At 62.3% G+C, this 111,768-nt stretch carries 111 protein-coding genes and 2 pseudogenes (1 of these 113 only partly in view); 31 read left to right on the top strand and 82 right to left on the bottom strand.

The window, feature by feature from the left end; all coding sequences use genetic code 11:
- The 13 genes from BUE15_RS12965 to BUE15_RS12905 form a co-directional block, all read right to left on the bottom strand.
- Window positions 1–275, bottom strand: partial view of a TraJ family protein gene (locus tag BUE15_RS12965; protein ID WP_073285658.1) — the 5' portion only. It extends 814 nt beyond the left edge of the window; 275 of the gene's 1,089 nt are visible here — the first part of the coding sequence; its start codon is at window positions 273–275; its stop codon lies off the left edge, out of view.
- A gap of 30 nt (window positions 276–305) precedes the next feature.
- A complete protein-coding gene (locus BUE15_RS12960; RefSeq protein ID WP_073285657.1) occupies window positions 306–635 on the bottom strand; it encodes a DUF3876 domain-containing protein in 330 nt (109 codons plus the stop codon).
- Between the two features lie 36 nt (window positions 636–671).
- Complete coding sequence (locus BUE15_RS12955) at window positions 672–1,313, bottom strand: hypothetical protein (protein WP_139252275.1); 642 nt, start codon at window positions 1,311–1,313, stop codon at window positions 672–674.
- A 30-nt stretch (window positions 1,314–1,343) separates the two neighbouring features.
- Window positions 1,344–1,991, bottom strand: a complete 648-nt coding sequence (locus tag BUE15_RS12950) for a hypothetical protein (RefSeq protein ID WP_073285651.1) — start codon at window positions 1,989–1,991, stop codon at window positions 1,344–1,346.
- A gap of 32 nt (window positions 1,992–2,023) precedes the next feature.
- Window positions 2,024–4,510: a TraG family conjugative transposon ATPase gene (locus BUE15_RS12945; protein ID WP_073285648.1), complete on the bottom strand. Its 2,487-nt coding sequence runs from the start codon at window positions 4,508–4,510 to the stop codon at window positions 2,024–2,026.
- 27 nt (window positions 4,511–4,537) lie between these two features.
- Entirely contained in the window at window positions 4,538–4,870 is a 333-nt protein-coding gene (locus BUE15_RS12940; protein WP_073285645.1) for a DUF4133 domain-containing protein, read from the bottom strand.
- Window positions 4,871–4,880: 10 nt separating this feature from the next.
- A complete protein-coding gene (locus tag BUE15_RS12935; RefSeq protein ID WP_073285643.1) occupies window positions 4,881–5,198 on the bottom strand; it encodes a DUF4134 domain-containing protein in 318 nt (105 codons plus the stop codon).
- A 44-nt stretch (window positions 5,199–5,242) separates the two neighbouring features.
- Complete coding sequence (locus BUE15_RS12930; RefSeq protein ID WP_073285640.1) at window positions 5,243–6,052, bottom strand: hypothetical protein; 810 nt, start codon at window positions 6,050–6,052, stop codon at window positions 5,243–5,245.
- A gap of 359 nt (window positions 6,053–6,411) precedes the next feature.
- Window positions 6,412–6,714, bottom strand: a complete 303-nt coding sequence (locus BUE15_RS12925; RefSeq protein WP_073285637.1) for a hypothetical protein — start codon at window positions 6,712–6,714, stop codon at window positions 6,412–6,414.
- Between the two features lie 98 nt (window positions 6,715–6,812).
- Window positions 6,813–7,574, bottom strand: coding sequence for a LytR/AlgR family response regulator transcription factor (locus BUE15_RS12920; RefSeq protein WP_073285634.1), 762 nt, complete (start codon window positions 7,572–7,574; stop codon window positions 6,813–6,815).
- Window positions 7,575–7,608: 34 nt separating this feature from the next.
- Entirely contained in the window at window positions 7,609–9,444 is a 1,836-nt protein-coding gene (locus BUE15_RS12915) for a sensor histidine kinase (protein ID WP_073285632.1), read from the bottom strand.
- Between the two features lie 202 nt (window positions 9,445–9,646).
- Window positions 9,647–10,339, bottom strand: a complete 693-nt coding sequence (locus tag BUE15_RS21980) for a hypothetical protein (protein ID WP_073285629.1) — start codon at window positions 10,337–10,339, stop codon at window positions 9,647–9,649.
- An 11-nt stretch (window positions 10,340–10,350) separates the two neighbouring features.
- Window positions 10,351–11,166 carry a ParA family protein gene (locus BUE15_RS12905; protein ID WP_073285626.1) on the bottom strand — a complete coding sequence of 272 codons (816 nt, stop codon included), beginning with the start codon at window positions 11,164–11,166 and terminating at the stop codon, window positions 10,351–10,353.
- A gap of 773 nt (window positions 11,167–11,939) precedes the next feature.
- Here BUE15_RS12905 and BUE15_RS12900 point away from each other — a divergent pair.
- The 5 genes from BUE15_RS12900 (at window position 11,940) to BUE15_RS12880 (ending at window position 19,452) form a co-directional block, all read left to right on the top strand.
- Entirely contained in the window at window positions 11,940–12,263 is a 324-nt protein-coding gene (locus BUE15_RS12900) for a plasmid mobilization protein (protein ID WP_073285624.1), read from the top strand.
- Window positions 12,260–13,129: a relaxase/mobilization nuclease domain-containing protein gene (locus tag BUE15_RS12895; RefSeq protein WP_073285621.1), complete on the top strand. Its 870-nt coding sequence runs from the start codon at window positions 12,260–12,262 to the stop codon at window positions 13,127–13,129. The genes BUE15_RS12900 and BUE15_RS12895 overlap by 4 nt, the downstream gene beginning before the upstream one ends.
- Window positions 13,130–13,258: 129 nt before the next feature.
- The gene (gene mobC, locus BUE15_RS12890; protein ID WP_073285618.1) at window positions 13,259–15,268 is read left to right on the top strand and encodes a conjugal transfer protein MobC; all 2,010 of its coding nucleotides are present in this window, start codon (window positions 13,259–13,261) and stop codon (window positions 15,266–15,268) included.
- Window positions 15,269–15,474: 206 nt separating this feature from the next.
- Window positions 15,475–17,274, top strand: coding sequence for a DUF3945 domain-containing protein (locus tag BUE15_RS12885; RefSeq protein WP_084549024.1), 1,800 nt, complete (start codon window positions 15,475–15,477; stop codon window positions 17,272–17,274).
- A gap of 105 nt (window positions 17,275–17,379) precedes the next feature.
- Entirely contained in the window at window positions 17,380–19,452 is a 2,073-nt protein-coding gene (locus tag BUE15_RS12880; RefSeq protein WP_073285613.1) for a toprim domain-containing protein, read from the top strand.
- Between the two features lie 36 nt (window positions 19,453–19,488).
- Here the strand turns inward: BUE15_RS12880 and BUE15_RS12875 are convergent, their stop codons facing one another.
- The 16 genes from BUE15_RS12875 to BUE15_RS12800 form a co-directional block, all read right to left on the bottom strand.
- The gene (locus BUE15_RS12875; protein WP_073285610.1) at window positions 19,489–19,788 is read right to left on the bottom strand and encodes a YidH family protein; all 300 of its coding nucleotides are present in this window, start codon (window positions 19,786–19,788) and stop codon (window positions 19,489–19,491) included.
- A gap of 39 nt (window positions 19,789–19,827) precedes the next feature.
- Window positions 19,828–21,264 carry a bifunctional metallophosphatase/5'-nucleotidase gene (locus BUE15_RS12870; RefSeq protein ID WP_073285607.1) on the bottom strand — a complete coding sequence of 479 codons (1,437 nt, stop codon included), beginning with the start codon at window positions 21,262–21,264 and terminating at the stop codon, window positions 19,828–19,830.
- Window positions 21,230–21,562 carry an AraC family ligand binding domain-containing protein gene (locus BUE15_RS22640; RefSeq protein WP_374940614.1) on the bottom strand — a complete coding sequence of 111 codons (333 nt, stop codon included), beginning with the start codon at window positions 21,560–21,562 and terminating at the stop codon, window positions 21,230–21,232. The genes BUE15_RS12870 and BUE15_RS22640 overlap by 35 nt, the downstream gene beginning before the upstream one ends.
- Before the next feature lie 84 nt (window positions 21,563–21,646).
- On the bottom strand, window positions 21,647–22,981 hold the full coding sequence (locus BUE15_RS12860) for an MFS transporter (RefSeq protein WP_073285602.1): 1,335 nt from the start codon (window positions 22,979–22,981) through the stop codon (window positions 21,647–21,649).
- Window positions 22,982–23,026: 45 nt separating this feature from the next.
- Window positions 23,027–23,500 (bottom strand): DsrE family protein, encoded by a 474-nt coding sequence (locus BUE15_RS12855; RefSeq protein ID WP_073285599.1) that lies wholly within the window; start codon window positions 23,498–23,500, stop codon window positions 23,027–23,029.
- Window positions 23,501–23,516: 16 nt separating this feature from the next.
- Window positions 23,517–24,968 carry an OprD family outer membrane porin gene (locus BUE15_RS12850; RefSeq protein WP_170865257.1) on the bottom strand — a complete coding sequence of 484 codons (1,452 nt, stop codon included), beginning with the start codon at window positions 24,966–24,968 and terminating at the stop codon, window positions 23,517–23,519.
- A 7-nt stretch (window positions 24,969–24,975) separates the two neighbouring features.
- On the bottom strand, window positions 24,976–26,028 hold the full coding sequence (locus tag BUE15_RS12845; RefSeq protein WP_084549022.1) for a c-type cytochrome: 1,053 nt from the start codon (window positions 26,026–26,028) through the stop codon (window positions 24,976–24,978).
- A 36-nt stretch (window positions 26,029–26,064) separates the two neighbouring features.
- The gene (locus tag BUE15_RS12840) at window positions 26,065–26,475 is read right to left on the bottom strand and encodes a DUF6691 family protein (RefSeq protein ID WP_084549021.1); all 411 of its coding nucleotides are present in this window, start codon (window positions 26,473–26,475) and stop codon (window positions 26,065–26,067) included.
- A gap of 21 nt (window positions 26,476–26,496) precedes the next feature.
- Window positions 26,497–27,120 carry a class I SAM-dependent methyltransferase gene (locus BUE15_RS12835; RefSeq protein WP_073285593.1) on the bottom strand — a complete coding sequence of 208 codons (624 nt, stop codon included), beginning with the start codon at window positions 27,118–27,120 and terminating at the stop codon, window positions 26,497–26,499.
- Between the two features lie 24 nt (window positions 27,121–27,144).
- Window positions 27,145–27,705 carry a YeeE/YedE family protein gene (locus tag BUE15_RS12830; protein ID WP_073285590.1) on the bottom strand — a complete coding sequence of 187 codons (561 nt, stop codon included), beginning with the start codon at window positions 27,703–27,705 and terminating at the stop codon, window positions 27,145–27,147.
- Between the two features lie 93 nt (window positions 27,706–27,798).
- Complete coding sequence (locus BUE15_RS12825; protein ID WP_073285747.1) at window positions 27,799–28,137, bottom strand: rhodanese-like domain-containing protein; 339 nt, start codon at window positions 28,135–28,137, stop codon at window positions 27,799–27,801.
- A gap of 102 nt (window positions 28,138–28,239) precedes the next feature.
- A complete protein-coding gene (locus BUE15_RS12820; RefSeq protein WP_073285587.1) occupies window positions 28,240–29,595 on the bottom strand; it encodes an MBL fold metallo-hydrolase in 1,356 nt (451 codons plus the stop codon).
- Window positions 29,596–29,671: 76 nt separating this feature from the next.
- Entirely contained in the window at window positions 29,672–30,487 is an 816-nt protein-coding gene (locus BUE15_RS12815; RefSeq protein WP_073285584.1) for a sulfite exporter TauE/SafE family protein, read from the bottom strand.
- A gap of 71 nt (window positions 30,488–30,558) precedes the next feature.
- Window positions 30,559–30,876, bottom strand: coding sequence for an ArsR/SmtB family transcription factor (locus BUE15_RS12810; protein ID WP_073285581.1), 318 nt, complete (start codon window positions 30,874–30,876; stop codon window positions 30,559–30,561).
- A gap of 152 nt (window positions 30,877–31,028) precedes the next feature.
- Window positions 31,029–31,889, bottom strand: a complete 861-nt coding sequence (locus tag BUE15_RS12805) for an HNH endonuclease family protein (RefSeq protein ID WP_073285578.1) — start codon at window positions 31,887–31,889, stop codon at window positions 31,029–31,031.
- A gap of 16 nt (window positions 31,890–31,905) precedes the next feature.
- Window positions 31,906–33,261: an AAA family ATPase gene (locus BUE15_RS12800; protein ID WP_073285575.1), complete on the bottom strand. Its 1,356-nt coding sequence runs from the start codon at window positions 33,259–33,261 to the stop codon at window positions 31,906–31,908.
- 334 nt (window positions 33,262–33,595) lie between these two features.
- Here BUE15_RS12800 and BUE15_RS12795 point away from each other — a divergent pair, with 334 nt between their 5' ends.
- Window positions 33,596–33,967, top strand: coding sequence for a hypothetical protein (locus tag BUE15_RS12795; RefSeq protein ID WP_139252273.1), 372 nt, complete (start codon window positions 33,596–33,598; stop codon window positions 33,965–33,967).
- 13 nt (window positions 33,968–33,980) lie between these two features.
- On the opposite strand, the pseudogene BUE15_RS12790 reads toward BUE15_RS12795, so the two are convergent.
- Window positions 33,981–34,741 (bottom strand): annotated as a pseudogene (locus tag BUE15_RS12790) (IS5 family transposase).
- Window positions 34,742–35,000: 259 nt separating this feature from the next.
- Between BUE15_RS12790 and BUE15_RS12780 the strand changes: the two are divergent.
- The 4 genes from BUE15_RS12780 to BUE15_RS12770 are packed head-to-tail and all read left to right on the top strand — an operon-like array spanning window position 35,001 to window position 41,455.
- Window positions 35,001–36,425: a TolC family protein gene (locus tag BUE15_RS12780; protein ID WP_073285565.1), complete on the top strand. Its 1,425-nt coding sequence runs from the start codon at window positions 35,001–35,003 to the stop codon at window positions 36,423–36,425.
- Window positions 36,426–36,429: 4 nt separating this feature from the next.
- Window positions 36,430–39,588: an efflux RND transporter permease subunit gene (locus BUE15_RS12775; protein ID WP_084549019.1), complete on the top strand. Its 3,159-nt coding sequence runs from the start codon at window positions 36,430–36,432 to the stop codon at window positions 39,586–39,588.
- A gap of 33 nt (window positions 39,589–39,621) precedes the next feature.
- Complete coding sequence (locus BUE15_RS21335; RefSeq protein WP_084549018.1) at window positions 39,622–40,791, top strand: efflux RND transporter periplasmic adaptor subunit; 1,170 nt, start codon at window positions 39,622–39,624, stop codon at window positions 40,789–40,791.
- Window positions 40,792–40,843: 52 nt separating this feature from the next.
- Window positions 40,844–41,455: a TlpA family protein disulfide reductase gene (locus BUE15_RS12770; RefSeq protein WP_073285563.1), complete on the top strand. Its 612-nt coding sequence runs from the start codon at window positions 40,844–40,846 to the stop codon at window positions 41,453–41,455.
- 40 nt (window positions 41,456–41,495) lie between these two features.
- Here the strand turns inward: BUE15_RS12770 and BUE15_RS12765 are convergent, their stop codons facing one another.
- The 3 genes from BUE15_RS12765 to BUE15_RS12755 form a co-directional block, all read right to left on the bottom strand.
- Window positions 41,496–41,921: a hypothetical protein gene (locus tag BUE15_RS12765; protein WP_139252272.1), complete on the bottom strand. Its 426-nt coding sequence runs from the start codon at window positions 41,919–41,921 to the stop codon at window positions 41,496–41,498.
- Window positions 41,922–42,022: 101 nt separating this feature from the next.
- Complete coding sequence (locus tag BUE15_RS12760; RefSeq protein WP_073285551.1) at window positions 42,023–42,715, bottom strand: VIT1/CCC1 transporter family protein; 693 nt, start codon at window positions 42,713–42,715, stop codon at window positions 42,023–42,025.
- A 141-nt stretch (window positions 42,716–42,856) separates the two neighbouring features.
- The gene (locus BUE15_RS12755) at window positions 42,857–44,008 is read right to left on the bottom strand and encodes an MFS transporter (RefSeq protein WP_073285548.1); all 1,152 of its coding nucleotides are present in this window, start codon (window positions 44,006–44,008) and stop codon (window positions 42,857–42,859) included.
- 161 nt (window positions 44,009–44,169) lie between these two features.
- Here BUE15_RS12755 and BUE15_RS12750 point away from each other — a divergent pair, with 161 nt between their 5' ends.
- The 3 genes from BUE15_RS12750 (at window position 44,170) to BUE15_RS12740 (ending at window position 45,915) form a co-directional block, all read left to right on the top strand.
- Window positions 44,170–44,433: a hypothetical protein gene (locus BUE15_RS12750; RefSeq protein WP_139252271.1), complete on the top strand. Its 264-nt coding sequence runs from the start codon at window positions 44,170–44,172 to the stop codon at window positions 44,431–44,433.
- A gap of 33 nt (window positions 44,434–44,466) precedes the next feature.
- Complete coding sequence (locus BUE15_RS12745; RefSeq protein ID WP_073285542.1) at window positions 44,467–45,375, top strand: ArdC family protein; 909 nt, start codon at window positions 44,467–44,469, stop codon at window positions 45,373–45,375.
- A gap of 129 nt (window positions 45,376–45,504) precedes the next feature.
- Entirely contained in the window at window positions 45,505–45,915 is a 411-nt protein-coding gene (locus tag BUE15_RS12740) for a hypothetical protein (RefSeq protein ID WP_139252270.1), read from the top strand.
- A 111-nt stretch (window positions 45,916–46,026) separates the two neighbouring features.
- Here the strand turns inward: BUE15_RS12740 and BUE15_RS12735 are convergent, their stop codons facing one another.
- A complete protein-coding gene (locus tag BUE15_RS12735) occupies window positions 46,027–46,968 on the bottom strand; it encodes a replication initiation protein (RefSeq protein WP_073285537.1) in 942 nt (313 codons plus the stop codon).
- 1,253 nt (window positions 46,969–48,221) lie between these two features.
- Here BUE15_RS12735 and BUE15_RS12730 point away from each other — a divergent pair.
- The 7 genes from BUE15_RS12730 (at window position 48,222) to BUE15_RS21975 (ending at window position 52,573) form a co-directional block, all read left to right on the top strand.
- The gene (locus BUE15_RS12730; protein WP_073285535.1) at window positions 48,222–48,578 is read left to right on the top strand and encodes a hypothetical protein; all 357 of its coding nucleotides are present in this window, start codon (window positions 48,222–48,224) and stop codon (window positions 48,576–48,578) included.
- Entirely contained in the window at window positions 48,578–48,880 is a 303-nt protein-coding gene (locus BUE15_RS12725; RefSeq protein ID WP_073285532.1) for a hypothetical protein, read from the top strand. The genes BUE15_RS12730 and BUE15_RS12725 overlap by 1 nt, the downstream gene beginning before the upstream one ends.
- A 94-nt stretch (window positions 48,881–48,974) precedes the next feature.
- Complete coding sequence (locus BUE15_RS12720) at window positions 48,975–49,304, top strand: hypothetical protein (RefSeq protein WP_139252269.1); 330 nt, start codon at window positions 48,975–48,977, stop codon at window positions 49,302–49,304.
- A 245-nt stretch (window positions 49,305–49,549) separates the two neighbouring features.
- A complete protein-coding gene (locus tag BUE15_RS12715) occupies window positions 49,550–49,906 on the top strand; it encodes a hypothetical protein (protein WP_073285527.1) in 357 nt (118 codons plus the stop codon).
- Window positions 49,907–50,029: 123 nt separating this feature from the next.
- A complete protein-coding gene (locus tag BUE15_RS12710) occupies window positions 50,030–50,305 on the top strand; it encodes an antitoxin VbhA family protein (protein ID WP_073285524.1) in 276 nt (91 codons plus the stop codon).
- A 68-nt stretch (window positions 50,306–50,373) separates the two neighbouring features.
- Window positions 50,374–51,450: a Fic/DOC family protein gene (locus tag BUE15_RS12705; RefSeq protein WP_073285522.1), complete on the top strand. Its 1,077-nt coding sequence runs from the start codon at window positions 50,374–50,376 to the stop codon at window positions 51,448–51,450.
- Between the two features lie 877 nt (window positions 51,451–52,327).
- Complete coding sequence (locus BUE15_RS21975; protein WP_170865256.1) at window positions 52,328–52,573, top strand: hypothetical protein; 246 nt, start codon at window positions 52,328–52,330, stop codon at window positions 52,571–52,573.
- Between the two features lie 112 nt (window positions 52,574–52,685).
- Here BUE15_RS21975 and BUE15_RS12695 read toward each other — a convergent pair whose 3' ends face one another.
- The 23 genes from BUE15_RS12695 to BUE15_RS12585 form a co-directional block, all read right to left on the bottom strand.
- Window positions 52,686–53,081: a hypothetical protein gene (locus BUE15_RS12695; protein ID WP_073285517.1), complete on the bottom strand. Its 396-nt coding sequence runs from the start codon at window positions 53,079–53,081 to the stop codon at window positions 52,686–52,688.
- Window positions 53,082–53,181: 100 nt separating this feature from the next.
- Window positions 53,182–53,922 carry a YfiM family protein gene (locus tag BUE15_RS12690; protein ID WP_244535946.1) on the bottom strand — a complete coding sequence of 247 codons (741 nt, stop codon included), beginning with the start codon at window positions 53,920–53,922 and terminating at the stop codon, window positions 53,182–53,184.
- Window positions 53,923–54,139: 217 nt separating this feature from the next.
- Window positions 54,140–55,075: a bestrophin family protein gene (locus tag BUE15_RS12685; protein WP_073285512.1), complete on the bottom strand. Its 936-nt coding sequence runs from the start codon at window positions 55,073–55,075 to the stop codon at window positions 54,140–54,142.
- Window positions 55,076–55,210: 135 nt separating this feature from the next.
- Window positions 55,211–56,866, bottom strand: a complete 1,656-nt coding sequence (locus BUE15_RS12680) for a glycosyltransferase family 39 protein (protein WP_170865255.1) — start codon at window positions 56,864–56,866, stop codon at window positions 55,211–55,213.
- Window positions 56,859–57,836, bottom strand: coding sequence for a GDP-mannose 4,6-dehydratase (locus BUE15_RS12675; RefSeq protein ID WP_073285508.1), 978 nt, complete (start codon window positions 57,834–57,836; stop codon window positions 56,859–56,861). Before BUE15_RS12675 ends, BUE15_RS12680 begins: the two co-directional genes overlap by 8 nt.
- Before the next feature lie 54 nt (window positions 57,837–57,890).
- Complete coding sequence (locus BUE15_RS12670) at window positions 57,891–58,592, bottom strand: DUF1345 domain-containing protein (protein WP_073285506.1); 702 nt, start codon at window positions 58,590–58,592, stop codon at window positions 57,891–57,893.
- A 45-nt stretch (window positions 58,593–58,637) separates the two neighbouring features.
- Window positions 58,638–59,297, bottom strand: coding sequence for a hypothetical protein (locus BUE15_RS12665; protein ID WP_073285504.1), 660 nt, complete (start codon window positions 59,295–59,297; stop codon window positions 58,638–58,640).
- A 12-nt stretch (window positions 59,298–59,309) separates the two neighbouring features.
- Entirely contained in the window at window positions 59,310–60,509 is a 1,200-nt protein-coding gene (locus BUE15_RS12660) for a family 1 glycosylhydrolase (protein WP_073285502.1), read from the bottom strand.
- A gap of 38 nt (window positions 60,510–60,547) precedes the next feature.
- A complete protein-coding gene (locus tag BUE15_RS12655; RefSeq protein WP_073285495.1) occupies window positions 60,548–61,276 on the bottom strand; it encodes an SDR family NAD(P)-dependent oxidoreductase in 729 nt (242 codons plus the stop codon).
- Between the two features lie 4 nt (window positions 61,277–61,280).
- Complete coding sequence (locus BUE15_RS12650) at window positions 61,281–61,949, bottom strand: DUF305 domain-containing protein (RefSeq protein WP_139252268.1); 669 nt, start codon at window positions 61,947–61,949, stop codon at window positions 61,281–61,283.
- Window positions 61,950–62,028: 79 nt separating this feature from the next.
- Window positions 62,029–62,298: a hypothetical protein gene (locus tag BUE15_RS12645; protein ID WP_073285489.1), complete on the bottom strand. Its 270-nt coding sequence runs from the start codon at window positions 62,296–62,298 to the stop codon at window positions 62,029–62,031.
- Between the two features lie 23 nt (window positions 62,299–62,321).
- Window positions 62,322–63,152, bottom strand: a complete 831-nt coding sequence (locus tag BUE15_RS12640) for a ZIP family metal transporter (protein WP_244535945.1) — start codon at window positions 63,150–63,152, stop codon at window positions 62,322–62,324.
- 6 nt (window positions 63,153–63,158) lie between these two features.
- Window positions 63,159–64,571: a dihydrolipoyl dehydrogenase gene (lpdA, locus tag BUE15_RS12635; protein ID WP_073285486.1), complete on the bottom strand. Its 1,413-nt coding sequence runs from the start codon at window positions 64,569–64,571 to the stop codon at window positions 63,159–63,161.
- 36 nt (window positions 64,572–64,607) lie between these two features.
- A complete protein-coding gene (locus BUE15_RS12630) occupies window positions 64,608–65,459 on the bottom strand; it encodes a cation efflux transmembrane domain-containing protein (RefSeq protein WP_073285483.1) in 852 nt (283 codons plus the stop codon).
- A 45-nt stretch (window positions 65,460–65,504) separates the two neighbouring features.
- Window positions 65,505–66,401, bottom strand: a complete 897-nt coding sequence (locus BUE15_RS12625) for a cation diffusion facilitator family transporter (RefSeq protein WP_073285480.1) — start codon at window positions 66,399–66,401, stop codon at window positions 65,505–65,507.
- The gene (locus BUE15_RS12620) at window positions 66,398–68,653 is read right to left on the bottom strand and encodes a heavy metal translocating P-type ATPase (RefSeq protein WP_084549029.1); all 2,256 of its coding nucleotides are present in this window, start codon (window positions 68,651–68,653) and stop codon (window positions 66,398–66,400) included. Before BUE15_RS12620 ends, BUE15_RS12625 begins: the two co-directional genes overlap by 4 nt.
- A 47-nt stretch (window positions 68,654–68,700) precedes the next feature.
- Window positions 68,701–69,306 (bottom strand): hypothetical protein, encoded by a 606-nt coding sequence (locus BUE15_RS21595; protein WP_073285477.1) that lies wholly within the window; start codon window positions 69,304–69,306, stop codon window positions 68,701–68,703.
- 57 nt (window positions 69,307–69,363) lie between these two features.
- A complete protein-coding gene (locus tag BUE15_RS12610) occupies window positions 69,364–70,566 on the bottom strand; it encodes an efflux RND transporter periplasmic adaptor subunit (RefSeq protein WP_073285474.1) in 1,203 nt (400 codons plus the stop codon).
- Between the two features lie 31 nt (window positions 70,567–70,597).
- The gene (locus BUE15_RS12605; protein WP_073285471.1) at window positions 70,598–75,076 is read right to left on the bottom strand and encodes a CusA/CzcA family heavy metal efflux RND transporter; all 4,479 of its coding nucleotides are present in this window, start codon (window positions 75,074–75,076) and stop codon (window positions 70,598–70,600) included.
- A 164-nt stretch (window positions 75,077–75,240) separates the two neighbouring features.
- Window positions 75,241–75,561 (bottom strand): DUF6660 family protein, encoded by a 321-nt coding sequence (locus BUE15_RS21590; protein ID WP_139252267.1) that lies wholly within the window; start codon window positions 75,559–75,561, stop codon window positions 75,241–75,243.
- Between the two features lie 65 nt (window positions 75,562–75,626).
- Complete coding sequence (locus BUE15_RS12595; protein ID WP_073285466.1) at window positions 75,627–76,064, bottom strand: hypothetical protein; 438 nt, start codon at window positions 76,062–76,064, stop codon at window positions 75,627–75,629.
- 48 nt (window positions 76,065–76,112) lie between these two features.
- Window positions 76,113–77,312 (bottom strand): PepSY-associated TM helix domain-containing protein, encoded by a 1,200-nt coding sequence (locus BUE15_RS12590; RefSeq protein WP_073285463.1) that lies wholly within the window; start codon window positions 77,310–77,312, stop codon window positions 76,113–76,115.
- 105 nt (window positions 77,313–77,417) lie between these two features.
- Entirely contained in the window at window positions 77,418–77,990 is a 573-nt protein-coding gene (locus BUE15_RS12585) for a TonB-dependent receptor domain-containing protein (protein WP_073285461.1), read from the bottom strand.
- Here BUE15_RS12585 and BUE15_RS12575 point away from each other — a divergent pair.
- Window positions 77,989–79,097, top strand: a protein-coding gene (locus BUE15_RS12575) for an IS3 family transposase (RefSeq protein WP_374940613.1) whose coding sequence is annotated in 2 segments (ribosomal slippage) — window positions 77,989–78,250 and window positions 78,250–79,097 — 1,110 coding nt in all. Because the reading frame shifts where the segments join, the coding sequence is not laid out codon by codon here. The genes BUE15_RS12585 and BUE15_RS12575 overlap by 2 nt on opposite strands.
- Before the next feature lie 140 nt (window positions 79,098–79,237).
- Window positions 79,238–79,363, top strand: a complete 126-nt coding sequence (locus BUE15_RS22495; RefSeq protein ID WP_258049179.1) for a hypothetical protein — start codon at window positions 79,238–79,240, stop codon at window positions 79,361–79,363.
- A gap of 26 nt (window positions 79,364–79,389) precedes the next feature.
- On the opposite strand, the gene BUE15_RS12565 is transcribed toward BUE15_RS22495, so the two are convergent.
- The 11 genes from BUE15_RS12565 to BUE15_RS12515 form a co-directional block, all read right to left on the bottom strand.
- A complete protein-coding gene (locus tag BUE15_RS12565; protein ID WP_073285449.1) occupies window positions 79,390–80,442 on the bottom strand; it encodes an ArsO family NAD(P)H-dependent flavin-containing monooxygenase in 1,053 nt (350 codons plus the stop codon).
- 8 nt (window positions 80,443–80,450) lie between these two features.
- The gene (locus BUE15_RS12560; protein ID WP_073285446.1) at window positions 80,451–81,110 is read right to left on the bottom strand and encodes a hypothetical protein; all 660 of its coding nucleotides are present in this window, start codon (window positions 81,108–81,110) and stop codon (window positions 80,451–80,453) included.
- Window positions 81,107–81,535, bottom strand: a complete 429-nt coding sequence (locus tag BUE15_RS12555; protein ID WP_073285443.1) for an arsenate reductase ArsC — start codon at window positions 81,533–81,535, stop codon at window positions 81,107–81,109. Before BUE15_RS12555 ends, BUE15_RS12560 begins: the two co-directional genes overlap by 4 nt.
- Window positions 81,536–81,564: 29 nt before the next feature.
- Window positions 81,565–82,377, bottom strand: coding sequence for a universal stress protein (locus BUE15_RS12550; RefSeq protein WP_073285441.1), 813 nt, complete (start codon window positions 82,375–82,377; stop codon window positions 81,565–81,567).
- Entirely contained in the window at window positions 82,374–83,504 is a 1,131-nt protein-coding gene (gene arsB / locus BUE15_RS12545) for an ACR3 family arsenite efflux transporter (RefSeq protein ID WP_073285438.1), read from the bottom strand. Before arsB ends, BUE15_RS12550 begins: the two co-directional genes overlap by 4 nt.
- Window positions 83,491–84,063 (bottom strand): GNAT family N-acetyltransferase, encoded by a 573-nt coding sequence (locus tag BUE15_RS12540; RefSeq protein WP_073285435.1) that lies wholly within the window; start codon window positions 84,061–84,063, stop codon window positions 83,491–83,493. The genes arsB and BUE15_RS12540 overlap by 14 nt, the downstream gene beginning before the upstream one ends.
- Before the next feature lie 36 nt (window positions 84,064–84,099).
- The gene (locus BUE15_RS12535) at window positions 84,100–84,543 is read right to left on the bottom strand and encodes a DMT family transporter (protein ID WP_073285432.1); all 444 of its coding nucleotides are present in this window, start codon (window positions 84,541–84,543) and stop codon (window positions 84,100–84,102) included.
- A gap of 32 nt (window positions 84,544–84,575) precedes the next feature.
- Window positions 84,576–85,349 carry a metallophosphoesterase family protein gene (locus tag BUE15_RS12530; RefSeq protein WP_073285429.1) on the bottom strand — a complete coding sequence of 258 codons (774 nt, stop codon included), beginning with the start codon at window positions 85,347–85,349 and terminating at the stop codon, window positions 84,576–84,578.
- A gap of 72 nt (window positions 85,350–85,421) precedes the next feature.
- Complete coding sequence (locus BUE15_RS12525; protein ID WP_073285426.1) at window positions 85,422–85,886, bottom strand: DUF6428 family protein; 465 nt, start codon at window positions 85,884–85,886, stop codon at window positions 85,422–85,424.
- Window positions 85,887–85,926: 40 nt separating this feature from the next.
- Window positions 85,927–86,277, bottom strand: coding sequence for an ArsR/SmtB family transcription factor (locus BUE15_RS12520; protein ID WP_073285423.1), 351 nt, complete (start codon window positions 86,275–86,277; stop codon window positions 85,927–85,929).
- Window positions 86,264–86,539, bottom strand: a complete 276-nt coding sequence (locus BUE15_RS12515; protein ID WP_125433150.1) for a hypothetical protein — start codon at window positions 86,537–86,539, stop codon at window positions 86,264–86,266. The genes BUE15_RS12520 and BUE15_RS12515 overlap by 14 nt, the downstream gene beginning before the upstream one ends.
- 86 nt (window positions 86,540–86,625) lie before the next feature.
- Here BUE15_RS12515 and BUE15_RS22200 point away from each other — a divergent pair, with 86 nt between their 5' ends.
- Together BUE15_RS22200 and BUE15_RS22195 are read left to right on the top strand one after the other, a co-directional pair.
- Complete coding sequence (locus BUE15_RS22200; RefSeq protein WP_211617651.1) at window positions 86,626–87,984, top strand: DUF4158 domain-containing protein; 1,359 nt, start codon at window positions 86,626–86,628, stop codon at window positions 87,982–87,984.
- A gap of 15 nt (window positions 87,985–87,999) precedes the next feature.
- Window positions 88,000–89,646, top strand: a pseudogene (locus BUE15_RS22195) (Tn3 family transposase); the annotation flags it as partial.
- A 29-nt stretch (window positions 89,647–89,675) separates the two neighbouring features.
- On the opposite strand, the gene BUE15_RS12505 reads toward BUE15_RS22195, so the two are convergent.
- The 3 genes from BUE15_RS12505 to BUE15_RS12495 form a co-directional block, all read right to left on the bottom strand.
- Window positions 89,676–90,245 carry a recombinase family protein gene (locus BUE15_RS12505; protein WP_073285417.1) on the bottom strand — a complete coding sequence of 190 codons (570 nt, stop codon included), beginning with the start codon at window positions 90,243–90,245 and terminating at the stop codon, window positions 89,676–89,678.
- Window positions 90,242–90,667, bottom strand: a complete 426-nt coding sequence (locus BUE15_RS12500) for a hypothetical protein (protein ID WP_073285415.1) — start codon at window positions 90,665–90,667, stop codon at window positions 90,242–90,244. Before BUE15_RS12500 ends, BUE15_RS12505 begins: the two co-directional genes overlap by 4 nt.
- Before the next feature lie 227 nt (window positions 90,668–90,894).
- The gene (locus tag BUE15_RS12495) at window positions 90,895–91,581 is read right to left on the bottom strand and encodes an SH3 domain-containing protein (RefSeq protein ID WP_139252266.1); all 687 of its coding nucleotides are present in this window, start codon (window positions 91,579–91,581) and stop codon (window positions 90,895–90,897) included.
- A 470-nt stretch (window positions 91,582–92,051) separates the two neighbouring features.
- On the opposite strand from BUE15_RS12495, the gene BUE15_RS21585 reads away from it, so the two are divergent.
- The 5 genes from BUE15_RS21585 (at window position 92,052) to BUE15_RS12475 (ending at window position 95,567) form a co-directional block, all read left to right on the top strand.
- Window positions 92,052–92,192: a hypothetical protein gene (locus tag BUE15_RS21585; protein WP_179225616.1), complete on the top strand. Its 141-nt coding sequence runs from the start codon at window positions 92,052–92,054 to the stop codon at window positions 92,190–92,192.
- 88 nt (window positions 92,193–92,280) lie between these two features.
- Window positions 92,281–93,192: a LysR substrate-binding domain-containing protein gene (locus tag BUE15_RS12490; protein WP_073285409.1), complete on the top strand. Its 912-nt coding sequence runs from the start codon at window positions 92,281–92,283 to the stop codon at window positions 93,190–93,192.
- Window positions 93,193–93,475: 283 nt separating this feature from the next.
- The gene (locus tag BUE15_RS12485; protein ID WP_230687945.1) at window positions 93,476–94,546 is read left to right on the top strand and encodes a YeiH family protein; all 1,071 of its coding nucleotides are present in this window, start codon (window positions 93,476–93,478) and stop codon (window positions 94,544–94,546) included.
- 62 nt (window positions 94,547–94,608) lie between these two features.
- Window positions 94,609–95,271, top strand: coding sequence for an MBL fold metallo-hydrolase (locus BUE15_RS12480; RefSeq protein ID WP_073285406.1), 663 nt, complete (start codon window positions 94,609–94,611; stop codon window positions 95,269–95,271).
- 11 nt (window positions 95,272–95,282) lie between these two features.
- A complete protein-coding gene (locus tag BUE15_RS12475) occupies window positions 95,283–95,567 on the top strand; it encodes a DUF202 domain-containing protein (protein ID WP_073285404.1) in 285 nt (94 codons plus the stop codon).
- A gap of 101 nt (window positions 95,568–95,668) precedes the next feature.
- On the opposite strand, the gene BUE15_RS12470 is transcribed toward BUE15_RS12475, so the two are convergent.
- The 8 genes from BUE15_RS12470 to BUE15_RS12435 form a co-directional block, all read right to left on the bottom strand.
- A complete protein-coding gene (locus BUE15_RS12470) occupies window positions 95,669–97,141 on the bottom strand; it encodes a YVTN family beta-propeller repeat protein (RefSeq protein ID WP_084549015.1) in 1,473 nt (490 codons plus the stop codon).
- Between the two features lie 42 nt (window positions 97,142–97,183).
- The gene (locus BUE15_RS12465) at window positions 97,184–98,590 is read right to left on the bottom strand and encodes a YncE family protein (protein WP_044518525.1); all 1,407 of its coding nucleotides are present in this window, start codon (window positions 98,588–98,590) and stop codon (window positions 97,184–97,186) included.
- A 133-nt stretch (window positions 98,591–98,723) separates the two neighbouring features.
- Window positions 98,724–99,179, bottom strand: a complete 456-nt coding sequence (locus tag BUE15_RS12460) for a DUF305 domain-containing protein (RefSeq protein ID WP_065814192.1) — start codon at window positions 99,177–99,179, stop codon at window positions 98,724–98,726.
- A 129-nt stretch (window positions 99,180–99,308) separates the two neighbouring features.
- Entirely contained in the window at window positions 99,309–100,088 is a 780-nt protein-coding gene (locus tag BUE15_RS12455) for a LytR/AlgR family response regulator transcription factor (RefSeq protein WP_044518450.1), read from the bottom strand.
- Window positions 100,085–101,197 (bottom strand): sensor histidine kinase, encoded by a 1,113-nt coding sequence (locus BUE15_RS12450; RefSeq protein WP_084549014.1) that lies wholly within the window; start codon window positions 101,195–101,197, stop codon window positions 100,085–100,087. The genes BUE15_RS12455 and BUE15_RS12450 overlap by 4 nt, the downstream gene beginning before the upstream one ends.
- Before the next feature lie 5 nt (window positions 101,198–101,202).
- Complete coding sequence (locus BUE15_RS12445; protein WP_044518448.1) at window positions 101,203–101,754, bottom strand: DUF4158 domain-containing protein; 552 nt, start codon at window positions 101,752–101,754, stop codon at window positions 101,203–101,205.
- A gap of 713 nt (window positions 101,755–102,467) precedes the next feature.
- Window positions 102,468–103,229 (bottom strand): IS5 family transposase, encoded by a 762-nt coding sequence (locus BUE15_RS12440; RefSeq protein ID WP_073285398.1) that lies wholly within the window; start codon window positions 103,227–103,229, stop codon window positions 102,468–102,470.
- The gene (locus BUE15_RS12435; RefSeq protein WP_073285395.1) at window positions 103,222–103,692 is read right to left on the bottom strand and encodes a DUF4236 domain-containing protein; all 471 of its coding nucleotides are present in this window, start codon (window positions 103,690–103,692) and stop codon (window positions 103,222–103,224) included. The genes BUE15_RS12440 and BUE15_RS12435 overlap by 8 nt, the downstream gene beginning before the upstream one ends.
- A 122-nt stretch (window positions 103,693–103,814) precedes the next feature.
- On the opposite strand from BUE15_RS12435, the gene BUE15_RS12430 reads away from it, so the two are divergent.
- Window positions 103,815–104,711, top strand: a complete 897-nt coding sequence (locus BUE15_RS12430) for a phospholipase D-like domain-containing protein (RefSeq protein ID WP_170865253.1) — start codon at window positions 103,815–103,817, stop codon at window positions 104,709–104,711.
- 45 nt (window positions 104,712–104,756) lie between these two features.
- On the opposite strand, the gene BUE15_RS12425 is transcribed toward BUE15_RS12430, so the two are convergent.
- Both BUE15_RS12425 and BUE15_RS12420 read right to left on the bottom strand, forming a co-directional pair.
- On the bottom strand, window positions 104,757–107,423 hold the full coding sequence (locus tag BUE15_RS12425; protein ID WP_073285389.1) for a DEAD/DEAH box helicase: 2,667 nt from the start codon (window positions 107,421–107,423) through the stop codon (window positions 104,757–104,759).
- Window positions 107,424–107,435: 12 nt separating this feature from the next.
- On the bottom strand, window positions 107,436–109,091 hold the full coding sequence (locus tag BUE15_RS12420; RefSeq protein WP_073285387.1) for a site-specific DNA-methyltransferase: 1,656 nt from the start codon (window positions 109,089–109,091) through the stop codon (window positions 107,436–107,438).
- 351 nt (window positions 109,092–109,442) lie between these two features.
- On the opposite strand from BUE15_RS12420, the gene BUE15_RS12415 reads away from it, so the two are divergent.
- Entirely contained in the window at window positions 109,443–111,506 is a 2,064-nt protein-coding gene (locus tag BUE15_RS12415; protein ID WP_073285384.1) for a DEAD/DEAH box helicase, read from the top strand.
- Here BUE15_RS12415 and BUE15_RS12410 read toward each other — a convergent pair.
- The coding region (locus BUE15_RS12410) for an integrase core domain-containing protein (RefSeq protein ID WP_139252265.1) at window positions 111,498–111,768 on the bottom strand (271 nt) is incomplete at its 5' end. The two genes, BUE15_RS12415 and BUE15_RS12410, sit on opposite strands and share 9 nt — an antisense overlap.

The raw sequence follows: 111,768 nt of genomic DNA, 5'->3' as shown, positions 1-111,768 counted from the left end.
GACATGGTGATGCCGCGCAACGCACTACACAGGGGCACGAACAGCAGGATAGCCAGACCGATAGCAAACGGCCGCAGCAGAGGAAACAAGTCGATAGGCTCGGCCCGGGCAATGTTTCCCCACACCTTACTACTGATATACAACAGGGCTCCGATGCCCCCGATGGCCCGCCCCAAGTTGATAAACAGGGAGGTGAACGAGAGCATTTCGATGTAAATGGCGTCGAGCTTCTGCTCGTACACGGCCATGTTCAAATCAATTGCGGTCGGGTCCATGCGGGCAGTGTTAGAAACAGAGCGAGAGATTTACTTGGCTACTTGGGTATATTCCCCTTCCCCGGAAACCAGAAGGTGGTTTTTCTCATCTAGGTAGATGATGTCCATAGCTCCAAATCCGGTGTTGACCGTGAGCTTGTGATTGTCCTTGTCATAGGTGAGCGGGTATTCCTTTTTGCCTTCTAGCAGCGTCAGATTATCTCCACGCTCCTGGATAGTCATATGCGGCCGCTCGGGGCTATCTACTGATTGCCATTCACCCAGGAATTGGGCTGTTCCGCTGTTGGAGGAACACGAGGTGAACAGCACCATTGTCAAGACGGCAACTGCTGTGAGCAATTGATTTAGCTTGCTTTTCATCGGGTCGAAAGTGGAAGTGAAAGGAAGGGATGCCCCTTAGCGGGCAGTCATAAAAGCATTTACCGCTTCGCGGTCCCGCACCTGCTGCGCTTGGTGCTGCGCGATGGCCCGGCACTTGTTGCTGAAGTAATTCATCAAATCGTGCTGCTTGCTGATGCGGTCGGCGATGTTGTCGATGAACTCAATGCGCTCCGGGTCGGTCATCTTCGCCTTATTAGCGCTGAGCACCCCGGCCAGCTCCCCAAGGAGGGCGACGTTCTCCTGCAGGATGTTTTGGTAGACCGTAGAGGCTTCGCTGAGCTGCGCGGGCGTAAGCCGCTGGGCGCGCAGCTCTGGGATGGCACCGGCGAATTGGTTAATCATTTCGCTCTGGTGCGTATATATCTCCCGAACCCGGCGGTAGTTGCGGACCCCAGCGCTGATTTGGAGCAGGCTGCTGTACCATTGGTCGTGCAGCTGCTGGGTCTTGTCGATGATGCCCTTAATCTGGCCGCTCACCACTTTCATGTCGCCAGCCAGCTTCTTGCCCTGCCCCAGCAGGGTAGTCGACACACCCTGGTGAAAAATCTGTTTGCGCGAGCTTTGCTCGGCAACCGGAGCCGATATAACGGCTTGCGCGCAGGCTGGGCCCACCAGCAGGGTCAGGCCCAGGGCGAGCATCTTGGGTATTGCTTTCATCGGGGGAGCAGATAAGGAGTGGATAAGTAGTTAGCGGACGCCCATCAGCGCGTGAAGGGCCTGGGTGTCCTGGGCCTTCTGCTCCGCCAGGTGCATCTGCACGTAGTTGCGCTGGGTGTAGTAGTTGATAAGGCTCAACTGGTCGGAAATCTTCGCGTCCAGCTTGTCGATGAAGCGCATCCGTTCAGCATCCGTCATCTTGAGCATAGCCGGGCTGACGATGGTTTGCAGGTCCGAAACGGTGTTGGCGCCCTCCGTCAGCATTTTCGAGTACACGCTGGTCATAGTGGAAAGCTGCTCCGGCTGCACATAGGGCGACTGCCGCAGAGTTTCAATGGCCGTGGCGTAGGTCTGGATAATTTGCCCCTGCTTCTCAAACACGGACTGCACGCGCCGATACGTGCGCACCGTCGCGCTGACCTGCTGCAGTCCATCATACCAGTTCTTGGCCAGCTGCAGGTTCTTTTCCGAGAATACTTTGGTGAGTTCCTGCTCCTTCACACCGGCCTTTACCAGCACGTTGGCGGCTTTGGAAAGGCCCTTCATGGTGTTCTGCAGGCCGGTCTGCACGCCGGACTGTACTTCCAGCACCGGGGCTGTTACCACGAGTTGAGCAGAGGCCTGCGTGGCACTGAAAGAGAGTATGGCCAAGCCCAGGATGATGACTTTCGCTTTCATGGTTTTTTCCCTTTTGTTGATGGTTAACTCCCCTACCCTTCGCGCAGCTCGGCGGCGAAGAGCTTGATGGCCGTAGGCATGTCGCCGGTCTGGCGCAGCTTCTCGAACAGCCGCACTTTCTCGGTTTCCTCGGTGGTGTAGGTCACGTACTCCTCCTTCGACACCTCGATGGCGTACACCTTCGACACGATCCCACCCAGTGAGATAAACACCTCGGTGTAGCGGCCCCGCGCGGGCTGGTTGTCGCGGTTGATGCTCAGCACCAGGTCTTTTTCCTTGGGCGTGAGCGAGAGCAGGGCCTGAATCTCCTCGAAGCGGTTGATGAACTTGCGCTGGTCGAGCAGAATCTTGCAGTCGGAGTTGTTGATGATGGCGTCCTTGACAATCTCGTTGCCGATGATGTCGTCGATTTCCTGCGTGACCACGATGGCCTCGCCGAAGAACTTGCGCACCGTCTTAAAGAGGTACTTGATGTAGGCGGCCATGCCGGGCGTGGTCAGCGCCTTCCAGGCTTCCTCAATCAAGATCATCTTCCGCACTCCCTTGAGCTTGCGCATCTTGGAGATGAAAGTTTCCATGATGATGAGCGTGACCACCGGAAACAGGATGGGGTGGTCCTTGATGTTGTCCAGCTCGAAGACGATGAACGGGGCCTGCACCAAGTCCAGCTCCTTGTCGGAGTTGAGCAGGTAGTCGTACTCGCCGCCCCGGTAGTAGGGTCCGAGCACGTAGAGAAAGTTGTCGATGTCGAAGTCCTTCTCGCGCACCTTCTCCTCCTCCAGCACCCTGCGGTAGGTGCCCTTCACAAACTCGTAGAACGTGTTGAAGCTGGGCTGAATAGCCGGGTTGGCTTCGAGCATCACGTAGTACAGGCTCACGGCCGTGGAAAGCGACACGTACTCGGACTGGCTGACCGTTTCGTCGTCCTTTTTCCAGAGCGCCTGCAGCAGCGTTTTGATGCTTTCCTTCTTCTCCACGTCGAGCTTGCCCGAAATCAGGAAGGGGTTGAAGGCAATCGGGGCATCCTCCTCGTAGGTGAAGTACACCCCGCCCACCAGCTCGCAGAGACCTTTGTAGGAGTTACCCGTATCCACCAGCAGCACGTGGGCGCCCTGCTCGTAGTACTGGCGCACCATGTGGTTGGTGAAAAACGACTTGCCCGAGCCCGAGGGGCCGAGCACGAACTTGTTGCGGTTGAAGATGACCTGCCGCTTCATTGGCTCGTCGGAGATGTCCACCAGCACGGGCTTGCCGGTGAGGCGGTCGGAGAGCTTGATGCCCTTGGTGGCGCCGGTGGAGCGGTAGTTGGTTTCCGAGGCCCAGAAGCACACGGCCTGCTCAATGAAGGTGTAGAAGGTTTCCTCCGCGGGAAAGTCGCCGGCGTTGCCCGGAATGCCGCCCCAGTAGAGCGCAGCGATGTCCACGGTGTTCTGCCGGGGCTTGCAGTTCATCTGGTTGAAGGCAGCATTCACCAACTTGCGCACCTCGGTCAGCTCCTCCTCGCTGCGGCCCCAGGTCAGCACGTTGCAGTGCACGCGCACCGGCCGGCGCTTGTGGGCAATTAGCTCGTTGAGAAAGGCGTGGTAGTACTCCACGTTGATGGCGTTCTGCCGGGAGTAGAGCGAGAGGGAGTTGAGCCGGTCCTTCTTCTGCTCGAAGGTTTTCACCGTTTTCTGGGTGTTGTCCAGAAACACGTACTGATTCAGGATGTGGCTGGTACCCAGCAGCAGCCCTAGCGGGGCGGCAAACGAGATGGGGAAGTCCGAGTACTCGGTGCTGTAGGCCTCGTAGCGGATGTCGGTTTCCACCGAGGTGGGCAGGTCGTCGAGGTTGGCCACCGAGAACATCTGGCAGAACTCCTGCCCTACCTTCAGCCCGTTGGTTAAATCCAGGTCCACCTGCAGGGCCTGGTCGGACAAGTCCAGCGAGAGGTACTTTTCCAGCAGCCCGGCTTTTTCCTGGGTACCGGCCAGCTCATCCGACGTAAGCCGGTGCGAGCGGATGAACGGCGCGTTGGTAGGCCCCACCCCTTCCAGCGTGCGCACGAACTGGCCTACGCTGTCGAAGAAGCTTTCCAGCACCTTCGTGTCGAGCATGTCCTTGGGCACGATGTGGCGGCGGGCCAGCAGCCCCGAGGTGCTGCCCCAGTTGGGCCGCTCCGACGAGGTTTTGGTGATGTAGAGGTAGCAGAAGTGGTTCAGGAACGGCCGCTCGTTGAAGTGCCGCTCGTAGGCCGCAGAGAGCAGCGTACGCTCGGCCTCGAAGCCGGGCGCGTACTTGTCCTCCACGTACCAGTCCTGCTTGTGCACCACGCAGTGGTCGGGCAGCAGGCGCACGGCCTTTACGAAGGCGGCTTGCAGCTGGGCGTAGTCCTCGCGCGAGAGGGTGAAGATTTCCGGCAGCTCCAGGCGGAACGCCACCGTCACGTCCGCGTTTTTCGAGACGAGGCAATCCTTCTCTACCTTGTAGATGGGCTGCTTGGATTCCAGGGAAACGGAGGGCAGAACCTTGTTGCTCATAGGCAGGGAAAGCACCCGCCCCGGCCGCTACGCGCGGCCGGGCGGGTCCTGGTTGAGGCGTTGGAAAAGGCGGCTGTGCCGGTTGGTGATGTAGCGGGGCGAGGAGCGGCGGGCGGCGGCTTTCATCAGACCATGCTCGCCGAAGCGGCGGTTCAGGGCAAATACCCCGGCCCACATGCCGCCCCCGGCCAGGAAAGTGAGCAGCACGGTGAGTACCAGCGGCATGCCCGCCAGGTAGCAGGTCACGAACAGGGCAAACACCAGCCCGATGCCGGCTACCAGAAAGTAGATGTTGCTGCCCACCAGCCCCTTGAATTCGACGGGCTTGTTGATGCCGCGATTGAGGTCATAGACAGGCATGGCGCCGGTACTAGAGGAAGAACGAGCGCACCACCGTGGCCACGATGACCAGGAAAATCATGGAGCCAAACCACGACACGGCCGTTTTCTGGGTGTCCTGGTCGCCGGAGTTCCACTTACTGTACACCTTGATGGCGCCTACCAGGCCCAGCACCGCCCCGATGGCGTACATGAGCTTGGTGAGCGGGTCGAAGTAGCTGGTGACCTGGGTAGTGGCATCCTGGATGCCGGCCGTGCCGTTGCCGCCCCCGGTTTGGGCATAGAGCAGGTGCGAGCTAAGGAGCAGGGCCAAGATGGCCAGCGAGGTACTAAAACGCTTCTGGTTCATACGAATGGGAAAGAATGAGACGTGGGGGATGGGCCGGCCGGGCACTACAGCTCGTCGGCCCCGAAGAGGGCGGCCAACTCGGCTTGGTATTCTTCCAGGTGCTGGGCCATTTGCTCGGCCAGGCAGCTGCCCTGCAGGGCGGCCGGGGCGGGCGGATTCTGGCCCGCCTGCAGCAGGGCGATGTACTCGCTGACGGATTCGGCGGCCACCAGCCGCGGCGCGGGCCCGGCGGTGATGATGTCCAGCGGGGAGGCCACCGGCTCCTCGAATGAAGCCAGCGGCTCGTAGCTCACCGGCAGCCGCTGCTGAAGCGCGGGCTCGGCGTCGAGGAGTTCAGCGGGTTGGTCGACGGCCGCCGGCGGGTCCGCTTCGGCGTGGGCCTCGCGCCGCACCAGTTCGGCCAGGCGTTCATCGGCCTGATCAGGGGCTTCGGTCCGGGTCTGGTCCTGCGCTGTGGCTTGTTCCTCCGCCGAGGCCGAAGCAGCACCCATGGGCGTACTGTCGTCGGCACTCTGGTCCTGGCCGGTGGCCGTGGCGGTGGAGGCCGGCAACTGGCCTTCCACAATTGATTCAGTGGTAGAGGGCAGGTTCTCAGCGGCTCCCTCCTCTTCTACTGTAGCTGCTGGTGCTGCCTCGGCGGCAGCGGGTTGCGGCGACGCAAAGGCTGAGGTCGGGCGTACCAGGGCGGGCGGAGCCGTGGTGGGGGCCGGAGTGCTGCCCGCGCCGCGCTTACCGAGTGCGAGTAGCGGGGCGAGTTCGGCGCGGTAGTAGAGTAACCCGACTACCAGGTAGTAGAGCAGAACCACGACCAGCATAAACAGGCCAAACTGGCTCCAGGAATAAGCACTGAGCATCGGCAGGAATCAAGCGTGGCACCTCGGGTCGGCCGACCTGAGCGTGAACGTGCCAAACCCTCAGGTTTGACTTGTGCAAACCTATCCGGCCCCGAAACCCGATTAGTAGAAAGTTGACGAACGGTTAAAATCGGGTGGTGAGGTGCAGCGACTCTACACGAATGGAAGACCTTTCCTAGCCGTTTTCGCGCTGAATGGCCTCATCTCTGTTGCCTCCCATGGACCTGACCAGCCCCGGCACGATGTGCTCCGGGCCAAGCAGGGCCCCGTCATTCCCCCAAGCACAACAACCCACCGGAGAACAAGCCAATTGGCCCGGTCCCCGGTGGGTTGTAGCGGCCCACATAGGAGCTCACTCGTTAGAGTCGTTCGCGGATTAGTTGCCGCAGGTGGTGGATGAGTTCGGTCCTGCAGTCTTCAGTTTCCGCCACAACGGCATCCGCTGGCAGCCCGGCCGCAGTCAATGCCTCTTCAAACTCGCCCAGCCGGGCATTGGCCACATCCATGGCTTTGGAAGCGGCCAGCTTATTGAGGTTGCTGGTGAACTCATCCAGCCGGTCCGACCCCTGACTGCCGTTGCTGAGCCCGGCCTCGTTCATTGCCTCATCCAGCATGGCCTTGGAGGTTTCCAGGTGCGCGTGGCGTTCCTCGGGTGTTTTCATCGATTGGATAGAATGGCGTAGATACTAGGCCGAAGATAAACTACTGACAGTCGCCGTCCAGCCGGGCAGCAAAAAACGGGGATAGTGGTGTGGCGTGACTACCCTACCAAGTGAATGCGGCTCTTTAGCTCGTCCTTGCAGGAGCGGCTCACCGGCACGTATTCGGTACCCAGCAGCACACTACTTTCCTCATAGGCCTGCACGTGGTCCAGGTTTACTATGTGGGAGCGGTGGGTTTTGAAAAACTGGTCGGGCAGCTTTTGCTCCAGCTCCTTAAGGGTGGAGTCGAACACAAACCGCTCCCGCACCGTGTGCAGGCGCACGTAGTTTTGCAGGGCCTCAAAATAGAGAATGTCGCTGAGCAGCACCTTCACGTGACCTGAGCCCTTACGCACGAACAGGTAGTCCTTGAACTTGGGGCAGCGCTCGGCGGGGCCCAGCACCTCCGTGCCGGCGTCGGCCGTGTCCAGCACCGGCCCCACCGGCCCCGCCTGGTAGGCGTTGAAAAGGGCCAACTCAATCTGCACCCGCAGCGAATCATCGGTGAAGGGCTTGACCAGAAAGCCGTAGGGCTGGGCCAGCTTGGCCCGGTTCAGGGTGGCCGAATCGGAGCGTGCCGTCAGAAATACCACCGGCACGGCAAACTGCCGCCGCACGAGCAGCGCGGCCGCGATGCCGTCGCAGTCGCCGGCAATGTTGATGTCCATCAGCACCAGCTCCACGGGCTGGGCGGCCAGTACACTCAGCGCTTCGTCGCTGTTGTCCACGGGCGGGAGGGGCGTGTGGCCCAGCCGGGCCAAGGCGCGTTCAATCTCGGCGGCAATCAGCAGTTCGTCTTCAACAATGAGGATGGTGGCCATAGAGTGGAATAAGGGGCGAGGTGATGGGCCGGCATCAAACGCTGGCCACGACTACCTGGGTGCCCGTGGGAAGAATGGGAACGGTCGACACGCTGGCTTTTAGCTGTCGAGCTAGGGTATTCACCAACTGCAAGCCCAGCGAATGAGTTTCGGGCGCCGTTTCAGCCGCTGGTAAGCCCACCCCGTCATCCTGCACCGTAAGCCGGAAGCCGGCGGCAGTCTGTTCCAGGGCCACGTGCAGATGACCACGGTCCTGGAAGGCGTGCTTGTAGGCGTTGGTCACCAACTCATTCACCACCAGGCCCAGGGCGCTGGCTTCTTTGGGATCCATGACCAGGGGCGCCAGGCTGCTGCTCAGCTGGATGCGCTGCTGAGGCGTAGTGAGCGAGCGGTGGAGGGATTCCAGCAACTCGCCCAGGTACTCGTTCATGCGCACCTGCGAGAGGTTGTCGGCCCGGTACAGAAACTCGTGCACCAGGGCCATGCTCTGGATGCGGGCTTGCGAACTGGCCAGGGCCTGCTGCAGTACGGGGTCGGGCAGGGTGCTGCGCTGCCAGGCCAGCAGGCTGCTGACCAACTGCAGGTTGTTTTTGACGCGGTGGTGAATTTCCTGCAGCAGTACCTCCTTCTCGGCCACGGCCCGGCAGTTGGCCTGGTTGGCCAGGGCCAGCAGGGCCTTCTGCCGCCGCAGCCGCCAGTACAGGCCCCCACCCACGCCTACAGTCGTGGCAAGGCCGCCCAGCAGCAGCCACAGCGAGTGCAGCTGGGCCCGCTGGCTGCGCTGTTCAAACTCAGCCGCCTTTTTCTGCTCGGTGAGCAGCTGCACGTCGTAGCGCACCTGCAGCTGGGCCAGGGCCTGCGCCTTATTGCCGTTGAAGAGCGAATCGCGCAGATCCTCAGCCCGGGCGTCGAGCTCATCCGCACGAGCGGGACGCTTCTGGTCGGCATATGCCCAGGCAAGGCTGGAGAGGGCATCCGCTTCGTACTCGGGCATTTTCTCCGCGCGGGCCAGGGCCAAGGCCAGCTCCGCCGTGCGCTGGGCAGCCCGAGGCCGACCCTGCAGGCGATACACGCGCGCCAGCGAAAGCGCCGAGCTGGCTGCCTGCGGCTGGTAGCGGTAGCGCTGCATGATGCGCAGGGCCCGCTGCATGTTCGTGGCCGCGGCCGCCAGGCTGGCCCGCGAGCGGGGCATCAGCTTGGCATACACTTCGCCCCGAAACTGGTACACGTAACCCAGGCCCCGGGCGTCGGCCGCGCGCTGCATGTAAGGCAAAGCCCGCGTGGCGTAGTGAAGCACCGAATCGTAGCGCTGCAGCACCAGGAAGGTATTGGCCAGGTTCAGCAGCAGGCCACCCCGCTCGCGGGGCCCTACCGAGGGGGTAGCGGCCTGCTGCCGGTAAGCCTGGCGCAGGTAGCGCAGGCCACCGGCCGCATCCTTGGTATCCACGGTCACCAGGCCCAGGCACTGGGTGAAGCGCCACTGGTCGCGGGGCCGGTGCGCACGAGTGAGCTCCACGCCCTGCTGGCTGTAGTGCATGGCGGCCACGTAGTCGGCAGCCCGCTCACAGTTTACCACCAGCTGATACAAGGCGTCGGCTGCCCCTGACCAGTCAAGCCGGCGCCGGGCAAACGTTACTGCCTGCTCCCCTACCCGGCGACCTTCGGCCACATCCTGGGCAAATAGCTTATCGCTTAATGCCAACAGCGCCTGAAAGCGAACGGAGTCGGGCAGTGGGGCGTGGCGCACCAAGGCTCGTAGCGAGTCGATGGTCTGCGGCGTCTTATCGGAAGATGGCGTCCGGGTATTGGCCCGGGCGCCGGGGCTGACGAGTAGCAGGCCGAGCACGGCCCAGATAGCACCGCCCTTCACGCGGTAACGGATTGTGAGTAAGGTAATGACGGATATAAGGTTTGTGTAGACATAGCGGGGTGGTAGTAGAGCTTCTCCCCTCCCCCACCGGTAAGTGGAGCATTGGGAAAAGGCCAGAGCGGGAAACGGAACGGCCAGCTCAACCACGGAAGGTGAGCCGGCCGCTATACGTATGGAATAGCCCTGGGATACCAGTGCTGCCCTATTTTTTAGGTGCCATCATCTGGCGGATCTGCTTTTTCATCGCCTTCTGCAGCTGCGCTTCGTGCTCCTGTCGAAAGCGATTCAGAATGTTATGAATGATATCCGGGGCCGACGCGCCCCCGCCCAGGATAAAGCCGAGCTGGGTAAAATACTGCTGGTGGTCGGCCGTGATGCGCAGGGTGGTCGTCTTCTTCTCCGCCGAAGGCACGAACAGCTGCGCCAAGTCAAGCTCCCCACTCGCCGCGACCGGCGGGGCAACGGGAAACTCCTCCTCGGCTTCCTCCCCGTCTTCCTCTTCCGGCGCGCTGGCCGGAGCTGGCGAAGGCAGTGGTGTGGGGGCGGCCGCGCGCGGCTCCCCCCCTACCGGTGCCGATGCCGCTGCTGCGGGTTCTACCGCCTGAACGGGTGCCACGGGCACGGCCGCCACCTCTGGCGCAGGCGTCGCCTTTTTTCCCGCTGGTTCCTTTGCCGCAGCGGGCGGAGCAACTTCAGCCGCGGGGGGCGTCGACGGCGCGGCAGGAGTCTCCGCAACGGCAGGTGCGGATGCTTCGGCAGGCGCCGGTGCCGGCGCCGCTGGCCGGGGGGCGTCGCCCATCAGGCTGAAAGCAGCAACGCCCGAAGTAAGGGCAGCAAGTTCACGCTGGCGCCGCTCGGCCGCGGCTTCTTTGGATTCGGTGGTTTTCTTGGCCATGGGAGCGGGCGTTATTTAGCGTTGTCGTCGGAGGTTTCAAGGGCAGCGGGGGCCGGCTGCTCGAATTCCGTGGGCGTGAAGTCAATGGTCTTGCCCGAGGGGGTAACCGCGCCCTTGCCGAGCACCAATTCCAGAATTTCGGTAATCAGGCTGCCCAGGCCGAGTTTGCCCAACTCCTTTTCCGGCATAGGAAACATCGTGGAGCGCTTGTCCTTGATGCTGACCAGCGACTCCACCCGGCTGTTGAGCAGCGGATAGCCCTTTTCACGAAACAGCTCGGCGGTCTTCGTGTAAACCGTCCGCTTCTCCGCCTTGAGAAACTTGTTCCAGAAGGCGTAAAAGCCTGCCAGGTTGGATTCCGGCCGCTGCCTATGGGTGAAGTTGCCCAGAATGTGCATGTAGGACATCGTGGAGGCAATGGTTCCCATATCCGGCTCCATGGGCAGAAAGATGTAGTCTACTCGCTCCAGCAGTTCGCTCAACCCCACAACGTTGACCGTACCAGGCGTATCCACCAGGATAAAATCGAACTCTTTCTCGGCCAGGGTGTCAATCGCCTCAACGGCCTTTTCAACGCTCGAAATAGCAATCGGGTAAGGCGTTACCCCTTGCTTGATGAGCCGCTCCTGAAAAGCCACGTCGGATTGCAAAAGCTGCTGCTCGTGGTTGCGGTAGGCGTGCAAGGTGTTCTGCGGATAGTCGCAGTCAAGCATCGCCACTTTGTAACCGTAGAGATAGCAGAGCGCCGAGGCGACGTGCGTGCCGATGGTGGATTTGCCAGCCCCACCCTTCTGAGTGGCAAAGGCAATTACCCGAGTGTTTTTCATTAGGTGAGTGGTTTTAAAAAAGTGGTAGTCGGTTCATAATGCGTCAATGCTTCAAAGTTGCAATGTGTCAATGAAGCATTGATCCTTTGCTTTTGTGCTTTTGTGCTTCTGTGCTTCTGTGCTTCAGAGCTTCTAAATGTCCGCGAGTTACTGAAGCAAAGAAGCAAGCCATCAAAGATACATAGCCTCGTTGAATTATCGAAGTATCGAAGCAGGCTATCAGCGCGGCAATACTTCAATGCTTCATTGAAGCATTGAAGTATGAGCAATCTGAAGCGTCGAAGTAATGAAGCACTGAAGCATAAAATAAAAATTTGATAAATCTGTATTGAAGCAATGAAGCGCCGAAGCAACAGTAATGTGGTACTTTTGCAAGTAGTATAAACGCTGCGTGTGACGCAATGAAGCAATGAAGCACCGATTCTTTGAAGCAGAAATTGCAGTAGACAGCAGCAATGTGTATTCAAATGTTCTGGTCCTTCATCACCAAGTTTAATTCGTGTTTTAAGTGCTTCATTGAAGCAAGGAAGCAATGATGCAAAGAAGCGCGCTAGTTATAGTCCTAGCCCCATTCAACGTCCTCGTTCAATCTGCTCGTTCATCGACCAGCAAGCCATGTCATTGTCCGGACAAAATTCGTTTGCCCAAACAATGACACCGCCATGTTCGCAGGCTCACATAGCTTGGCTTGCTAGCTCTAGCTGCTTAGATTTGCGTGAATGGTGAACATTACTATTCAGTAGCCATTCTTCACGAAGCGCCGTAAGTAGCTTATGGAATCAGAGAAGCCAGATGAAACAACTGCCGAGGCTGCGCGCACTTTGCGCATTGATGTGCGCGTAAGCCCGGATGAGAAAAAGGAGCTGCAGGAGAAGGCTAAGGCTGCTGGCTACAAGAAGGTATCAGCGTATTTGCGGGACGTTGGACGGGGGGTAGAGATAAAAGAAAGCGTACCGGCGGAGTTGCGACGGCAGCTGGTTGGCATTGGTACTAACCTTAATCAGATTGCGCGTCTGGCACAGGCTGGTAAGTCGTTTAGCAACCATGAGGCGCAGCTGTTAGAGGCGCTGACAATTATTAGAGGCTACCTGATATGATTGCGAAAACAACCACGGGTAGCGACTTTGAGGGCGCGCTGACTTACGGGGCTGGGCAGCGGCAGGGGAGGGGTAAGGAGCCAGGGGAGGCGCCACTTTTAGTGGTCTCCAACGTAATTCCAGGAAGCCCGAAAGAGATGGCGCAGGATATGCAGGCCGTGGCGGCCCGGAGCAAGCGCGTGCGGAAACCCGTGTGGCATACGGTCCTTTCGTGGAAGGCCGGGGAAGCCGTGAGTCAGGCGCAAAAGGTGGCGGCGGCCAAGCGCTATTGTGAGTTGATGGGAGCACCGATTGATCGGCACCAGATGGTCGTGTATGAGCACCGGGACAAGCAGCACGCCCACGTGCACATCTACCTGAACCGGGTGCCGATTGACGGCGGCCCGGCGTTGCGAACGGATAATAATTTTTACCGGCAGCCAGCCGTCACGCGGCAGATAAGCCAGGAGCTGGGCATGGACCCGCTACCCGAAAGGCGGCGTAGTTTGAAGACACTAGACCCCACCAAGGAGGTGGCGCGGCAGCGGGTAAGTCAGGCGCTGGCGCAGCTGCTGCAGCAGTCGGATAGGGAAGGGGAGCAGTGGCTGGCTTTGCAATTGCAAAAACTAGCCATCGAGATTCGCTACACCCACGACAAGGGCGGGGTATTGCGCGGCGTTAGCTTTGAAACGGAAGGAGTGGCTTTGAGGGGCCAGGAAGTAGGCTACAAAGGGGCGCAGCTGCGGGAGGCCCTGGCGGCATCCGTGAAGCCGGTTAGGGAGCCGGAAGCTGAGCGGAAGGCTCGTCCCGAGGTAGCAACCACGCTGCCTCAGCCGGCGCCGCCTGTACGGCCGAAGCAAGTCCGCCGGAAGGGGCGTAGACAGTAGGGGCAGGGGGTGTCACCCTTCGTGTGCTGAGCGTGCATCTCACCGCTGACTTTGAACCGCTCGTCAAGTAATCCGTGCCAGAGGTAAGGCGGGGCGGTAAGTTGCTTGATTCACCAAGCGGTTCAAGCAATGGAAGACGAAAAGGGGTTACGGAAAATCATGGAGTTTATGCGCCTGTTTGCCATTGGGCTGCTGGCCATAAACATCTACTATTACTGCTTCGGCTACTTCCGCTCTCTGGGCTGGACGACCGACGTGGTGGAGCACCTGCTGGAGAGCTTCACGCGAAATACCTTTCTGTTCAAAGCCAGCTGGGTCAGCAAGAGCCTGGCCGTGGTATTCCTGCTGCTCAGCTGCCTGGGCACGCGGGGGCGGGCTAACCAAGAGCTCAAAGGCCGGACGGTGGCGGGCTCCGCCGCGCTGGGGCTGCTGCTGCTCTTCGGGGCGGATGCAGTGCGCGGGCTGACGCTGGGAGCCGGGCTGACGACGGTGCTTTACGCCGGACTGCTGACGGTTGGCTTTCTGCTCTTGTTGAGCGCCGGGGCGTGGCTGAGCCGGCTGTTCAACAACGACTTGCTGAAGGACATCTTCAACAAGGAAAACGAGAGCTTCCCGCAGGAGGAGCGGCTGATGGAAAACGAGTACTCGGTGAATCTGCGCACCGAGTACTGGCTGCGCGGCAAGAAGCACCGCGGCTGGCTAAACGTGGTGAATCCGTTCCGGGCCACGATGGTGCTGGGCACGCCCGGCTCGGGCAAGAGCTTTGCCATCATCAACGAGTTTATCCGGCAGCACCTAGCCAAGGGCTTCTGCATGTACATCTACGACTACAAGTTTGACGACCTGAGCCGCATCTGCTACAACACGCTGCTGCGTCACCAGGACAAGTTCGATAGGCCGGTGGGCTTCTATGTCATCAACTTCGACAACCCGCGCAAAAGCCACCGCTGCAACCCGCTGCTGCCCGAGCTGATGACCGACATCGTGGACGCCTACGAAAGCGCGTCGACCATCATGCTGAACCTGAACAAGAGCTGGATTCAGAAGCAGGGGGACTTTTTCGTGGAGTCACCCATCAACTTCGTGGCGGCCATCATCTGGTTTCTGAAGCTGTTCGAGAAGGGCAAGTACTGCACCTTTCCCCACGTTATCGAGTTTCTGAGCCGCGACTACGAGGAGATTTTCCCGGTGCTGGCCTCGTACCCGGAAATTGAGAATCTGGTGAAGCCTTTCGTATCGGCCTTTCAGAAGGACGCCATTGAGCAGCTGGAAGGGCAGATTGCCAGCGCCCGGATTCCGCTGAGCCGGCTGGCTTCGCCCCAGCTCTACTGGGTGATGTCGGGCAACGACTTTACGCTCGACATCAACAGCAACGAGGAGCCCAAGGTGTTGTGCGTGGGCAACAACCCCGAGCGCCAAGCCATCTACGGGGCCGCGCTGGGCCTCTACAACGCCCGGCTGGTGAAGCTGGTCAACCAGAAGGGCAAGCGCAAGTCGTCGCTGATCATTGACGAGTTGCCCACCATTTACTTCAAGGGCCTCGATAACCTCATTGCCACGGCCCGCAGCAACAAGGTGAGCACCTGTCTGGGCTTCCAGGACTTCTCGCAGCTGGAGCGCGACTACGGGCAGAAGGAGGCCGAGGTCATCAAGAACACGGTGGGCAACGTGTTCAGCGGGCAGGTATCGGGCAATAGCGGCAAGTGGCTAAGCGAGCGGTTCGGCAAGATTCTGCAGCGGCGCCAGAGCCTGAGCATCAACATGCGTGAGACGAGCACCAGCCTTTCCACGCAGATGGACAGCATGATTCCGGCCAGCACCATTGCCAACCTCACCCAGGGTAATTTCGTGGGAGCGGTAGCCGACAACTTCGGCGAGGAAATCGACCAGAAGGTGTTTCACGCCCGCATCCAGGTAGACGTGAAGGCCGTAGCGGCGGAAGCCAGCGGCTACCAGCCCATCCCTGATATTACCAGCTTCATCAATCCGACTACGGGCAAGGACGAGGCCGAGGAGATGATTAAGGCCAACTTCAACCGGGTGAAAACGGACGTGAAAGAGCTATGCGCCCGCGAGCTGACCCGCATCAAGCAGGACCCAGCATTGCGCCATCTGATTAAGGAAAAGGCCGAGCAGTAGAATCATTTATAGTGCGGTGGTGGGCCTGCCTGAGGATGCCGTTCGTGTACCCAGCCGGCACCTTACCCCCCCAATTCTGACCACTCGTCAAGTTTCTGCTCCGCGCCTAGTGGTGGCCGATAGGTTTGCACAAGTCGAATTCCGGGCTGCCCGGCCCCGTGCTAAGCGGTCAGGGTGGCTTTTTCCTTCCTCTATTTCACTTTCCAATGGCTGAGCAAGATGACGAGATGACCCCAGCGTCGTTGCCCCAGATAAAGGCCAGCGACGCAAACGAATCTTTGACTACTGGGCAGGCGCAAACCCCGCCGCTACCCGTACCCCAGGCCGAGGAGGTGGCCCTACCTCCAGGCGTTGCGCCGGCCGGGGATACAGCTCCTGCGGCGTTGACGCCCAATGAGCAGCCGAGCAAGGACCCGCAGGCGCAGACCGCAACGGTAGGGGAGGGGCAGGAGGCCCCCACTGCCGACCCTGCTACCGATGCAATGGCTACAGCGCCCGTGGGCGAATTGCGCATCACCTGGCAGCAGAAGGGTGATGAGGTAGCTCCGCTGCTGGAAATGCGCGCTTACCTCGACCAACTCCGGGAAGCCGGCGTGGCCGTGGGCGCGCTGCAGTTCGAGCGCAACCCGGCGGGCAAACTCACGGGGGGCTTTGCGGTCAGCTACGACCCCGAATCCAACAAACTGGGTCAGCTGGAGGCGACATTACAGGGCTTCCGGCAGATAGGGAATGGCGTGGGCGTGATGGAAAAGCCGGAGCAGGCGGCCGCCCGCCGGCAGGAGGCGGGCTACGATGACGGCTACGAGCCCCCACGCAGCAAGCAGGTGCGGCAGGCATTCGGCGCCGGGCAGTGGGACGCACTGAGCGCCCAGCTCGCGGCCGTGCCCAAGCACGCGCTAACCGTTCCGGAGCAGGGTCAGCAGGCCGCAGCCGAGCAGCGCGTGCAGCAGCTGGCCCAGCAGCAGGGCAGGACCACCGAGCAGGTGCTGCGCGACGGGAAAAGCATTTTTGACATCGACACCAGCGGCAACCCGGCGTCAGCCTTTCTGAAGAACTTCTATGCCCATCTAAATGGCGGCCCAAAAACCCGGCAGCACCTGGAAGTGGACTACGAGCAAACCCGCCAGGATTTGCAGGCGCGCCTGCTCCGTAAGGCGGGCACTGCCCAGGCGGAAGTTCTGCCCGACCAGGCGCCAGCTGCCATAGGTGCCTACGCAGTGGCCGTCGCCGACGCCGCTAAGCCGGCCCCGGCCGAGAGGGCAACTCCGTCGCCCCCCGTCGCCCCGCCATTCCAGGCCAGCGACGTGCCGCAGCAGGTGCTGGCTTCGTTGGGTCTGACCCTGCAGACGCTGGAGCAGAGCGGGCAGCTGGAAAAGCTGCTGAGCGGGCGGCAAACCGACTTGTTGGCCATGCAGGTAACGGGCCGGCCGGATCAGGACCCCGTTCGGTTTGCGGGGAAGATGGTGCTGCGCCGCGAAGCTGACGGCACGGCTACCCTGAAAATGGAGTTGCCCCAGGCCCGGCTGGTGATTCCCAATGAGATTGGAGGAATGCCCTTCACGCCCGAGCAGCGGCAGCGGCTGGAAACGGAGGGCAACGCCGGCCTGCTGCGTGGCCTCAAGGACGAGCAGGGCCGCACCTACAACGGTTACGTAGCCGTGGACAAGGCCATGAACAAGGTGGTGATTCTGCCCGAGGACAAGGTGACGCTGCACGATACCATTGCCGGCGTCAAGCTTACGCCTGAGCAGAGCTACGACCTGCGCGAGGGCAAAGTCGTGGCCCTGGCCAACATGGCCAGCGGCGACGGCGGCCGGCAGTTCGACGGCACCGTGCAGGTAAATGCCGCCAAGGCCTGCATCGAGGTGCGTCCCGCCGCGCACGAGCTAATCCAGCACCAGGCGCCGCAGGTGCAGCAAACGGTACCGGGTGCTACCAAGACGGTGGTGGCCACGCCGGCCAAGGAGCAAACGACGCAGGTGAAAACCCGGGGGCCGCGCCACTAAGCGGGCCAACTGCTTCCACGCCATCATCTATTCACCCCAAGCCCGGAAGCTCTTTTCCGGGCTTCTTTTTTCTGGGCTGCCCCCGGTCTAACCCATCCCCAAGCCATGGAACACGAGCTGACTTTTCAAAAAATCAAGGAGCGGGTGGAGTTGCCCGAGCTGCTGAGCCATTTCGGCTACACCCTGAAAAAAGGCGAGCAGTTGGGCCGAGGCAAGTGGCATGTATTCGAGGGCGACGATACCCTGGTCGTGTTTAAGGGCCGGGGCGGTGACTGGATGTATTTCAACGCCCAGGATGACCGCGACAAGGGCAGCGTCATCGACTGGATGAAGAACCGGGTAAGCTCGGGACGAATTGCTGGCATTGCCCAGCTGCCGGGTCGTACTCTGTGGCAGGCAGTCAACGACCACTTCCGCGCCTACCTGAGCCTGCCCGAGCCGCAGCGGCCCCGGCTCGATTTGCTACCTATTGCCGAAACCGCGCCCGGCGAGAAGTTCCACAGCATCTTCACCAAGGACTGCCGGCCGCTGGAAGACACTACGTACCTCGAAGGGCGGGGCATCAGCCAGGCTACGCTGCGGCACCCGCAGTTCGTCGGGCGCATACTCAACCACCGGCACACCGTGCAGCGGGCTGGTCTGCCGCCCAAGACCTACGTCAACACGGCCTTCCCGTCCTACCACGAAGGGCGGGTAGTGGGACTGGAGCTGAAAGGCGAAGGCTTCAAGGGGCAGGCGCCGGAAAGCCAGTTTTCCCGCTCCTTATGGCTGAGCCGGCTGCCCGAGGGCCGGCCGGCGGCGGTGCTTGTGGTTAGCGAGTCAGCCCTGGATACGCTGTCCTACGCGCAGCTGCACCCCCATGAAAGCGCCCTCTACGCTTCCACCGCCGGCACGCTCACCCAGAATAAGATTTTCGAGTTGAAACGGCTGCTGCGCGAGGAGCAGATTCCGGTCATCCGGGCTGCGTTCGATAATGACACCCAGGGTCACCACTTCGACACGCGGCTCTTGGCGGGCCTGGCCAGCGACCAGAATCCGATGAAAGTGGTGCGGGAGCATGAGCACCAACTGACCGTCGAAATCGTGGCGCCCCAGCCGGCCGGCGTGCAGGCATTGAGCCGCCGGTTGCAGGCGTACAACGAGCAGACGAGTCAGCAGTTCAGCCAGGCTAATGGAGCCCCCGGTACGCCGACCACGAGCCCGACCCTGCGCGACGAGCTGATACACTCCCAGAAGCTGGGCGCCCACACCTACCAGTTTCGCCTGCCCATGAGCCCGGGGGCGCTGCACGCCTTCAATCAGGCGGCCAGCCAGACGCTGGCCTTCGAGCACCGGGTAGAAGTCGTGAAAAGCCAGGGCAAGGACTGGAACCAGGATCTAAAGCAGGACCAGCTGCAGCAGGTGGTGCGGAGCGAGTTGGGTGACGTGGACGAGGACCAGTATGGCTTCGGCCAGCAGCACTGGGACAACCCGGAAATAAGTGGCAGCGGGAAGATTGCCCAGCTGCACCAAGCCCAGGCCGAGGCCCGAACCCAAGGGGAGCGGCTGCTAGTGGTAGAGTTGCGCGAAAGCCGGGACGAAACGGCGCTGCTGCCCACCCTGCGCGAAAACCTGGAGCGCATCGGCCTGCACATCGACCACGCCACCCGGCAGCCGCACGGCGTAGCCCGCGAAATACTAACGGAACTGACCCTGCGCTACCCAGTCCAATCACCCCAGTTGCCGGCTATCAGCGACACAGTGGATGCGCTCCGGCAGAATCCACGGGTCATGGTGGTGGAATCCGGGCAGGACGCGGTGGAGCGCCGGCAGCTGGCCGCCGCCCAGGAGCAGGAGCGCCAAGCTGGCCCGCCATTGCGGCCCAGTGACTCCCCCGCCCGTGACCAGGCCCGTCAAGACTTCATCGAGGCGGCGCGGCAGGTAGTCCGCGAGCTGCGCGTGTACGCCGCCGGCTTGGAGGCCGCCCGGCTGCAGGAAGTCAGCAAGCAGCTGCTGACCCGGCCGGAGTTGACGGGTATCAACCAAGAGAATGGCGCAAGGGTTCTGGCGGTGGTAGATACGCTGGACACGCTGAAAACCAGCCCCGCCGTACTGCAGTTGCGCCAAGCGGCGCAGCTGCTACATGCGCCCAAGCCCCCAGCTCAGGAAAACCGTCCCCGGACCAGCCCCCGGTGGTAGGGGTTACCAGGTGCCGTGCGTCGAGAAGTTCACTAGCTAATGAGGGAGGCTAGTTTCAGAAGCACTAACGGCTATTCGACACCCTTCAATTTCCCGCTGCCGCATCCGGAAGCGTAGCCACCCGGTGAGCAGCACAACGCCGGCAGCACCAACCGCCCAGTAGCCCAACGACCCGGCGCGCACCGGATGGAGTTGAATCAGGGCCAGACCGAAGCCCAGCATAGCCAGGCTGGTACGTACATAAGTGAGAAACGTGCGCTCGTTGGCCATGCGGGTGCGGGCCGCGGCCAGGCCTTGCTGGTCATAGTTAGGCGGTAACGGGGAAAGTGCAGGCATGCGGAAGCAGTATAGCGAAAGCCCGGGCTACCCCGGGCATTATACCGCTACGAACGTCGCGTGCGGATGAACGACCATGGGGCGGTGCTGGGTTAGATAGGCCCGCATAACGGCCACCACGTGCTGCCCGGTTTTGCGGCGGTTGCGGCCCACCTGGTGTGGTACGCCCTGGGAGGTGATATACGCGGCCGTATAAGTCCGTTCCGGGTCCAGAGGCTGGTCTTTGATAAACACCGTTTGCAAGCGGCTGCCCTTGGGGTTCTCGGCTTTGAAGTACGCTTTCAGGCCCAGGGCCCGCTTCACGTAGCCGCCCATCTGGTGCAACGGGTTCTGGCTGTAGGTGCCTTCCAGATTCTTCTCCAGCATCTGGCGCAACTCCGCGCCGGTGAGCTCGACCGTTTCAATCTCCGGGTCCATCGGCACCAGGTCGTAGAGGTCGTTGAGTTGCACCGGACCGGGGGGGATGGGCGCCCCGTAGCGCCAGCCGTTGGAGAAGTACAGGTCGGCGGGCACTAGCGCCCGGATGCTGGCCAACAGAAAATCGTCGGCCGGGCACTCCACCGACGTGCCCCGGTGCAGCCCGGTGGCGGTGACGCCCACCACCTCGCGCAGGTTGGCATAGGGCAGCAGGGCCGCGTCGATGCGCGCCTGCAGAGCCGGGTCGGGCGTCAGGTCCGCGCTGACTTCCCGCAACTCATGGTCGTGGGCGGTGACGCGGCCGTTTTCCACGGTGAGCGTGAGGCGGCCGACAAAGGAGCCGTGGGCCCCGGACTGCATGACCAGACAGTCGCCCGCGCGGAAGGGCTCGTAGAGGCGGTTGTGGGTGTGGCTGCTCAGGCACACGTCCACGCCGGGGTGCGCCTGCAGCAGGGCCACGTCCTGCGGGAAGCCGCAGTGGGAAAGCAATACTACCAAGTCGGCGCGCTCCGGGCCGCGCAGTTCGGCCACGTAGCGGGGCAACTCCGCCGTGCCATCGGTGAAGCGCAGGCCCTCACCGAAATGGGCCGGCATGGTTTTGTCGACGATGGGGCAGGCCAGGCCGATGACGCCCACGCGCAGGCCAGCCGTTTCGTAGACCTGATACGGGGCGTACACCAGCTCCCCGGAAACCTTATCGTACACGTTGGCTGCCAGCAGGGGGTAATTCAGCTGCTTAACCAACTGGCGCAGCCGGTCTGGTCCGTAGGCAAAATCCCAGTGGGCCGTCATGCCCGCTATGTTCAGCTCGTTGAGGATGGGCACCAGAATCTCGCCTTGGGTATCCACCGCCGGCCGGGTGCCGTGAAACGTGTCGCCCCCGTCGAAGAGCAGGCTCGCCGGGTACTGCTCGCGCCACTGCTGCAGCAGGGTGGCAATGCGGGCGTAGCCCCCACAAGGGCGGTACTCAGGGCCAGTGGGTCCGTAAAACAGCTCTTGGTGCAGGTTCAGGTAGCCGTGCACATCATTGAGTTGGAAGAAGGAGAGGGTGGTAGCCATCAGGTGGGAAAGGATGGGTCGGGAGCTTATTGGGGCAGGGCCAACACGCACAGATGCAGGCGAACGTAAAACGATCAGGCTTTGCCAGCCATAATTTTGTTACAGTACAGCCACTGCAGAGCATAGCGCTTAAGCAGCCGCATGGAAAACCGCACGGGGTTAACAGAAACAGGCTGCCGGCGCGCACCAGATACGTCACAAAATCTACCGTGTGCGTGCCCGTGCCGGCCGTGACGTAAGGCAGCAGGTAAAAATCATGGGTGTGGGCCTTGTCAATGCCCAAAAACCCGGTAATCACCGCCTCCAGCCGCTGGGCGTGAAACGCATCGTGCCTGTGGCTCCGGGTAGGAGTCAATGCAGTAGACGGGAACCGGGGGCGTTTTCACGCGCGGCTTAGGTAAGGCCGGAACGGATAAGGGCTTAGCGGGCGGGCCAGCAACTTACTGCTCAGGCGGAATGTCTGGGCGGACTGGGCGCAGCTGCCAGCCGACGAATTCGCGCTATCCGGCGCCGGCAGGCAATACATGCGGTGGCGAATGACCAGCGAGGAAAGCACCGTGAGCCCGCCGATGACGGCCAACGCTGCGCTCAGGCCGAGCATGTCCGCCAGCACGCCGGTGAGCAGGGCGCCAATGGCGTAGCCCGCGTCCCGCCAGAGGCGGAAAATGCCCACGCTGTGGGCCCGCTGGGCCAGGGGTGAATATTCTGCCACCGCCGCCAGAAAGGTGGGATATACCAAAGCCGTACCGGCTCCCAGCAGACCGGCCAGCAGCAGAAACATCGGGTAGGACGATGTAAAGAGCATGACCAGCAGCACCGCCCCCTGCAGTAGCATGCCCCAGAAGAGCAGATCCTTCTTGCAGAGGCGGTCCGCTAGCGGCCCGGTTACCAGCTGGCCCAGGCCCCACACGGCCGGATACACGGCGGCCACGGTGCCAATTTGGGTAAGCGTAAACCCTTTGGAAGCTAGCAGCAACGGCAGCAGGCCCCAGACCATGCCGTCGTTGAGGTTGTTGACCAGGCCGGCCTGGGTGACCGAACCCAGGTTGGGGTGGCGCCAGGTCACGTCCCAGAAGGAAAGCGGCGGCCCGGTGGGCCCGGCGGGAGCCTGCGCGGCTTCCAGTGCCACGTGGTGACGCGTATCACGCACCAGCAGGCTGCTCAGCAGCCCCAGCATGGCTAACCCTATGCCCAGGTAGAACGGGTAAGGCCGCAGACCGTATTCGGTGGCCAGCCAGCCGGAGGCAAACGCCGTGGCGGCCACGGCCAGGTAGCCCGCCGACTCGTTCAGGCCCATAGCCAGCCCGCGCTGCTTCGGGCCAACCAAATCAATTTTCATCACCACCGTGCTCGACCAGGCCAGGCCCTGATTCAAGCCCAGCAGCACGTTAGCCACAATGACCCAGCCCCAGCTCGGAGCCCACAGCAGCAGCAGGGGCACCGGCAGGCCAATGAGCCAGCCAATAACCAGCAGATTTTTACGCCCTACCGTAGTGGCCCACGCCCCGGCGTAGTAGTTGGCGGCGGCTTTGGTGAGCCCAAACACCACGATGAAGGAGAGAATGGCCGAGCGGGCTACTAAGTGAAATTCCTGCTCCGCCAGCCGGGGTAGAATCGTGCGCTCCAGCCCCACCATGCCCCCCACAAAGGCATTTACCAGGACCAGCAGGCTGAACTGGTGCCAGTTTTCACGCAGACCGAGACGCGGAGTAGTCATTGCTAGTAGCTTTAGGGTGAGAGGAAATATAGTCAACACTATCGTTTAGGGGTGCACGATAGCCCAACCCTGGGCCTGGCGAATGATCAGCTCCCCGTTGCCGGTGGGCACGTAGCTGATGAAGGGAAACAGCTCGTCCTTGCTGATCTTGCGCTCTTTCATCGTGTTCAGGCACTGGGCCAGCAGCACGCCCTGCTGTTGGAGGGCTTTTATATCCGCCTCGTAGGGCTGGGCTTGGCGGAACACGTCCGTGCCGCCGCCGTAGGCCACCAGCTCCATCTGCAGCTTGCCCTTGAGGCGCGGGTCTTCCAGCGCGTTTTTCATGTTGCGCAGGGTCTGCTTGATGAGCTTGGGGTCGTCACTGTCCAGCTGGTACACCACCTTGTACTCCGCTTTGTCGGCTACTGCGCCCGTGAATTCGGCGGCGGGCTTCCCGGCGGCCGGGGTCTGGGCCTGGGCGGTGGTAAGGCTGGCCAGCAGCAGGGCAGAGGCCGCAAGAAAGCGGAGCGGAGCGTTCATGGCGAAGGGGAAAGGGTTAAAAATCGTAGTTGAGAATCAGATTCACCAGGTGCAGGTCTACTTTGTTGACTTCGTAGCGGGCCTCGTCGTAGGTGTTGCCCAGGCGGCCCTTGTACACGTAGAGCAGCTGCCCGCGCAGTCCCTTGGCCCAGCCCGGGAAAGCATAGGTCAGGGAAGCGTTCAGCTGGCGATACGAGGGCATACCATACTTGTTGAGGTGGGTGTTTTTTACGTCCGGTAGGTAATAGTGGCCGTAGCCAGCTTCCGCTTTCAAGCCCGGCACTCGGGCAAAGGAGTAGCCTCCCAGCAGGGCTGCCGCGTCCACGCCCCCGAAGCCTTCTTCTCGCTCCCGGGGCAGAAACGTGTAGAACGGCTCGCGGCCCCACTCCCGTGGAAACAGAAAGCGCCCAGTGCGGGTGATGCAGGTGTAGTTACCGCTCACGCTCCAGGCCCCGCGCTGGTAGCCCAGGCGCGTGCTCAGGGCGTGGGCCTGGCGGCCCGGGGCGCTGTAGGCCAGCTGCGGATTCGGGTTGCCGCCGGTACCCACCGTGCGCTGGTAATGGTACTGGGTGCCTAACGTGAGCAGGCCCGCACCCAGGGCCCGGCCGGTGGTCAGCTCCGCGAAGGAGGCGCTGAACAGGTTATCGGCATAGTAGTTCCAAACTTGGGCTGTGGTACGCGCACCTACCTGCCGGTTGACGCCCACAATCCCCAGCCCCCGGCTGCGCAGGTTACCCGCGTACTGGGCCCGCTGGCCGGACTCCGTCACACCCGCCGGGTACAGGCCCACGGAGCCGCCTACTGAGGTCCAGTCGGTGGTGGAGCGCACGGCCAGGCCGGTTAGCCAACCAAGCGAGACGGTGGTGCGGGGTAGCTCTTTCACTTCCAGCCACAGCCCCTGGGCGTAGTTGGGGCTCAGGCGGCCATCCTGGGGGTTGAGCAGCGGGGTAGTGAGCAACTGCCGGCCCAGCGTGAGGGTGGACTGCCGCCAGCGGTAGCACAGAAACAGCTCCTCCGCCCGCCCGGTAAGCCGGCGCCGGCCGGGGTTTGTCACATCAAACAACCCCACCTCGTAGCGGCTCACGGCCCCGGTCAGCGAGTCCGGCGTCACCAGGTCACTGGAGGCCAGGTTGGCCCAGAAAAAGCCGCCCACGCCCACCTGCAGCCCGTGGAAGGAGGCCGTCTCAAAGCGGGCCCCGGCTCCCAGGCCCTGGGCGTAGTAGTCGGGGTAGCGGCCCTGGTTCAGGGTAGCCATCGTGTAGCTGCGCACCCGCCCGTGCCAGCGTCCTCGGCGGAAAGCATCCGGTAGGGAGTGGGCCCGCACCGTATCCGGCGCCGGCGGGGCCGGGTAGGGCGGCAGCTGCGTGCGCCCCGTTACCGGCCGGGTCAGGGCCGGCTCGGCATGCTGCGCCCAGGCCGCCGCTGGCAGCAGCAGGCTGGCCACCAGCAGACGAAGGATACGTGGCATGGCAGACTTACTTGGCCTTGGCCAGTTGCGGGTGAGCATCTTCGATGGGCTGATAGGGCCCGTATTTGTGCTGGCGCTCCGAGAAGGAGTCCGTATAGGGCCCGAACGGATGGTCGACAGGCTTTTTGCTGATGTCGGGCCAGTCGTGCGGAGTTTTCAGGTGCGGCCGGGGCTGGGAGTTGACGAAGGCGGCCACATCCCAGGCTTGCTCGTCGGTGAGTTGGGGGTGGTCGAAGGCCGCGCCAAAGGGCATGGCGGCCTTCACGTACCGGGCCAGGTTGGTGACGCGGTACAGGCCCGCGCCGTCGTTGTAGCTATGAGGTCCCCAAAGCGGCGGGTACTGGTACTCGCGCCCGTCGGCCAGATGCTTGCCTTCCCCGTTGGGGCCGTGGCAGCTCTGGCACTTGGCGGCAAACACGGCCTTTCCTATTACCGGGTCGGCGGCGCGTGGCAGGTAAGCCAGCTTTGTGAACCCGGTGCCGTACACCTTTTTCCCTTTGGGAATGTCATGGCCCAGCCAGTTGATGTAGGCCACGATGGCGCGCATCTCCCGGCTGCTGTCGGCCAGGGCCCGGCCGTTGAGGCTGCGTTCCAGGCAGTCATTTACCCGCATTTCCGTGGTGACCATGGTGCCCGAGCGGGCCCGCATCTTCGGGTAGGTCGCGGCCACGGCCAGGTAGTTGTTGGCGAAGCCTTTGGTGCCCGCGTCGAGGTGGCAGTTCTGGCAGTTCATGCCGTTGGTCTGCCGGGCTACCGAGCCCTGCGGCCCCAGGTAGCGGGCGGTGTGAGCAATCAGGTCCCGGCCGTAGCGGATCTGGCGGCCGGCGGCGGTGCGGGGAATGGTGGCCGTGTCGGGGGCGGCCGTGGCCGGCCGGTGGTAGCTGCCGGAAGGGGGCGGCCCCTCGTTGGCTTCGGCCACCGGGGCCGGCGGGGGCGGGCTGGCCGGGCCGTACAGCTGGGTCAGCACCACCACCACGACCAACACCAGCGCAGACGTCAGCAGCAGCAGGATGCGCACCAGCTGGGGCAGCCGGGCAACAGAATCAGACGGAGTTTCCATGGCAGCGTAGCGAAGGCGGGCACCGATGCCCGGTAGTTAGTGGGGCAGCTTTTCGCGCAGGGCGCTGTAGGTCCAGGTGCCGGCCAGGGCCGCGAGTATCAGCACGGCCGCGCCGGCCACGCCGCTGCCCAACTGGGCGAACATCGGGCCGGGGCAGGCGCCGGTTAGGGCCCAGCCCAACCCGAAAATGGTGCCCCCAATCCAGGTGCCGTGGTTGTACTTCTTGTCGGCAATGCTGATTTCCTCGCCGTTGATGGTCTTCAGGCGGTTGCGCTTGATGAGCTGAATGGAAATCAGGCCGACTACAATGGCCGAGCCGATGATGCCGTACATGTGGAAGCTCTGGAAGCGGAACATCTCCTGGATGCGCCACCAGCTCACCACTTCGCTTTTCGTGAGGATAATGCCGAACAGTACGCCCAGCACCAGGTATTTCAGGTTTTTCATGTCAGGTAATAGAAGAGGGAATTAGGAGCGCGTGGCTAGCAGGCGCACAATATTGGCCGGCCCGGAGTGGAAGCTGCCCTCGTGCAGAACGACGCCCAGCTCATGGTTCTCCCGTACCGTGAGCCCAGCGAAATCGGCGGCCAGGGTGTCGGGGTCGTAGAGCAGTTCGGCCGATTGGGGGCCGCCGGAGGGCAAGCCCAACTGGCGGGGACTGAAGGCTTCCAGAATCAAGTGTCCCCCGGATGCCAGGCTTTGGGCCGCGGCCGCGTGCACGGCCCAGCGGGCCACGGGCGGTAGATGGGCATAGATCAGGCCGATGGCATCGTAGCCGCCGGGCTGCTGCCAGCGCAGGCTGGTCACATCGTCCACCTGGTAGTCCAGGTGCACGCCCTGGGCTACGGCCAGGCGTTGGGCCTTGGCGCGGGCCTCGTCGCTGAAGTCCACCGCCGTTACCTGCCACCCGCGCCGGGCGGCGTACACGGCGTTGCGTCCTTCGCCTTCGGCCAGCAGCAGAAGGCGGCCAGGCGGCAGCTTATCCAGTTGCTGGCGGAGGTACGTGTTGGGCTCGGTGCCGTAGGCATACGCCTCGCTTTCGTAGCGGGCGTCCCAGAACTCGGCGGCCGCGGATTGGGAAGCAGTGTTCATGGCGGGTGGGGTAGCAGTACTGGGCTAAAACATCATTGGGTAAAACACCCACGTCATGAGCAGACCGCCCACGAAGAAGCCAATGACGGCCACCAGCGACACCCACTGCAGGTTGGACAGACCCGAAATGGCATGGCCCGAGGTGCAGCCCCCGGCGTAGCGGGTGCCGAAGCCGACCAGGAAACCGCCCAGCACGAGGAATACCCAGCCTTTCCAGTTCGAGAGGTTCTCCAGGGCAAACAGTTCTTTGGGTAATAGTCCCGAGAAGTCGGTCAGGTGCATCTGCGCTTTCAGGTCACGCACGGTTTCCGGGGAAATGGCAATCGTATCGGCGTGGCCCATGAGCTGGTAGCCGATAAAGCCGCCGATGCCGATGCCCAGCACAAAAAACAGGTTCCAGAGTTCGGCCCGCCAGTTGTAGGTCAGGAAAGGAATACCGGCGGGCACGCAGGCGGCGCACACGTGGCGCAGCGAAGAGCTGATGCCCAGAGCTTTGTTGCCGATGAGCAGCAGCGCGGGCACGGTCAGCCCGATCAGGGGGCCGGCCACGTACCAGGGCCAGGGCTGGCGAAGTAATTCAAGCATGAAGTCAGAAAGTCAGGAGTATAGACATCCGGCCCGCCCGCCGTAGCGGCCGGCCGGAATTCTTGCTAAACAGGAAGGGGAAATGGATGCGGGTTAGCGAACCAGCTTTTCGGGCCAGTCCAGCACGCCACCCAGCAGGTTCGACACGTGCGCAAAGCCGCTTTTGGTCAGCTGCCCGGCGGCGTTAGCCGAGCGGGCGCCGCTGCGGCAGTACACGTAGGTGGGCTTGGTTTTATCCAGAGCCGCCACGCGCTGGGCGAAGTCGGGCGCGGTGACGTCGATGTTCACGGCCCCGGGCAGGTGGCCACCGGCAAACTCGTCGGGGCGGCGCACGTCCAGCAGCACCGCGCCGGGCTGGCGCAGGGCCGCGGAGAATTGAGCAGGGGTGAGGTTTTTATAGGCGGACGCAGCGCCTTGAAAGAAATTCAGCATGGCCAAGAGGGAAAGAAGCAACGTGAGCGAAGGCATAGGATAAGGCCGTCAGGCAACCGGAGAGCCCGCCTGCGGGGCGGCTCCCCGGTCGGCCGTTGGGAATTAGTGCTGGACGGAGGCGGACTGGAAAGACTTGACGGCCTCGCTCAGGTCGAGCACTTCCGTACCGGGCAGGGCATCGGCCACGATGCTGGAGCCGGCCGCCGAACGGTACCCGCCGGCGCAGTGCACCACCACGGGCTTGCCGGTCGGAATTTCCTGAGCCCGCTCCCGCAGCTCGGGCAGCGGAATGTTGAGCGAACCGGCAAATAGCGGCTCGTCGCGGTGCTCGGTGGCGTTGCGGATGTCCACAATGGTGTACTGCTCGGGATGCTGGCGGAACTGCTCCACATCCAGCTTCGGTAGCGTCGCCTCAGAAGATGGCGAGCCGACCAATGCCCCCTTGATCAGGGCCTCGTAGCCGATTTTGGCCGTTTTCCGGATCAGGTCTTCCAGGGTCGCCTCGTCGTCGGCAATCAGGTAGAACGGCTCTTCCGGCCCCACGATGGAGCCCAGCCAGGTTTCGAACTTGCCGCCCTGCTGGATATTAATGGCGCCGTCCATGTGGCCCTGCTTGAACTCGGCTTCGGGTCGGGTATCTACTACCAGCACGCCGGCTTCCAGGGCCGTGCCGGCAGCCAGGCGCGACACCCGCTGCACGCTCGGCTTGTAATCGGGCGCACCGGCTTTGTTCAGGGCCACGTCGTAGCCGAAGTATTTCGGGATGAAGGGTTGGTCAGCGAGCAGCTCTTGCACGAACTCCTCCTCGCTCATCTCCCGCAGCATGGGGTTGCCGAATTTCTCGTCGGCGATGGTGCTGCTGTTGGCCCCGCTCAGGGCCTTGCCGCAGAGGCTGCCCGCGCCGTGGGCGGGATAGACCAGCACCGTGCCGGCCAGGGGCATCAGCTTGTCGCGCAGCGAGTGGTACATCTGCCGGGCCAGCTCCTCGCGCTTGGCCGTCATGTTGCCGGCTTTTTCGCGCAGGTCGGGCCGGCCCACATCCCCGATGAACAGCGTGTCGCCGGTGAAGACGGCTTCATCCTGACCTTCGCGGCTCACCACAATGCTGATGGAATCAGGCGAGTGCCCGGGCGTGTTCAAAGCGCGGAAGGTGAGCTTGCCCACCGTGAACGACTGGCCCTCATCGAACGCCTCGTGGGCGTAATCCGCCCCCAGCAGCTTGCTCACGCGGATAACGGCGCCGGTCTGCTGGGCAATTTCCAGGTGGCTGCTCACGAAATCAGCGTGGGGGTGGGTTTCAATGACGCTGACGATTTTCGCGTCATGGGCCTTGGCGTAGTCGTGATAGGGCTGCGGCTCGCGGGCCGGGTCGATGAGCACGATTTCGCGGGCGCACTCGCTCAGGATGGCGTAGGAAAAGTGGGCCAGGCCCTTGTCTTCAAACTGTTCGATTTTCATGACCAAAAGAGGTTGAGAGTGGAATCAGAAAAACTGTAAGGAGAGGTCGAGTAGTACTAGGCTAAAAGTCAGCTGCCTAGGGCTTGAGCACCAGTTCGCGCAGCAGAATGAACGTGCCCATGGCCAGCGTAAACCAGCCGAAGGCGGGCTTGAGCTTGGCTCCGGGAATGAAGCGGGCCAGGTAAGTGCCCAGCACGATGCCCACCAGGGCGAAGGCCAGGAAGCCGAGCAGAAACGTCCAGGCAATGGGCGTGCCGGCGCTCAAATCCCCCGTGAATCCAATGAGCGAGTTCAGAGCAATGATGGCCAGCGAGGTACCCACGGCCAGCTTCATGGGCAGGCGCGCGCCCAGCACCAGGGCCGGAATAATCAGAAATCCGCCGCCGGCCCCCACAAAGCCCGTGAGTGTGCCCACGACCAGGCCAATACCCAGAATCAGCGGGTAGTTGAAGGTGTGCTTCTGGTGCAGTTCTTCGTCGAGCACCTCCTCGGCCTGCTTGCTGCGGATCATGGAAGTGGCCGCCACCACCATCAGCACGGCAAAGGCCACCAGTACCAGCAGGTCTTTGGTAAAGACAATGTTGCCCAGGGTAAACAGTTCGTGCGGGATGGCCGGCATGAGCAGCTTGCGCACCGCAAACACGGCCAGCAGCGAGGGAATCAGAAACACCACGGCCGTTTTCAGCGACACCAGCCCTTTGCGGAAGTAGCCCGAGGCGCCCACCACGGAGGTGGAACCCACCACGAACAGCGAGTAGGCCGTGCTCAGCACCGGGCTTACGCCCATCAGGTACACCAGTACCGGCACGGTGAGGATGGAGCCGCCCCCGCCCATGATGCCCAGGGAAAGACCGATGAATATAGCCGCGAAGTAGCCGACGATGTGCAACATGGATGAACGGGTGAACGTATGTAGTTATGAAAATTTGTTCATGCGTTTTAGCAAAAAAAAGGCCGGTCCCCTTACAGGAACGTGCAGCCGGCCAGGCACTGAATCACGTCGACCACTTCGCGCATCTTCAGTGCGTAGAAGATGTTTTTGCCGTCGCGGTGGCTGCTCAGAATACCTTTCAGCTTCATGCCCGTCAGGTGGTGGGAAAGCAGGCTTTGCTCCACATTCAGCTTTTCGCTGATGTCCGTGACGGAAAGACTTTCCTGATTAGCCAGCAGTTGCACGATGGCAATGCGGGTCGGGTGGGCCGTGGTTTTGAGAATGAAGGCCACCTTCTCCATCTTTTCAGTGGTCAGGTTCAGATCGGCGGAGGTGGTAGTCGGTGTCATAAGGTGCTGCAAATGTATGATCATTTGTTCATGTATACAAGTTTGTTCTATCTTTTAGTTCAAAAAATATCCCCTATTCATACATGCCTCTTTGAAGGAGCGCATTGCTGTGTGTTATAACCGTTTTTGAAGCTACGATTTAGTGCTTTCCTTTACCAGATTAAAGCTTCCGGGGCATCTTGAAACAGCTTAGCAGCCTGAGGCATGGTTAGCTGTTGTCGTTGTAGCTCCTGCCAAACAGCAGGGTGCGGATGGGTGCGAATAGCCCTGCGAAGACTTGCCATAATCCGAGCCCGCTGCCCGCGAAAGGGTTGGTTGAGGTCGACTACGTGCGGCTCGTTTACGGCGGCGGCAAGTTGGGCCAGCGTCGTAGTCAGTTTGACCTCCACGTATTCGCGCAACAGGCCAATGAAATGCCGATGGGCAATCCGCCGCGCTTTTGAGAGCTCAGCCCGAAAGTTGAGTTGAAGCAACTCTATCGTGTAGTCGGCTCGTTTCTGGTCGCGGGTGCTCAGTTGCGAGGCCTGCGCGAAGGCGCAACCAGCCTGAAAATCAATTATTAGCCAATCCAGCGGATTTTCAACCAACGGATTTAGCAGTACGGCGTCTGTAGATCCTACTGGGCCCGCTACCTGGGGAGTGAGATGCAGCACATGGCTGGAGCCAGCTGGATTAAACACGGCAAAGCCATTGCGCTTAAAGCTGGTGTTACATGTTTTGCAGGCCAGTAAATAATTGTCCCACACGAACGTGCGTTGCGGAAACCACGATTTCGGGTAAATATGCTCAATATCCTCCCCTTCGCTGTATTCGCAGTAGCTGCAGGCTTGTGTACTTATCGTAAGCGCCCGGAGCTGCTGCTTGATTTCGGCAAAGGCGTGCTTCCCACTTTGGCCACTTTCCTTGCTCTTCCACCGGGTTTGCGCTTTCGCCACCTGAGCCGCAAACGTAGGCTCGTTGTCTACTACCTTTTGTTGCCGTGCCAGCTCCGTTTGGGTGGCAGTGGAAAGCACTTTGCGCCGTGCTTTCTTAGAAGGCAAATGTATCATCCGTCGTAAAAATCTGGCGTAGCTGATACATTTCTGCCTCGTCGGCCTTGTTTAGCTTGCCGTAGGCGTATAAGCGGTTCAAATGAATGAGGCGTGTTAATTTCTCTTGAGCTTCAGGTGATTGCGTAATATTTTCACCAAAAGCATCGGTAGCGTAAGCATCCAAGATATTGCCGTATATCAGCCGGTCTCGCTCCAAGCCAGTTACTTCACCTGATGACTCTTCCTCGCCCGGTGCCACCAGCCGGTAGATGCTGCCTTGCGCCGCTGCCCTGCAGATCAGTGGGCTGTGCGTGGTGACGATAAACTGCATGCGCGGAAAATACTGGAGAAACCATTGTCCGATGCGGGTTTGCCAGGTCGGATGCAGGTGTGCATCTATCTCATCAATGACTACGACACCGGGCAGGCCAATCTCCAACTTATCCGGCCGGTTTTTGGCAAGTTGGTGAAACACCTGCTTGTAGCCGTATACACGCACCAATTGGCGTATCAATTCAAAAGTCAGGCTGAGCACGGAACGGTATCCATCACTGAGTTGCGTGACGGGCACTGGATTGCCATTGCCATCCAGAAAAATCGGCCCCCCAGTTTCGATGCGGTCTAGCCGAGTGCCGTGGGGCAATAGGCCACTATCGTTTACAAAGCGCTTCAGGTAATCCAGCGTATGGCTGGCCTCCGATGATTGGTTATCAGCCTCCTGTTGCTTCAAACGCTGATAATCTAATTCGCGCAGCCATTCCAACGCCTCCGTTAAAGCAACATCCTCGCCGAAAGCACTTAAGTGGGCACCGACTTTAGGGGAGGAATAAAAGAGTTTGGCCCATTCAGGGTTGCCGCCTGTGAACCGTCGGAAAGGTCCATAAGCAACCGAAAACCAGCCGGCATAATCTCCCCAAATTTCTTTGCGCGGCTTGCGTGAACGAGCACTATCAATGTTGCTGCTCAAGACCACTACCGAATGAGGCGAGGCAAAGTCGGGGCTGAAGCCACCCACCCGTTCACGGCTGAAATCAATTTCGATGGGGAAGGGCTTATCGGAAGCAGCCACTGAAGCCTTACGGGTATCGACAGCCTTGTCCCATTCCGGATCGGCAACAATGTGTAACCGCACGTGTCCGGTGGTGTGCTGTGCCGCTAGCCATTCGTCCCATGAAAGCCGCAGTGCCATGGCTTTTTCCGGGCCGATCAGCGCCAGTGCAATGGCGCGTACCACCGAAGATTTGCCGGTCCCGTTGTCGCCAATGATAACGTGCCATCCGGCCGGTTTAGCAAACCGCATCTTCAGACTATCAATGGCCCGAATGTGTGCTATGTCAATGGAGTGGATGTACATCGTTAAGTGGGTTGGGCTAGCTGATGACTTGTGCGTAGGTGTAACTGGCTAAAAAAGGTATTGCGCTTAGATGATACTGGGGTAGGCTAAAGCTGCAAGTTTAGCCTAAAAGTTAGACTAAACTTGCAAGTGAGCAGACAGGCGCTACATAACCATATAAAATAGGATCGGTAACCGGCTATGCGTCGTTCCGTGGCTTATTTGTTACTTGATGTGTTAGGCTAGCGGCATAGTTTGTGCAGCCCCGTCTGCAACCATCGCGTTAGCCGGTGTGCCTTTTGACCGGGTAGCGTTCCGGCAAAAGTGTGCACCTTTGCACTTGCTACCATTACCTATGCACCGTTTGCTGACCCATTTGCTGTTGCTGCTCTATGCGGGTGTTTACCTGCATTGCCAGCCGCTGCCTGCCCGGGTCCCCGCAACGACCACTGGGCTGGGTAGCCCGCAGGAGCAGTCCCAAACTGGCCTGTGCAAAAAGAAGCTGCAGACGGTACAGGCCGATCCGCAGGCCGACCACGCACCAGTAGTAAAAGCCAAGCTGCTACCGCTGGATCTGGCGCTGAGTGGTGATTTCCCGGCCCTGTATTTCGGGCTGCTGTTCCCGGCCGACGAGCCGACCCTGAATCCCGCCCGTGGCCCGAATGCCTGCCCCGAGCACTCGTTTGCCAACCACCCCAACAAGGCTCCGCCCATTCGCTTTTCTTAGGTTGTACGGACAATTAGCGGAGCCACAACAGGGCTGAGACAAAGTGTACCATTCCCAAGAAACTACTGGCCGTTTTATCGTAGCGCGTGGCCAGCCGTCGAAACTGCTTGAGGCGACTGAAAAAGCGTTCAATTTTGTTCCGGTCGCGGTACAGGTTGCGGTCAATCACGCGGTGGGCGAGGCGATTCTTTTTGCTGGGAATCACGACGTGTGCCCCGATGGCGGCCACACGGGCAAGCACCGCGTCCGTGTCGTAGCCTTTGTCGGCCAGCACATAGCCGGCCCCGTGGGCGGCGAGCAGCAAGTCCGCGGCACGGCGGCAATCGGCTTGCTGGCCCGGTCCCAGCACGACGCGCAGCGGGTTTCCCAGTGCGTCGACCAGCACGTGCAGTTTGGTCGTCAGCCCGCCGCGGCTGCGGCCAAGGGCTTCGTCACCGATGCGGCTTTTTTTCGGCTGCCCGCTGCCTGGGCATGGGCCCGCACCACGGTTGAATCGAGCATCACCCAGTCCAAATCGGGCTCCTGCACGGCCTCGAACAAGCGTTGCCAAATGCCTTTTTGCGCCCAGCGCCGGCTGCGCTTGCGCAACGTGTCGTGCTTGCCAAAGCGCGCCGGCAACGCCCGCCAAGCGCAGCCGTGGCGCGCCACCCAGAACACGGCGTTGAGAAAGAGGCGGTTATCGGCGCCTGTTCGGCCAACGTCGCCGGCTTTGCCCGACAAATGGGGCGCCAAGGCAGCCCATGCACGGTCACTGATTTCATCCAGATTGCTCACGCAGGCAAAGATAATTGTCCGTACAACCTAGGAAAACGCGTCGTGGAGCCGGGTGTGTACCCGGTTAATTGCCCCGTTCGTGGGGGCGATAACCGGGTTTTTTATGCCCCGACCAGCCCGCCGCCTCATGCGGCCGCCTTAACCTTGGTTATCGGGTAGTCCCGCCTTTTCCTGAGAGCCCCAGCAAATCTGCCTAGTAACTGGCTGGCTACGTCCCTGTGCGCCCGGCCCGGATTTCTGTCCTGACTTCTCTCAGCCCATGTTTTTCCCTTTTGTACCTCCTGTCCGGCGGCTGCCGGCAGGTAGTGCCTGGCTACTCGTCGCCCTGCTGCTGGCGGGCCCAGCAAGCCAGGCACAACAGCGCCCGGTTCATCCGGCCGCCGGCCGGCCACTTTCCCTGAACGAAGCCCTGGATCTGGCCCGCACCCAGGCCCCGCACCTGCAAGCTAAAGCCTACCAGGTGCAGGCCGCCGAGGCCGATATTGCCCAGACCAAAACCCAGCGCCTGCCCTCCGTGCGCTTGAGCGGGCAGGTGAGCTACGGCTCTACCAACGCCGTGGCCGGCACCATGCTGCCCGTGGGCACTATCATTCCCAGCAGCGGCTCACTAAGCGGGGTCAATTCCTACAACGCCGTGTTCGGTAGCATGGGCACGGCCCTCATGGAGTGGAGCCCGGTCACCTTTGGGCAGTACCCGGCCCAGCGGGCCCGCGCCGAAGCGGCCCGCGACTACGCCCAGGCCGACGCCGACAACGAGCTGTTCACCCAGCAGCTGCGCGTGGCCCAGACCTACCTCGACTTGCTGGCTACGCAAAGCCTGCGCCAGGTGCGCGAGCAGGATGTGCGCCGGGTATCCATACTCAAAAAGACCATTACCCGGCTGGCGCTGCATGGTCTGCGCCCCGGCGTGGACAGCACCCTGGCCCGCGCGGCCGAGGCCCAGTCGAAGCTGGCCCTGGTAAGTGCCCAGGAACAGGAAGCCGACCGCCAGGCCCGCCTTTCCACGCTGCTGGGCCAGCCCGGTGCTACCTGGCAGCCCGATACGCTCTACAACCGAACCCTGCCGCCCGCGCTGGTGCCGCCCACGGCCACGCACCCCACGCTGGGCCTGCAGCAGCGGGCCGTGGACCTGGGCCAAGCCCGCGAAACGGTCATTCGCCGTCAGTACCGCCCCCGACTTTCCCTGCTGGGCGCCACCTGGGGTCGGGGCTCCGGCCTGGGCTCCAACGGCCAGACCGACTATGGACTGGCCGGGGCCGCGCCCACCCGCTTCAACTACGCCGTGGGCGTGGGCGTGGTGTTCGACCTGCTCGACTGGCCCCGCGTGCAGGCCCAGGCCAAGGCCGAAAACCTGCGCACCCAGGGTCTGCAAGCGGAATACCAGCAGCAGCAGCTGGAACTCAGCAACCAGGCCACTTTAGCTAACCAGCGCCTGCAGCTGGCCGCCGAGCGCGCCCGGCAGGCACCCTTGCAGCTTGCGGCCGCCCGCCAGGCGTACCGCCAGAAGCTGGCCCTGTACAACTCCGGATTGGCCACCGTGGTCGACGTGACGCAGGCCCTCTATGGGCTGCAGCAGGCCGAGCAGGACCAGGTGCTCACGGCCAACGCCGCCTGGCAGGCCGTGCTGCTGCAAACCGCCGCCGCCGGCGACTTCTCCTTCTTTTTCACCCCCGTAACGCCCTAGCCGCATGTACGAACTCATCCGGTCGGCCCTGCAGCGGCCCCTCACCGTGGTGGTGGCCATGCTGGCCATCCTCTTTTTCGCCTTCGCCGCCGTGCGCGACATTGCCGTGGATATCTTCCCCAGCATGGACGTGCCGGCCATCTACGTGGCCGAGCCCTACGGCGGGCTCTCGCCCGAGCAGCTGGACGGCTTCATGGCCAACCAGTTCCAGAATAACTTCCTGTTCGTGTCCGGGGTCAAGAAGATCGAAACCAAAAGCATTCAGGGCCTAACTCTGATCAAGCTCTCCTTTTACCCCGGCACCGACATGGCCCAGGCCGCGGCCGAGGTGGCTACTCAGGTCTCGCGGGCCACGGCGTTTATGCCGCTGGGCACGCTGCCCCCGCAGGTGGTGCGCTTCGATGCCAGCTCGCTGCCGGTGGGTCAGTTGGTGCTCGAAAGCGAGAAAAGCTCCCTGACCCAGCTCCAGGATCTGGCCGCCAGCCGCATCCGGCCCATGTTTACCACCATTCCGGGCGTCACCTCCACGGCCCCGTTCGGCGGCAACATCCGCACCATCGTGGTAAAGGCCGACCCGGCCAAGCTGCGCGGTTACCAGCTCACGCCCGACGACGTGGTGAAGGCCATCGTCAGCAGCAACCAGCCCTCGGCGGCCGGCAACGTGAAGATGGGCGACGTGGCCTACATGGCCCCGGTCAATTCGCTGATTGAACACCCCGCCGACTTTCTGGATGTGCCCCTGCGCACTGGCGCGGGCCCCGGCGTGTACCTGCGCGACGTAGCCTCGGTGGAAGACGCCGCCGACGTGACCACCGGCTACGCCGTCATCAACGGCAAGCGCGCCATTTATATGCCCGTCATCAAAAAGGCCGACGCCTCCACCCTCAAAGTGGTGCAGCAGGTCAAGGACAAGCTGCCCACCCTGCGGGCCCTGCTGCCCGAGGACGTGAAGCTCAGCTACGCCTTCGACCAAAGCACCTACGTGGCCAACTCGCTCAAAAGCCTCGTCACGGAGGGCGTCCTGGGCGCGGTGCTCACCGGCCTGATGGTGCTCTTATTTCTGCGCGACTGGCGCAGCGTGGTGATTGTGATAACCACCATTCCGCTCTCGGTCCTGTCGGCCGTGATTCTGCTCAAGCTCTTTGGCCAGACGCTTAATATCATGACGCTGTCGGGGCTGGCGCTGGCCATTGGCGTGCTGGTGGACGAGGCCACGGTGACGATTGAAAACATTCACCAGCACCTGGAGCGCGGCAAACCCAAGGCCCAAGCCATCTGGGACGCGGCCCGCGAAATTGCTCTACCCAAGCTGCTGATTCTGCTCTGCATCCTGGCCGTCTTTGCGCCCGCCCTCATCATGGAAGGCGTGCCGCGTGCCATGTTCCTGCCCCTGTCGCTGGCCGTGGGCTTTGCCATGGTGGCCTCGTTCCTGCTCTCGCAGACGCTGGTGCCGGTGATGGCCAACTGGCTGATGAAAGACCATGCGCCAGCTGCTGGCCACGACCACGACGAAGCGCCTGAAAAACCCGGCTTCTTCGCCCGCTTCCAGGCCGGCTACCAGCGCCTGCTCACGCGGACCCAGGGCCGGCAGAGCGGCGTGGTGCTGGGCTACTTGGCCTTGTCACTCGTGGTAGTAGGAGCGGGGTTTGCCGTCATCGGCACCGACATCTTTCCCCAAGCCAACAGCGGGCAGTTCCAGCTGCGGCTGCGCGAGAAGGTGGGCACCCGCCTGGAAAAATCCGAGCAGACGGTAGCGGCGGTGCAGGCCATTATCAACAAAGAAGTCGGCCCCGACAACGTGGAAATCAGCTCCACCTTCGTGGGCACCCAGCCGGCCAGCTTCGCCGTCAACTCGGTTTTCGTCTTCACCACCGGCCCCCACGAGGCCCTGATGCAGGTAGCCCTGAAAGAGGGCGTGCACGTGAACCTAAGCCAGCTTAAAGAGCGCCTGCGCCGGCGTATCCATGAAGCGAAGCCGGGCTTACAACTGAGCTTCGAACCGATTGAGCTGGTGGAAAAGGTGATGAGCGACGGCGCGCCCACGCCCATCCAGGTGAACGTGGGGGGCAAAAACCTGAAGGAAGCCGCCGGCCATGCCCGCAAGGTGCTGGCGCAGCTCCGGCAGATTCCCTACCTGCGCGACGTGCAGATTGCCCAGCCCCTGCAGTACCCGGCTTTGCGCATCGACGTGGACCGGGAACGGGCCGCCCAGTTTGGCCTCACCAGCCAGGAAATCACCCAGTCGGTGGTGGCGGCCACCTCGTCCTCGCGCTTTACGAGCAAAAACCTCTGGCTCGACCCCAAGTCCGGCCTGGGCTACCAGGTGCAGGTGCAGCTGCCCGAAGACCAGCTCACCCAGTTGCAGGATCTGGAGGCGCTGCCCGTCAAGGCCGGGCAGGCCCGCCCCACCATCGGGGAGGTGGCCACGGTGTCGGCGCGCATGATGCCCGGCCAGATTGACCGCCAAGGTCCTTACCGGCTGGTCAGCATCACGGCCAACGTGCAGGGCCGGGACCTGGGCACCGCCGCGCAAGCTGTGCGTAAGGCGCTCAAGCAAGTCGGCGAACCCCCGCGCGGGGTAGTAGCCAACCTGGTAGGCCAGCCCCAGCTGCTGGAAGACACCATGAGCAGCCTGCAGACCGGGCTGGGCATGGCTATCGTGGTCATTTTCCTGCTGCTGGCCGCTAACTTCCAGTCGTTCCGCCTCTCGCTGGTGGTGCTGTCGGTGGTGCCGGCCGTGGTGGCGGGTTCCCTGCTCATGCTGCTGGCCACCGGGGCCACGCTCAACCTGCAGTCCTACATGGGCATGATCATGAGCGTGGGCGTGTCGGTGGCCAATGCCATCCTGCTCATCACCAGCGCCGACCACCTGCGCCACGAGCACCGCGACGTGCCCCTGGCCGCCCGTTTGGCCGCCGATACCCGCATCCGGCCCATCCTGATGACCAGCATTGCCATGATTGCCGGCATGTTGCCCATGGCCTCGGGCCTGGGCGAGGGCGGCGACCAGATTGCCCCGCTGGGCCAGGCCGTCATCGGCGGGCTGATTGCCTCCACGCTGGCCTCGCTGCTGGTACTGCCCCACGTGTTCGGTTGGGCCATGCGCCGGGTGGGCTACGAGTCCGGCTCCCTGCTCCCCACCCGCACCCGGCAGGCTGCCTAATCTTCTCCTTCTTTTCCTACTGAGTCTCTCTCTATGAATGCCTTCCTGAAATTGATTGCCCGTTCACCCCGATATACTTCCCTGCTGGCGGCGGCTCTGCTGCTGAGCGGCGTGCTGGGCAGCTGCTCGTCCGGCGCTTCGGAACCCGCGGCCGAAAAACCCACGCCGGCTGCGCCGGCCACCGTAACTACCTTTCGGCTGACTAATGCCCCGGCCGTGCGCCGGCTGCGGTTGCCCGCTGAGCTCAAGCCTTACGAGCAGGTTGACCTCTTTCCCCGCGTGGGCGCTTTCGTGCAGCGGGTGCTGGTGGACCGCGGCTCACGGGTGACCAAAGGTCAGACCCTGGCTGTGCTCGAAGCCCCGGAACTGGCCGCCCAACTCTCCCGGGCCCGCTCGCGCTGGCAGGCCGCGCAGGCCAAGCTTTCCGGCACCCGGGCCAGCTACGAGCGCCTGCTGCGCACCAGCCAGGAGCCGGGCACCATCTCGCCCAATGACCTAGAGCGCGCCCGCGCCGAGATGCAGGCCGACCAAGCCAATGTGCAGGCTGCGCAGTCTGAGTTGCAGGCTAGCCGGGAGCTCAGCAACTACCTGGTAGTGCGCGCCCCCTTTAGCGGCACTATTACGGCCCGCAACGTGTCGGCCGGGGCCCTGGTGGGACCGGGCGGGGGCCAGCCGTCGGCACCCATGTTCTCGCTGGAAAACAGCCGCACCCTGCGCCTGGAAGTGGCCGTGCCCGAGGCCGCGGCCGGCCAGTGGCTGCAGCCCGGCGCTGCGGTGCCCTTCACGGTGCCGGCCTTTCCCGGCCAGACTTTCACCGGCGTGTTCCGCCGCAACGCCAGCCGCCTGAGCCAGACGGTGCGCTCGGAGCTGGTGGAGATGGACGTGCCCAACCCCGACGGCCGCCTGAAAGCGGGCATGTACGCCCAAGTATTGGTGGCGCTGCCCACCGATGCGAAAGCCGTAGCGGTGCCGACCTCGGCCGTGTTTGCCACACCGGACGCGCCCAAGCAGGCCCAGGTGGTGCGCGTACGGCAGGACCGGGCCCAGTGGGTGCCCGTGCGCAAGGGCCAGCTGTTGAGCCGCGACACGGTGGTGGTGTTCGGCCCACTGGCGCCCGGCGATGAACTGGTGCGGGAAGCCGCGGAGCAGGTGGCCGATGGGCAGCCCGTCACGGTTGCCAAGGGCAAGCCCGCCGGAGTCTGATATATGAACGTTTTTTCATTTGTTTGCTGTTGTTGACGTAAATCCCCTGACCATGAATCGTAAAAATCTGCTCCAGTGGCTGCCCCTGGCCCTGTTTGCCCTCGTATTGTTCACCCCATTGCGCACGCCGGTGCTGGGTGGCATTCAGCGCGGCCTGCTGGCCACGGGCCTGTGGAAAGCGGACGTGCCAGCCCCAGCGGCGGCCCCCGTTGCCACGCCCGTTTCATCCACTAGCGGTAGCGTTTATCCCCATAATTTGCCGCTACTGACCCTCGACGGCAAGCACGTCAACCTAAGTGACTTGAAAGGCAAAGTGGTGTTTGTGAACCTGTGGGCCAGTTGGTGTCCACCCTGCGTGGCCGAAATGCCCGGCATTCACGCCCTCTACAAGAAGATGGACCCCAAGAAGGTGGCTTTCGTGATGATTTCGCTCGACGAGAACCCCGCCAAGGCCCAGGCCATGCTCAAGCGCCAGGGCTACACCTTCCCGGTGTACTTTCCCGCCGGCCCCCTCGTACCGCCATTTGATTCTAACTCGATTCCTTCCACAGTCATCCTGGACCCGGACGGCCAAGTAGCCGCTCGCCACGACGGCATGGCCGAGTACGACACGCCGGAGTTCAAGGCTGCGCTGGATAACCTAGCCGCCGGCAGCCACAAGTAAGCAATCCTAGGTGCCGGCCCAGGGGGCCCTGGGCCGGCACCTAATCTTCGTCGTGTTCGGCTTCGGCGGGCTGCACGAAGCCGGGGCGGGCTTCGGGGTGCATGATCTGGCCGCCCAAGTTACCGGTGCGAGCCAGCAAGCCGAAGCTGACTATTGCCCCGGCCAGCGTGAGGTAGGTAAACAGCGGGGCGCGGGCGGCGGTGCGGCGCCGAGCCAGTAGGCTGACTAGGGCCAGCGCGCCGGTGGCTTCCATTACCCAGAGGCTCAACTCGGCGGCTTCTTCGTGCTCATGAATCAGAGCGTGCGTTACGCCGGGGCGGTCTTCCACCACTTCCTCCGCGCCTTCTCCTGTGAGCTGGGTGGGAATGGTGAGCAGGGCCGCGACGACCAGCGCGACCAGGCCGGCGTTGATCAGCGTTTCCTGCCGCCGTACGACAGCCACCAGCAGCAGCAACAGGCCGAACAAACTGCCTAGGATGGGGGTGTGATTCAGCAGGAGGTGAAGGTGGGCACCATTCATAACAGAGGTTTGGGAGAAAAGGAGGGGAGCAGATACAGGTTGGATGTTTACGCGGGCGTGACGTTGAAGAAATGGCCGACCACGGCAGTAAGCCCCATGGCCAGTACGCCCCAGAACGTGACACGGGCGGCGGCTTTCAGCACGCTGGAGCCGCCCACGTAGGCCGCCAGCCCGCCTAGGGCCGCTAGAAATACCAGTGAAGTAATGGACACTGTCCAGGTCAGCTGCTGCACCGGCGACACCAGGATGACCAGTAGCGGCAGGGCCGCCCCTACCGTGAACGTGCCGGCCGAGGCCAGTGCGGCTTGCACGGGGTTCGCGGCGGCCGTTTCGGTGATGCCCAGCTCATCGCGGGCATGGGTGCCGAGCGCGTCGCGGGCCATGAGCTGCCTGGCCACTTCGTCCGCCAAGGATTGGGTCAGGCCCCGCTCCACGTAGATGGCGGCCAACTCGCGGTGTTCCGCCGCTGGGTCAGCGGCCAGTTCGGCCTTTTCCCGCGCCATGTCGGCCTGTTCGGTATCGGCCTGGGAGCTGACGGATACGTACTCGCCCGTGGCCATCGACATGGCCCCCGCCACCAGCCCGGCCACGCCCGCTACTAACACGGCCTCGCGCGAAGCGTTGGCGGCCGCGACGCCCACCACCAAGCTAGCGGTGGAGATGATGCCGTCGTTGGCCCCGAGCACGGCGGCGCGAAGCCAGCCAATGCGGTGGGTGCGGTGATTTTCGTCGTGGCGCATGCGGTAAGGGTGTTTAGGGAATAGGTTAATACGTTGGAATACTGCTCAACTGGTTATACGGCCGAGGTGCGGTGGCAGCTATAACCCAGGTTGTGCAGTAGTGCTACTGACTCGCGCACGCCGGCCTTCGCAGCTACTAAATCAGCGACGAGCCAGAAACGCGGCCACGCCCAATGCTACGGCCGCCGCCAGCCCAAACGGCAACGCCGGGCCACCCCACTGCCAGAGCAGGCCGGCGCTGGTGCTGGCGCCCAGTGCGGCCAGGCTGCTCAGACCCCCCAGTGTACCCAGTGCAGCGCCGGTATCAGCCGGCGCGCAGAGTGTGCTGACCCAGGCCTTGCTCACGCCCTCAGTGGCGGCCGCATAGAGGCCGTAGAGGGCAAAGAACCCGGCAAAGACCCAAGGTCCTTGCGCCAGGGCTACCCCGCCATATACCACCGCGAAGATTAGTAGGCCCCCCACCAGCAGGCGGCGCGGGCCGAGGCGGTCGGCCAGGTGCCCCAGGGGCCAGGCGCTGAGCACGTAGGTAAAGTTATAGAGTACGTAGAGGCCGATGACGCCGGTAGCCGATACCCCACGCTGGCGGGCCAACAGCAGCAGGAAGGCATCGGCGCTGTTGAAGAGGGCAAACACAAGTAGGGACCCTACCACCCGACGGTAGGCGGGCGGGGCCTGTCGCCAGTAGCGAAACGAGGCCCAAAAGGGCATCACCGGCCGGCCGGAAGGCACGGCCCGCCGTTCCCGAAGCGCGAAGGTGATACCAACGGCCAGCGCGCCTGGCAGAAAAGCCCACAAAAACAGCGGGCGGTACTGACCGGGGTGCGCGGCCAGCCAGGCCAGCGCGGCCAGGGGACCGAATACGGCCCCGAGCGTATCCATTGAGCGGTGGAACCCGAAGACCTTACCCCGGTCGGCAGGTGTGGTTTCGTCGGAGAGCAGCGCGTCGCGGGCGCCCGTGCGCAAGCCCTTGCCCAGGCGGTCGAGGGTGCGGGCCAGCAATACCCAAAGGGGAGTGGCCAGCACCGACAACATCGGCTTGGAGAAGGCACTCAACCCGTAACCCCACTGCACGAAGGGCACGCGGCGGCCCAGCCGGTCGCTCCACTGGCCGAAGTAGCCCTTGCTCAGGCCGGCCACGGCTTCGGCCAGTCCTTCAAGCAGACCGATGAAAAATACGGAGAAGCCAATGGACTGCAGATACAGCGGCATCACCGGGTAGAGCATCTCGCTGGCCAGATCGGTGAAGAGGCTAATGAGCGAGAGCAGCCAAACGGCGCGGGTAAGGTAAGTCATCGGCGTGGGTTACGAATGCAATAGTAACAAAAGGGAAAAAGCCAATCATTGTGCCATAAATAAGCTAAAAAAGCATTAATAAATAAGCTAAAAAAGCAACAATAAGAGGTGTATTTGCGTTTAATAAGTATAAGCAACGCACCTAAAACAGCTTGATAATCATGGTGTCAACGCCCATTTCCCCTGCTTGTGCGCTCCTGGTTTCCTCAGCCCGTCGGAACCTGCGCGAAGTGCTCAACCATCCCGCCTTTAGCCCGGAGCGCCGCCAGAAGGCCGAGCCGCTGATCAGTGCCTGCACCGATGCGGCCCAACTGCTGCGCTGGAAGCTGCTGGCCCTGCAGGAAAGCGAAGCCTGGGAAGATGCCCAATTGGCCCGCGAGGCCCAGGAGCTAGGCCCGGCTGCTCATCCTGATTACCTCTACTAACGCTTTTCTCACCATTTACCCCGCCTTTGGTTTATGAAAAATGCCCCCGCTGCCGCCCCCCGCGCCGATGTGTATGATATCATCACCAACCGGATTATCCTGGCTTTAGAATGCGGCGTAGCCCCGTGGAAACAGTCGTGGAACGCTGCCCACGGCGCGCCCCGCAACTACCGCAGCAAGCACGTGTATCAGGGCATCAACGCCCTGCTGCTGGCCATGCTCCAGCACGAGCAGCCCTATTACCTGACCTACAACCAGGCCCGCGAGCTGGGCGGCCAGGTGCGCAAGGGCGAAAAAGGAATGCCCGTGGTGTTCTTCAAGGTATCGAAGAAAGAGGATGCGCAGGGCAAAGAAAAGAAGGTGGCCATTCTGCAGTATTCCACCGTGTTCAACATTGCCCAGATTGACGGCGTGGAGTGGAAGCTGCCCGAGCCGGTGCAGCGCGAACATACCCCCCAGCAGGCCGCCGAGCAGATTGTGGCCGGCTACGCCGGTGGCCCCCGCATCTGTTACGCCGGCAGTGAGCCCCACTACCGCACCAGCACCGACACCGTGACTGTACCCGAGCCAGCGAACTTCCACACGTCCGAGGATTTTTATACTACCCTGTTTCACGAGTTGGCCCATTCCACCGGCCACGCCAAGCGTCTCGACCGGGCCACGCTCACGGAAAAGGCCGCTTTCGGTAGCGAAACCTACGCCAAGGAAGAACTAGTGGCCGAGTTGGGCGCCGCCTTCCTCAGCAACGCCGCCGGCCTGAATCTGGCCGTGACCGAGCCCAGCACCGCCGCCTACCTGGCCAACTGGCTGCAGGCCCTGCGCAATGATAAGCGCCTGATTATTTCCGCCGCCAGCCAGGCTCAGAAGGCTGCTAACCACATTCTGGGCATTGTGCCCAGCTACGAGGCCGACAGCGCCGAAGCCCTGCCCGAAGCGGCCTAGTGGGGGAGAGGGTACCGGCTGGCAACCGTCAGCCGGTGCCCCGGCGCGCCAACAAAAGGAAAACACCCAGCCCCGAAGCCAGCGGCCCCAAGCTCCGCTGTTTCATCAGTCACCACTTACTGCCTCATCATGTCCAGTTCTTCCGCTTCCGTCGTCCGTCAGCCTACCCTTAGCCCTACCGCCTGGATAGGGGAGCCGCAAGCCTGCCCGGCGTGGGTAGGGTTTCCCCGCCTGGCGGGCTTCCCGGCCGTGCTGCAGTGGTCCGGCCGCGGCCAGGTGCCAGCCATCGGTGACCGTATGCACATCTACCTGAACAGCTTCGGGCCGGCCGAGGTCAAAGCCTACTTTCATGCCGAGGGCTTTCTGGGCGTGGTGTGCGCCCCCGAGGTACTACCTGCCTGGTTTCAGCGGCAGTGCCCCGGCGTCACGCTGGGCCACTGCTTCGGCCGGGAGTTGGAGCCCTACCAGCCCGCGCCGGCGCCGGTCGTTGGCAGCCCCGAAGACTGGATACCCGACTATCCGCCGCAGGATGAAGAGTAGGCTGGGGCTAAGTGCCGCCCTCGGGCGGCACCGACCAGACGCTCCGGGCCAGGAGTATGGCTTTTTCCCTTTTGTTGCCATTGCGACGAGCCAGCGCGTGGCCCAAGCCACTTAACGTAGGCCCACCATCTTGAGAAACAGCCCACCTGGGTTCTTGTCGGCCTTCACTTTACCGGTTTTGTGCTTGTAGCAAAAAGAAAAGAGAGCATTTAGCTTCTTGGCGTCCCCGAGAATCTGGCTGACCAGCTTGGGGTCCCGGATTTCCAGCTCCTCCAGGTTCAGCAGGGCCCGGCGCTGCTTTTCTTCTTCAGCGCCGTCCTCGAAGGGAATCGGCAGCTGCTGGGGCACCTGGCCGTTGACGAAGAAGCGGATGCTGTGGAAGGAGCGGCCCTTCTTGATCAACTCGTAGTTGATGCGCAAGTCGGTGTGCTCGTTGATTTGGGTGGTGGCCACGTCGAGCACGTACTTCTGCAGGGCCGAAATCTTCTCGTACTGCTCCGGCTCGTGGCCCTTTGGGTCCTTGAGCGAGAGCATGATCTTAAACTCGTCAAGCGTGAAGGTTTTCGTTTCCCCGATGTCCTTCCACTGCGAGGCAATCTGGTAGATGCGCTTGGCGTACTTGCTCGATAAACTGAAAACCGACTGCAGGCGGTAGGAGGTGAAGTTGTTTTTCAGGTCAATCAGGTAGCGCCGCATGCGCTCCGAAATTTCCAGCTCGATGATGCCCTCGCCCTTCACGTACAGCGCCGAGGCCAGCAAACCTACCTGCAGCACGTGCTTGTTGTCCTCAATTACGTACTCGCGGCTGCGCAGATTGGAGGTGGCCTCCAACAGGCGCTGGTAGTTCCAGGAGCGCCCCGTCATCTGCTCCAATTCCTTTACCCGGATGCGGTAGATAGTGCCTGGCTTGTCCTCCTTGCGCAGCACTGAGAGCAGCGAGAAGACAATATCCATTTCGACAGCGCTCATTTCGTAGCGCGCGGTGGTAATGGCGTTATGCTGCCGGATTTCTACCCCCGTGGAGGGGGTGCTGCCTGTAACGGGGGTACTCATGCTAGTGGGAATAGGTAGAGCGTATGATCAAAGATAAGGGAGTTACAGATATTAAAGTAAGCCTTCCCTAAAGCTCTATCCTTTCGCTTACAAAACCTATCCGTTTGACTTACCATCCCTATCCTTTCGCTTACCATTCCTATCCCTTCGCTTACAAAACCTATCCGTTTGACTTACCATCCCTATCCTTTCGCTTACCATTCCTATCCTTTAAATGGCATAAAACCCGAAAAGTCAGTGACTTACGAGCTCTGCAAATAGAGTAAATACTTGACAAATAAAAAAAACTCACAAATTTGTTGATGACGTTCGAACGAAAGACTTTTAAAGGGTACAAAACGCTGGAACGGGACAAGAAAACAACAAAGGGGGGGGAGTATAAGCTAGCATAAAAGCGTTGTACTATTTCAAGAAATTTTATACTTTTATTTACTTTATTAGCCTTCCAGGCAGGCTGAGGCGACTTACAAGATTACGACTCCCTTTTTTCTTAGGCTCCATTTACCTCTAAAAACCTGCCATGTCGAGCGGAGATTTGCCAAGTTTGTAAGCAGCTACCCGCACCACTGCTAAATCATCAGAAGTACCCTACACCCGAAAGGATAGAAATGATGAGCGGACGTGACCGACGCGGCCGAAAGGATAGAAATGGTAAGCCAGCGGGTATTGACTGATGGCTAAAGGATAGAAATGGTAAGCATTTACAGCGCCTGGAGGCTGTTTTTACTTTTTCGGAGGGTGATCTACGCAGCCCATCCCTGCAGAGTTAACTTACAAAACCTATCCTTTCCTTGACTGACCATATCACCCCGGCCCGATTTCCTAAACCGTTAGTCATAAGCGGTCCAAGGCTAGGAAGTTACCCTTTACAACTCGCCCAGCGGATAGCTGCTAAAAAGATTTTGGCCTTACTCAGCAGCCAGCAGAAAGCGCTATTGGATGACTTACCATTTCTATCCTTTTCACTAACCCGGAACTAACCGGCCGCTACTTCCACTGGCGTCAGCTGTGCCCACGAGGCCCATCCACCCGGTACTGAGTGACTGCCTTCGATGGCCACTCCAGCAAGACTAGCCAAACCACAGCTAAGAGCTGAGCCACTTTTAATAAGTGAATAACGAGGGGGAAAACCGGGAGACTGCCACTTTAAAGATGCAGTAAAAGCGCTTATAAATAAGCTAAAAAAGCAACTTTATTGACTATGCTGCTGTTTATTAATAACACCCCAATCCGTTCATAAATACCTGTCAGTCATGGATAAACCTGCTCCTAATAGCTCTGAAATCGTTGAGGAAGCCTACATCATCCTGTTGCAGTTAGGAGGACGTCGGTTTTTGGCTATGACCGGGGCCAACCAACTACTGGCTGCCGGTCGCACGGCCACCAACCCTAACCCCTGGCTGCGCATGAACCTGCGCCGCAACGAGGCCGGCGTGAATCGGCTGAAGATTACGCTGATGCCCACCGATACCTACACGGTCGAGTTCTACCACCAGCAGCTCGTCGACTGCGAAGCAGTTATCACCCGCAAGCAAACCTTTGACCTAGTGTATGGGGAGGACCTGCCGGGCCTGTTCACGTCGGTGACCGGCTATGATACCCACCTGTAATGGCCAAGCCAATGAAAGCCACCGAAGCCCCCACCATTTGCCATCCGGACTGGAACAGGTTCCGCAGCCGGGTAATTGCCGCCGTGACCGACGTGGAAGCCCAGATGCAGCAGCTGGGCAAGAGTCTGAACTACGAGGGTCTGACCTGCGAGGTAGCCCTGCGGCTCGGGCTGGCGATTGACACGCCGGACGATTTTGCCGTGCTCGAAAAGCTGGTGCGGGCCGTTCGCCCCATTGCCCAGGATGCTCTTCGCTGCACCCGGGAGGAGCAGGGCGGACAATTCGCCTTGCTGTTGTTGTAGCGGGACCAGCCGTAGAACTGGTATGCTGCTACCGAATTGGTCGTGAATTACGCCGGGCCGTAATAATGCCAATTTAGCAACCTTTTTTTGCGGCATGAAAACCCCGAAGTCAACCCCACCCAGCGTGCACGTGCATCCGTTGGAGCGTGAGCAGCTGCCCGTTGTCCCCGTTGCCTGTAGCTCATTGGCCGAGCTGATTCACTCGCTGGGTACCCGCAAAGAAGTAGCCGAGGCCTGGAAAGTGGTGCCGCGTACCTTGGCCCTGCGGATGCAGAAGCCCGAAACCGCTACCCTGGAGGAACTGCAGCGCCTGGCTGTGCTCGCCCGCCTCGACCTGCCCACGGTGTTTGAGCTGGCGTACTACCAGATGCAGCACCCCGTGGCCGTGCCGGCGCCGCAGCTGGGGCGCCCCAAGCAGCACTAGGGTGCAGCCTGGCCCATATAGTCACTTCCGGCGGGTATGCGTGGAGCCGTTCGCGTAGTCGTGGTGCATTTCGCGGCTGACTTTTTACCATTCGTCCTTTTTTCGCCCCAGGCCTGCCCGCAGCTGGTAGCTTCGCAGTGTCCACCTGGTCGCGAAGGCACCAGAAATTGTAGACCGTCGGTTGGGTTTGGGTGCTGCACGTGCTGCTGCGGTATCTACCCTGACCCGCCTAATCCTGAACCCGCATGGAAGTTGAATGCCCGGTAGTAGCCCCGCTGCCCTTCCCCGACTTACAGCTGACTGTTTCCTACGCCGAAGCGCTTCGCTACGCGCAGGGGCGGTTGAAAATGCTGGGTAACGGGGGCTTGAAGCCTTTTTGCGCGGCGCATCAGCTTACGTACCCCAACATCATCAACCTGAAAAACGGCAAGCTGAAACGCGAGGAACCGCGCCTGCTCCAGCGGCTGCTGGGTTGCCTGGCCGTACCCACCGAGCTGCTGCACTATCCGCTGGCCAGCAAGACGCCGTGCTTTCTGCTGCCGGATGTCGAGGCCTTGGCCACGTTCCGCGACCAGCTACAGTTTCTGACCGCTCAGCAGTAGATCTAGCGGCTGGTTTCTTTCCCTTTTGTGGCCAATCACTCAAGTCAAAAAGCGCTTCCTGACAATCACAGGAGCCTTTTAGCAGGTAAATATGTTGTCATACTGAACCATTAGACTGAACCGATGACTCATCCCATCACCTTTTCCGAGCGGGAGGCTACCCCCGCTCAGCGGCAGGAACTCATCGATAAAGCCCGCGCCTGGAGTGTTGCGCAGGGGGCCGTACCCGGCCCGGCCGCCGAGGCAATGTACGCCCGGTACGTGGCCGGCGAGCTGACGCTGCAGGGCGTCACCGATGAGTTGAAAAGCTTTTACGCTAGTCAGGCGGAAGGCCCGCAAGATGCACCCGCCGCCCAGCCGCCTGCGGACATGCGCCCGGAGCAGCCGCTGCTGGACTAACGCCCCCGCGCTTTACAGCCCGTCTGGCCATCGGTCAGACGGGTTTTTTATCACGCAACCCTCTTGCCGTGGCTATTCAGGATGGATTTTACGACTCTACCCACCAGGTCATCTACAATCGGTTGGGAATAACCAATCAGGACCAGTTGCGCGAAGCGGAAGGAGCCTTGTCCATTCCCGCCCTGCTGCGCATCGTGGTAGGTGCCGTTGACCTACCGGGCCAGTTCGACGCCGCGCACCTCAAACGTATCCATCGGGAGCTGTTTCAGGACGTGTATCAGTGGGCGGGCCAGACGCGTGCCCAGGGACCAGACGGGCCGTTCCAAGGGCAGAAGCCGGCCTATGTGCTCAACCCCCGGGGTGATACAATGCGTTACGCCCCTTACCAGCAACTCGACCAGCGCCTGGATGCCATCGGCGCCCAGCTGCAGTTGGAAAACTATCTGCGCGGCTTGGCACCGGAGCAGTTTGCCCGGCGGGCGGCTTACTATTTCGACCAGTACAACCACGCGCACGCTTTTCGGGAAGGCAATGGGCGCACCATCCAGAGCGTGATGACTTTGCTGGGACGGCAGGCAGGTTACCAGGTCGAACTGAGCCCGGCGGCGGCCGCGCAACTCAACAACGCCCGCGACCTGGCCATCATCCGACCTTATGGGCCGGCCCAGCTGGATAAGAATCTGGAGCCGCTGGCGCTACTGCTGCGCACGGCCACCACGCCCCTAGCCGGCGCACAGGCCGTCCAGCTGCGCGATGTTAGCCAGGCCCGAACCTTAGCTGGCCCCACGCCCGACATGCAGCGCATGGAAGCACAGCGGGTGATGCAGAACAGCGCCTATGTCATCGGCGAGGCCTTACGGGATATTGACCGGGGCGATACTACCAGGGGAAACCAACTATTGCAGCAAATGACGCTGGTGCTGCATGAGCCGACTACGGCTGGCCAACACAGTCACGGTATTCAGCAAGCTGCATTGGAAGTGTCTAAGCACCCGGTGCTGCGGCATGAAGCACCGCTAATGCAACAGGCCATAGCTCTGGCCCAAAGCGTGCAGCAGTTGGTGCAGCTCGAACAGCTCACGCAAGCAAATTCCCACAAACCGACCATTCAGGTAGCACCTAAACGCCGGGCGCCGAAGCTGTAGAGGGGCCAGCTACCTATTTGACAAGCATGCTCCGTTCGTGGCGGAACAGTTTGCAGAGTACAGGGCTGTGCGCTACTCCCAGTCCCAGCGTTTACGGTTGATAACGGGCAGATCTTCTTTGAAGGCGCAGCGCTTGCAGTAAGTGGGGTCGCACTAGAGTAGGAACAGAAATTCCCGCTAAGCTGCCCTGCCTTCCAGCCTACAGCCGCACCACGGCGAGCAGCCCCGTGGCCCCACCAACAGCCCCGGCACCAACACGCGCCGGGTGGCCGACCGCCCGGCCCATTGCGCCACGCGCCGGAGCAGCGACGGCCGGGGCTCTGCCTCCAGGCGCAGACCCACGGAATCAGGTGGAGCAGGTGAATACAGCACCTGCCCCGCGCCGGGCACCGGCGTCAGCAGGCAGATGGCCCCGCCGACAGCGGGCCAGCAAAGACGAACAGGGAGCATAAAGTGGGGGGGGCAACCCCGGAAGATACATAAGGTAGTGGCACCGTTAGCCTACGCAAGTTGCGTTGTGCATCCGGTCCCTGCGTAGCGCATCCTCAAAAAGGGCCCCGCGCATTCCGGTTAGAAACCTCCGGCCTGGGTGTAGAGGATCCAGGCACCGACCGCCGCGTAGAAGCCTAGTCGGAGCAGTTTTCGGGTTGGGGTATGATGCACACACATACCCGCTCAACCACAAAGACAGCGGGCGTAGTTTCCTCCGTGTGCATAACCGCACGCAAGGTATCGCCGGGAAGGTGCTGAAGCCGCTGGACAGGGCTGCTAAAAGGCCACGCGCCCCGGGGCGGGTTGCACGGGCAACACCGCCACCGGGGCGCGATACGGGGTGCGGCAGTAACTACGAAGCTGCGGCTTCCCCCTGTTCATGTGTATGGAGGGGTTCTCGGTGGCCATGCTCGTGGGAATGGTGCAAGGCCGCTTCTTCCGCATGTTTAAGCGCATGCCCCGCAAAGCCGTAGGCTGTATAGCCGTGGTGAGCCGCCTGCTCGTGGTTGCCTTGCTGCAGGTGCTGCTGAGCAGCGCGGTGCTGCTGGGCAGCGTGCTCGAAGTAGTGAGCGGCCCTTTCGTGGGCCTCGATGATTTTCTGGTGTTCTTCGGGATGGTCAGCCATGGGTAGTAGAACTCAGGGGTGGATAGATGTGCTGTGCTTACGCGGCTACAAGCGAAATGGTTAAGGCTCCTAGCGAGCGACTCCTCTTAGTGAAACACCACTGGCGCGTACATCGGATTTATCGGCCGGCAGGAACGGGGTCCAGAATAAGCGCATCATAGTTGCCAACGCTATCCTGAGCGTAGAGCGTAAGCCGCTCCAGTTGTGCCCGCCTTGACAACCCCTGGCCCTGGTCGTTACGCAGACTGTCCAAGGAAAGCCGCCGGTGGGCGCCCGGGGCAAGGGTGCCCAACGCGGCCGCAAAGGCATCATTTACTTCCACTTGCGCGTGGTAGTACGTCGCGCGGGTGGGGTTATGGATCCGGATGGCTGTGCTGTCGAAGGCAACCTGCAAGCGGAGGGTCAGGCTATGCGAGCCCAGGTTGCCACAGCCGGGCAGCAGCAGCGCGGCTGCCATACAAGCTGCCAGACCGGCCAGGCCGATGAACCGAGCAAAGGACAGATACCTCTTCATGCCGTACGAGTTGAAAATGAGCAGCGCCCCGGCTAGTAGACGAAGGGGAACTGGAGATAGGAGAACACCCGGGAAGGGACGCGAAGCCGCCCGGGCAGCGTTAGTAGTAGAGGCCATGGCCATGCCAGCCCCGCCGGGCATTCCATTCCAGGGCCGGGGCAGGCAGGTGCACGATGCTCACCACGTAGAACATGCGCCGTAGCACCTTGGAGCGCGTAGGCACCCGACGCAGGTCCACGTCCACCGACAGGTAGTATTGTCGATAAGCGCGCAGTCCGGCCGCCTGGTTGCGGGCCGGGTCGTTGTAGAGCAGCTGCTCGGCCCCGTAGCCGACTGCCGGTTGGAGCCAGCGGGGCCAGCGATTGCCGGCCGGCAGCCACGCGCCCACGTCGGCACACACCCAATAGGTTTGGCCGTTGTAGTCCTTGAGCAAGCGCTCGGGCAGGGTACGCCCCAGCACGTCAGGCCGCTGCGCGGCGTAGGGGCTGCGGTGAAACGATACTTTGGGCATCAACCGCACCTCGCCCCAAGCCAGCTGCTGGGTCAGCAAGCCCACCGACCCGGCCAGGTTGGCCGCCAGGTCGCCGGGCGAGGCGCCGTAGTCGGGGGCGCGGCCGTCCAGCAGCTCAATGGGGCTCTGCAGCAGAAATCCCACGAAGCCCCCGTACCACATAGCGCGGCGCTCGGCCACCCCGGCCCAGCCCAGCAGATCAACCGCGGCGCGGCTTTCGTGAAACGCGGCCCAGAAGTGACCGGCTTTGTCCAGCTGCTTCCATTCCGGCCAGTCGTTAAACCAATGCAGCGGAACCCGCTCCCCGGTGTACCAGCTTCGACCCAGCAAATAGAGCCCAGTAGGATAGGCAACCGCCACGCCCCCGGCCAGCAGGGGTAGCCGGCCCGCGCGGCAACTGGAATCGGCCAAGCTGCGGGCGCCGTCCGCCACCGGCCGGGGCACCTGAGCGGCGGCCGGCCCCGTCGTGAGCCATACTGCGCCAAGGGCTGCTGTCACCGCCCGCCGCCATTGCGCCGCAACGCACGCCCAGCAACCCATGGCCCGGCTAATAGAGTACACTGTTGTGGGGCTGCAGGGGTGCCGGCAGGTTCGTCTCGCCCAGCATCTGGCGCAGGTCAATTTCGATGGTACGGCAAAGCGCCGTCATGGGTACGTCGTTCATCTTGTTCTCAAACGGGTTTTCGCTGATGTGACCCACCAGCTCGATGGTCACGAACACCCAAGACACCAGTACCGAAAATGGCACCGTCAGCCAATAGTGGCCGTGGCCGAGCTTCTCGAACTCGCCCTGCACGCCCAGCGGCAGCAGGGCCACGAAGAGCCAGACGAAGACGATGCTGGAAAAGGCGTACTGGCGCGGAAAGGGCGTGTTCTTGATTCGTTCACAGCCGCCCTGCAGGTTGGTCAGCTCCCGCAAATCTTCGACCAGGGTGCGGTGCTGCAATGGGTCAAACAGCCCCTCGGCGTGGCGCAGGGCCTGGGTTTGGACCAGCAGCAGCTGGGCCGGCGGGTTGGCCGCGGTGCGCAGGTAGCCGGATTCGGCCGCGTCCAGGAAGGGGGCCACGTCCTCGTCCCAGCGCTGGGGCTGACGGCGCAGGTGCAGGCGCAGGGCATTTACCCACGCTATCTGGCGATACACCAGCTGGCGCTGGGTGCTGACCTGCTCGGGCGTGAGGCCCTGGCGCGACGGCTGCGTGTTGGCCAGCACCAGCATGGTCCAACTGCGGCTGCGGTTGACGATGCCGCCCCACAGCTGCCGGGCCTCGTTGAACCGGTTGTAGGAGCTGCTGTTTTTAAAGCCCACGTAAAACGAGACGGCTACCCCGAGAATGCTCACCATCTGCCAGGGAATGTCCAGCCACGTCATACCCAGCGGTCCATGCAGGATGGCCAGCGTCAAATCATACATGAAAAAAATGAGCAGGTCTTTCCAGGAGTAGTTCCAGATGACGCGCCAGTGAATGTTCTTTTGAACGTACATGCAAGCAAAAACAAGGATGAAGGAAAATGGAATACAACGGTTACGACGGTCTGACTAAGTTTTATACTCTACCCTCAACAAGCTATGGGATGGCCCCCGAACGTGTGTGGGCTAGCTTAGGCCTACGGGGTGGCCTCAGGGAGCATAATATATCCGCCACGAACCCACGTCACGGTGCCGCGATAACCACTCAGGCAGCCACGCCGGCCTTGGTTCGTCGCGCTTAATCAGCAGCACCGCCCGCTGGCGCAGCAGCGAGTCAAGGGCCGGCGGGGGCGGTCCGCTCACGTCCAGCCACGTGGCGCGCCACCGGGCATTGGCCTCGAACTGCGTTTCGCGGCGCACGTTGAGGTTGCCGGCGTAAAGCGACACCGGCACCCGGCCCAGTGCAAACGCCAACGACGGCAGCAGCTCGTTGTACACCACTACGGGCCGACCTTTCAATTCAGACCGGGCCAGCGCCTGCGCCACGGGCCGGGTGCCCTGAAAAGCCAATTCGTTGGCGGCTAACAGTGGCTTGACCACCAGCAGCAGCGTTAACATGAACCCGGCCGCGCCCGCCAATGGCCGCGCTGCGCCCTGTACCCACCACCTCACCGTCAAGAGTCCTAGCAGCCCTAGCCCCGCTACGGCCGGCACAAGCGGCGGCACGACTAAGCGGAGTGTACCGGCTACCGCGGGTAGGAGCATTACGCCGAGCAACAACGCCCCCCAAAAGGTCAGCAGCCCGGTACCCCAACGTGGTTGTAAAACCGCGGGCATCTCGTGCAGGTGGTAGGCTGTGAGCAAGGCCACGCCCGCAAACACAGGCAGGACGTAGAGCAGCAGTTTGGACTGCGATAACGAGAAAAACAGCAGCGGCACGAGCACCCAAAACAGCAGCACGTTCTGCCACGGCCGGGGCAGCGCTGCCCACCCTACGCGCCCCGCCCGCCCCAGCAGCAACGCTGACCAGGGCAGACTGGTGGCCGGGGCCAGTACCAGGTAAAACCACCAGGGCTTGGTCCGCCCAAACGCCTCGGCGCTGGCAAACCGCTCGACGGTGTGCCCCACCAAGAAGTAGCGCACCATCGCCGGATTTTCCAACGCCAGCGCCCCGTACCAGCTCAGCCCCACCGCCACCAACAGCCCCAGGCCCACCGCGTGGTGTATCGTGAATGGTCGCCGCGTTCGGCCCTGCCGAAAGTAGTAGCCTGCCACGGCCATCAGCGGCAGCACCAGCCCTACCGGGCCTTTGGTGAGCAGCGCCAGCCCCAGCCCCAACCAAAACACATACAGCCCCCACCAGCTGTGGCGGTGGTAATGGTGCACGATGCCGTAGGCAGCCGCCAGCTCCCAGGTAGCCAAGTAGCCATCGGTCGTCACGTTGAGGGCCGCCACCCACACCACGGGCAGCGTGGCGTACACAACGGCCGCCGTGAGGGCGCGGCGCGCGTCGCCGTAGAAAAGCACCCGGCCCAGCTTGTACACTAGCAGGATTTGCCCCAGCGCGGCCAGCCCGGGCAGCAGCCGCACGCCCGCCGCCGAGGAGCCCGTAACGGACAGGCCGGCGGCGGTGAGCCAGTACGTGAGCGGTGGCTTATGGTAGTGCAGAATGCCCAGCAGCCGCGGGTGCAGCCAGTCACCGGAGGCCAGCATCTCGCGGCCGATTTCGGCGTAGCGTGCCTCGCTGCTTTCCAGCGGACCCCAACTGTTCAAGTCTAGCCCGAACGCCGCGGCCAAGCCGAGCAGCAACAGCGCCAGCCAGCAGCGGGTAGGGTTTTGGGCCAGGGCCGCGTACCAGCTACGCATGGTGGGCATCCCGGCTGGCCCTTAGCCAGGCCACAAACTGCTCCAATCCATCCATGAGGGCCGTGCGCGGGGTGTAGCCGAGCAGCCGGTGCGCTTTCCCGATGTCGGCATACGTCAGGTCCACGTCACCGGCCTGAGCGGGCCGGAAGTCGAGTCGGGCCATGGTGCCGGTGGCGCGCTCCAGGGCCGCCACCAAGTCGAGCAGGGCTATGGGGCGGCTGTTGCCCAGGTTCACCGTATCGTAGGCGTCAGGTGTGGCGCGCAAGTATGCCAGGCCCCGCACAATGCCGTCCACGGTGTCGGCTACGAACGTGTAGTCGCGGGCTGTGCGGCCGTCGCCGTAAATGGGCAGGGGGTGGCCGGCTTGCAGCAGCCGCGCAAATTTGTGAATGGCCAGATCGGGCCGTTGGCGAGGCCCGTACACCGTGAAGAAGCGAGCATTAAGCACCGCTAGGCCGTAAAGGTGATGGTAGGTGTAGGTCAACGCCTCGCCGGCCAATTTAGTGGCAGCGTAGGGCGAGATGCCGCGCGCCAGCAGCGGCTCGTCTTCCCGGAAGGGACGTTGCGGCGCATTGCCGTACACCGAGGAAGACGAGGCGAACAGTAGGCTGGGGACAGCCCGCTGGCGCATCCATTCCAGCAGATGCGTGGTGCCGAGCACGTTGTTCTCGACGTAGTCAGCCGGTGCACGCACCGATGGGCTCACGCCTGCTTTGGCCGCCAGGTGCACCACGGCCTCGTAGGGGGCTGCTGGCAAGGCTGTCAGCGCCGCGCCGTGGCGCAGGTCCAGTTCGAAGAATCGAAACTTCGGGTGAGCCCGTAGTATGGCCAAGTTGGCTTCTTTGTCGGCGCGGGCGTAGAAGTCGTCAAAGTTGTCGAGCCCGACTACGGCGTGCCCCTCGGCTAGCAGCCGCTCAGTCAGGTGCGAGCCAATAAAGCCGGCGCAGCCGGTAACTAACACAGTGGACATAGGCAAACGGGTGTCAAGCGAAAAATATCAGGGTAAGCGCGGAGTAAACTTTTCTCACAGCAGCCCGGCCAGCAGGTTAATGGCCAGCGCCACGATGCTGGTATTGAAGGCAAAGGCCAACAGGCCATGCAGCATCACCAGCCGCCGCAGACGGGCCGAGGACACGGCCACGTCGGCGGTCTGGGCGGTCATGCCCACAATGCAGGCGAAGTAGGCAAAGTCCCAATATGAGGTGGGCGGCTCCCCGGGAAACTCCAGTCCCCCCAGCGTATCCGGTGGGTCGGTGGCCGGATTTTCGCTGAAGTAGGCGTGGGCGTAGCGCAGGGCAAACACGGTGTGCACCAGCAGCCAGGCCCCGACCACTGCCCCGGCGGACAACCCCACGTGGTAGCTCACTTCGCGCCCGCGCATGGAAGCCAGCCCCGAAAGCAGCACCACCACGGCCAGCAGCGCGGCACTGCTGCCGGCCAGCACGGCCACGAAGGTCCAGGTCCGGCCGGGGTCCTGCCGGGTGGCGACGCGCCGGATATGGGCCGCGTCGGCCCGGTACATGGCGGCCCACAACAAACTCAGAATCCCCGCGCAAAACACGTCCCAGGCGGCTACCAGGCGGGTGGCCGCCTGCAAGGAAAGTGGCAGCAGCAGCAGCCAGCTCAGGCCGCCCAGGCCGGCGGCCAGCAGCAGGCGCTGCCGGGCCGAGAGGTGGCGCAGATGCGCCAGTAGGTGCCGGGGGCGAAGGAATCGGATAGGGCACATAACCGGAGGGAGTAGAAGCGGGGTAGCGGGTAAGCAGGACGGGGGTTACCGGGAGGTCCCGACCGGGCGGAGTAGGCGGGCTATTTCCCGCAGGCGCGGGTCCTGACCGTAGCGCAGCTCCAGTTGCGCCAGCCGGGCCGCGCTGGCGGCGTAGATTTGCCAGGCGGCGGCCAGATCCCCGGCCGGGTCCGGGGAGGCCGGGAGCGCGGCGCGGCGGGTGCGTAGGTCGCGGCGCATGGTAGCCGTCGCCCGGGCAAACGGCGTGGTCGGGTCCAGGCGGTGGTTAGCATGCAGACGGTGCTGGCGGGATGTGAGGGCTTCCAGCTCGGGCAACAGCCGCTCCTGGCCGGGGCGCACCCGCCGGGCCAGGGCCCGCAGGGAATCGGATGTGCTCCGCTCTGCCGTCAGGTTGGCCAGATCCAGACCGGCGTGGGTGTATTCCAGCGCCAGGTGGGCAAAGTCATGGTCGGCCCGGCCGTTCAGCGAAAGGCCGTCCAGGCTCTCCTGCAACCGCTGCAGAATGCCGGTGGCGGTGGCGTGCTCCACGGGCGCGTCTACGTGGCCCGAATCGGCCGGGGCCGCGGCCGGGCGCGCAGGTTCCGCGTGCTGCTCCTTGCGGGGGTGACCGCAAAAGCCCAGCAGCAGGACTCCGGTCCCCAGCAACAGGATGCGTACCCGGCGCAGAAGTGCTAAGAAAGCAGGCATAGCAAGAGGGGCTTAATAGTTGATGTGCACGCCGTAGCTCTCGTCCCGGAGCACGTCTTTCCATTGGGCAATCAGGCGCTGGTAGGCCCGGCCCACGGGCCGCATCTTGCGGTCCAGGTCGTAGAGGCCCAATGGGTTGACGCGGCCGTTATTCTCGCGCAGGGCCGTGTCCCAGTCCACCTGGTCGAGCAGCGAGTACCAGGTGAAGCCTACCAGGGGAATGCCGTCCTGCTTGAGGCGATAGGCGTTGGCCCACTGCCGCCACAGCCAGCTCACCGAATCGGGCTCCCACAGGTTGGTTTCCGTATGCATCAAAGGCATGCGGTACCGGTCGAAGTACTGGCGCGCCACCACGTAAAAGCCGAATACGTCACCGGCCGGATAAGTGCTGCCGTCCGGGCGCACCAGGCGCTCGTTGGTGCGGTAGTAGTCGATGCCCATGATGCATTTGGCCTTGATGTTCTGCGCCCCGAACCACTGGTATTCCTCCGGCCTCATGCCGTTTTGCAGCAGGTACTGGTACATGGCCACGCTCACGGGGTAGCCATAGGTTAAGTCCAGGCTCAGGAAGCGTTTCTGGTTCAGGAAATCAGTCAGGGGCCGCGCAGCCGGCGTTTCGGGGTGGAAGTACTCAGCCGACTCGCTTTGCACGAAGGTGGCCCCTGGCTGCACGGCCAGAATAGCCTGCATGGCCAGCACACCCGCCCGGCATAGGTGCTTGAGCGCCGTTACGAAGGCCTGGTCGCTGGCCAGGCACTCGTTCCACCACCCGTACTGGGCGGAAAACATGGTGGTGACGAAGATTTCGTTGATGGGGGTGTAGAACTGCAGCTCCGGGAAGCGGGCAGCAAAGGCGCCGGCGTAGGCGGCAAAGTGCTCGGGAAAGGCCGGGTTCTGGAAATTGCCCAGCCAGTCGGGCAAGCCAAAGTGCAGCAGGTCCACGATAGGCGTGATGCCCAGCTCGCGCAGGGCGCCGAAGGTTTCATCGGTAAAGGCCCAGTCGTACTGGCCGGGCCCCTGGTGCACCCGGTAGTAGGGCGGGCCGTAGCGCAGGAACTCCAGGCCCATGTCCTTGACCAGGGCAAAATCTTCGCGCCAGCGGGCGTAGTGGCCGGTTTTCTCCAACTCATCTACCCGGTGGGTGGTGCCGTCGGGCAGACGGATGGTGGGGTAGCTGTTTTCGATGCCCGTAGCAAACAAAAAAGGACTCATAGGACGGTGAAAATAAGGTGAGCAACGGCCCGGCGGGCTTAGAGAATGCTGAGCCGGCCGCCGTCCACGACCAGGGTGGTGCCGTTGATGTAGTGGGCTTCAGCCGAGGCCAGGTAGCAAATGGCGCGGGCAACGTCGTCGGGGTGACCTACCTCGCCCGTGATCTTCTCCCGGCCGCTTTTCACGTTGGGATTGTTCCAGAGCATGGGCGTGTCAATGGCGCCGGGGGCCACGCAGGTGGTGCGCACTTTGCTGGCCGGGTATTCCTGGCTCATGCCCCGGGTGAAGGCTTCGAGCGCCCCCTTGCTGGCCGCGTAAGGAATGACATTGGCCGTGGTTTCCTGCGCATGCACGGAGCTGATGTTGACGATGGCTCCGCCCCGCATGTGGGGCAGGCACAGTTTGCTGAGCAGAAAAACTGCCCGCAGATTGACAGCCATGACCAGGTCCCACTCTTCGACCGCCAACTCGGTAATCGGCTTAAATGTCATCATGGCCGCGTTGTTGACCAGCACATCCACCCGGCCGTAGGCGGCTACTACGGTGCCCATGGCCGCTTCTATCTCGGCCACCAGGCCCAAATCAACCCGGATGGCCCGGGCCTGACCGCCGCCTTTTTCAATCAGGTCCACGGTCTGCTGGGCCGTGGTTTCGTCGCGGTCCAGGACCACGACGGTGCCGCCTTCAGTTGCCAGCTGCAGGCAGGCCGCCCGGCCGATGCCCGAGCCGCCCCCGGTGACGAGGCATATTTTGTCGGTAAAGCGCATGGGGTCAGTGCTTGGTGGGAGAAGCGTGAGCGGAAGTCCAGGCCTGTACCTGCCGCAGGTGCCGGAGATGGTCGTGGTGAAAGCGGTGGGCCAGGGCAATCAGGGGCGGGTCGCTGCCGTGGGCGATGCCCTCCTGCACCAGCAGCAGGCCGGTGCGCAGGTGGGCGGAGAGGGCCGCGGCAAAGTCGGCGTCCGGGTTGCCCGTCGGCGGGCGGGAGTACCGGGCCGCCGAATCGCAGGCCGCCTGTACGTCGCGGGAAAATTCCTGGTAGAAGCGGGTGTTTTCTTCGGAGGCCTTGTCGTGGGTGCGGCTCGCGAGCCGGCCCAGCGCCAGACTTTCCTGCTGCCACTCCCGGCGCAGCGAATCGGCCAGCGCCCGCAAGTCCGCATCCCGTCCCGTGGCCTGTTCCACGGCAACCAGCTGCTGGGCCCCGCGGTGATGCTCCAGCAGCAGCGAGGCCACGTCGTGGTCGATGTTGCCTGAGCGGGCCACCGTGCGCAGGCGCTGCCGCGCCCGGGCGGCCACGGCTGGTGCGGAGTTGAGTTCGGGTTGGGCCGGGGCCGGATGGCGCTGGTGCGTGTCGGCCGTGTGCACCGGCGTTTCCGGCGTCGACTCCCGGCACGCGCCCAGCAGCAGCAACGTGAGCACACCCACAACGAAACGAGGTATCATGCAGCGAGCAAAGTAGCTTATCACCGCCTGGGCACAAGCCCAGCGGTGACGGGAATGTGAAAAAAGAGTAGCTCAGTGGCTACAGGGTCGTGCGCACGATGTTGCTGTGTCCCTCAAAGGCATCCTGCTGATTGAAGTGCTGCACGTGGTACTCCAGCGTGGTGCCGGCCGGAAAGGATTCCGTATCTATGAAGGGCGAGCGGGCGTTGGTGGCCACTTGCTGCCAGGCGTCCCCGGCTGTCCCTACCCGGCGGTACACGTGCACCTTTTCCAGCATGTCTTTGGAAAAGGCAATATGCCGGCCCGCCGGCACCAGGGTGAGTTCGATAAGAAGCTTGTGCGAATCCATAGGAGGTAAGAAAATGTGGCCGGCTACACGAGCATGCCCAGAAGTAGAAACAGGAGAAAACCCAGGAAGAAGGCCGAGGTCAGCCAGGGCGACTCCGGCTCCTCGTGGGCCTCGGTCAGCAGCTCTTCCGTCACCAGAAACAGCAGCGCGGCCAGGCCAAAGGAGAGCACCAACTCCATGACGTTGTCGGAGGCCCCCTTGAGCACGGTAATGCCCACGCCGGCCCCCACGACCAGCAGGGCCGAAAGTGCGGCCACGATGCCCACGGTGCGGGCTTTGCCCTGTCCATCCTGGCGCAGCTCCACGGCCGTGGCCAAGCCCAGCGACAATACTTCAATGGTGAGGGCAATGGCCAGCAGCATACCTTCCTCGGCCCCGGCGGCAAAGCCGATACCCAGCAGCAGCCCGTCGATGAGGATGTCAATGCCGACCCCGGTGAGCAGGCCCATCGGCAGCGCGCCGGGACGGACGGCCTCGTCCGGCGAGGTCTGGGAAGCCCACAGCACCCCGGGCGGCAGGGCCGGCGTGGGCCCGGCTTTTTCCTTTTCGGCCGCCTTGCGGGTGAGCGAGCGCAGAACCAGCATAACCCCGACGCCGATGGCGAAGCCCAGGCCAACCTCCAGCGGACGGTGTCGGGCCACAATGTCGGGCAGCAGCTCGACGGCCACCACGGAAAACACCACCCCGGCGGCGAAGTGCAAAATGGCGCTGCGAATGGCCGCCCCGGGTGGGCGCAGCACGGCCACAACGGCCCCCACGACCATGATGGCGGCGGGCACCAGGGAATACAGTAGCACCTGGGTCCAGGAAGGGGGCGCGTCCGGCGTAACAGCCAGCAGAAAGGCGAGTAGCATACGGGGTTACATATTGAGGGCACCGATGCCGGCCGCGTTCAGGCAGGCTTCCTTGAAGGCTTCGGCGTAGGTGGGGTGGGCATGCGACATCAGGCCCACGTCTTCGGCCGCGCCCCGGAAGTGCATGATGCCCACGGCCTCGGCAATGATGTCGGCAATGCGGGCTCCAATCATGTGCACGCCCAGAATCTCGTCGGTCTGCGCGTCGGTAAGCACCTTCATTAGCCCTTCGGTGTCGGCCCCGGCCAGCGCCCGGCCGGAGGCGGAATACGGAAAGGAACCCACCTTATAGGCTTTGCCCTGCTCCTTGAGCTGCTCCTCGGTGTAGCCCACGCTGGCTACTTCGGGCCAGGTATAGACCACGCCCGGGATAAGCAGGTAGTTCACCTCCGGGGCCTGGCCGGCAATGAGCTCGGCCACGTACACGCCCTCGTCGGAGGCTTTGTGGGCCAGCATGGCCCCGCGCACCACGTCGCCGATGGCCCAGATGCCCGGCACCGTCGTCTGCAGGTCCTCGTTGACTTTCACGCGGCCCTTCTCATCCAGCTCCACGCCGGCCGCGGGCAGGTTCAGCCCGTCGGTGTAGGGCCGGCGGCCCACCGATACCAGGCAGTAGTCGCCTTCCAGCTGCAGCTCGGCCGATGGCCCGCCCTGGGCCGTGAGCTTCACCGTGTCGCCGGTCCGCACCACGGCCGTCACCTTATGCGAGAGGTAAAACTCCAGACCCTGCTTCTTGAGGGAGCGTAGCAGCTCCTTGCCCAGGGTGCGGTCCATGGTCGGGATGATGGCGTCAGTGTATTCCACGACGGACACCTTGCTACCCAGCCGCGCATACACTGAGCCCAGCTCCAGGCCGATAACCCCGCCGCCCACAATAATCAGGTGCTGGGGCAGCTCGCGCAGGGCCAGCGCTTCGGTGCTGGTGATGACACGCTCCTTATCCAGGGTGATAAAGGGCAGGGTACTAGGCTTGGAGCCGGTGGCAATGATGATGTTTTTGGCCGTGAGCAGCTGCTTATCCCCACTGCCCCCGTCGCTGGGCTCGACCTGCACGGTGGTGGCATCCACGAACGAGGCTACGCCGTGGAGTACGTCCACCTTGTTTTTCTTCATCAGAAACACCACCCCGTCGCACACCTTCTTCACCACCTGGTCCTTGCGCGCCATCATGCGGGGCAGGTCGGCGCGCAGGTTGTCCGCGTCGATGCCGTGCTCGGCGAACTGGTGGGTGGCTTTCTGGTAGAGTTCGGTGGATTCGAGCACGGCCTTGCTGGGGATGCAGCCCACGTTGAGGCAGGTGCCGCCCAGGGTGGGATACTTTTCGATGATGGCCGTTTTCAGGCCCAACTGCCCGCAGCGCACGGCGGCGATGTAGCCGCCGGGGCCGGAGCCGATAATAATTACGTCGTAGGAGGTCATGGTTGTGGAGAAAAGGGGGAGAGTGGTTGTGCAGGCTTACGAAGGGACTATGCGCACGAGCAGCGTTGATGAAGGCGGTTGGACGGGTGCCAGAACAGTCTGCACCTGTTGGGCTATGGCGTGCTCTTGCGCAACCGTCAGGGGGCTGGATACGCGTACCCATACATGCAGAACGGAACCGGTTTCGGACGGCTCAAGATGGGCCTCGGCGAGGGTGATGCCCGGAATCGTCTGAGTACAGCACTGCAGCCGGGCTTTCCATTCTTGCCGGCGTACCGTTGGCCCGGCAACCGAGGCTGGCTGCAATAGGCGGTAGGCATTGCCCACGAGCAGCGCGCAAATGCCCAGGGCCGCCCAGTCATCGGCCCATTCGTAGCCAGGGCCGCCCAGAATGGACAGGCTGATGCCGACGAGCGCGAGGTTGGACGGCAACGCATTGCTGGGGTGATACCACGCCCGGAACTCACCCAAGTTAGGGGGGCCAAACAGCTGCCGGTACGCGCCTTTTTCCAGCACGATGGCTACCCCGGCCACGCACGCTGATACAATGGTCGGCGGCGGGTGCGGAACGTTCATCACCCGAATGCAGTACCAGGCGGCACCGAATGCTGCGGTAACCAATGCCCCGGCGCCGACGGTTGTCCACACGCGTTGCCGGGCGGCCAGCCCCTGTGGAGAGTCAGCGACTGACCACCGGCCGGTGCGGCTCATCAGAAGAAGCCCTAGCTGGGCCGCGGATGCCAGGGCATCGGCCAGCAGTGCGTGCGAGGCTGCTTGCACCCCAACGGCCCACTTGCTAAAAACCAGCAACGCCAGAGCCGCAGCCGTTACCCACGCTGGCAGTGGAGTACGCTGGTTCGGCTGCAACTCAACGAAAGTGAAGGACATAGCGAGTGAAGGTGTTATCGCCACGCAATAGTGACCCGAGAGTCACTACAGATGGGTTTCGTGCTGGGCAAAGTCGCCGCGCTCCACCTGAATGGTGGCGTGCTGAATGGGATGCTTGGTGGTCACGTAGTCCTGGGCGCGGGTCAGCACGTCCTCGTGCCGGGCCTCGTCGGTCAGCACCACGTGCACACTCAGGGCATTCACGCCAGAGGTCAGCACCCAGGCGTGCAGGTCGTGCACGGCCGCGACGCCCGGCACTTGCAGCAGGCCCTGGCGCAGCTCCTCCAGGTTCACATCGGCCGGGGTACCTTCCAGCAGCACGTTCACCGACTCCTTGAGCAGGGCCCAGGTGCGGGGCAGGATGAACAAGCCAATACCGGTCGAGAGCAGCGGGTCGGCGTAGTACCACTTGGTGGTAATCATGATAGCCCCCGCGACCATGACGCCCACGGAGGTGAGCATATCCGACAGCACCTCGAAATAGGCGCCCTTCATGTTCAGGCTCTCGCCCGAACTTTTGCGCAGCAGGTACACCCCGTAGAGGTTGACCAGCAGGCCCACGCCGGCTACCCACATCATGGTCGTGCTTTCCACCTTGGGCGGGTTCAAAAACCGCAGATAGGCCTCGTAGAGAATATAAATCGAAATCAGAATCAGCACCACCGCGTTGGTAAGGGCGGCCAGAATCTCAAAGCGGTAGTAGCCGTAGGTGCGGGCCGGCGTAGCCGGTTTCTCGCCGAAGCGGATGGCCAGCAGCGCCAGCCCGACGCCGGCCACGTCGGTGAGCATGTGGCCCGCATCGGCCAGCAAGGCCAGGCTGCCGGTCCACCAGCCGCCGATGACTTCGGCCACCAGGTAAGTCAGCGTCGTGAAGAAGACGATGGTTAACGCGCGCTTATTGCGCGAAGCGGCGCTGCCGCTCATGCCGTGGGACCCGCTCATTTCGTTTGGTCGTTAGAGTGGTGCGGGCCTTCACGCAGTTCGCGGGGCATGGGCTCAACCACCGACAGGTTTTCTGTAACTGGCGGGGCAGCGGGCGACGGGCTACCGGTACCCGGTGAGGAATAGTCCATGCGCTGAATGCGCACGGCATTCAAAATAGCCAGTAGGGCCACGCCCACGTCGGCAAATACGGCCTCCCACATGGTAGCCAGGCCGCCCGCGCCCAGCACCAGCACGATACCCTTCACGACGAAGGCCAGCCAGATATTTTGCCATACCACGCGGTGGGTGGCGCGGGCAATGCGCCGGGCGGTGGCAATCTTGCTGGGGTGGTCGGTCTGAATCACCACGTCGGCCGTTTCAATGGTCGCATCCGAGCCCAGCCCGCCCATGGCAATGCCCACGTCGGCCAGGGCCACCACCGGAGCATCGTTTACCCCGTCGCCCACGAAGGCCAGCTTCCGCCCTTCGGTTTTGTACTGCTGCACGTAGCGGGCCTTGTCCTCGGGCAGCAGGCCGCCGTGGGCCTCGTCGATGCCCAGCTCCCGGGCGACGCGCTGCACGATGCTGTCCTTGTCGCCCGAGAGCATGACCAGCTTGCTGATGCCGTCGGCGCGCAGCTCCTGCACGGCGCGGGCCGCGTCCTCTTTCGGGGCGTCGGCCACAGTCAGGTAGCCTGCGTACTGCCCGTCCACGGCCCCCACCACGATGCTGTCCACCACCTGGTCTACTTCGGCCGGGTAGGCCACGTTAAACTTGCGCAGCAACTTGGTGTTGCCGGCCAGCACGTCGCGCCCGTCCACCCGGCCCCGTAGGCCGTGGCCGGCTATTTCCTCCACGTTCTCTACTGCCACGCCGGCGGTAGCCGCGCCGACGTGGGCCACGACGGCTTTGGCAATCGGGTGCGTCGATTTGGTTTCCAGCGCCCCGAGCAGCCGCAGCAGCTGGGCTTTCTCCAGTCCCACCGCCTGCACCTGCTGCACGGCAAACACCCCCTCCGTGAGGGTGCCGGTTTTGTCCATCACCACCGTATCCAATTCGCGCATGGCATCCAGGAAGTTGGAGCCCTTGAACAGGATGCCCGCTTTGGAGGCCGCGCCGATGCCGCCGAAGTAACCCAGCGGAATGCTGATGACCAGCGCGCAGGGGCAGGAAATGACCAGGAACACCAGGGCCCGGTACAACCAGTCCCGGAAGACATAGTCCTCTACCACGAAGGAGGGCACCAGCACCAGCAGCACGGCCAGCGCCACTACGATGGGGGTGTAGATTTTGGCGAACTTGGTGATGAACTGCTGGGTTTTGGCCTTGCGGCCCACCGCGTCCTGCACCATGGCCAGGATCTTGGCCAGCTTCGTGTCCTGGTAGCCTGCCGTGACGGCCACCTGAATCAGGCTTTCCAGGTTGACCATGCCGGCCAGCACCGGCTCCCCCGTTTGTTTGGTCTGGGGCACGGATTCCCCCGTCAGGGCCGCCGTATTGAAGGAAGCCGGTCCCTTGGTCAGCGTCCCATCCAGGGCTACCTTCTCGCCGGGCTTCACTTCAATGGTATCGCCTACCTGTACCTGTTTGGGATCCAGCACCAAGGACTGCCCGCCTCGCAGCACCGTGACTTCCGTGGCCTGGATTTCCAGCAGGGCCTTGATGCTGCGCTTGGCCCGGTTCACGGCCGCGTCCTGGAATAATTCGCCGACCGTGTAGAACAGCATCACGGCCACCCCTTCCGGGTACTCGCCGATGGCAAACGCCCCCAGCGTGGCGATGCTCATGAGCAGAAACTCGTTGAACACGTTACCCGATGGAATGCTTTGCACGGCGGAGCGGATGACTTTCCAGCCCACCAGCAGGAAGGCCACCCCGTACCAGAGCAGGCGCACGTAGCCGGTAAAAAAGCCCACGTTGTAGTAGTCGAGCGCAATGCCAGCCAGCAGCAGGGCCAGGCTCACCCCGGGCCAGAGGTAGGGATTGTCCCCGGCCGGGCCGTGGTCGTGGTCGTCGCCGTCCCCGTGGGAGTGGCCGGCGTGCTCGCCGGCCGGTTGGCCGGCCAGGTCCACGACCTGTTTGCCGGGGGGATGGTGGTGGCCCGTGTGGTCGTGGGTAGCGTGGTCGTGGCCGGGCACGTCGTGGCCCTCGGGCGCGGCGGCGGCCTCAGGCGTGAGCTGGTCCCGGCTCAGGGCGCCCACGTTGTCGAGCTGCACCTGCTTGGCGGTGTTGAGCTCTTCGTCGGTATTGGAAGAGGTTGGATCAGGCATAGGAAAGATGCATCGGGTGAAAAATGAAGACAGCAGCCGGCGGGCCGCTACCAGTCCACGAAAAAGCTGGCCAGGCCCACCAGCACGAGCACGGCCCCGGTCAGGCGACGCTCGTGGTGCGCCAGCCCGTCCAGGTTCAGGCGACCCAGCCCCCGGTGAGCCAGCGCGACCAGCGCGCACATGGCCGAGACCGAAGCCAGCAGGTACACCCCCATGAGCAGGGCCAGCGCCGCCGGGCCGTGGGTGCCGGCGGCCAGAAAAAAGGTTTGGATTTCGAGGCAGGGCGCCAGAAACATGGTCGCCGCCAGCCCCAGCACCACCCGGCCGCGGGGCCGGGCGGCGGCCGGGTCCGGGTGGGTGTGGCCCGGCCCCGACAAGGCGTACAGCACGCCGATGAGCACGAGCAGGGCCGGGGCCGCCCCGCGGGCCAGGTGGGAGAACTGCGCCGATAAGCGCCAGCCCAGCAGCCCCAGCCCCAGGCCCAGCAGCACCGTGCTCAGCACGTGGGCCAAGCCGGCTACCAGCGTCACGCCCACGGCCCGGCGCAGGGGCCAGCGCTCGGCGCGTGCCACGGCCAGCACCGGCGCCCAGTGGTTGGGAATCGCGGCGTGCAGCAGGCTTAAGAGCAGGCAACCGGTGAGCAGATGGAGCATGGGTAGGGCGAAGAGCCGCGACAGGAACGCGGCCGAACTAGGGGAGAAAAAGCGCGGCTATTCTTCTTCTTCCGCGTTTTTGAGCTTGGCCAGCAGCGAGTACGCGCCCTCCACCACGACCTGCGCCGCTGCAGTGCCTTGCGGCAGGCGGACTTCGGTGTAGCCGTTTTCGCTTACCCCCGCCGTCACGGGCACCATGCGGTAGTGCGTTTCCTGGTTTTTTCCTGCCGGACCTTCGGCCACGAACACGTAGCTCTTTCCCCCAAACTGCACCAGGGCCTTGTCGGGCAGGGAGGGCAGCGTGGCCGAGTTGGTTTCGATGGTGGCCCGCACGTAGGTGCCGGGCAGGCGGCTGGCGTCTTCCCGGCTCAGGTGGGCGTACACGCGCACCGTGCGGTCCTCGCTTACGGCGCGGCCAATCACATACACCTTCGCCCGGTGCTCGGCCCCGACCGAATCATTGGCCAGGGTGTAGCGCACGGTCTGGCCCACGCGTACCTGGGGCACGTCCTTCTCGAACACGGTCAGCACCACGTCCAGGTGCGCCGGGTCCACGATTTCAAACAGCACGTCGGTCGAGGTCACGCTTTGCCCGGCGCTGGCATTCACGGTTTTCAGAAAGCCGCCGCGCGGGGCCCGTACCGGGGCCGTCGTGATAATCTTGCCGCCCACCGGCAGGCCCGCCAGGCGCAGGCGGGCGGCTTGCGCCGCCACCTGGGTCTGCATGGCCCGGTATTCGGCGCGGGCCCTTTGGAAATTTTTCTGCGGGGCTACTTCCTGGCGGTACAGTTCCTGCTGGCGCTCGTACTCGGCGCGGGCAAACTCCAGCTGGCTGCTGGTTTCCAGGTAATCCTGCTGGAGCTGCACAAACTCGGGGTTGCGCACCGTCGCCAGCACCTGCCCGGCCTGCACGCGGCTGCCCTGCAGCAGGGACGTCCGCTCCACGATGCCCCCAAGCAGGGCGCTGACGGCCACCGCGTTTTCCGGGGGCGCGTCGAGCGTGCCGTTGACTTTGAGCGTGCCGCTGAGCACCCGGTCTTCCACCCGGCCGAGCTGGATACCGGCCGCCCGCTGCTCGGCAGCCGACAGGGTAGTTTCCGTGGCGTTTTCTTCAGCGGCTTCGTCGCCTGCGGCCTTATCGCCGCCGGCCGCTGTTTCCGTGGTGGCCCCGGCCGCTTCCGGTGCCGCCGTATCCGTTTTCTCCTGACCGCAACCGGCCAGCGTCAGGCCCAGCAGGGCCAGCAATGCGTATTTTGTCATGAAAGGGGGAGGCAAGAAAAGTCAGGGATGATTACTGGGGGGTGCTGCCCAGCAGGTAGTCCAGCTCGATGACGGTCTGGTTGTGTTCCAGCAGCACGTCCAGGTAGGTGGTGCGCAGGCTCAGGGCCCGCTCCAGGTTGAGCAGGTATTCGGCGTAGCCGGTTTCACCGGCCTTGAAGGCCCGCGTGCTCAGGCGCACGATGACGTCGGCCTGGGGCAGGGCCGTCTGCTGGTAGAAAGCCAGACGCTGCTGCTGCTCGGCGTGCCGGGCCACCAGTTCGTCCAGCCGGCCCGAGAGCTCGGCCCGCAGGCGTTGGTAGCCGGCGTCGGCCACCTGCTCCTGCAGGCGGGCGGCCTGGACCCGACCCTTCTGCGGCCCGCGCAGGAGGGGAATGCCCACCGAAGCCTGCACGCCCTGGAAGCGGTCCGACCCGGCGTAGTACCGCTCCGCGCCGCCCACGCCGCCCACGGTCTGGGGGCCAATCAGCGACTGGTTGAAATAGCCCAGCGTCACGTTGGGCAGGCCCAGGGCCTGCTCGGTGCGGGTGGCCGCCTGGCGCTGGGCAATGAGTTGGCGCTGCACTTGCAGCTCCGGGTTCTGGGCCAGCTGCGCCGTATCGCCGGCCACAGGCAGCACCACGGGCTCCAGCGGGCGAAGCAGGCTGTCGGCCACGCCCACCGCCTGGCTTTGTTGCAGCAAGGCTTGCAGCTGGCGCTGGGCCACCTGGTAGCCGGTGCGGGCCTGGGCAATCAGGGCGCGGGTTTCGCCTTGTTGCACTAGGGCGGTGGCCGGCTCCAGGCGGGCTACTTCCCCGGTTTTAAAGCGCAGCTGGGCGGCCCGCAAAAACTCGCTGTATAGGCTGTCCTGCCCGCGCAGCACCTGCACCCGGTGGCGGGCGTACACGGCCTGCTCATAATTCAGGCGCACCTGCCGCCGCAACTCGGCCTGCACCTGGGCCAGCGTGAGCTGCTGCCCGCCGACCTGCGCCTCCAGTAATTGGCGCTGGCTGCGGTACACTCGCGGCAGCGAAAAGCTCTGGCTGACGTTGAACTGGTTGTCCTTGCGGTAGGAATTGTACTGCCCGTAGGTTACGCCCACGGTGGTGCGGCCCACGTCGGTAGCGGTGCGCCGCAGGGCCTGCTGGGCTTCCAGGCTGCGCTGGGCGGCCGTTACCGTGGTGTTAGCCTGCAAGGCCTGGGTCACGGCCTGCTGGGCCGTGAAGGGCGTGCCGCCGGCCGTCAGCTGCACCTGCTGGGCCCGGCCGGTGCCCGGCACCAGCAGCGCCAGCAGCAGCACGGCCGCGCCGCCGGCCAGCAGGGGCGCCGACCGGGTGCCGTGGTGGGTTGGATCCTCGGGCTGCTCGTCCGGCCCGGCTGCCGGGGTGCGTTCCGACAGGGCGTAGAGCACCGGCAGCACCAACAGCGTGAGCAAGGTAGCCGTGACCAGTCCGCCGATAACCACCGTGGCCAGGGGGCGCTGCACCTCGGCCCCGGCCGAGGTGCTCAGGGCCATCGGTAAAAAGCCCAGCGAGGCCACCGTAGCCGTCATCAGCACCGGGCGCAGGCGTACCTGCGTGCCTTCCAGAATTCGCTCGTGCAGGTTGGCCCAGCCCTCGTCCTTGAGCTGGTTGAAGTAACCGATGAGCACGATGCCGTTGAGCACGGCCACGCCGAACAGGGCAATGAAGCCCACCCCGGCCGAAATACTAAACGGCATGCCGCGCAGCCACAAGGCCGCCACGCCCCCGATGGCCGAGAGTGGAATGGCCGTGAAAATCAGCACGGACTGCTTCAGGGAGCCGAAGGTGAAGAAGAGCAGCACGAAAATCAGGGTCAGGGCCACCGGCACGGCCACGCTCAGGCGCTGCGAGGCCTCGCGCAGGTTCTCGAACTGCCCGCCGTAGGTGGCGTAGTAGCCGGGGGCGAACTTCAGGCGCTGGTCTACTTTGCCCTGCAGCTCCTCCACTACGCTTTCCACGTCGCGGCCCCGTACGTTGAAGGCCACCGTGATGCGACGCTTGGCGTCGTCGCGCTGCACCTGGTTCGGGCCCTCCTGCAGGGCCACGGTGGCCACCTGCTCTAGCGGCACCTGCTCGCCTCGCGGGGTGGCAATGAAGAGCTGGCGCACGGCGTTGATGTCCTGGCGCAGGTCCGGGCGCAGGCGCAGCACCAAATCAAAGCGGCGCTCCTGCTCAAATATCTGCCCGGCGCTCTGCCCTGCGAAGGCGGTTTGCACCGTGCGGTTCACGTCCTCGACGTTCAGACCGAACTGGGCCAGCTTGTTACGGTCCAGCTGCACGACAATCTGCGGCAGGCCCGTCACCTGCTCCACGTACACGTCTTCGGCTCCCTGCACCTGCCGCACCTGCGCCGCGGCCCGCTGGGCGTAGTCGGCCAGCTGCTGCAGGTCTTCGCCGTAGATTTTCATCACCACGTCCTGCTTGGCCCCGCTGATGAGCTCGTTGAAGCGCATCTGAATGGGCTGCTGGAACCCGAAGGTGACGCCCGGTATCACGCTCAGGGCGTGGGCCATTTTCTCGGCCAGCTCCTCGCGGGACTTGGCCGAGGTCCACTTGCTCTGGTCCTTTTCCAGGATCACCATCACGTCGGCCGCCTCCACCGGCATGGGGTCGGTGGGAATCTCGGCCGCGCCAATCTTGGCCACCACTTCCTTGACCTCCGGAAACTGCTGTTTGAGAATAGCCCCGGCCTGCTGGCTTTTTTCGATGGTGTAGCTTAGCGACGAGCCCGTGAGCACGCGCATCTCAATGGCGAAGTCGCCTTCCGAGAGTTGGGGAATAAACTCTCCCCCCAGGGTGCGGAACACGAGCAAGGCCCCGACAAACAACCCCACGGCCGAAGCCAGCACCAGGGCTTTGCGGCGCAGACCCCATTCCAGCAGGGGCCGGTAGCGGGCCTCCAGCCAGCTCATCATGCGGTCCGAGAAGTTGCGCTTGTGCTCCGTGTTGCGGCTCAACCCCAGTGCCGCCATCATGGGCACGTAGGTGAGCGAGAGAATGAAGGCGCCGATAATGGCGAAAGCCACCGTCTCGGCCATGGGCTTAAACATCTTGCCCTCAATGCCGGCCAGGGCCAGCAGGGGCAGGTACACGATGAGGATGATGATTTCCCCGAACGCGGCCGATGCGCGGATTTTGGAGGCTGCCTCGTAGGTGGCCTCGTTCATCTGGTCCTGGGTCAGCTTGCCGTGGGCCCCGTCGGGGTGGGCGGCAATTCCCGAGTGGGTGTGCAGGCGGTGCACGATGGCCTCCACGATAATCACCGCCCCGTCCACTACCAGCCCGAAGTCGATGGCCCCGAGCGAGAGCAGGTTGCCCGACACACCGAACACGCGCATCATGCTGATGGCGAAGAGCATGGCCAGGGGAATCACCGAGGCCACCACCAGCCCCGCGCGCAGGTTGCCTAGGAACAGCACCAGCACGAAAATCACGATGAGCGCCCCCTCAATCAGGTTTTTGGTTACCGTATGAATAGCGCGGCCCACCAGTTCCGAGCGGTCCAGGTACACGTCCACGGTCACGCCTTCCGGCAGGGACTTGCGCACGGTTTCCATGCGCTCCTTGACGGCCTTGATAACCTCGTTGGCGTTGGCGCCTTTGAGCATGAGCACGATGCCGCCGGTGACCTCGCCCTCCGCGTTACGGGTCATGGCCCCGTAGCGCACGGCCGAGCCCAGGCGCACCTCGGCCACGTCGCGCACCAGCACCGGCAGGCCGCTGCTGGTCGAGCGTACCACGATGTTGCCGATGTCCTGAGCGTTCTGGGCCAGGCCCTCGGTGCGGATAAAGTAGGCCGTTGGGTTTTGGTCCAGGTAGGCCCCGCCCGTGTTCTGGTTGTTGCGGGCCACGGCCTGGTACACCTGGTCCACGGTTACGTTCAGGGAGCGGAGCCGCTCCGGGTCCAGGGCCACCTCGTACTGCTTGAGCTGGCCCCCGAAAGAGCTGACGTCGGCCACGCCGGGCGTGCCCAGCAGCTGGCGGCGCACAATCCAGTCCTGAATCGTGCGCAGCTCCCGGGCGGTGTATTTCTTCTCGTAGCCGGGCTTGGCGCGCACCAGGTACTGGTAGATTTCGCCCAGGCCGGTGCTGACCGGGGCTAGTTCCGGCCGGCCCACGCCGGCTGGAATCTGGCTTTCGGCCTCGCGCAGGCGCTCGGCCACCTGCTGGCGGGCCCAATAAATGTCGATACCGTCTTCCAGGACGATGGTCACGACCGAAAGGCCGAAGCGGGAAAAGGAGCGTACTTCCTCGCGCCCCGGAATCGTGGCCACGCTCTGCTCAATGGGAAAGGACACCAGCCGCTCGATGTCGCCGGCCGATAGCGAGGGTGCCACCGTGTAGACCACAACCTGGTTGTTGGTAATGTCGGGCACCGCGTCAATGGGCAGCCGACTCAGCGAGTAGCTGCCCCAGGCAATCAAAGCCAAGGTCAGCAGCCCAATAATGAGCTTGTTGTGAATGGAAAAGTGAATGAGCCGGTCGAACATACTGGCTGAGGGGTAAGACTAGAAATCCTGAGAAAAGGGCGGTCGGAGCCCGCGGGGCTCGACGACGGCAGGGTTCGACAGCGCACAGCAAGGTGCGTATGCGTCGACGGGACCGGGCACGTTGCCGTGCCCGGTCCCGCGGACGGAACCGAAAAAACAGGAAACTAGGCTTGGGGGGGTTGCCAGACGGCAAAAGCCCGCTGCTGCGGGGCCGGGCTCGTCAACCGAGCAAACAGCCGGGCAGCATCGCCTACCGGGTGGGTGGCCGGAAGAACCACAGCTGTAGCGGCGGGTAAGGAGGTACCAGCGCAGCAGTGGCAATGGCACAGGGGAGTACACCAATCCTGCTGATGATGCGCGGCGGCATCGGTCTGCGCCGTAACGCGGGCGCGGGCGCGCACCGGCTGGCTCACCGTCCCATCAGCACAGGGCAGACAGGCCAGCACCAGCAGGTAGACCGCAAAAAAGACCGCGAAAAAACGCATAGCAGAAAGAGGCAAACGCTGCAAACATACGTACCCGCCGCCAAATAGATTCCTTGGGTGCGCAATTAGCGAGCCTGGCGGGTCAGCACTACAATCTTACGCTGTGGGAACAGGCCCAGAAAATACGCCCTGAGGCCCGCTTCGCTCCCGACTGCAGGAGCCACATCTAGGCGGGGCAGCATACCCAGCCAGCGGCCCCGCCACCGGGCCCCGTCTTCCGTGGCAGGCAGCGTGCGGGCGTAAGCCTTAATCTCGGCGTAGGCGGCCGGCGTCAGGCGCAGAATGACCTGGTAGAGTTCCTGGGCCGGCCCCTCAAACGTTGCCGTCACCCGGAAGAAAGGCGCTTCCACCAGCAGGTAGGTGCGCCCCAGCCGGGAGGGGATGGGCCGGGTGCGGGTGGTGAAGGGCCGCAGGCGCTGGCGCACGGTGGCCTCGGTGGTGCGGGTCGCCCGCAGCAGCGCGAGCAGTTCCTGAAACAGCTGCGTAGGCGAAGTGTTGGTCATGAGCACTACAGTAAACGAAGGACGCAAGGTATGCGACAACCCCCTTCCTTACGAGACAACCGGTATAGCCGGCACAGCCAACTGCCGGGGTTGAGTCTTCTTGAGCTGTCGGCCCCACCAAATTAGAAAGCCCGTGACGGGTAGCGAGGCGCACACCAGCGTGGCCAGGCACACCAGCACCCGCGTGGGCCAGCCGAAGAGGGTACCGATGTGGATGGGGTAGTTGGAGTTGCGCCACTTCTCGCCCGTGCTCTTGCCCGTGAACTGCTCGGCGTAGGTCACCGCCCCCGTGGCGGTATGGTAGAAATAGGTATCCGACTCGTTCCAGGCCGTGCCCCCGTCGTAGTCCACGTAGCCTTCCAACTCGTGCGGGTTGTTGCCGCCGGGCTCGGGCCAGCTCAGGTACATGCTGGTCCAGGCTGGGTGGCGGGTTTGCAGGTGGTGCAGGGCCCGGTCAAGCGGAGCGGCCGTAGTGCGCGGGCGGGGCGGAGCGGCGGCGTGGGCACCGTAGCCGGGTTTCGTGGCCTGGCCCAGCAAGCGGAAGACGCCCGTTTCCCACCACGCAAACGACCACACCAGCCCCGAGGCAGCCAGCAGCAGAATGACGGCGTAGGCATAGAAGCCGCCCACGTTGTGCAGGTCGTAGTTGCGGCGGCGCCAGCGCACACCGCGCTTCAGCGTGAGGCGCTGCCGGAGGGCCGCCCGGTTGCGGGGCCACCACAGCACCAGACCCGTGAGCACGGCCGCCAGCAGCGCCAGCGTGGCCGTGCCCACGATAATGTGCCCCACGTCGTAGCGCAAGAGCAGCTGCTGGTGCATGACACGCAGGTTTTCGATCCAGTTGCGGGGCACGTCCACCACGCCCAGCACCCGGCCGGTATAGGGGTCCACGTAGATTTGCTCCCAGTGCGCGTACTGCGAAAACGCCGTCCAGCCGGGCTTTGGGTTGTCCTGATACGTTTGGAAGATATAGGCCCGGTCCGGGCCCGGTGTCAGCTCCAGCCCGTTCACGCGGTGCGTAGCCGGTACGGCGGCCTGGGCCGCGGCCAGCAGCTCGGCCACCGGCCGCACCGGTCCGCCGGCCTTCGGCACAAATACCAGGTCGCGGTAGTACCAGTCCGTCAATTCCGGCTCCCAGGTATAGAGGGCCGCCGGCAGGTAGCTCAGCAGCGCCACCGCCCCAATGGCCAGCCCCAGCCACAGATGCAACCGGCCCGCCCAATATTTCAGCCCGCGTGGTTTGGCCATGAATTAGTGGTTAAATGGTTGCATTGCTTAATGATTAAATGGCTAAACTTTCTAACATCAGCAGAACAGCCAGCCATTCAACAATTCAGCCATTGAACCAGTGATTTACAACACGTAACCCACGGTGAGGCGGAAGCTACGCGGGTTGCCGGGCCATAGGTTGGCCGGACCGTACACACCGTGGTAATATACCTTGTCGGTGAGATTGTTCAGGGTCAAGTTGGTGCGAAAACCGCCGCGCTGGTAGCCCAAGCTGGCATCCAGGGTGGTGTAGCCGGGCACGATGAGGGCTGGCTGGAAGGTGGTCCGCTCACTCAGGTAATTAAAGCCCGCCCCCAGGTGCAGGCCGCGCAAAGCGCCGCCTGTAAGCTGGTACTTCGCCCAGGCGTTGGCATTGTGGCGGGGCGCGTTGGGGAAACGGCCAGCGGCGTAGAAGTCGAAACCTGAGTCGCCGGGGGTGCGCGTGTCGTTGTAGGCGTAGTTGGCAATCAGGTTTAGCTGGGGCGTGATGCTGCCCTGCACCGACGCTTCCACGCCTTTGCTCCACACGTTGTCAATCTGCATCAGGCGCAGGCCGTCGGGGTCGGTCGGGTCCTGACGTCCTCCCACAAAACCGGACCGGTATAAAGTAGAGAAATCAGGCCCTTGTCGTATCTTAAACCAAGAGACACGTGCCATGAAGAAGACGAAATTTACCGAGGCCCAGATCGTGTTTGCCCTGCGCCAGGCGGACACGGGCGTAGCCGTCGCGGAAGTCTGCCGGAAGATGGGCATCAGCGAGGCCACGTACTATAACTGGAAGAAGAAATATGGTGGCTTGGGCGTGCCCGAGCTACGCCGCTTGAAGCAGTTGGAAGAAGAGAACTTGCACCTCAAACAGCTGGTGGCCGACTTGAGCTTAGACAAGCAGATGCTGCAGGACGTGCTCAAAAAAAAGTTCTGAAGCCCGTGCAGCGTCGCCACGCGGCTCAACACTTACGCGACGCGTACCGCATCTCGACCCGCCGGGCCTGCCAGGTCGTGTCGCTGCAGCGCTCAAGCTGGTACTACCGGCCACACGGGCGGGACGACACGGTGCTGCGCCACCGGTTGCGGGAACTGGCCCAGATCCGGGTGCGCTACGGCTGCCAGCGTCTGTTTACGCTGCTACGCCGGGAGGGCTGGCCCGACAATCACAAGCGCGTGCATCGCCTCTATTACCTGGAAGGGCTTCATTTACGCAGCAAACGCCCCAAGCGCAGCCGGGCCGCGGCGCACCGGCTGGAGCGGATCGAACTGCAGCGGCCGCACCAGAGCTGGAGCATGGATTTCGTGGCCGATCAGCTCTTCGATGGGCGCAAGATTCGCGCCTTAGCGATAGTCGATAATTTTAGCCGCCAGTGCCTGGCCATTCACGTGGGGCAGTCGCTGAAAGGCGAAGACGTGGTGGCTGTCATGAGCCGCCTGCAGCAAACGCTGGGTGTCGTGCCCGAGCGCATTCAGGTTGACAACGGCAGCGAGTTCATCAGCAAGGCGCTGGACAAATGGGCCTACGAACAGCAGGTCACGCTGGACTTCTCACGCCCCGGCAAACCAACTGATAACCCGTATATTGAGTCGTTCAACGGTAGTTTTCGGGACGAGTGCCTGAACGTGCATTGGTTCCTGTCGCTGCCTGACGCGCAGGAGAAAATCGAGCAGTGGCGGCAGGAGTATAACAGCTTCCGACCACACAGCTCGTTGCAGAATTTAACGCCCGATCAGGTCATGGCAGCAGCCAGTACGGTCGAGCTTCAGAACGCCTGATTCTCTACTGCGGGCCGGTCCAGCAATTGGGAGGAGGTCACCCCCTGGCTACCCCCGCCCGGTGGGTCGAGTTTGATTTAAACCCCTGGCTGAGGCGCTTAAATCCCTGGCTGAAAGAAAACGACCAATACTTGGCCTACATGCACGTCTACGTCGTGAACCTCGACCAGCGCGCACCCGAAGAAATTATGGTGAAGACGGGCGGTGGCACCGGCGTGCAGGGGTACCGCACGGTCGTCGACCAAACGCTTTTGTTATCGGGGTAGCACTAGAGTAGGAACAGAAATTCCCGCTAAGCGCTTTGGGTAGGGGCCAGCAACGCCTTGATTTCATCCACCGTGGCCCGGGCCGAGCGGCCCACGCCAATCAGCGTCGCGGAGGCAAAGCCGGTCCAGCTGCCGTAGCCCACCAGCCACAGGCCGGGCAGCGCGGTGGCCTGCGTGCCGGTCGTGACCACCCGTCCATCGGGCTGCAGCACACCCAGAGCCGCCAGAAAGTCAAGTGCCGGCCGGAAGCCCGTGCACCAGAGTACCGCGTCCACGGCTTCTTCCCGCCCATCGGCCCAGACCACGCCCGTGCGGGTGAAGCGCGCAAACGGCCGCACGCTGTGCAGCACGCCCCGGCTGCGGGCTTCCTTCACCGAGTCCACCATTACCACGTCGCCGAGCGTAGGCGGCGGAGCGGTTTCCTGGCCGGCGTGGTAGCGCTGCGTGGCTTGGGTGAACAGCAGGCGGCCGTCTACGTCATCCGGTAAAAAGCGGGGTTCCTTTTCCGTGACCCAGGTCGTGTTGGCTACCTGCGACACTTCGGCCAGCAGCTGCGCACCGGAATTGCCGCCGCCCACCACCAGCACCCGTTGGCCGGAAAAGGGCGCGGCATCCTGATACTGGCCCGAATGCAACTGCACGCCCGCAAAGTCGGCCTGACCGGGATACGCGGGAATAAACGGATTGCTCCAACTGCCGGTGGCACACACCACCGCCCGAGCCTGCCACGTCCCGGCATCGGTTTGCACGGCGAAGCCCTTGCCCGACCGGCGCACGACCTCTATGCGCACGGGCCGGCGCACCGGCAATTCATAGCGCTGCTCGTACCGCGTGAGGTAGTCAATCACCGCGTCGCGGGCGGGAAAGCCGTTGTCGGTCGGACGCGGCATGAGCCAGCCGGGCAAGGAGCTGGCATCGGCCGGCGAGAACAGGCGCAATGAATCCCAGCCGTGGGGCCACGCGCCGCCGGGTACCGGCTGGTCGTCCACCAACTCAAAGGTCAGACCGGCGCGGTGCAAATAATAGCCCACGGCCAGCCCGCTTTGGCCCGCTCCAATCACGAGTACATCGGTTTCCATACGCTTGGTTAAGGCCTCAGCCGCACCGCGACGGCCAGGGAAAGTTCAATGCTGTCCGGCCGCCGCGTGTTCACCAGGGCGCGCAAGTCCTCGCTAGGGGCGGCCCCGTCCAGATACTGCACCGGGTTGGGACCAAAGGCCAGGCCTTTGCCCATCACCGTCAGCAACGCCAGGCGCGGCGTGGGCTGCCATCGTAGCCCCACTCGCAGGCGGGCCACGGCGCCGGAACGCAGGCGAATCCGGGCCGTTTCGCGCCGGCCTGCCCGGTCGGCTTCCGTGTGGACGGTGAGTGCATCCCGCCCGCCGGAGTAGGCCAGGTTGATGCCCGCAAACGTGGTAGCCTTGTGCTCGGTGAGCAGGTCAACCCGCGCCCCCACCCCGGCTTTGAATCCGCTCCAGTCGTAGCCCCCGCCCGCCGTGGCTTCCACACGCCGGCTCAGGCGGTAGCCCACGTCCAGCCCGTTGCCGTAGGGCGTCCCGATGCCCCCGGTGAGCGTGAGCGTCAGGGGCCGGGCAAATGCCGGGGCTCGGGTGGCAACTGCATCCGTTTGGGCGTGGCACGGCCAGTTGAGCAGCCCGGTAAGTAGCAGCCCCAGGAGTGACACCCAGCGCCGCCCGGCCTGGCGGCGGGGCCGGGCCGCCTGCGCAGCGTCCGGGCTCTTTTTCATCCGGCGGTGGCCAACTCCTGCTGCACGAAGTCGTGGGCGTAAACTTTTACCTGGTCGCGCACCGTCCGGAACTGCGCCATGATTTCTTCCTCGGTGCCGGTGGCTTTAGCCGGGTCGGGAAAGTTGTGGTGCAGCTTCTTGGCGGTGGACGTAAACACGGGGCACACCTCGTTGGCGTGGTCGCACACGGTCAGCACGTAGTCGAACGGCACGTGGGCGTACTCATCGACGTGGTTGCTGGTGTGGTGGCTGATGTCCACGCCGTCTTCGGCCATCGTTTGCACCGCGCGCGGGTTGAGGCCGTGCACTTCCACGCCGGCGCTGTACACCGTGGCCCGGTCGCCTAGCTCTTGTTCTAGATAGCCGTGCAGCAACTGGCTGCGGCAGGAGTTGCCGGTGCAGAGCACCAGGATGTTGGGTTTCATCGGAGAAGAAGTTAAGGAGGAAGAAAGCGTTACGCTGCCGCTTCGGGGAGCACCAGCACCGGCACCGGGCTGTGCAGCACGACGGCCGCCGTGCGGCTGCGGTGAAACAGGTTGCTCAGCCGGCTGCGGGAGCGCGCCCAGAGCACCAGCCAACTGCCCAACTGCTGCCGGGCCCGCTTGGTGAGTACCAGCGCCACATCGGAGCCGGGCAGCACCTGCATCGGAGCTTCGGCCCCGAGCGCCGTGGCCAGATTTGCCGGATGTGCCGGACTCGTTGCCTGGCCCTCCCCGATGACCTGCACGCCCTGCACGAGGGGGTGGCCCGCTTCGAGCAAGGGTTGTGCGGCCGTCGCCAGCGCCCCCAGTTGGGCGGGCTGCTCGTCGAGGGCTACCAGCCAGTGCAGCGGCAGCGCGTGCTGCCGGTAGGATTCGGGCACGACCAGCAGCGGGCAGGGCGTGTGGCGCAGCAAACGCAGCACCGTGCTGTTGACCAGCTCATCGGGCAATTCCTCGGTGTCGCACTTGCTGGCCACCGCCAGCAGGACGCCGTGCGCCCGGGCCGCGGCTACAAATTCCTCGGTCACGTCGCCGGCGGCTACCTGCCCGGTGCAGGCAATGCCCTGCTGCTGCCAGTGCGCGGCCTGCTGCTGCAGCAAGGCGCGGGCTTCGGCTTCGGTGCGGGCCGGGTACTTGCCCGTCAGGGCTTCGGGGTCCAACAGCGAGGTGCGGCGCACATGCAGCAGCAGCAGGCCGGCCCGCAGGGGCTGGGCCAATTGCGCGGCGTAGGCCAGCGCATTATCGGCGGCGGCGGAAAAGTCGGTCAGAACGAGCAGCTGGTTCATGCGGCCGGGGTGGAAGTGGTAGAGGAAGCAACGACCGTTTTACCACCGTACCAGCGGCGGCGGAACCAGAAGGCCAGGTTGACCAGCGCAATCAGCGCCGGCACCTCAATCAGCGGCCCAATCACACCGGCGAAGGCCTGGCCCGAGTTCAGGCCGAACACGCCGATGGCCACGGCAATGGCCAGCTCGAAGTTGTTGCCGGTGGCCGTGAAGGCAATGCTGGCATTCTCGGCGTAGTCGGCCCCCAGCCACTTGCCGGCGGCAAAGCTGAGCACGAACATGACCCCGAAGTAGATGGCCAGCGGCAGGGCGATGCGCAGCACGTCCAGCGGCACCTGCACGATGGTTTCCCCCTTCAAACTGAACATGACCACGATGGTGAGCAGCAGCGCCACCAGCGTAATCGGGCTGATGGCCGGGATGAAAACCGTGTCGTACCACTCGTTGCCTTTCAGCCGGCGCAGGATGGTGCGCGAGAGAAAGCCGGCGGCGAAGGGAATACCCAGGTAGATGAGCACGCTCTGGGCAATATCCCCGATGCCGATGTTCACGGCGTAGCCTTTCAGCCCGAAGTAGGGCGGCAGCACCGTGATGAACAGCCAGGCCAGCACCGAGTAGAACAGCACCTGAAAGATGGAGTTCAGCGCCACCAGCCCGGCCGCGTATTCGCGGGAGCCGTCGGCCAGGTCGTTCCACACCAGCACCATGGCAATGCAGCGGGCAATGCCAATCAGAATCAGGCCCATCATGTACTCGGGCTTGTCGGGCAGCAGCCAGATGGCGATGAAGAACATGAGCAGCGGCCCCACAATCCAGTTCAGCACCAGCGAAAGGCCAATGATGCGGGTGTTTTTGAAGACTTTGGGCAGCTCTTCGTACTTCACCTTGGCCAGCGGCGGGTACATCATCAGAATCAGGCCGATGGCCAGCGGCACGTTCACGGTGCCCACCGAGAAGTAGTTGATGGCCCCGTTGATGCCGGGCACGAAGTAGCCCAGGCCCACGCCTAGGGCCATGGCAAGGAAAATCCAGAGCGTGAGGCCCCGGTCAAGGCCGGAGAGTTTCTTTTCGGCCAAAGCCGTGGGGGCCGGGGCTTCGAGGGAAGCCGAGTGATTATGCGTTGACATGCGGGTTAGCTAGTTCGGATGATTCGGAAGGTGAAAAGGCAGCCACCAGGGCCGGGGGGACGCTAACCACGGCACTGCGGCGTTCGAGCAGCAGCGTGTCGCGCCAGAGGCCGTGCAACTGGCCAATCCGCTCGCGGCGGCCGACTTCGCGGAAGCCGGCCCCGAGGTGAATGCTGATGCTGGTCGTGTTTTCGGGGAAGATGCTGGCCTGCAGCGTCCAGATGCCGTAGGCCTCGGATTCGGTGCTGAGTGCCGCCAGCAACTCCCGGCCTACGCCCCGCCCCCGGGCATCAGCGGCCACGTACACGCTCACCTCCGCCACGCCGCCGTACACGCAGCGACTCGACACGGGCGAGAGGGCCGCCCAGCCTAGCACCTGCCCGCTGCCGCCGTAGCCGGCATCCACGGCCACCAGACGGCTATGGGGCAGGTGGGCGTAGTCCCACTCGGCCCAGGTTGGGGCTTCGGTCTGGAACGTGGCCTGGCCCGTGGCCACGCCTTGCTCGTAAATACGGCGCACAGCGGGCCAGTGCGCGGCGGTCATGGAAAGCAGTTGCATAAGGAAAAGATGCAGAAGCGGAACGATGATGGGCGGTTATTTGCGGTTGAGCAGGTAGGCCCCGGCGACGAGCAGCAGCGCCCCGGCCAGCCGGCTCAGCGTAAGGGGGCTGCGCGCCAGGCCCAGCAACCCCAACTGGTCGAAGAGCAGGGCGGTGAGCAGCTGGCCGGTCACGACCAGGGCGAAGAGCGAGGCGGCGCCTACGCGCTGCAGCGAGAAGGTGATGGCCGCGATGTAGACCATGCCCAGTGCCCCGCCCGTCCACTGGTACCAGCGCACCCCCTGCACGGCGGCCAGCGTCGGCAGCGGCGTCTGGGTACTGGCCAGCACCAGGGCCGCGGCCAGGGTGCCGACCAGATAGGACGCCAGCACGGCCCACATCACGCTGTGCAGGCCCCCGCGCAGCTGGCTGTTCACGGCCGACTGCGTGGTGAGGGCGGACCCGGCCAGCACCAGCACGAGGAAAGGGAGATATTTCATGGTGGAAACGACCGGGCAGCGAGTGCGCGGCCCTAGTAGGCCTTGCGCAGCATGTCGGCGTACTCGTTGGGCAGCGGCGAGGCTTCTACTGCCTGCGCCGCTTTCTCCACGTCGTATTCCACCCGAATCAGTTCCGAGCGTACGCTGTTGGGGTCGGTAAGCGTGGTGTTCTCGTCCAGGTGCAGCAGCTGGTAGGCGGCGCGGGGGTCGCCGTCCTTGGGCTTGCCCACCGAGCCGATGTTGAGGGCGTGCCGGTAGCGGGTTTCGCCCTCCACCTCGTAGGCGAAGGTGCGGTGGTAGGGCTTGTGGGTGTGGCCGAACAGCATGATGTCGGCGTTAGCATCCTGCAACACCCGCAGGAAGCTGGCTTCGGGCCGGTCCTCAAACAGGTACTCGTTGATTTTGCGCGGTGAGCCGTGCACCATCAGCAGGCTGAGCGTGCAGGGCTCCTCCTGAAACTCCAGGCGCATGTGCTTGGGCAGCAGGCGCAGGTAGCGCCGCTCGTCGTCGCCCACGACGTGGTTGGTGTAGGCGATGCTTTGCGCGCCCAGGTCTTTTTCCGTGTCGGTTTTGTAGGCGCAGCCGCAGTTGCTGCTGGCCAGCCCGATGCCCTGGTCGTAATTGCCGGCCAGCGTGGGGATGCCCCGGCGGCGTACCTCGTTCACCACTTCGTTGGGCCAGGGCGCGTAGCCCACCAAGTCACCCAAGCAGAAAATCATGTCCGGGCGGCGCTGCTCCATATCGGCCAGCGCTGCTTCGAGGGCCGGCAGGTTGCCGTGCACGTCGGAGAAAAAGGCAATCGTCATAAGAAGTAAAACAGAGTGGAGGAAGGAAAAAGCAAAACGGCGCAACCCGGGAGGGCTGCGCCGTTTGTCAGTCTAGCAGCACCCGCCGCCCGGCGTGCAGCCGCCAGCCGTTTGCACCTGAGGCAGGACAATTTGCTGAGCCGCCGGAATGCCGCAGGCATCCTGAGCCAGGCAAGCCGTTTGCTTGGCCGTGAGCACGAAATCGGTGCCGTCGAAGGTCAAACCGAACTTGCCGATGGTGGCCTGCTGGTACTCCACCTCAATGCCCAGGTCTTCGGTGCCCAGGATTTTCTCCGACAGGTTGAGGATGTGCAGGAATTTCTGGGGAGCCAACCGGTGGTCGTAGTCGCCGGCCTCCCAGAGCTGGAAGTTGGCGACCTGCTCCTGGCGCTCCACGCCGCCGCAGTCGATGAAGTGCTTGCTCACCAAGCCCACTTCCGTAACGTGGAAGTGCGCGGGCAGGTACTCGCCCGTGGGCAAACGGAAATTGACGGCTTCCACTTCGGCCAAAGCCTGCTTGATTTCAGAGATTTTCATGGCGTTACGTGTTGATAAGAGGATGAAAAAGGGATGGGGCCTAGCAGGCGCAGGCATCGTCGGGGCCGCAGGCCGCGCCGCTGGTGGCTTCTAGGAAAAAGGCCGTGAACTGCTGGTGGACCCGTTGCAGCAGCTCGGTGTTGAGGCAGTAGCAGACGGTGAGGCCGTCGATTTCACCGCGTATCAGATCCAGGGCTTTCAGCTCCTGCAGGTGCTGGGAAACGGTGGTGCGGGAGAGCGGCAACTCAGCGGCGATATCACCCGATATGCAGGTCTGCTTGCTGGCCAGCAGCTGAATGATGGCCACTCGCGCCGGGTGGGCCAGGGCCTTGGCCACGCGGGACAAGTGCTGCTGCTCTTCGGTAAAGGCGGCGGTTTTAGCGTAGGTCATGGGAGGAAGCCGGAAGTGGTTCGGGGGAAGTAGAAGGCACTGCCGTCGCCGTCAGCAGTTGGGTAAGCAGGGTTTCGGCACGTTGGTATGCGCGCTGCTCAGCTGCTTTGAGCCGCTGCTCGTCGCCCCCGCCCGGCAGGCCGTTGTAGCCGCCTTGTGTTTGCAGGCGCAGGCTTTCCAGCACTAGGCATTCGGTGCGCAGTACCCGTTCGAGCACGACGCGCAGCAACGGATGAACCGGCGTATCAGGGGAGGAAGACATAGCAGCAGGTAGCCAGGCAGGAAGTATGTCGCAAATATACGACATTGCATGACGTATGTTTACGTCGCACCTACTTTCTTCTTCGTATGCCGGTAGAATTTCTGAGTGACGAGCAAGCCGCTCGCTACGGACGCTTCTTTGCCGACCCCAGCCCCGAGCAGTTGGCCCGTTTCTTTTACCTGAGCCCGGATGATCGGGCATTCGTGGCCCGGCGACGACGCCGGCCCAACCAGCTCGGCTGTGCCGTGCAACTTGGCACCCTACGCTATTTGGGGACCTTCCTGCCTGAACCTACCCAGGTGCCGGCCGTTGTCGTGGAGACGCTGGCCGCACAGTTACAGGTCGACCCCACCGAGTGGACAGCGTACGGTAAGCGCGTCAGCACATGGTACGAACACCAGACGGCGGTGCTGGCCTACCTGCACTATGTCCCCTTCGAAGCCGCACAGGCGTTTCGACTTACACGCTGGCTCTACGCACAGGTCACCACCAGCACCGTACGCCCCAGCGTGTTGTTTGACCTGGCCACCGCCCACCTGGTCGCCCTACGCGTGGTACTGCCCGGCGTCACGGTGCTGGCCCGCCTCATTGCGCGGGTGCGTGAGCGCACTGGTCGTCATATCTACCGCCAGGTGGTTGCACGGTTGAATGCGACGCAACAGAACGCCCTGGAGACCTTGCTCGTGGTATTGCCCGGCGGGCGGCTCACCCTCTTGGAAGTATTGCGCACGTCCCCTACCCGCGTTTCCGCCCCCGCGCTGGTCGCCGCGCTACAACGGCTAGACCAGATTCGCGCCCTCGGTGTCGGCGACGTGCCCCTGAGCGACCTGCCGGAAGCCCGCCTGGCGCGCATGGCCCGGCACGCGCAGCTGGCCTGGGCCCAGCCGCTTTTGCGCATGGGGACGGAACGCCGGGTCGCCACATTGCTGGCTTTCGTGCAGGCGCTGGAACGCACCGCTACCGATGACATTCTGGAATTGTTTGACGGGCTGATGAGTGCATTGGCCCTGCGCGGGGAGGCGAAACGGCGGCGCGAGCGGCTGCGCTCCCTCAAAGACCTGGACGAGGCCGCGCTGCTATTACAACAGGCCGTGCGCATCCTGCTGGACGAGACGGTACCTGATGCGGCCCTGCGGCAGCGGGTACTCAGCACCCTGGGCGAAACCGCGCTCCGGGAGGCGGCCGATGCCGTGCAGGACCTGGCCAGCAGCGAGGACGACCCGATGCTCCAGGTGCTGGCCGGCAGCTACGCCACGGTTCGCCGCTTTCTGCCCGCACTGCTCGGCGGCCTGGTCTTCGAGGGCTCTCCGTCGGCCAAGTCCTTGCTTGATGCCTGGCACTTTTTACAGCAGCAAGAGCAGCCCGGTCGGGGCCGGCCTAAATGGGCCACCGCCCCCGTGGCGGTTATTCCGAAAAGCTGGGCCCGGCGCGTCTTTCCCGGCTAAGGGGACGTCAACCCGCATGCGTACACGCTGTGCGTGCTGGACCGGCTGCACCAGGCCCTGCGCCGCCGAGAAGTCTTCGTGCCGCGCAGCGAACGGTTTGGCGACCCACGCGCCGAATTGCTCCGGGGCGAGGCCTGGGCGGAGGCGCGGGATTCGGTGGCCCGTGCCCTGGACCGCTCCATCGACCCCGCCGTAGAATTGGCCCGCCTGCAACAGCAACTGCATGCCGCCTATACCGAAGTAAGCGCTAACCTGGCCCGGAATACGGCCCTGCAACTGCTGCAGATCGACGGTCAACCGTCCATTACCTTGACTCCGCTGGCGGCCCAGCAGGAGCTGGCCAGCCTGACGCGCCTACGCGAACAGCTGGCGGAGAAGTTGCCCCCGGTCGAGTTGGCCGCTCTTCTGCTGGAAGTGGAGGCCTTCACCGGCTTTGCCAGCGCCTTTACGCACGTGGCCGACGGGCAAACCGCTGCGACCGACCTGCCCTTGAGCATCTGCGCCGTACTGCTGGCCCAGGCCTGCAACATCGGGCTGAAAACGGTGGCGCGGGCCGATGTGCCCGCCCTGACGCTGCCCCGCCTCTCGTGGGTACAGCAAAACTACCTGCGCGCCGAAACCCTGACGGCGGCCAATGCCCGGCTGGTGGACGGCCAAGCCCAGTTGCCCCTGGCCCAGGCCTGGGGCGGCGGGGAGGTGGCCTCCGCCGATGGGATGCGCTTCGTCGTGCCCGTGCGCACCATCTACGCGGGCTGGAACAGCAAGTACTTCGCCTCCCAGCGGGGGGTTACCTATTATAATTTCACCAGCAACCAGTTCTCGGGCATCCACGGCATTGTCATTCCCGGCACGCTGCGCGACTCCTTGTTTATTCTGGCTGGGCTGCTGGAACAACAAACCAGCCTAGACCCCCGCGAAATTATGGCCGATACGCACGGTTTCAGCGAAGTAGTATTCGGGCTCTTTTCGCTGCTGGGCTTCCGCTTCAGCCCCCGGCTGGCCGATCTGCCGGACCAGCGGTTCTGGCGTCTCCATAAAGAGGATGACTATGGTCCGCTCAACGAGTTGAGTCGTCACGTCATCAATGCCCGGCTCATTTCGGAGCACTGGGACGATATGCTCCGGCTGGCTGGTTCGCTCAAATTGGGTAAGGTCAAGGCTACGGCCGTCATGCGCACCCTGCAACGGGCCGGCTCCCTCTCGGGTCTGGGGCGGGCGGTGGCCGAGCTGGGGCGGGTGGAGAAAACCCTCTACCTGCTGGCCTATGTGCACGATGAGGCGTACTGGCGGCGTATTCTGGTGCAACTCAACCGGGGTGAAGGTCGGCACGCGCTGGCCCGGGCCGTCTTTCACGGCAAGAAGGGCGAGCTGCGCCAACGCTACCGGGAGGGCATGGAGGACCAGTTGGGAGCCTTGGGCCTGGTGGTGAATGCGTTGGTGCTATGGAACACGCGGTATTTGCAGCAAGCCCTACAAGAGTGGCCAGCAACGGAAGCGGCCCTACTACCGGACGATGTGGCGCGCCTGTCGCCCCTGTTGCACGAGCACGTCAATATGTTGGGCCGCTACGATTTTACGCTGCCCGAAAGCATTGCGGCGGGGCAGTTGCGCCCGTTGCGCAACCCCGAAAACTGGCAGGAGCGGTTTGTTCCTGTAGAATAACGGAGCGGATAGCAGACCGACCGGAGTCACTACACCAGGTATTTGTGCATCGTCGCCACGGGGACGCCGGTCGCCACTTGAATCTTTTTAAAGCTTAGGCCCGTGCTGCGCAGCCGGCGTAATTCGGCAATCATCTCCGGAGCCAGGGCGGGGCGGCCCGGTTTTTTGCTGCTCCGCGCCTGCCCGGTTTTAATGCGCTCCGAAAAACGTACCCGTTCCTGCTTGGCAATGGCGGCCAGAAAGCCAATGATGGCATCCCGGAATAAACCCGTGCTGTCCAGGTACTGCTCGGTGAAAGACTTGAACTGCACCCCGACGGCGGTGAGCCGCTGCAGGTGATTGAGCGTCTCGGTTACGCCCTCGCGGCTAAAGCGGTCCAGCGCCCAGAATAGCACTACATCAAAACGGCGCTGGTGCGCATCCACGAACAATTGTTGGAACTGGGGACGTTCTGCGTTGCCGCCGCTTTCCTGATCCGTGTACTCCTTATAAATAGCGTAGCCCAGCCGCCGCGCGAAGTCCCGCAGTTCCCGTAGCTGGTTTTCGTTAGTCTGCCCTTTGTCCTTAGTACTGACACGGGCGTAAATCGCGGCCCTCATCGGTCTTTGCAGGTGTTCTGTACGTGTTCACGCCATGTTACGGGCGGCCCATGCATACGATCGGACACCTTCCTAAATCCATCGGCACTCAGCATGCCAACAAGTTCTGCCAGCTCATACACCTTTTGCAGTGGCTGATTGACAAAGTACGACCCCTTTTTTTCGTGGAAACCAAACGAAAACCCTGCTTCGAAATGCGTAGGGGCCATTTCAATATTACCGTAGCCTGCTGAAGTCGTGAGCATGACGCCAACACAATATTCTCCCTCAATGGCAATCACGGCGAAACGATGACAATGCTCTCTGAGCTTGTCTTCACAGTTCATAATCCTTTTACCTCCCTTAGGATAGATGGCATCAGGATGAAATTTATAGATACCTCGCACGACACGCTCGGTAGTGTATAGGCGTTGAATACTCATTCGCAAAACTACTGTTTCTCGAACGAGTTTGCTACCGGCCGTGCCGGTACTAAGAACGGCGTTTTGAGGACCGGTTTTCGGGAAGGTTTTTCGAACGCTTCTTTCGGCCCGCGTGCTGAGTGAAATATAATATAAGCTGCCAACTGCTTTTCCGCACCGACATTCATAGTATTTAATATATTATATACTATATACTCTTAGCGGGAATTTCTGTTCCTACTCTAGTGCTACCCCAAGACGGCCGCGAATTGGTTATTACGACGAATGACCAAGCGTTCAGGAAAAAAGTATAGTTCGGTGTTGCGCAGACCCAGATACGGAATGGGAACATTGGTTTGCAAGTGACGGGAGGGCTTTCTATTTAAGGAAACGCCCCCAAGGCCGATGCGCGAAATGGCATTACTGGCCCCGGCATTGCGCCGTCGGTCGTTGATACGTTCGGAGTGCAAATACTGCCAGACTCTGTGCGAATTGGAAATCTGGCCAAAGGCTTTCAGGAAGTCGGCGTGTACCTGGGCTAAATCATCGTTGAACTCATAGTTGATTTCCAGTGTCAGACGCCTTTTGTCAACCCGTGACAGATACATGTAAGCGGCTAGCACAGCCGCCAGGCAAAAGGCAAGACCGGTCCAGAATAAGCTAGGCTGATCGTCTAAGCGCAGGTATTGTTTGACTTCCGGAACGCGGGTAATGCGGGCGAATTTTTTGGAGACGTACTGCCCAGTAGATACCCCATACCAATGGTTCATGGTGCTGTCCGTGAGGGGAAGCAGACTACCGTAAACCGCCGAGCCGACCACAGAAGCTTCTGGGTCGGGCTGCTGCCGAATCTTGATGCCGCTGGAGGCGGTAATTTCCACCTTCGGGATGATGGTTTCCTCCGTGCGCGTGACTTGGCCGAAGTAGCTGAACAAGCCAAAGCCCAATAGTGGCCTTGGTTAAAAGTTTAGTACAAAGGTTAAACGCCCTTTGCCAAATTAGAACGGACGTTGGGCAGTAAGCTGTGCTAATGCTGCTGCGTCAGCGTCACGCTCTGGTTACCCTATACCTGCTTACTACACTCATTTGGTTGGCCGTAACTTGAGCCGTTGCTGGTACTGCGCCAGCGTACGCCGTACCTCGCCGACGGAGTGTAGACCATTGAGGGAGAGATAAGGAGTTTGGTCTGGATGGTAAGGGAGGCGGCCGGCACGGCTCCGCCCGGCGCACCGAAACACCTGTGTCTGCCACTCCGAAATGCGTCCGACCAATTTCTCGCCTACTTCGTGTCTATCAACCTGCTGCACCTCGGCGTAAACCAGCGCCTTGGGAAGGTAGTATCCGCTTCGTCAGGCTTTCGCTGGGCCTCGCCTCGCTGTACTATATCGGCCTCTGAAAAGCCGAAGTGCCTGCCCCATTCGATTCCAACTCCATTCTTGCCACCGTCATCATCGGCCCCGACGGCCAGGTGGTCACCTGCCACGACGGCATGGCCGCGTACTACACCCCCGAGTTCAAGGCCGCGCTGGAGAAGCTGGTTCGGTAAGCGGCGTTGGCAGGGTGGGCGGATGAGTGCCCGAAATGAGCGGGGAGGGTCCGCCCCGAGGTTATAGCAAACTGCCTACCTTGCCGCCATGTCCGATTTTCGTCTGCGCGTATTTGCCACCGTGGCCCGGCATCTGAGCTTTACCAAGGCCGGGCAGGAGCTGTTTGTGAGCCAGCCGGCCGTCACCAAGCACATTCGTGAGCTGGAAGCCCAGTACGGCCAGCGCCTGTTGGAGCGGCGCGGCAACCGCGTGAGCCTCACCGAGGCCGGCCGCCTGCTGCACGCCCACGCCGATGCCGCCGCCGCCGCCCAGCAGCAGCTCGAAGACCAGCTCCTGGCCCTGCGTGACCCCGAAGAGGCCGCCGGCCGCCTGCGCCTGGGGGCCAGCACCACCTTGGCCCAGTACGTGCTGCCGGGGTTGCTGCCCGCCTTTCAGGCCCGCTACCCGCAGGTGCAGCTCTCGTTCCTGAACGCCAATTCCGAGCGCATTGCCGATGCCCTACTACGCGGCGAGCTGGATTTGGGCTTTGTAGAAGGCCGCACCAAAAGCCACGACCTGCACTACGAGCCGTTGCTGCCCGACGAGTTGGTGGCCGTGCGCCGCGTCGCGCCCGGTTCCCCGCTCGCCACGCCGCTGTCCTTGGCCGAGGCCCTGGCCCACCCGCTGGTGTTGCGCGAGCGGGGCTCGGGCACGCTGGAAATTCTCGAATTTGCTCTGCGGGCGCAGCACATTAAGCTCAGCAGCCTTTCCGTAGCCCTTTACCTGGACAATACGGAAGCCATCAAGCGCTACCTCGAAGCCGCGCCGGCGGCCCTGGGATTCGTGTCGCGCCGGGCCCTGGACCGCGAGCTGGCGGCTGGACTGCTCGAAATCGTGCCCATCAAAGGGCTGCACCTGGCCCGGCAGTTCGAGGCACTCTGGGTGCAGGGACAGGTGCTGGCCCGGCCGGCCCAGCGGTTTCTGAGCTTCGTGCAGGGGCAATTCAAGGGGGCCAAATAAAGGCTGGCGATGCCGGATAACCATTCGGTGTCAGCTGGCAGCGGCTGTACTTATACAGCAGGAGGTGAACCGGGTGGTTCGTCCAACGGCAGATTGGCGATGGCACAGGTCTGCCGGTGCCGTAACAACTGCTGCCACGGCCATCCGGGCGGCTCAAGACTGGCGGGAATGCAAAAATCAGCTATTCTATAAATAACTTTTGGTTATGCAGGATAACACGATTGGATAATCCTTTGCGTAGGGGTCGCCGTATATTTGCCTCAGAAACAACCCCCTCCCGCTCATGGCACTCCCGGTTCATTCCGCAACTCCGCAAGCCCCTGATTCGCCGCTCGCTCCCGCTCCGGCGCAGGAACCGGCCGCTCCTGAATTCAACGAAACCACCGGCTTCTTCCGCCACCTGCACACGCCCCGCGTGCTGTTCGGGCAGGATTTCACCCTGAAGCAGGTGGTGTTCGTGCTGTTCTTCGTGTTCTGCCTCACGCCCTGGGCCTCGCCGCCCATTGCCCTGGCCCTGGGCTTGGTGCTGGCCCAGACCATCGGCAACCCCTTCACTACCCAAACCAAAAAGGCCACGGCCAAGCTGCTGCAGTTCTCGGTTATCGGGCTGGGCTTCGGCATGAACGCCCACGCGGCGGTGCAGGCCGGCAAGGAGGGCATCCTGTTCACGGTGGTGTCCATCTTCGGCACGCTGCTGCTGGGCCTGGTGGTGGGCCGGTGGTTGGGGCTGGGCCGGCACGTGGTGCATCTGATTTCGTGCGGCACCGCCATTTGCGGCGGCTCGGCCATCGCGGCCATCGGGCCGGTGCTGCGGGCCAAGGACGAGGAGATGTCGGTGGCCCTGGGCACGGTGTTCGTGCTCAACGCGCTGGCCCTGTTTGCCTTCCCGCCCATCGGCCACGCGCTGGCCATGACTCAGAACCAGTTCGGCCTTTGGTGCGCCATTGCCATCCACGACACCAGTTCGGTGGTGGGCGCGGCGGCCGCCTACGGCAATAAAGCCCTGGAAGTAGCCACCACCGTGAAGCTGGCCCGGGCCCTGTGGATTATCCCGATTTCCATTGGCACGGCCATGATTTTCAAGCAGAAGGGCGTCAAGGTGAAAATTCCCTATTTCATCTTCGGCTTCATCGCCGCCATGCTGCTCAACACCTTCGTGCCCGCCGCCAAGCCCCTGGGCCCGGTGATGGTGAACCTGGCCAAAATCGGCCTCACGGTGACGCTGTTTTTCATCGGCGCGGGCCTGTCGGCCAAGGTGGTGCGCTCGGTGGGCATCAAGCCCTACGTGCTGGGCATCCTGCTCTGGTTGGTGATTTCGACTGGCTCGCTCTACGTGATTCTGCACACGGTATAGCGCAAAGCGCACGGAGGAAGTTGGACTACCGAAGCAGCTAGAACAACCTCATTTTCAATGCCATGCGCATCACCAAATACATTCATTCCTGTTTGCTGTTCGAACTCGACGGCCAACAGATTCTTTTCGACCCGGGCAAGTTTTCCTTCATCGAAGGCTTGGTGCACCCCGAGGTTTTCAAAGACGTATCGGTCATCATCATCACCCACAACCACCCCGACCACCTCGACGTGGCGGCGCTTCAGAAAATCGTGGCCCTGCGTCAGGTCATTATCATCTCTAACCGCGAGGTGGCAACCGAACTGAAAGCGCACGGCCTCACGGTGCAAATCCACGAGGAAGGTCGCCTAGACTTGGGCGTGTTTCAGCTGCTGGCCCTTCCGGTGCAGCACGAGGCCATTCTCGACAGCCCCTTGCCGCAAATGACCGCCTGGCTGGTGAATGGCAAGGTGCTAAATCCCGCCGACTCTTTTGCTAACAATTTGTTGCCCTTCGCGGGGGTGGAAATGCTCCTGCTGCCCGTCACCGCGCCTTTTCTCACGGAGCTGGTGGTGGCCGATTTCGCCCTGAAAATGCGTCCCAGGCAAATTTTGCCCGTACACGACGGCTACCTCAAGCCCTTCTTCATCCAGCAGCGCTACGAGAACTACGGGCCGTATTTTGAGAAGCACGGCATCGTGTTTCACCGGCTGGCCGAACCGGGCGATGCCATTACCCTCCCGTAGCCTACTCCCTTATGCCGCTACCCCCCCCCACCAACCCACTCGCCCTCTCGGACCGGCTGGCCCTGCAACGGACCCGGCTGGCCAATGAGCGCACTTTGCTCACCTACGTGCGCACCAGCCTGGCGCTGGTGGGCTTCGGGCTGGCGCTCCTTCAGTTTCACCCCGAGCGGGGCGGCCGGTTGGGTTACTCCGCGCTGGCGGTGGCGGGGCTGGTGCTGACGGTCGGGCTGCTGCGCTTTCGGGCCCATTGCCGGGAATTGGCGGCCTGCCAGCTAGCAAGCGGCGAAGGTAGTTGAGCAACAAAAAACCCCGGTGCTACCCGAAGCAAAAGCGTTTGCGCCCCTAAAAAAGCCCCTGATGCGACATGCACCAGGGGCCTTCTTGGTCAGCAGCCGGCTTACGGCTGCGTGAGCGTGACCGCGCCGGCCGGGTTTTTGTCGCCGAGCACCACCACGGCGAACCGGCCTGCCAGCCGCAGCCGAATCTGGTAGTAGGCGTTGACTTCGACTGCGCCACCATCATCGGTTTTGAAGGAAATGACCGGCTCCGGGGCCACCAATGCGGTTTTGCTGTCCGACAGGTACAGGGTGTAGGTGGTGTTGGCGGCCAGCTGCTTGAGGGCCAGTACCATTTCGTCGAGGTCTTCGGTGGGGCGGATGGTGGCCCCGCCGCCCACGCCGGGCACCGGCTGCGTACCCACGGGCACCAGGCGGATGTTCACCGGCGTCACCGGCGTGAAGGCTTCCAGCCCACTGGCGCCGGGGCTGCCACCGCCGGCTTTCACCACGTAGAGCAGGGCCTGCGGGGCCTGGCCGCTGCCGGTTTCGGTGAGCTTGGTGTTGGTTTTGGTGTCGATGCTGACCAGCGCGTCGCCGTTTTCCAGGCCCACGTAGAGCTTGCTGCCGTCGCCGTTGGGCCACACACCGTGCGGGTTGGCCCCCACCGGGATAGTGGCCAGCAGCTGGCGCTGGCGCGAATACACCTTCACCGCGTTTTCGCCGCCCACGGTTACGTAAGCGAAGTCGCCGGCGCTGGCCCCGCTGAAGCGGGTGCCGCCGCCGGGGCCGGCCATGTTCACATGGTTGGTGCCGGGGCCGGTGTCAATCACGCCTTCCACGGCGTAGGTCTGGGCGTTCACCACGGTCACCTTGCCCACGTCTTTGTGGGTCATCCAGACCTGCTGGCCGTCCTCGGTCACCACCAGGTTGGGCGAGAACTTGCTCACCACCGGCACCCGGGCAATGACCTCGCGCTTCTTCACATCAATTACGTCGAGCGTAGCGGTTTCGGAGTGGTCCACGAAGGCCACTTTGCCATCGGGCCGGAACACGACCATGCTCGGCTCGTGCTCGGTGGCAATGTTTTTCACCACCTGCATTTTCTCCACGTCAATCACCGTCACGTAATCCTTGCCGCGCACCGCCACCCAGAACTGTCTGCCGTCGGGCGTGAAAAAGCCCTCGTGGGGGTTGCGGTCCACGTATACCTTGCCCTTGACGGTGTTGGTGGCTAGGTCGATAAAAATCACCGCGTTGGTGAGGGTGGCAATCACGCCCAGCGTCTTGCCATCGGGCGACACCCCCAGCCCGTGCACGTTGGACTCCATGTCGTAGAGCGGGCTCAGAAACTCGGGCCGGCCCTTGCCCAAGCGAATCACGCCCAGCAGCCGGTTGGTGCTCGGGTCGTGCACCGACACCGTGTTCGATGACTGGTCGGCCAGGTACACCCGGTCGGCGGCGCTGGCTGCGATGGGGCCGGGGTCGGGCGGAATGACCATGTCGGGCTCGGTTTCCTCGCTGTTCTTTTTCGAGCAGGCCCCGAGCAACAGCGTGGCTGCCAGGGCCCAGGTGGATAAGGTAGTGATGCGCATGGAGGGATGAAATGCTGGTTTTGCCGCCCAGTCTAAGCCGGACTATTCGGCCAGTAAAGCGGGTTCACCGTCAGTGGTTTTGGGTGCGACGATTACCCGCGAAAACTTTTTGCCCGCTGGGTTCAACTCGCCGCCCGCGATGCGCTGCACCGGCCCCAGGGCCTGGCCCATGGCCCCGCCTTTGGCATCGGTGCGCACGGTGGTCAGGGCGTAGTCGCGCGCGTAGGGCGCTTTGGTGCCGCTGGTCAGGAAGATGTCGTAGTCGGTGTTCGGCGTCAGGCCGCGCAGGGCGAAGGTGGCCAAATCCACCAGCCCTTCCGAGCGCAGCGTCATGGTGCCGGTGGCGGGGCCAGCGGTGGGCGGCTTGAGCGTCCGCACCACGGCGGGCTGGTCAACCAGCTGCCGGCCGAGGCCGGTGTTTGTGGCCGCGCCGGCAGGCACGGCGTTGGGCACGTACATCAGCGCCATTGGGGCCTGGCCTACCTTGATTTTGGCCAGCACCCGGTTGCTGGCCGTGCTGATGGCCACGGCGGAGTCGCCGTTTTCCAGGCCCACGTACATCCGGCTGCCGTCGCCCGAGGGCCAGATGCCGTGCGGATTAGCCCCCACCGGAATGGTGGCCAGCTGCTTGAAGCCCGGGGCGCGGCTGTACACCTTCACTACGTCCTCGCCGCCTACGGTCACGTAGGCCAGCTTGCCGGCCGCCACATCCACCGTGGCCACGTGGTTGGTGACGGGGCCGGTTGTCAGCACGCCGCTGATGGTGAGCGTCTTGGTATCCAGTACCGATACCTTGCCCACATCCTTGTGGGTGAACCAGATTTGCTGGCCGTCTTTGGTGGGGAAGATGTTGGGCGAGAAGGGGCTCACCACCGGCACCTTTTTGATGACTTTGTAAGTGGCCACGTCCACCACGGCCAGCTCGGGCGAGAAGCTGGAGCACACAAAGGCGCGCTTGCCGTCGGGGCTGAAGGCAATCTGGCCGGGGCCGTTGGGCACGGGCACACGGCGGGTTTCGCGCATCGTGGCCACGTCAATCACCGATAGGTAGTCCTCGCCGCGCACCGTTATCCAGGCCTCCTTGCCATCGGGCCGGAAGGTGGCCTCGTGCGGGGCCCGCCCCACGTACACGCTGCCTTTGATGACGTTAGTGGCCGTTTCGATGAAGGTCACGTTGTTGGAGCCCACCGACACCACGGCCAGCAGCTTATGGTCGGACGAAGCACCCAGGCCGTGTACCAGCGCCTGCCCCTTGTAGAGCGCCGAGAGCAAGTCGGGCTGCGGCTTACCCAGAATAATCTGGCCCAGCAGCTTGTTATCCATGGGGTCGATAACCGAGACGGTGTTGGAAATCTGGTCGGCGGTGTACACCCGGTCGCGGTGGCTGACGACCTGAGCCGCCGCCACGCTGGAAATGAGCAGCAGGCCGGGGAGGAGAGGGAATTTCATGGGATAGGGAAAAAAGAACGTCATGCTGAACGAAGTCGCAGCATCGCTACCTCTTTACTAATCAACACTTCTTCAACGAAGCGGTAGCGATGCTGCGACAAGCTCAGCATGACGGTTTAAACGGAATTAGGTACTATTTGCCAGGGTTCTGCGTGCCCACGGGGTGCTGTTTCAGCCAGGCAGCCATCTGCTGAATCTCGACCTGCTGCTCGGCGATGATGCTTTGGGCCAGGCGGCGCAGGGCGGGGTCCTTGCCGTACAGCAACTGCAGACGGGCCATGTCCACGGCCCCCTGGTGGTGGGGCAGCATCATGGCCGCGAAGCTGGCGTCGATGTCGTCGGGGCGGGCCCCCTCCATGCGGCGCATGCCCTCGTCCATCACCACCATCACCGAATCCATGCCGTGCTGGAAGGCGGCGACCGGGGTGCCGGGCGCGGCTGTGTGGTCCATCTTCAGGCCGGTCATGCCCGTCATGGAGTGGGTCGTGCCCGGCATTGATGTAGTACCAGCCGGGGTATGGTGTTGGGCGCGGGCCGTCGCGACTCCGCCGAAGGTGAAGGCCAGCAAAAAGAGGAAGGGTTTGGTCATGTCGTGCGCTGTTGCCGTCCCATGAGTGGGGGGCTGGTGCACTAACGGGCAACTTCCAAAAATGAACGCCCGACACGGGCCAACTGGACCTATCCCGGGGTGAACTGGCCTTCCAGGTTCCGGGCCGGCTCAGGCAAATCGCTTGAGCAACTGCTGTACGCCGGCGCTGTAGCTGCGCGAGGAGGTGACGTGCTGGCCGTTGGCCATGCGAAACAGGTACTCGCCGTGCGACCAGTGCCTGAAGTCCACGATGTGGGCCGGGTTGACGATGCACGAGCGGTGGATGCGCAGGAACACGGCCGGGTCGAGCCGCTCGGCCAGCTGGCCCAGGGCCGTGCGCAGCGGGTAGTGCCGGCCGGCCGCGTGTAGCTGCACGCCGTTGCCGCTGGCCTCGAAGTAGCACACCTCGGCGGCCGGCACGAAGAAGCTGCGCTCCGGCAGCTTCACCAGGAACTGGTCCTGGTAGTCAGCTGCCGGGGCGGTCCAGCTGTGCAGCAGGGCCTCCAGCTCGGGGACGCGGGCCTGGTACTGGCGCAGGCGTAGCTGCTGCTGCACCCGGCGTACGCAGTCGGCAAACCGGTCGGGGTCCAGCGGTTTGAGCAGGTAATCGACAGCGTGGAGCGCGAAGGCCTGCACCGCGTACTGGTCGTAGGCCGTCACGAACACCACCAGCGGGAGCGGCTGGCCGGCTTCCCGCAGCCGGCCCAGCACCTGCACGCCATCGAGGTCGGGCATTTGCACATCGAGAAAGACGACGTCGTACGCGCCGGTTTGCAGGGCGGCCAAGGCTTCGGTGCCGTTCGCGGCTTCGCCCGTCACGGTCAGCGCCGGAAAATCGGCCAGCAGCTCCCGCAGCAGGCTGCGCGCCAGCGGCTCGTCGTCGACCAGCAGCGTGCGGATGGGCCTCATGCGGATAGATGCGTAACCCCGGCCGCTGCCAGCCGGAACGGGATGGACAGGCGCAGGCAGTAGCCGCACGCCGGGGCCGACTCCACCGCCAGGGCGTAGTCTGGGCCGTAGAGCGTAGTCAGGCGGCTTTCCAGGTTGCGCAGGCCGATGCCCCGGGCGGCGGTATCGGCCGCGCCCTGGCCGTTGTCGTGCACTTGCAGCACGAGTCGGTCGCCCTGTTTTTCGGCCCGCACGGCCAGCTCGCCGGCCCCGGCGCGGGGCGCCAGGCCGTGGCGCACGGCGTTTTCCACCACCGGCTGCAGCAGCAGGGCAGGCAGCAGCGCGCCCTCGGTATCGGGGGCGATGTCGTAGCGCACGGCTAGCCGGTCGGGGAAGCGGGTTTGCTCGATTTCGAGGTAGAGGCGCGTGAGGCGCAGCTCCTGTTCCAGGGTCACCTCCTGCTCGTCGGTGCCTTCCAGCACCAGCCGCAGAAACTGGCTGAGCTGGGCCAACATGCGCCGGGCGGCCTTCACGTCCTGGGTCATCAGGGCTGAGACGGCGTTCATCGAGTTGAAGAGAAAGTGCGGCTGAAGCTGCATTTTCAGGGCCTGCAGCTGGGCCTGCACCAGCTGGGTTTCGAGCTGGGCGGCCCGCACCCGGCCTTCGCGGTACCGCTCGCGGTACTGCACGGCGTAGGCGATGCACAGCAGCATCCAGTAGATGGGCACCCAGTTGTTGGCATTGGCCACAACGGTATGCAGGGAGAAGCCGCCCGGCGTGGCCCCGCTGCCGTGCATCACGGCGGCGTAGCCCAGGCGGTACACCAGGGTCAGGACGTAGCTAGCCGCCGCGTGGGCCAGCAGGTGCCAGAGGCGGTGCCGGCGTTCGGTGAGGTTGAAGCGGGCCGCCAGGGCGAACACCACTGGCGTGAGCAGGCCCCAAATCAGGCTGTGCAACAGCCGCCCGCCCAGGGCCTCGCGCCAGTCAGTGGGCGTGCCGGCCGAGAGGTTCTGCACAAAAATCAGCAGCACCATGAACCCGCTGAACAGCAGCCACGCCAGGGCAATGGTGGAGCCGCTCACCAGGGGCGGAGATAGTTGCCGTTCCAGGGGCCGTGCGGTCGTACTCATGCGCTTTAAAGGTAGCGAAACCCGCCGCCGCCGCGCTGGCCTGGCCTCCAGGATGGCCTTTTTAGCGGGTCAACGGGCCTTCGGGTCAGCATCGGAGAAAATGATTTCAGCCAAAGCAGGCAGGACAGTGCCTGAATAGATACGGAAAAAGGCGGTCCTAATAGGCGGGCGAAATGCGTCACTTGCTGGCGCACGGCGGCTTCGACCTGCTCGAAGGGCGGAACCCCGAATTGCTGCAGAATCTGCTGCTGGTGGTTAAAGCGGGTGACCTTGCCGTAGCGCGTCCACTCCACCGCTCCCAAGTGGTAACGCTGCTGCACGTACGCCTGGTCAGTCGCCAGGAACCGGTCCACGGGAAAGAAGCACCCCGTCGTCTTGAAGTAGCCGACCTGCAGTACGAAGCCGCCCCGGCTGTGCGGGGCCAGCAGCGTAGCCAGAGACCGGGTGGCCCAGTCGGGCAACGCAAAGAAGAGCTGCCGCTGGGGCGGATTGAAAACAGGGGGCTGGTCGAAGGCACGGCGCTGGGTCGCGTCGAGTAAAAACAAGTAGCGGGCCATGGAGCAGGAAGGAAATCCTAAAAATAGCCAGCTGGCTTGTTCACTAAAACGAAGGTTACCCTTTATAAGTACTTACGCCACCGTAAAGTGGTCATCCACGCCCACCGAAAGCCAGCCGCTGCCAAGGCCGCCGATTAACTTTTGTACCAAACTTTTAGAGCCTGTTGGGGAATCGTTCCCTTTAATCGCAAATCGATTTACCAACAGGTTCTTAGGGAAGAGAGGTCGTTATTGCACTTATGATAAAGATGAATACGATGACAAGCCTGAAAAAAAGAGACATACTAATAGCATTTTTGATGCTTCTTCTTAGCTTTTGCTGTGTATATGTGCCCTATATGCTTCCAAAAATGTGGCTGTTTGTATTCGAATACGAACCTAAGACTGCATCAAGGTTAGCGCGTAACGTAATGCCTTGGTTTCTAAGCTGCCTTGACCATCCCAAAGACATTAGGTACACTCAATGGCAACTAAGTAAACTTGCTTTGATAATAGGTACGTGCTTAAACGTAGTTGTGGCTTTGGGCCTTACAGTGGCAAGCACTCTTAGGGCGTTAAGACAAGGAGGTGTGTATGTGCTGTATGCTTTGATTCTGGTTTTGGGACACGCATGTTTCGCCCTAATTGTGCCCCAATTAGTGTTTAACACAGTAATCGGGCCGAGCGAACGTGTCGGCCCTAATGACCATTGGCTCTAATAGCCTGTTAGGAAATCAATATAGTCGGTTGAGGCAAAGGGTTACGTTAGCCCAGAGGATCCAAGCCGCGTGGCTTTCGGGCGTGTACTCGTAGTCCATGACCACCCGTCGGAAGAAGTTCAGCCAGGCGAAGGTGCGTTCGACCACCCAGCGGCAGCCGACCGGGACAAAGCCGCGCGCCGACGGCGGCCGGCTGCTGACCTCATGCCGTAGTCCACGCGCCAGCAACCCTTCGGCAAAGTGGCCGCGGTAGGCGCGGTCGGTCACCACGGTGGTCAGGTGCGGGCCCCAGTGGCGCCGCTCCCGCAGCAACGGGGCCGCGCCGCGGCTGTCGTTCTGGTTGGCCGCGTGCGCGCGGCAGGCCCACACGCGCCCTTGCCGGTCCACCAGCAGCTGCCGCTTGCGCCCGTTCACACACTTGCCGCCGTCGATGCCGCGGTGCTCGGCGATGCGCGGGGCGAGCTTCACACTTTGACTGTCCAGGCACAGCACGGTCGGTGTGGCCGGCTGCCCCTGCGCTTGCCTGTCGGCTTCGTTCAAAGTCCGGTTCAAGCGCTGCAGCGTGCCGTCCTGCTGCCAGCGGCGGAAGTAATAATACACGGCCGTCCACTTGGGAAATGCCGCCGGCAGGCTGCGCCACTGGCAACCTGAGCGGCACACGTAGCGCAACGCGTCCACCACCTGGCGCAAACACAGGCGCCGTTTGCGTTGCAGCGGCAGTAAGCAGCGCATAACTTGCCACTGCGAGTCAGTGAGGGGTTGATAGCCGTCAACCATAATGCAGACCGGAGCCTAGGAACTCCGCCTGCAACTTACTGGCTCGTTTTTCTTTAGACCCAAGCCAATTCCCAAACAGGCTCTTAACCAAGGCCAATAGTAGAGCCAAGACCAGCGTACCCCACTTGGCAAATGAAATCTTGGCGGCTTTCTCAGTTAGCTCGTTGATGAAATCCTGCGAGTCAACGTCACTAAGTTGAGTTATCTCATCGGAGGTAATAGTGTGCAGGTGCCCCTGAGCCGTGGGCGGCAGCGGCGCGGGTGGATAAGACGGGCTGTGAGTTGTCGTCTGCTGTATGTATTTGCGGTACTGAATGCCACCAGCCCCCAGCGAAACGTAAGTGCCCCGCCGATTGACCCTAATCCGGGCACCTTTCACGCCCACGGAGTAGCCAATGCCCCGGGTAGATAAATTGACCCGCATTGGGCCGAAGCTAATGGATTTGCGAAACGAGAATCCCATGGATAATGGATAGAAAGTCTATTCGCAATATACACGGGTCAATGAATGTCCCAACTCACTTCTTGCGAGGAAATTAGTCATGTAGCCACAGTCGATTTATCTCGTGATAGCCCATGTGGCACGTGAGCTATCAAACTCTAAATTGCGCGTTGATTGCCGGCATTCGTTACATGAAGATTCTCCAGCCCCACCAAATCAGCAGTGAAGTATTAGAGGTGATTCACTCCGCCCAGCAGTACTTAATTCTAGTGTCGCCCTACGTAAAACTAACCCAGTGGCAGCAGTTGGCCGCAGCCCTAACGGCAGCCAAAGGGCGAGGAGTACGGATTGACTTTTTCGTGCGTAACGACCCCGATAATGCGGGCAGTTGGGAGCAGGTAGAGGCGCTGGGGCTGAAAGCGCGGCTAGTAAGCAACCTGCACGCAAAGTTCTACTTCAGTGAAACCAGCGGGGTCATTTCCTCCATGAACTTACTGGCTAGCTCCAACAGCAACTCCATCGAAATAGGCTGCAAGTTGGAAACCCAGACGGAGCTGGACGAACTCAAAAGCTTTGTGAAGCGCTTCGTGGTGCCGCACGAAATGAGCGAGCGGCCAACGGAGGCCGACCTGTACCTGACCAAGGAGCGGTTCAGCGTGGCCTTGGAACACTACATTGCCGACCAGACCCGGCGAGACGCGCGGGTTACCTTCCAAAAGGACGAGTTCGAAATCCGGGCGGTATCGAACACGTTCTTCTTGTACGTGGACAAGGCTACGAATCGGCTTTTTCTGAGTGCAATTGTTTCGGAAGCTGAGGCCGGCGCATTTGAGGCGCGGCGCTCAACTTTCTTTACGTCTCCATCTTTCCGTTATGATTTGGATAGGGGTGACCGAGGACACTATAGCATGGTGGAAGGCGCCTACCAGCCCCGGTTGTCTACAGCATACCTAGATAACCTGCGACTGCCCGAAAAGAAGCAATTGTTAGCAGAGGTGATGACGTTCATTAAAAGTGTGCGAGCTTTTAAAGACGCTTGAAAACAGCACAGTTACAATTAAGCTTCATTAGCAGAAGATGACAGCTTAAATACCCTTCACCAAGTTCAGGAAGTCATCCAGCTTGTAGGCCCCGTCCACCACGCGGCGCTCATAGACCATGAAGTAGCGGAAGTCGTTGCCGGCTTTCTGCACCCAGTACTCACCCAATTTGATTTTCTGCTCGGCGTCGAGGTGGTCGCCCTTGGTTTCTACCAGCAGAGTCTTGCCGCTCTTGGTTTGGATGATGAAGTCGGGGTAGTGATTGAGGAAACCATTAATCCGGAAGCCTTTGCGTTCTAGGTTGCGCGTCCAGAAGGCAATGTTGGGCAGGTTGGCCAGCTCGTTGATGACCCGCTCCTCGAAGCCGTTGATCTTGCCCTCCTTCTCGTACAGCGACTTGGTAATGTCCTTGCCCGTGTCGCCGGGTGTAATCTGGGCCGGCAGCGCGTAGGCCGGCTGCATCGAGACTTTATCCTGGTCGAGGAAGTTGCGGAACTGCTTCAGCGCGTACGCCTCCGAAAGCTGCCGGATTTTGTCCTTGATCTTCTGGGTGTATGTGTGCTCGTGGTTGGCGAAATCCGTGAACTGCTCGTCGGTGAAGTCTTCGAGGATGCGGCGGACGTAGCGCTCAATTTCCTTGTCGGCAATGGGGTAGAGGTTGCCGATCAGGCCCATGATGCGGCTGGTGAAGTTCTTGACGCGGCTGTCTTTGCGGGTCGGGTCGAGGATGAACGTCATGATGCGCTCCTTCGCGTCGCCGTCGATGCGGGTGAAGGTGGGCGTGGCTTCTTTCTTGGTGTCGTCGAGGTCCACGCGGTAGAGCTCCGAAGACACGCCGTCGAACTTGATGTCGGTGTTTTCCTTGCCGAGCTGAAAGCCTTCGAGCAGGTAATCCTTCTCCAGCAGCACACTGGTACTGCCGGCGTCGTCATCGAAGAGCGTGGCAGCGGGTTTCTTCCAGAAGAACTGGGGCAGCCGCAGGGCCGTGGCCTGCTCGCGGAAAATCTCTTTGATCGGATAAGTTTTCACGAGGGATTGGAGGGCGCTGGGAGGGGGTGTGGTGCCGCTGGCCGTACTCGCAGCCACGGTTTGCTCGAACTCGGCCTGCTGGGCCAAGGCGGCCTGGGCAATGGCTTGCACGGAGCCCGCCGCCGGGGCCGTGGAGGCCACCTGCGGCTGCGTGACCGACACGGCCGCCGCAGCCTCATCGGTGACAGGCTCCACTGGGGCAATGCGGCCGAAGTCAATGTCGGCCAGATCATCGATGGCTGGCGTGGGGGCGGGGGCGTCGAAGTTGAGCGGGGCCTGCACGAAGCTGGCCAGCGGGTCGGGCTTGGGCGCGAGGGTAGCTGAGTCAGCCACTTTGTAGTCGCGGGCGCTGAAACCGGCTTTGTTCAGGCCCACCACAATCTTGTCGAGCGTTTCCAGAAACTTGCTGGAGGCCGTCAGCACGTAGCTCATGTTGAGCATGGGGGCCTGGTGCGGGGCCACGTAGGGCTGGCGCAGCACGCGGCCCAGAATCTGCTCCACGTCCACGGCAGATGACTTATCCGCCAGCGAAGCCAGAATGTAGGCAAAGGGCGCGTCCCAGCCTTCTTTCAGGGCATTTACGGTGATGATGTAGCGCACCGGGCACTTTGGCGACAACAGATCCTCGTTCTTCAACTCGTTCAGGCCCGCCGTCTTGATGCGGATATGCTCGGCCGGAATCTTGCGGTCGATGAGCTTCTGCTTGAGCAGCTCGAAGGTGGTGTTGTCATCGGCGGTTTTGGGCTGGGCCTGAAACAGCACAATGGGCCGGATGTAGCGGCCGCCTTCCTTCTGCTCTTTCTTCGCCTGCAGCTCCAGGTTGCGCTGCAGCTGCAGGGCCGAGTTGATGACTTCCGTGCGGTCGTTGTGGTTGTAGACGATGACGGGCAGCTTCACCATGTGCTCCTTTTTCAGGGCCAGCGCATCCACGAAGCTGATAATGTTGCTGTTTTTGCGCGGGGTGGCCGTCAGATCGAGGATGAACGAGGGGCTCAGATTCTTAAGCATGTCCACGCTCAGCTCGCTTTCCGCGTTGTGGCTTTCGTCGACTACCACCACCGGGCTCAGGGCCTGAATCACCCGCATGAGGGTAATATCCTCGTCGCCGGGGCCTAGCAGCGTGCCGAAGGACTGTAGGTTGCCGTTTTCCTGGTACACCTTGCGGTCCTCCTTGTTGCGGGCCCGCAGCGAGTCGAAGCTGAGCACCACCAGGCTCAGCTGCTCCTGCACGGAGCTGGCCGAAAAGCCGCTGCCTTGCAGCAGGGCGGCCTTGTCATACACTTCCACCCGGCCGGCGAAGTGGGTGTTGATTTTCTGCCGGTAGGGGTGGCCGGGGTCTTTCAGGTTGCGCAGCGTCTGCTCCAGAATGGTGACGGAGGGCACCAGCCACACCACGGCCTTAGGGCGGTCGGGCGGAAAGGCGGCGAAGATGGTGCGCAGCGCGTTGGCCGCTAGAAAGGTCTTGCCGCCAGCGGTGGGCACCTTCACGCACACGTGCGGCACGCCGGGCACGGTGTTCTTGTAGGGCTCCACGGCCGCGCCGGGAAAGGGCTGCAGGGGCGTGCGCGGGTGCGTGGCCCAGAAGTCGTGGAAGGCGTCGGGCAGGTTTTTGGTGGCCTGCACGCAATCGAGGAAGCGGGCCAGGTCCGTAATGACTTCCTGCTGGTAGGGTTTCAGCTCCATATCGGCCGGGGGTTAGAAGCGCGAAATGTCGCGAGGGATTTTCTTGAAAATAATGCCGTGCTGGGTCATGAACTCGGCCGGCAGCAGGCAGTTATCAGCGTAGATGATGTACTGGCCGGCGCGGGTGCGCATGGTGGCCAGAAACTCGTGGTTGAGTGTGGTAACGGCGTCGGGCTGGTAATGGAAATAGTAGGCCGTATCGTCGTGCAGGCCCAGAAAGGCCGCGTTGTCGTCGGCCGAGGGAGCGGGCAGGGGCTGCTTGGTTTCGGCGTAGTAGAGGTACTGGCGCAGGCCCGCCAGGCCGGCCTGCTCGTTCAGCTCGCCGCTCTCGGTGAAGATGGGCGCGCCCAGAGTGTAGTAGTCAAAGCTGCCGCCGGTGCCGGGGTGGCTGGCGTAGCCCTGCATGACGCGCTTCGCCCGCTCCGCCGTGATACGCTCGGCGTATTCTTCCATTTCCGTGAGAATGAAGCGGCGGTTGCCACCGTCCTGCTGGTTGAGCTTGAGCACGGCGTGGGCCGTGGTACCGCTGCCGGCGAAGCTGTCGAGGACGATGGAATCTTTGTCGGTGGCGATATGGATAATTTGCTGAATTAAATCAATCGGTTTGGGAGTGTCGAAAGCAGCTTTCTCGCCGAATATCTTTTCAATATCTCCCGAACCGTGCTGATTTAGAGCAATATCATACCAGATAGAAGGTATGGTCATACCCTGTCGGGTTTCTGAGAGATATAGCTTGCGCATAGGAGTTTTTGCTTCTCCTTTCACTCCCCAATACAGCCGGTTCTCTTTTTCCAGCCGTTTCATTTCTTCCTGGTTATGGCGCCAGCAAGTGCCCTGCCGTGGAAATACTTCTTCCTTCGTGTAGGGATTGATGATTCCATAAAATAGGCTTGCTACAAAGCGTCCACCCTTTCCATTGGCCGTTGTATCGATTTTTCGGAAAGGCCCTTTAGGGTCAGGGCCATTGGGCTCAGCAAATACCTTATAGTCTGCATTTGACTTTTCAGTCCGTTGGAGCAGATTGAATTGCTCCTCTGCTAACGTCTTCTTACCAAGTCCTGCTTTTGCCTTGCCGTATACCAATATGTGTTCGTGGATAGAGCCAATGGTTCTGTCGTTTGGTGGACTGTCACGTTTCTTCCAAATGATGTCCGCAATGAAATTATCAAGCCCGAAAATTTCGTCAAGCGTCATCTTTAGGTTGAAGCACTCGGTATCGTCAATTGAAACCCACAAGCTTCCATCCTCCTTCAGCAGCTTGTGAAGCAGCTTTAGGCGAGGGTATATCATACACAACCACTTGTCATGACGCGAGAGGTCATCTACTCCAATGCCCGCATCTTTGCCGTTTGATTTTGCCTGCAACGTAACCTCCAGCCATTTGCGAAGCTTCGGGTCCGAAACGTTGTCATTGTAAGTCCATCCTTCCTTTCCCGTGTTGTAAGGAGGATCAATGTAGATGCACTTCACTTTACCCTCGTACTCTGGCAGCAGGGCTTTCAGGGCTTCGAGGTTGTCGCCGTGGATGATGCGGTTGCCGCTGCCAGTGGGCTCGGTGGTTTGGGTGCCGTCGGCGAGGGCGCCATACTGGTGGTCAAGAAGTCGGAACGGAACGTCCTGGTGGTGGTTGATGACTTTGTCTTTACCAATCCAGTGGAGCGTGGGCATGCGGGGGTAACTATGGGTGTAAGGACGAAGGTACGGAAGCCCAAAACCCGAAACTAATCCTACCTAGTACCTAAAAAAGCTAGTTAAGAGGGGCCTCATCGCATTAACTCTCTGACCTCAAGCTAAAAATCAGCCCTAGAAAGCACTATCTTCGTTAGCATTCCGGCTGGTGCTAGTCTGGTTAGGCAAGGACATCTAACTTAATAGATTGTGCTATGTCGCTGCTCCAAATTTTGTACAGCAAAGTCGCGTTCTGAACAATACCGTGCACTGCGGAATCGACGCATACAGCTGCCCATCTGGTATGATGTAATAGTCAGCCACCTTATTCTTCACTATAAATCTTTCCTAATGTCAGCCTTTTCGAGCGCATACCAGCAATTCTGGCTAAAGCAACAAATCAAAGTAGGGGAAGAGGTAGTGCAGAAAGGGTTACGCGAGAACCAAGTGGGAGCAGTAGGAGCTATCCTAGCTCATTTCAGTGTCCGGAAAGATGCTGCGCTGGTCAGTATGCCCACGGGGACGGGTAAAACAGCCGTTATGATAGCGGCCTGCTACGCGCTCCGGGCAAGTAAAGTCTTGGTCGTGACACCTAGCCAGATGGTTCGGAAGCAAATTGCCAGGCACTTTAAGCTTCGCAGGGACTTGATCAATAATGAGGTTTTGAGCCCTGATGCCCCAGAACCCCGCGTCTATGAGTTAAAGAACGTCATTCATAACAAGGCGGAATGGAACGATATTCTAGCGAATCATGACGTGGTGGTGGGTATACCAGATACTCTGAACCGAATAGAAGAGTTACCCCAGGTGCTGGAGGCCAATGCTTTCGACGTGGTGCTGGTAGATGAAGCACACCACAGCCGGGCAAAATCGTGGACCTACTTGCTAAATCACTTTTCGCCAGCTAAAAGGATTCTTGTTACGGCAACAGCTTTCCGAAACGATAAAAAGGATTTAAAGGCCCGCTTGGTCTATAATTACCCGTTAAAACTAGCATACGACCTAGGGCAGTTCAGTAAAATTGAATATGTAGCGGTAGAAACAGCTGGTATTCAGGAGCCAACTGACCGCGACCTTGCCATTGCCAAAAAGACCGAGGAGGTGTTCGGTAGCCATCAACAACATGGCCACAAAATCATCATACGGACGGATTCACGGACCCGTGCTGAACAGTTGAAGCAGCTATACGACTCGCAGACCGCACTAAAGCTAGTGCTCATCTATAGCAAGCTTGCGCAATCCACTATAGATAAGCGCATGAAAAAGCTCGAAGAGGGGGAAGCAGATGGAGTTATCTGCGTGGATATGATGGGGGAAGGCTACGATTTCCCTTCCTTGAAAATTGCTGCAATTCATGCTCCTCACAGAACGCTACCTATTACCCTACAGTTTGTAGGCCGCATAAGCCGTACAAATGTAGCAGCTGCGAATACTGCACACGTTGTCGCAAGCACGCACGATTTCGAGATTGATAAAATTCAATTATTCAAGGATACCCGAGATTGGGCGGCTATCTTACCTGAGCTGCATCGCGCAAGAACTGACCGCACAGAGGAGGAGCAACATTTCTTCGACACCTTAGAAGAAGTTACACCTCCAGATGACACTTATGTGGTTGATACAGAAGAGGCATTGCTCCTTGAAAACGAAGAGTTAAAGCCCTTTTATCACACTAAAATTTATCGTCTAATTCCAAAGGAAGTTGCTAAAGTAGACGAAGACGAGGAGGAGCCTGATTTAGTCGACTTAAGTGTCGTACCTAATTTCAATGGGCTTGCTAACATGAGCCGAGTGATTTTAAGGCATCACCATGTCAGTACGGAGTACCGACTCGCGGTATTTGTTCTGGGTGAACTGATTACGCCAGCGTGGTATGGTGCTGATGACAATCTTAAAGATGTCAAAAACAGCCTAATCCTCGCTTACTACGATAAGCCACACAATTTGCTTTACTTCTGCTCTTCCTTGAAGGATAATGAGTTGTATAAAGAATTAGCTCATAGCTACGTGGTTGACCGATTAGCTTTTGCGGAGATTCTCTCATTGCCGATGCTTAAGCGGGTTCTGGCCGGCTGGGAAGGGTGCAAGTTTTACAACATTGGTATGCGTAGCCGGAAGGCTAAAGGGAGCAACGAGTCCTATCGTCAGCTTCTAGGTGGTAGTACCCAAGAATTACTGACCGCTGCAGACGCCTTCAATTATACCCGGGGTCATTCTTTTGGTGCTGGCTTTGATTCGGTATTAGAGGAAGAGATGCTACTCGGTATTAGTACCAGCTCCAAAGTGTGGTCGATAGTAGATGGGAAAGTGCCTGAACTGCTTGATTGGCTTAATAAACTGAGCCGCAAGATTTCGGATGCCGAGATGGACAACCTTTGGGGTGGTCTAGTGGAAACGGACAGTGAGCTAAGGTAGGGTGGTTTTCAGGTCTTGTTCAAATTGGTGGGGCGAGCGGTAGGCCAGGGCAGAATGGCGTCGGTCGAGATTGAAATAGGTGTCGAGGTAGTGCGCCACCTCCAGGCGGGCTTCTTCGAGGGAAGCGAACGCCGTGCCTGGGGGGAGCAGCTCGGTTTTGAGCGTGCTCCAACCGGCTTCGGCCTGGGCATTATCATAAGGGTTTCCAGGCCGGCTGAAGCTGGGCACGGCCCCGGCTTGGGCGATGCGGACCCGGCAAGCG

This window comes from Hymenobacter psychrotolerans DSM 18569, from assembly GCF_900142395.1.
In the GTDB taxonomy this organism is placed as follows: Bacteria; Bacteroidota; Bacteroidia; order Cytophagales; family Hymenobacteraceae; genus Hymenobacter; species Hymenobacter psychrotolerans.
The sequence above is the reverse complement of the archived record's forward strand: the minus strand, read 5'-3'. Positions and strand labels throughout refer to the sequence as shown.

Coding starts and splice junctions, on each gene's coding strand:
- BUE15_RS12760 (WP_073285551.1), bottom strand. CDS start 42,715: ATGCGCCACGACGAAAATCACCGCACCCACCGCATTGGCTGGCTTCGC.
- BUE15_RS21595 (WP_073285477.1), bottom strand. CDS start 69,306: ATGCTCCATCTGCTCACCGGTTGCCTGCTCTTAAGCCTGCTGCACGCC.
- BUE15_RS12955 (WP_139252275.1), bottom strand. CDS start 1,313: ATGAAAGCAATACCCAAGATGCTCGCCCTGGGCCTGACCCTGCTGGTG.
- BUE15_RS12565 (WP_073285449.1), bottom strand. CDS start 80,442: ATGGAAACCGATGTACTCGTGATTGGAGCGGGCCAAAGCGGGCTGGCC.
- BUE15_RS12770 (WP_073285563.1), top strand. CDS start 40,844: ATGAATCGTAAAAATCTGCTCCAGTGGCTGCCCCTGGCCCTGTTTGCC.
- BUE15_RS21590 (WP_139252267.1), bottom strand. CDS start 75,561: ATGCGTTTTTTCGCGGTCTTTTTTGCGGTCTACCTGCTGGTGCTGGCC.
- BUE15_RS12745 (WP_073285542.1), top strand. CDS start 44,467: ATGAAAAATGCCCCCGCTGCCGCCCCCCGCGCCGATGTGTATGATATC.
- BUE15_RS12730 (WP_073285535.1), top strand. CDS start 48,222: ATGGATAAACCTGCTCCTAATAGCTCTGAAATCGTTGAGGAAGCCTAC.
- BUE15_RS12845 (WP_084549022.1), bottom strand. CDS start 26,028: ATGGAAACTCCGTCTGATTCTGTTGCCCGGCTGCCCCAGCTGGTGCGC.
- BUE15_RS12885 (WP_084549024.1), top strand. CDS start 15,475: ATGGCTGAGCAAGATGACGAGATGACCCCAGCGTCGTTGCCCCAGATA.
- BUE15_RS12855 (WP_073285599.1), bottom strand. CDS start 23,500: ATGAACGCTCCGCTCCGCTTTCTTGCGGCCTCTGCCCTGCTGCTGGCC.
- BUE15_RS12840 (WP_084549021.1), bottom strand. CDS start 26,475: ATGAAAAACCTGAAATACCTGGTGCTGGGCGTACTGTTCGGCATTATC.
- BUE15_RS12860 (WP_073285602.1), bottom strand. CDS start 22,981: ATGACTACTCCGCGTCTCGGTCTGCGTGAAAACTGGCACCAGTTCAGC.
- BUE15_RS12825 (WP_073285747.1), bottom strand. CDS start 28,137: ATGCTGAATTTCTTTCAAGGCGCTGCGTCCGCCTATAAAAACCTCACC.
- BUE15_RS12675 (WP_073285508.1), bottom strand. CDS start 57,836: ATGTCCACTGTGTTAGTTACCGGCTGCGCCGGCTTTATTGGCTCGCAC.
- BUE15_RS12725 (WP_073285532.1), top strand. CDS start 48,578: ATGGCCAAGCCAATGAAAGCCACCGAAGCCCCCACCATTTGCCATCCG.
- arsB (WP_073285438.1), bottom strand. CDS start 83,504: ATGTCAACGCATAATCACTCGGCTTCCCTCGAAGCCCCGGCCCCCACG.
- BUE15_RS12780 (WP_073285565.1), top strand. CDS start 35,001: ATGTTTTTCCCTTTTGTACCTCCTGTCCGGCGGCTGCCGGCAGGTAGT.
- BUE15_RS12920 (WP_073285634.1), bottom strand. CDS start 7,574: ATGGCCACCATCCTCATTGTTGAAGACGAACTGCTGATTGCCGCCGAG.
- BUE15_RS12820 (WP_073285587.1), bottom strand. CDS start 29,595: ATGAAAATCGAACAGTTTGAAGACAAGGGCCTGGCCCACTTTTCCTAC.
- BUE15_RS12960 (WP_073285657.1), bottom strand. CDS start 635: ATGAAAAGCAAGCTAAATCAATTGCTCACAGCAGTTGCCGTCTTGACA.
- BUE15_RS12905 (WP_073285626.1), bottom strand. CDS start 11,166: ATGAAAAACACTCGGGTAATTGCCTTTGCCACTCAGAAGGGTGGGGCT.
- BUE15_RS12750 (WP_139252271.1), top strand. CDS start 44,170: ATGGTGTCAACGCCCATTTCCCCTGCTTGTGCGCTCCTGGTTTCCTCA.
- BUE15_RS12695 (WP_073285517.1), bottom strand. CDS start 53,081: ATGAAGAGGTATCTGTCCTTTGCTCGGTTCATCGGCCTGGCCGGTCTG.
- BUE15_RS22200 (WP_211617651.1), top strand. CDS start 86,626: ATGCCGGTAGAATTTCTGAGTGACGAGCAAGCCGCTCGCTACGGACGC.
- BUE15_RS12515 (WP_125433150.1), bottom strand. CDS start 86,539: ATGTCTTCCTCCCCTGATACGCCGGTTCATCCGTTGCTGCGCGTCGTG.
- BUE15_RS12610 (WP_073285474.1), bottom strand. CDS start 70,566: ATGACAAAATACGCATTGCTGGCCCTGCTGGGCCTGACGCTGGCCGGT.
- BUE15_RS21975 (WP_170865256.1), top strand. CDS start 52,328: ATGGAGGGGTTCTCGGTGGCCATGCTCGTGGGAATGGTGCAAGGCCGC.
- BUE15_RS22495 (WP_258049179.1), top strand. CDS start 79,238: ATGCACGTCTACGTCGTGAACCTCGACCAGCGCGCACCCGAAGAAATT.
- BUE15_RS21980 (WP_073285629.1), bottom strand. CDS start 10,339: ATGGCCAAGAAAACCACCGAATCCAAAGAAGCCGCGGCCGAGCGGCGC.
- BUE15_RS12455 (WP_044518450.1), bottom strand. CDS start 100,088: ATGAGGCCCATCCGCACGCTGCTGGTCGACGACGAGCCGCTGGCGCGC.
- BUE15_RS12500 (WP_073285415.1), bottom strand. CDS start 90,667: ATGAGTATTCAACGCCTATACACTACCGAGCGTGTCGTGCGAGGTATC.
- BUE15_RS12830 (WP_073285590.1), bottom strand. CDS start 27,705: ATGCTTGAATTACTTCGCCAGCCCTGGCCCTGGTACGTGGCCGGCCCC.
- BUE15_RS12425 (WP_073285389.1), bottom strand. CDS start 107,423: ATGGAGCTGAAACCCTACCAGCAGGAAGTCATTACGGACCTGGCCCGC.
- BUE15_RS12740 (WP_139252270.1), top strand. CDS start 45,505: ATGTCCAGTTCTTCCGCTTCCGTCGTCCGTCAGCCTACCCTTAGCCCT.
- BUE15_RS12650 (WP_139252268.1), bottom strand. CDS start 61,949: ATGATACCTCGTTTCGTTGTGGGTGTGCTCACGTTGCTGCTGCTGGGC.
- mobC (WP_073285618.1), top strand. CDS start 13,259: ATGGAAGACGAAAAGGGGTTACGGAAAATCATGGAGTTTATGCGCCTG.
- BUE15_RS12685 (WP_073285512.1), bottom strand. CDS start 55,075: ATGTACGTTCAAAAGAACATTCACTGGCGCGTCATCTGGAACTACTCC.
- BUE15_RS12470 (WP_084549015.1), bottom strand. CDS start 97,141: ATGCGCATCACTACCTTATCCACCTGGGCCCTGGCAGCCACGCTGTTG.
- BUE15_RS12850 (WP_170865257.1), bottom strand. CDS start 24,968: ATGCCACGTATCCTTCGTCTGCTGGTGGCCAGCCTGCTGCTGCCAGCG.
- BUE15_RS12645 (WP_073285489.1), bottom strand. CDS start 62,298: ATGGATTCGCACAAGCTTCTTATCGAACTCACCCTGGTGCCGGCGGGC.
- BUE15_RS12940 (WP_073285645.1), bottom strand. CDS start 4,870: ATGCCTGTCTATGACCTCAATCGCGGCATCAACAAGCCCGTCGAATTC.
- BUE15_RS12585 (WP_073285461.1), bottom strand. CDS start 77,990: ATGGCACGTGTCTCTTGGTTTAAGATACGACAAGGGCCTGATTTCTCT.
- BUE15_RS12525 (WP_073285426.1), bottom strand. CDS start 85,886: ATGAAAATCTCTGAAATCAAGCAGGCTTTGGCCGAAGTGGAAGCCGTC.
- BUE15_RS12490 (WP_073285409.1), top strand. CDS start 92,281: ATGTCCGATTTTCGTCTGCGCGTATTTGCCACCGTGGCCCGGCATCTG.
- BUE15_RS12540 (WP_073285435.1), bottom strand. CDS start 84,063: ATGCAACTGCTTTCCATGACCGCCGCGCACTGGCCCGCTGTGCGCCGT.
- BUE15_RS12420 (WP_073285387.1), bottom strand. CDS start 109,091: ATGCCCACGCTCCACTGGATTGGTAAAGACAAAGTCATCAACCACCAC.
- BUE15_RS12775 (WP_084549019.1), top strand. CDS start 36,430: ATGTACGAACTCATCCGGTCGGCCCTGCAGCGGCCCCTCACCGTGGTG.
- BUE15_RS12640 (WP_244535945.1), bottom strand. CDS start 63,152: ATGCTACTCGCCTTTCTGCTGGCTGTTACGCCGGACGCGCCCCCTTCC.
- BUE15_RS12560 (WP_073285446.1), bottom strand. CDS start 81,110: ATGAAAAAGAGCCCGGACGCTGCGCAGGCGGCCCGGCCCCGCCGCCAG.
- BUE15_RS12505 (WP_073285417.1), bottom strand. CDS start 90,245: ATGAGGGCCGCGATTTACGCCCGTGTCAGTACTAAGGACAAAGGGCAG.
- BUE15_RS12930 (WP_073285640.1), bottom strand. CDS start 6,052: ATGCTCAGTGCTTATTCCTGGAGCCAGTTTGGCCTGTTTATGCTGGTC.
- BUE15_RS12815 (WP_073285584.1), bottom strand. CDS start 30,487: ATGTTGCACATCGTCGGCTACTTCGCGGCTATATTCATCGGTCTTTCC.
- BUE15_RS12475 (WP_073285404.1), top strand. CDS start 95,283: ATGCCGCTACCCCCCCCCACCAACCCACTCGCCCTCTCGGACCGGCTG.
- BUE15_RS12945 (WP_073285648.1), bottom strand. CDS start 4,510: ATGAGCAACAAGGTTCTGCCCTCCGTTTCCCTGGAATCCAAGCAGCCC.
- BUE15_RS12895 (WP_073285621.1), top strand. CDS start 12,260: ATGATTGCGAAAACAACCACGGGTAGCGACTTTGAGGGCGCGCTGACT.
- BUE15_RS12950 (WP_073285651.1), bottom strand. CDS start 1,991: ATGAAAGCGAAAGTCATCATCCTGGGCTTGGCCATACTCTCTTTCAGT.
- BUE15_RS12810 (WP_073285581.1), bottom strand. CDS start 30,876: ATGACACCGACTACCACCTCCGCCGATCTGAACCTGACCACTGAAAAG.
- BUE15_RS12660 (WP_073285502.1), bottom strand. CDS start 60,509: ATGAGTCCTTTTTTGTTTGCTACGGGCATCGAAAACAGCTACCCCACC.
- BUE15_RS12935 (WP_073285643.1), bottom strand. CDS start 5,198: ATGAACCAGAAGCGTTTTAGTACCTCGCTGGCCATCTTGGCCCTGCTC.
- BUE15_RS12485 (WP_230687945.1), top strand. CDS start 93,476: ATGGCACTCCCGGTTCATTCCGCAACTCCGCAAGCCCCTGATTCGCCG.
- lpdA (WP_073285486.1), bottom strand. CDS start 64,571: ATGACCTCCTACGACGTAATTATTATCGGCTCCGGCCCCGGCGGCTAC.
- BUE15_RS12925 (WP_073285637.1), bottom strand. CDS start 6,714: ATGAAAACACCCGAGGAACGCCACGCGCACCTGGAAACCTCCAAGGCC.
- BUE15_RS12665 (WP_073285504.1), bottom strand. CDS start 59,297: ATGCCTGCTTTCTTAGCACTTCTGCGCCGGGTACGCATCCTGTTGCTG.
- BUE15_RS12715 (WP_073285527.1), top strand. CDS start 49,550: ATGGAAGTTGAATGCCCGGTAGTAGCCCCGCTGCCCTTCCCCGACTTA.
- BUE15_RS12435 (WP_073285395.1), bottom strand. CDS start 103,692: ATGGGATTCTCGTTTCGCAAATCCATTAGCTTCGGCCCAATGCGGGTC.
- BUE15_RS12655 (WP_073285495.1), bottom strand. CDS start 61,276: ATGCGCTTTACCGACAAAATATGCCTCGTCACCGGGGGCGGCTCGGGC.
- BUE15_RS12550 (WP_073285441.1), bottom strand. CDS start 82,377: ATGAACCAGCTGCTCGTTCTGACCGACTTTTCCGCCGCCGCCGATAAT.
- BUE15_RS12900 (WP_073285624.1), top strand. CDS start 11,940: ATGGAATCAGAGAAGCCAGATGAAACAACTGCCGAGGCTGCGCGCACT.
- BUE15_RS12480 (WP_073285406.1), top strand. CDS start 94,609: ATGCGCATCACCAAATACATTCATTCCTGTTTGCTGTTCGAACTCGAC.
- BUE15_RS12795 (WP_139252273.1), top strand. CDS start 33,596: ATGCACCGTTTGCTGACCCATTTGCTGTTGCTGCTCTATGCGGGTGTT.
- BUE15_RS12520 (WP_073285423.1), bottom strand. CDS start 86,277: ATGACCTACGCTAAAACCGCCGCCTTTACCGAAGAGCAGCAGCACTTG.
- BUE15_RS12555 (WP_073285443.1), bottom strand. CDS start 81,535: ATGAAACCCAACATCCTGGTGCTCTGCACCGGCAACTCCTGCCGCAGC.
- BUE15_RS12530 (WP_073285429.1), bottom strand. CDS start 85,349: ATGACGATTGCCTTTTTCTCCGACGTGCACGGCAACCTGCCGGCCCTC.
- BUE15_RS12605 (WP_073285471.1), bottom strand. CDS start 75,076: ATGTTCGACCGGCTCATTCACTTTTCCATTCACAACAAGCTCATTATT.
- BUE15_RS12680 (WP_170865255.1), bottom strand. CDS start 56,866: ATGCGTAGCTGGTACGCGGCCCTGGCCCAAAACCCTACCCGCTGCTGG.
- BUE15_RS12720 (WP_139252269.1), top strand. CDS start 48,975: ATGAAAACCCCGAAGTCAACCCCACCCAGCGTGCACGTGCATCCGTTG.
- BUE15_RS12670 (WP_073285506.1), bottom strand. CDS start 58,592: ATGTGCCCTATCCGATTCCTTCGCCCCCGGCACCTACTGGCGCATCTG.
- BUE15_RS12880 (WP_073285613.1), top strand. CDS start 17,380: ATGGAACACGAGCTGACTTTTCAAAAAATCAAGGAGCGGGTGGAGTTG.
- BUE15_RS12870 (WP_073285607.1), bottom strand. CDS start 21,264: ATGGCTACCACCCTCTCCTTCTTCCAACTCAATGATGTGCACGGCTAC.
- BUE15_RS12590 (WP_073285463.1), bottom strand. CDS start 77,312: ATGGCCAAACCACGCGGGCTGAAATATTGGGCGGGCCGGTTGCATCTG.
- BUE15_RS12835 (WP_073285593.1), bottom strand. CDS start 27,120: ATGAACACTGCTTCCCAATCCGCGGCCGCCGAGTTCTGGGACGCCCGC.
- BUE15_RS12735 (WP_073285537.1), bottom strand. CDS start 46,968: ATGAGTACCCCCGTTACAGGCAGCACCCCCTCCACGGGGGTAGAAATC.
- BUE15_RS12620 (WP_084549029.1), bottom strand. CDS start 68,653: ATGCCTGATCCAACCTCTTCCAATACCGACGAAGAGCTCAACACCGCC.
- BUE15_RS12535 (WP_073285432.1), bottom strand. CDS start 84,543: ATGAAATATCTCCCTTTCCTCGTGCTGGTGCTGGCCGGGTCCGCCCTC.
- BUE15_RS12460 (WP_065814192.1), bottom strand. CDS start 99,179: ATGACCAAACCCTTCCTCTTTTTGCTGGCCTTCACCTTCGGCGGAGTC.
- BUE15_RS12630 (WP_073285483.1), bottom strand. CDS start 65,459: ATGTCCTTCACTTTCGTTGAGTTGCAGCCGAACCAGCGTACTCCACTG.
- BUE15_RS12625 (WP_073285480.1), bottom strand. CDS start 66,401: ATGAGCGGGTCCCACGGCATGAGCGGCAGCGCCGCTTCGCGCAATAAG.
- BUE15_RS12450 (WP_084549014.1), bottom strand. CDS start 101,197: ATGAGTACGACCGCACGGCCCCTGGAACGGCAACTATCTCCGCCCCTG.
- BUE15_RS12800 (WP_073285575.1), bottom strand. CDS start 33,261: ATGTACATCCACTCCATTGACATAGCACACATTCGGGCCATTGATAGT.
- BUE15_RS12440 (WP_073285398.1), bottom strand. CDS start 103,229: ATGGTTGACGGCTATCAACCCCTCACTGACTCGCAGTGGCAAGTTATG.
- BUE15_RS12710 (WP_073285524.1), top strand. CDS start 50,030: ATGACTCATCCCATCACCTTTTCCGAGCGGGAGGCTACCCCCGCTCAG.
- BUE15_RS12415 (WP_073285384.1), top strand. CDS start 109,443: ATGTCAGCCTTTTCGAGCGCATACCAGCAATTCTGGCTAAAGCAACAA.
- BUE15_RS21335 (WP_084549018.1), top strand. CDS start 39,622: ATGAATGCCTTCCTGAAATTGATTGCCCGTTCACCCCGATATACTTCC.
- BUE15_RS12465 (WP_044518525.1), bottom strand. CDS start 98,590: ATGAAATTCCCTCTCCTCCCCGGCCTGCTGCTCATTTCCAGCGTGGCG.
- BUE15_RS12875 (WP_073285610.1), bottom strand. CDS start 19,788: ATGCCTGCACTTTCCCCGTTACCGCCTAACTATGACCAGCAAGGCCTG.
- BUE15_RS12755 (WP_073285548.1), bottom strand. CDS start 44,008: ATGACTTACCTTACCCGCGCCGTTTGGCTGCTCTCGCTCATTAGCCTC.
- BUE15_RS12595 (WP_073285466.1), bottom strand. CDS start 76,064: ATGACCAACACTTCGCCTACGCAGCTGTTTCAGGAACTGCTCGCGCTG.
- BUE15_RS12445 (WP_044518448.1), bottom strand. CDS start 101,754: ATGGCCCGCTACTTGTTTTTACTCGACGCGACCCAGCGCCGTGCCTTC.